The 102,418-nt window shown below is 62.0% G+C and carries 110 protein-coding genes, 5 tRNA genes and 1 riboswitch; of the genes, 9 read left to right on the top strand and 106 right to left on the bottom strand.

The genetic code is table 11. From position 1 onward, the window contains the following. Positions 1 to 186: 186 nt before the first annotated feature. The 7 genes from AB6804_RS24715 to AB6804_RS24685 form a co-directional block, all read right to left on the bottom strand. Positions 187 to 262 (bottom strand) — tRNA-Thr (locus AB6804_RS24715). Between the two features lie 18 nt (positions 263 to 280). Continuing rightward, positions 281 to 772 (bottom strand): ClpXP protease specificity-enhancing factor, encoded by a 492-nt coding sequence (locus AB6804_RS24710; RefSeq protein WP_370888681.1) that lies wholly within the window; start codon positions 770 to 772, stop codon positions 281 to 283. 62 nt (positions 773 to 834) lie between these two features. Beyond that, the gene (locus AB6804_RS24705; protein ID WP_008344155.1) at positions 835 to 1,446 is read right to left on the bottom strand and encodes a glutathione S-transferase N-terminal domain-containing protein; all 612 of its coding nucleotides are present in this window, start codon (positions 1,444 to 1,446) and stop codon (positions 835 to 837) included. Positions 1,447 to 1,540: 94 nt separating this feature from the next. Further along, positions 1,541 to 2,296, bottom strand: a complete 756-nt coding sequence (locus AB6804_RS24700; protein WP_370888680.1) for a cytochrome c1 — start codon at positions 2,294 to 2,296, stop codon at positions 1,541 to 1,543. A 22-nt stretch (positions 2,297 to 2,318) separates the two neighbouring features. After that, entirely contained in the window at positions 2,319 to 3,701 is a 1,383-nt protein-coding gene (locus tag AB6804_RS24695) for a cytochrome bc complex cytochrome b subunit (RefSeq protein WP_370888679.1), read from the bottom strand. Beyond that, entirely contained in the window at positions 3,702 to 4,322 is a 621-nt protein-coding gene (petA, locus tag AB6804_RS24690) for a ubiquinol-cytochrome c reductase iron-sulfur subunit (protein ID WP_370888678.1), read from the bottom strand. Between the two features lie 216 nt (positions 4,323 to 4,538). Then, positions 4,539 to 5,285 carry a Nif3-like dinuclear metal center hexameric protein gene (locus AB6804_RS24685; protein WP_370888677.1) on the bottom strand — a complete coding sequence of 249 codons (747 nt, stop codon included), beginning with the start codon at positions 5,283 to 5,285 and terminating at the stop codon, positions 4,539 to 4,541. A gap of 20 nt (positions 5,286 to 5,305) precedes the next feature. Here AB6804_RS24685 and AB6804_RS24680 point away from each other — a divergent pair, with 20 nt between their 5' ends. After that, on the top strand, positions 5,306 to 6,523 hold the full coding sequence (locus AB6804_RS24680) for a S1C family serine protease (protein ID WP_370888676.1): 1,218 nt from the start codon (positions 5,306 to 5,308) through the stop codon (positions 6,521 to 6,523). A gap of 119 nt (positions 6,524 to 6,642) precedes the next feature. Here AB6804_RS24680 and tatC read toward each other — a convergent pair whose 3' ends face one another. From tatC to AB6804_RS24535, 29 genes are all read right to left on the bottom strand, one after another. Then, positions 6,643 to 7,419, bottom strand: coding sequence for a twin-arginine translocase subunit TatC (tatC, locus tag AB6804_RS24675; RefSeq protein WP_370888675.1), 777 nt, complete (start codon positions 7,417 to 7,419; stop codon positions 6,643 to 6,645). Positions 7,420 to 7,463: 44 nt separating this feature from the next. Then, complete coding sequence (gene tatB / locus AB6804_RS24670) at positions 7,464 to 7,994, bottom strand: Sec-independent protein translocase protein TatB (RefSeq protein ID WP_370888674.1); 531 nt, start codon at positions 7,992 to 7,994, stop codon at positions 7,464 to 7,466. A gap of 36 nt (positions 7,995 to 8,030) precedes the next feature. Beyond that, complete coding sequence (gene tatA / locus AB6804_RS24665; protein WP_244793922.1) at positions 8,031 to 8,264, bottom strand: Sec-independent protein translocase subunit TatA; 234 nt, start codon at positions 8,262 to 8,264, stop codon at positions 8,031 to 8,033. Positions 8,265 to 8,419: 155 nt separating this feature from the next. Beyond that, entirely contained in the window at positions 8,420 to 8,782 is a 363-nt protein-coding gene (locus AB6804_RS24660) for a histidine triad nucleotide-binding protein (protein WP_035967695.1), read from the bottom strand. Between the two features lie 34 nt (positions 8,783 to 8,816). Further along, positions 8,817 to 9,209, bottom strand: coding sequence for a hypothetical protein (locus tag AB6804_RS24655; protein WP_244793921.1), 393 nt, complete (start codon positions 9,207 to 9,209; stop codon positions 8,817 to 8,819). A 43-nt stretch (positions 9,210 to 9,252) separates the two neighbouring features. Continuing rightward, positions 9,253 to 9,621: a phosphoribosyl-ATP diphosphatase gene (locus AB6804_RS24650; protein WP_035967691.1), complete on the bottom strand. Its 369-nt coding sequence runs from the start codon at positions 9,619 to 9,621 to the stop codon at positions 9,253 to 9,255. Next, a complete protein-coding gene (gene hisI / locus AB6804_RS24645) occupies positions 9,618 to 10,022 on the bottom strand; it encodes a phosphoribosyl-AMP cyclohydrolase (RefSeq protein WP_035967690.1) in 405 nt (134 codons plus the stop codon). Before hisI ends, AB6804_RS24650 begins: the two co-directional genes overlap by 4 nt. 2 nt (positions 10,023 to 10,024) lie before the next feature. Beyond that, positions 10,025 to 10,798, bottom strand: a complete 774-nt coding sequence (hisF, locus tag AB6804_RS24640; RefSeq protein ID WP_035967688.1) for an imidazole glycerol phosphate synthase subunit HisF — start codon at positions 10,796 to 10,798, stop codon at positions 10,025 to 10,027. A 93-nt stretch (positions 10,799 to 10,891) separates the two neighbouring features. Then, positions 10,892 to 11,644 carry a 1-(5-phosphoribosyl)-5-[(5-phosphoribosylamino)methylideneamino]imidazole-4-carboxamide isomerase gene (gene hisA, locus AB6804_RS24635; RefSeq protein ID WP_035967687.1) on the bottom strand — a complete coding sequence of 251 codons (753 nt, stop codon included), beginning with the start codon at positions 11,642 to 11,644 and terminating at the stop codon, positions 10,892 to 10,894. A gap of 128 nt (positions 11,645 to 11,772) precedes the next feature. Beyond that, positions 11,773 to 12,414, bottom strand: coding sequence for an imidazole glycerol phosphate synthase subunit HisH (gene hisH / locus AB6804_RS24630; protein ID WP_035967686.1), 642 nt, complete (start codon positions 12,412 to 12,414; stop codon positions 11,773 to 11,775). Then, complete coding sequence (locus AB6804_RS24625) at positions 12,411 to 13,031, bottom strand: YchE family NAAT transporter (protein WP_244793918.1); 621 nt, start codon at positions 13,029 to 13,031, stop codon at positions 12,411 to 12,413. Before AB6804_RS24625 ends, hisH begins: the two co-directional genes overlap by 4 nt. Positions 13,032 to 13,085: 54 nt before the next feature. Then, a complete protein-coding gene (hisB, locus tag AB6804_RS24620) occupies positions 13,086 to 13,673 on the bottom strand; it encodes an imidazoleglycerol-phosphate dehydratase HisB (protein WP_035967682.1) in 588 nt (195 codons plus the stop codon). Positions 13,674 to 13,689: 16 nt separating this feature from the next. Then, on the bottom strand, positions 13,690 to 14,766 hold the full coding sequence (gene hisC, locus AB6804_RS24615; RefSeq protein ID WP_370888673.1) for a histidinol-phosphate transaminase: 1,077 nt from the start codon (positions 14,764 to 14,766) through the stop codon (positions 13,690 to 13,692). 50 nt (positions 14,767 to 14,816) lie between these two features. Further along, entirely contained in the window at positions 14,817 to 16,139 is a 1,323-nt protein-coding gene (hisD, locus tag AB6804_RS24610; RefSeq protein ID WP_370888672.1) for a histidinol dehydrogenase, read from the bottom strand. Between the two features lie 43 nt (positions 16,140 to 16,182). Beyond that, the gene (gene hisG, locus AB6804_RS24605; RefSeq protein ID WP_035967679.1) at positions 16,183 to 16,875 is read right to left on the bottom strand and encodes an ATP phosphoribosyltransferase; all 693 of its coding nucleotides are present in this window, start codon (positions 16,873 to 16,875) and stop codon (positions 16,183 to 16,185) included. Continuing rightward, positions 16,872 to 18,143, bottom strand: coding sequence for a UDP-N-acetylglucosamine 1-carboxyvinyltransferase (gene murA / locus AB6804_RS24600; RefSeq protein ID WP_370888671.1), 1,272 nt, complete (start codon positions 18,141 to 18,143; stop codon positions 16,872 to 16,874). Before murA ends, hisG begins: the two co-directional genes overlap by 4 nt. A gap of 149 nt (positions 18,144 to 18,292) precedes the next feature. After that, positions 18,293 to 18,532 (bottom strand): BolA family protein, encoded by a 240-nt coding sequence (locus AB6804_RS24595; RefSeq protein WP_035967676.1) that lies wholly within the window; start codon positions 18,530 to 18,532, stop codon positions 18,293 to 18,295. Between the two features lie 19 nt (positions 18,533 to 18,551). Further along, positions 18,552 to 19,307, bottom strand: a complete 756-nt coding sequence (locus AB6804_RS24590; protein WP_035967674.1) for an ABC transporter permease — start codon at positions 19,305 to 19,307, stop codon at positions 18,552 to 18,554. After that, positions 19,304 to 20,230, bottom strand: coding sequence for an ABC transporter ATP-binding protein (locus tag AB6804_RS24585; protein WP_370888670.1), 927 nt, complete (start codon positions 20,228 to 20,230; stop codon positions 19,304 to 19,306). The genes AB6804_RS24590 and AB6804_RS24585 overlap by 4 nt, the downstream gene beginning before the upstream one ends. A 211-nt stretch (positions 20,231 to 20,441) precedes the next feature. Further along, entirely contained in the window at positions 20,442 to 20,729 is a 288-nt protein-coding gene (locus AB6804_RS24580) for a lipid asymmetry maintenance protein MlaB (protein ID WP_035967672.1), read from the bottom strand. After that, a complete protein-coding gene (locus AB6804_RS24575) occupies positions 20,726 to 21,358 on the bottom strand; it encodes a phospholipid-binding protein MlaC (protein WP_370888669.1) in 633 nt (210 codons plus the stop codon). Before AB6804_RS24575 ends, AB6804_RS24580 begins: the two co-directional genes overlap by 4 nt. A gap of 124 nt (positions 21,359 to 21,482) precedes the next feature. Then, on the bottom strand, positions 21,483 to 22,457 hold the full coding sequence (locus AB6804_RS24570; RefSeq protein WP_370888668.1) for a VacJ family lipoprotein: 975 nt from the start codon (positions 22,455 to 22,457) through the stop codon (positions 21,483 to 21,485). 10 nt (positions 22,458 to 22,467) lie between these two features. Further along, the gene (mlaD, locus tag AB6804_RS24565; protein ID WP_370888667.1) at positions 22,468 to 23,031 is read right to left on the bottom strand and encodes an outer membrane lipid asymmetry maintenance protein MlaD; all 564 of its coding nucleotides are present in this window, start codon (positions 23,029 to 23,031) and stop codon (positions 22,468 to 22,470) included. Between the two features lie 93 nt (positions 23,032 to 23,124). After that, on the bottom strand, positions 23,125 to 23,892 hold the full coding sequence (gene mlaE / locus AB6804_RS24560) for a lipid asymmetry maintenance ABC transporter permease subunit MlaE (protein WP_370888666.1): 768 nt from the start codon (positions 23,890 to 23,892) through the stop codon (positions 23,125 to 23,127). Then, positions 23,889 to 24,704 carry an ABC transporter ATP-binding protein gene (locus AB6804_RS24555; protein WP_370888665.1) on the bottom strand — a complete coding sequence of 272 codons (816 nt, stop codon included), beginning with the start codon at positions 24,702 to 24,704 and terminating at the stop codon, positions 23,889 to 23,891. The genes mlaE and AB6804_RS24555 overlap by 4 nt, the downstream gene beginning before the upstream one ends. A 98-nt stretch (positions 24,705 to 24,802) precedes the next feature. Continuing rightward, positions 24,803 to 25,888 (bottom strand): thiamine phosphate synthase, encoded by a 1,086-nt coding sequence (gene thiE / locus AB6804_RS24550; protein WP_370888664.1) that lies wholly within the window; start codon positions 25,886 to 25,888, stop codon positions 24,803 to 24,805. Then, positions 25,885 to 26,694 (bottom strand): thiazole synthase, encoded by an 810-nt coding sequence (locus tag AB6804_RS24545; RefSeq protein ID WP_035967663.1) that lies wholly within the window; start codon positions 26,692 to 26,694, stop codon positions 25,885 to 25,887. Before AB6804_RS24545 ends, thiE begins: the two co-directional genes overlap by 4 nt. A 20-nt stretch (positions 26,695 to 26,714) precedes the next feature. Then, on the bottom strand, positions 26,715 to 26,912 hold the full coding sequence (gene thiS, locus AB6804_RS24540) for a sulfur carrier protein ThiS (protein WP_035967662.1): 198 nt from the start codon (positions 26,910 to 26,912) through the stop codon (positions 26,715 to 26,717). Between the two features lie 27 nt (positions 26,913 to 26,939). Continuing rightward, the gene (locus AB6804_RS24535; RefSeq protein WP_370888663.1) at positions 26,940 to 28,076 is read right to left on the bottom strand and encodes an FAD-dependent oxidoreductase; all 1,137 of its coding nucleotides are present in this window, start codon (positions 28,074 to 28,076) and stop codon (positions 26,940 to 26,942) included. A gap of 167 nt (positions 28,077 to 28,243) precedes the next feature. Continuing rightward, positions 28,244 to 28,366, bottom strand: a riboswitch (TPP riboswitch). A 262-nt stretch (positions 28,367 to 28,628) separates the two neighbouring features. Here AB6804_RS24535 and AB6804_RS24530 point away from each other — a divergent pair. Continuing rightward, positions 28,629 to 30,371, top strand: coding sequence for an ABC transporter ATP-binding protein/permease (locus AB6804_RS24530; RefSeq protein WP_370888662.1), 1,743 nt, complete (start codon positions 28,629 to 28,631; stop codon positions 30,369 to 30,371). A gap of 82 nt (positions 30,372 to 30,453) precedes the next feature. Here AB6804_RS24530 and AB6804_RS24525 read toward each other — a convergent pair whose 3' ends face one another. The 3 genes from AB6804_RS24525 to AB6804_RS24515 all read right to left on the bottom strand — a co-directional run bounded on the left by AB6804_RS24525 (position 30,454) and on the right by AB6804_RS24515 (position 37,725). Beyond that, a complete protein-coding gene (locus tag AB6804_RS24525) occupies positions 30,454 to 31,920 on the bottom strand; it encodes a glutamate synthase subunit beta (protein WP_370888661.1) in 1,467 nt (488 codons plus the stop codon). A gap of 79 nt (positions 31,921 to 31,999) precedes the next feature. Then, positions 32,000 to 36,703 (bottom strand): glutamate synthase-related protein, encoded by a 4,704-nt coding sequence (locus AB6804_RS24520; protein WP_370888660.1) that lies wholly within the window; start codon positions 36,701 to 36,703, stop codon positions 32,000 to 32,002. A gap of 314 nt (positions 36,704 to 37,017) precedes the next feature. Then, on the bottom strand, positions 37,018 to 37,725 hold the full coding sequence (locus tag AB6804_RS24515; RefSeq protein ID WP_035967658.1) for a transposase: 708 nt from the start codon (positions 37,723 to 37,725) through the stop codon (positions 37,018 to 37,020). Positions 37,726 to 37,930: 205 nt separating this feature from the next. Here AB6804_RS24515 and AB6804_RS24510 point away from each other — a divergent pair, with 205 nt between their 5' ends. Next, positions 37,931 to 38,656: an OmpW family protein gene (locus AB6804_RS24510; RefSeq protein WP_370888659.1), complete on the top strand. Its 726-nt coding sequence runs from the start codon at positions 37,931 to 37,933 to the stop codon at positions 38,654 to 38,656. A gap of 246 nt (positions 38,657 to 38,902) precedes the next feature. Continuing rightward, on the top strand, positions 38,903 to 39,280 hold the full coding sequence (locus AB6804_RS24505; RefSeq protein WP_035967655.1) for a DUF883 family protein: 378 nt from the start codon (positions 38,903 to 38,905) through the stop codon (positions 39,278 to 39,280). 7 nt (positions 39,281 to 39,287) lie between these two features. Here AB6804_RS24505 and ugpQ read toward each other — a convergent pair whose 3' ends face one another. The 12 genes from ugpQ to pilM form a co-directional block, all read right to left on the bottom strand. Further along, positions 39,288 to 40,043: a glycerophosphodiester phosphodiesterase gene (gene ugpQ / locus AB6804_RS24500; RefSeq protein WP_370888658.1), complete on the bottom strand. Its 756-nt coding sequence runs from the start codon at positions 40,041 to 40,043 to the stop codon at positions 39,288 to 39,290. 13 nt (positions 40,044 to 40,056) lie between these two features. Continuing rightward, positions 40,057 to 41,142, bottom strand: a complete 1,086-nt coding sequence (locus tag AB6804_RS24495) for a sn-glycerol-3-phosphate import ATP-binding protein UgpC (protein WP_370888657.1) — start codon at positions 41,140 to 41,142, stop codon at positions 40,057 to 40,059. 19 nt (positions 41,143 to 41,161) lie between these two features. Then, complete coding sequence (gene ugpE, locus AB6804_RS24490) at positions 41,162 to 42,007, bottom strand: sn-glycerol-3-phosphate ABC transporter permease UgpE (RefSeq protein WP_370888656.1); 846 nt, start codon at positions 42,005 to 42,007, stop codon at positions 41,162 to 41,164. Next, positions 42,004 to 42,888 carry a sn-glycerol-3-phosphate ABC transporter permease UgpA gene (gene ugpA / locus AB6804_RS24485; protein WP_035967648.1) on the bottom strand — a complete coding sequence of 295 codons (885 nt, stop codon included), beginning with the start codon at positions 42,886 to 42,888 and terminating at the stop codon, positions 42,004 to 42,006. The genes ugpE and ugpA overlap by 4 nt, the downstream gene beginning before the upstream one ends. 56 nt (positions 42,889 to 42,944) lie before the next feature. Further along, positions 42,945 to 44,270, bottom strand: coding sequence for a sn-glycerol-3-phosphate ABC transporter substrate-binding protein UgpB (ugpB, locus tag AB6804_RS24480; RefSeq protein ID WP_370888655.1), 1,326 nt, complete (start codon positions 44,268 to 44,270; stop codon positions 42,945 to 42,947). Positions 44,271 to 44,316: 46 nt separating this feature from the next. Beyond that, a complete protein-coding gene (locus tag AB6804_RS24475) occupies positions 44,317 to 45,546 on the bottom strand; it encodes a deoxyguanosinetriphosphate triphosphohydrolase (protein ID WP_370888654.1) in 1,230 nt (409 codons plus the stop codon). Between the two features lie 28 nt (positions 45,547 to 45,574). Next, positions 45,575 to 46,651: a 3-dehydroquinate synthase gene (gene aroB / locus AB6804_RS24470; protein WP_370888683.1), complete on the bottom strand. Its 1,077-nt coding sequence runs from the start codon at positions 46,649 to 46,651 to the stop codon at positions 45,575 to 45,577. An 8-nt stretch (positions 46,652 to 46,659) separates the two neighbouring features. Continuing rightward, positions 46,660 to 47,211: a shikimate kinase AroK gene (gene aroK / locus AB6804_RS24465; protein WP_035967726.1), complete on the bottom strand. Its 552-nt coding sequence runs from the start codon at positions 47,209 to 47,211 to the stop codon at positions 46,660 to 46,662. Between the two features lie 83 nt (positions 47,212 to 47,294). After that, the gene (locus AB6804_RS24460) at positions 47,295 to 48,776 is read right to left on the bottom strand and encodes a type IV pilus secretin PilQ (RefSeq protein WP_370888682.1); all 1,482 of its coding nucleotides are present in this window, start codon (positions 48,774 to 48,776) and stop codon (positions 47,295 to 47,297) included. Positions 48,777 to 48,802: 26 nt separating this feature from the next. Then, the gene (locus AB6804_RS24455) at positions 48,803 to 49,693 is read right to left on the bottom strand and encodes a hypothetical protein (RefSeq protein ID WP_370888653.1); all 891 of its coding nucleotides are present in this window, start codon (positions 49,691 to 49,693) and stop codon (positions 48,803 to 48,805) included. Continuing rightward, a complete protein-coding gene (locus tag AB6804_RS24450; protein ID WP_370888652.1) occupies positions 49,690 to 50,340 on the bottom strand; it encodes a PilN domain-containing protein in 651 nt (216 codons plus the stop codon). The genes AB6804_RS24455 and AB6804_RS24450 overlap by 4 nt, the downstream gene beginning before the upstream one ends. Further along, positions 50,337 to 51,338, bottom strand: coding sequence for a pilus assembly protein PilM (pilM, locus tag AB6804_RS24445; RefSeq protein ID WP_370888651.1), 1,002 nt, complete (start codon positions 51,336 to 51,338; stop codon positions 50,337 to 50,339). Before pilM ends, AB6804_RS24450 begins: the two co-directional genes overlap by 4 nt. Before the next feature lie 251 nt (positions 51,339 to 51,589). Between pilM and AB6804_RS24440 the strand changes: the two genes are divergently transcribed. Beyond that, positions 51,590 to 54,001 carry a penicillin-binding protein 1A gene (locus AB6804_RS24440; protein WP_370888650.1) on the top strand — a complete coding sequence of 804 codons (2,412 nt, stop codon included), beginning with the start codon at positions 51,590 to 51,592 and terminating at the stop codon, positions 53,999 to 54,001. A 43-nt stretch (positions 54,002 to 54,044) separates the two neighbouring features. Here AB6804_RS24440 and cyaY read toward each other — a convergent pair whose 3' ends face one another. Then, positions 54,045 to 54,362 carry an iron donor protein CyaY gene (cyaY, locus tag AB6804_RS24435; protein ID WP_035967641.1) on the bottom strand — a complete coding sequence of 106 codons (318 nt, stop codon included), beginning with the start codon at positions 54,360 to 54,362 and terminating at the stop codon, positions 54,045 to 54,047. A gap of 35 nt (positions 54,363 to 54,397) precedes the next feature. Between cyaY and AB6804_RS24430 the strand changes: the two genes are divergently transcribed. Both AB6804_RS24430 and lysA read left to right on the top strand, forming a co-directional pair. Further along, on the top strand, positions 54,398 to 54,721 hold the full coding sequence (locus AB6804_RS24430) for a lipoprotein (protein WP_370888649.1): 324 nt from the start codon (positions 54,398 to 54,400) through the stop codon (positions 54,719 to 54,721). A 63-nt stretch (positions 54,722 to 54,784) separates the two neighbouring features. Next, positions 54,785 to 56,047: a diaminopimelate decarboxylase gene (gene lysA / locus AB6804_RS24425; RefSeq protein WP_370888648.1), complete on the top strand. Its 1,263-nt coding sequence runs from the start codon at positions 54,785 to 54,787 to the stop codon at positions 56,045 to 56,047. Between the two features lie 57 nt (positions 56,048 to 56,104). Here lysA and msrQ read toward each other — a convergent pair whose 3' ends face one another. The 5 genes from msrQ to AB6804_RS24400 form a co-directional block, all read right to left on the bottom strand. Next, positions 56,105 to 56,755, bottom strand: coding sequence for a protein-methionine-sulfoxide reductase heme-binding subunit MsrQ (msrQ, locus tag AB6804_RS24420; RefSeq protein WP_370888647.1), 651 nt, complete (start codon positions 56,753 to 56,755; stop codon positions 56,105 to 56,107). 3 nt (positions 56,756 to 56,758) lie between these two features. Continuing rightward, a complete protein-coding gene (gene msrP, locus AB6804_RS24415) occupies positions 56,759 to 57,748 on the bottom strand; it encodes a protein-methionine-sulfoxide reductase catalytic subunit MsrP (protein ID WP_370888646.1) in 990 nt (329 codons plus the stop codon). Between the two features lie 125 nt (positions 57,749 to 57,873). Next, positions 57,874 to 59,076 (bottom strand): c-type cytochrome biogenesis protein CcsB, encoded by a 1,203-nt coding sequence (gene ccsB, locus AB6804_RS24410; RefSeq protein ID WP_370888645.1) that lies wholly within the window; start codon positions 59,074 to 59,076, stop codon positions 57,874 to 57,876. A 4-nt stretch (positions 59,077 to 59,080) separates the two neighbouring features. Then, entirely contained in the window at positions 59,081 to 61,312 is a 2,232-nt protein-coding gene (locus AB6804_RS24405) for a cytochrome c biogenesis protein ResB (protein WP_370888644.1), read from the bottom strand. A gap of 175 nt (positions 61,313 to 61,487) precedes the next feature. After that, complete coding sequence (locus tag AB6804_RS24400) at positions 61,488 to 62,162, bottom strand: cytochrome c (RefSeq protein ID WP_370888643.1); 675 nt, start codon at positions 62,160 to 62,162, stop codon at positions 61,488 to 61,490. A gap of 289 nt (positions 62,163 to 62,451) precedes the next feature. On the opposite strand from AB6804_RS24400, the gene yihA reads away from it, so the two are divergent. Together yihA and hemB are read left to right on the top strand one after the other, a co-directional pair. Next, the gene (yihA, locus tag AB6804_RS24395; RefSeq protein WP_370888642.1) at positions 62,452 to 63,105 is read left to right on the top strand and encodes a ribosome biogenesis GTP-binding protein YihA/YsxC; all 654 of its coding nucleotides are present in this window, start codon (positions 62,452 to 62,454) and stop codon (positions 63,103 to 63,105) included. 270 nt (positions 63,106 to 63,375) lie between these two features. Further along, positions 63,376 to 64,374 carry a porphobilinogen synthase gene (hemB, locus tag AB6804_RS24390; protein WP_370888641.1) on the top strand — a complete coding sequence of 333 codons (999 nt, stop codon included), beginning with the start codon at positions 63,376 to 63,378 and terminating at the stop codon, positions 64,372 to 64,374. A 50-nt stretch (positions 64,375 to 64,424) separates the two neighbouring features. On the opposite strand, the gene dsbD is transcribed toward hemB, so the two are convergent. The 49 genes from dsbD to AB6804_RS24145 form a co-directional block, all read right to left on the bottom strand. Next, the gene (dsbD, locus tag AB6804_RS24385) at positions 64,425 to 66,260 is read right to left on the bottom strand and encodes a protein-disulfide reductase DsbD (protein ID WP_370888640.1); all 1,836 of its coding nucleotides are present in this window, start codon (positions 66,258 to 66,260) and stop codon (positions 64,425 to 64,427) included. Continuing rightward, the gene (cutA, locus tag AB6804_RS24380; RefSeq protein ID WP_370888639.1) at positions 66,253 to 66,585 is read right to left on the bottom strand and encodes a divalent-cation tolerance protein CutA; all 333 of its coding nucleotides are present in this window, start codon (positions 66,583 to 66,585) and stop codon (positions 66,253 to 66,255) included. Before cutA ends, dsbD begins: the two co-directional genes overlap by 8 nt. A 147-nt stretch (positions 66,586 to 66,732) precedes the next feature. After that, a complete protein-coding gene (gene rplQ, locus AB6804_RS24375; protein ID WP_008344047.1) occupies positions 66,733 to 67,128 on the bottom strand; it encodes a 50S ribosomal protein L17 in 396 nt (131 codons plus the stop codon). Between the two features lie 145 nt (positions 67,129 to 67,273). Next, complete coding sequence (gene rpoA, locus AB6804_RS24370; RefSeq protein ID WP_035967625.1) at positions 67,274 to 68,251, bottom strand: DNA-directed RNA polymerase subunit alpha; 978 nt, start codon at positions 68,249 to 68,251, stop codon at positions 67,274 to 67,276. 136 nt (positions 68,252 to 68,387) lie between these two features. Next, on the bottom strand, positions 68,388 to 69,011 hold the full coding sequence (gene rpsD / locus AB6804_RS24365; RefSeq protein WP_370888638.1) for a 30S ribosomal protein S4: 624 nt from the start codon (positions 69,009 to 69,011) through the stop codon (positions 68,388 to 68,390). Between the two features lie 146 nt (positions 69,012 to 69,157). Further along, the gene (rpsK, locus tag AB6804_RS24360; RefSeq protein ID WP_006052224.1) at positions 69,158 to 69,562 is read right to left on the bottom strand and encodes a 30S ribosomal protein S11; all 405 of its coding nucleotides are present in this window, start codon (positions 69,560 to 69,562) and stop codon (positions 69,158 to 69,160) included. Between the two features lie 28 nt (positions 69,563 to 69,590). Next, positions 69,591 to 69,956 (bottom strand): 30S ribosomal protein S13, encoded by a 366-nt coding sequence (gene rpsM / locus AB6804_RS24355; protein WP_008344037.1) that lies wholly within the window; start codon positions 69,954 to 69,956, stop codon positions 69,591 to 69,593. A gap of 41 nt (positions 69,957 to 69,997) precedes the next feature. Next, positions 69,998 to 70,114 carry a 50S ribosomal protein L36 gene (gene rpmJ / locus AB6804_RS24350; protein WP_004199844.1) on the bottom strand — a complete coding sequence of 39 codons (117 nt, stop codon included), beginning with the start codon at positions 70,112 to 70,114 and terminating at the stop codon, positions 69,998 to 70,000. A 20-nt stretch (positions 70,115 to 70,134) separates the two neighbouring features. Beyond that, positions 70,135 to 70,353 (bottom strand): translation initiation factor IF-1, encoded by a 219-nt coding sequence (gene infA, locus AB6804_RS24345; protein ID WP_004521905.1) that lies wholly within the window; start codon positions 70,351 to 70,353, stop codon positions 70,135 to 70,137. Between the two features lie 8 nt (positions 70,354 to 70,361). Continuing rightward, complete coding sequence (gene secY / locus AB6804_RS24340; RefSeq protein ID WP_370888637.1) at positions 70,362 to 71,708, bottom strand: preprotein translocase subunit SecY; 1,347 nt, start codon at positions 71,706 to 71,708, stop codon at positions 70,362 to 70,364. Positions 71,709 to 71,749: 41 nt separating this feature from the next. Next, on the bottom strand, positions 71,750 to 72,184 hold the full coding sequence (rplO, locus tag AB6804_RS24335) for a 50S ribosomal protein L15 (RefSeq protein ID WP_035967616.1): 435 nt from the start codon (positions 72,182 to 72,184) through the stop codon (positions 71,750 to 71,752). Between the two features lie 31 nt (positions 72,185 to 72,215). Continuing rightward, complete coding sequence (gene rpmD, locus AB6804_RS24330; RefSeq protein WP_035967615.1) at positions 72,216 to 72,398, bottom strand: 50S ribosomal protein L30; 183 nt, start codon at positions 72,396 to 72,398, stop codon at positions 72,216 to 72,218. 14 nt (positions 72,399 to 72,412) lie between these two features. Beyond that, positions 72,413 to 72,931: a 30S ribosomal protein S5 gene (gene rpsE / locus AB6804_RS24325; RefSeq protein WP_244793886.1), complete on the bottom strand. Its 519-nt coding sequence runs from the start codon at positions 72,929 to 72,931 to the stop codon at positions 72,413 to 72,415. Between the two features lie 14 nt (positions 72,932 to 72,945). After that, positions 72,946 to 73,311: a 50S ribosomal protein L18 gene (gene rplR, locus AB6804_RS24320; protein ID WP_035967614.1), complete on the bottom strand. Its 366-nt coding sequence runs from the start codon at positions 73,309 to 73,311 to the stop codon at positions 72,946 to 72,948. A 12-nt stretch (positions 73,312 to 73,323) separates the two neighbouring features. Further along, entirely contained in the window at positions 73,324 to 73,857 is a 534-nt protein-coding gene (rplF, locus tag AB6804_RS24315) for a 50S ribosomal protein L6 (RefSeq protein ID WP_035967612.1), read from the bottom strand. Between the two features lie 19 nt (positions 73,858 to 73,876). Further along, positions 73,877 to 74,272 (bottom strand): 30S ribosomal protein S8, encoded by a 396-nt coding sequence (gene rpsH, locus AB6804_RS24310; protein WP_035967610.1) that lies wholly within the window; start codon positions 74,270 to 74,272, stop codon positions 73,877 to 73,879. A 14-nt stretch (positions 74,273 to 74,286) separates the two neighbouring features. Then, positions 74,287 to 74,592 (bottom strand): 30S ribosomal protein S14, encoded by a 306-nt coding sequence (gene rpsN / locus AB6804_RS24305; RefSeq protein WP_035967609.1) that lies wholly within the window; start codon positions 74,590 to 74,592, stop codon positions 74,287 to 74,289. Positions 74,593 to 74,599: 7 nt separating this feature from the next. Continuing rightward, the gene (gene rplE, locus AB6804_RS24300; protein WP_014192474.1) at positions 74,600 to 75,139 is read right to left on the bottom strand and encodes a 50S ribosomal protein L5; all 540 of its coding nucleotides are present in this window, start codon (positions 75,137 to 75,139) and stop codon (positions 74,600 to 74,602) included. Positions 75,140 to 75,153: 14 nt separating this feature from the next. After that, positions 75,154 to 75,462, bottom strand: coding sequence for a 50S ribosomal protein L24 (rplX, locus tag AB6804_RS24295; protein WP_035967607.1), 309 nt, complete (start codon positions 75,460 to 75,462; stop codon positions 75,154 to 75,156). Between the two features lie 9 nt (positions 75,463 to 75,471). Beyond that, positions 75,472 to 75,840 (bottom strand): 50S ribosomal protein L14, encoded by a 369-nt coding sequence (rplN, locus tag AB6804_RS24290; RefSeq protein ID WP_006998478.1) that lies wholly within the window; start codon positions 75,838 to 75,840, stop codon positions 75,472 to 75,474. A 297-nt stretch (positions 75,841 to 76,137) separates the two neighbouring features. Next, on the bottom strand, positions 76,138 to 76,410 hold the full coding sequence (gene rpsQ / locus AB6804_RS24285; protein ID WP_035933074.1) for a 30S ribosomal protein S17: 273 nt from the start codon (positions 76,408 to 76,410) through the stop codon (positions 76,138 to 76,140). Next, positions 76,407 to 76,601, bottom strand: coding sequence for a 50S ribosomal protein L29 (gene rpmC, locus AB6804_RS24280; protein WP_035967606.1), 195 nt, complete (start codon positions 76,599 to 76,601; stop codon positions 76,407 to 76,409). The genes rpsQ and rpmC overlap by 4 nt, the downstream gene beginning before the upstream one ends. Before the next feature lie 10 nt (positions 76,602 to 76,611). Beyond that, entirely contained in the window at positions 76,612 to 77,028 is a 417-nt protein-coding gene (gene rplP / locus AB6804_RS24275; RefSeq protein ID WP_035967605.1) for a 50S ribosomal protein L16, read from the bottom strand. 2 nt (positions 77,029 to 77,030) lie between these two features. Then, positions 77,031 to 77,831 (bottom strand): 30S ribosomal protein S3, encoded by an 801-nt coding sequence (gene rpsC, locus AB6804_RS24270; RefSeq protein ID WP_035967604.1) that lies wholly within the window; start codon positions 77,829 to 77,831, stop codon positions 77,031 to 77,033. 11 nt (positions 77,832 to 77,842) lie between these two features. Beyond that, complete coding sequence (gene rplV, locus AB6804_RS24265) at positions 77,843 to 78,172, bottom strand: 50S ribosomal protein L22 (RefSeq protein ID WP_007730533.1); 330 nt, start codon at positions 78,170 to 78,172, stop codon at positions 77,843 to 77,845. A gap of 12 nt (positions 78,173 to 78,184) precedes the next feature. Next, positions 78,185 to 78,460 carry a 30S ribosomal protein S19 gene (rpsS, locus tag AB6804_RS24260; protein WP_035967602.1) on the bottom strand — a complete coding sequence of 92 codons (276 nt, stop codon included), beginning with the start codon at positions 78,458 to 78,460 and terminating at the stop codon, positions 78,185 to 78,187. Between the two features lie 10 nt (positions 78,461 to 78,470). Beyond that, positions 78,471 to 79,298: a 50S ribosomal protein L2 gene (gene rplB, locus AB6804_RS24255; RefSeq protein ID WP_035967600.1), complete on the bottom strand. Its 828-nt coding sequence runs from the start codon at positions 79,296 to 79,298 to the stop codon at positions 78,471 to 78,473. 2 nt (positions 79,299 to 79,300) lie between these two features. Next, on the bottom strand, positions 79,301 to 79,615 hold the full coding sequence (gene rplW / locus AB6804_RS24250) for a 50S ribosomal protein L23 (RefSeq protein ID WP_035967599.1): 315 nt from the start codon (positions 79,613 to 79,615) through the stop codon (positions 79,301 to 79,303). After that, complete coding sequence (gene rplD / locus AB6804_RS24245; RefSeq protein ID WP_035967598.1) at positions 79,612 to 80,232, bottom strand: 50S ribosomal protein L4; 621 nt, start codon at positions 80,230 to 80,232, stop codon at positions 79,612 to 79,614. Before rplD ends, rplW begins: the two co-directional genes overlap by 4 nt. After that, a complete protein-coding gene (rplC, locus tag AB6804_RS24240) occupies positions 80,232 to 80,891 on the bottom strand; it encodes a 50S ribosomal protein L3 (RefSeq protein WP_035967717.1) in 660 nt (219 codons plus the stop codon). Before rplC ends, rplD begins: the two co-directional genes overlap by 1 nt. Before the next feature lie 196 nt (positions 80,892 to 81,087). Further along, positions 81,088 to 81,399 (bottom strand): 30S ribosomal protein S10, encoded by a 312-nt coding sequence (gene rpsJ, locus AB6804_RS24235; RefSeq protein WP_006998489.1) that lies wholly within the window; start codon positions 81,397 to 81,399, stop codon positions 81,088 to 81,090. Between the two features lie 137 nt (positions 81,400 to 81,536). Next, positions 81,537 to 82,727: an elongation factor Tu gene (gene tuf / locus AB6804_RS24230; protein ID WP_061126160.1), complete on the bottom strand. Its 1,191-nt coding sequence runs from the start codon at positions 82,725 to 82,727 to the stop codon at positions 81,537 to 81,539. Between the two features lie 67 nt (positions 82,728 to 82,794). Continuing rightward, the gene (gene fusA, locus AB6804_RS24225; protein ID WP_035970545.1) at positions 82,795 to 84,897 is read right to left on the bottom strand and encodes an elongation factor G; all 2,103 of its coding nucleotides are present in this window, start codon (positions 84,895 to 84,897) and stop codon (positions 82,795 to 82,797) included. A gap of 129 nt (positions 84,898 to 85,026) precedes the next feature. Continuing rightward, positions 85,027 to 85,497, bottom strand: a complete 471-nt coding sequence (rpsG, locus tag AB6804_RS24220) for a 30S ribosomal protein S7 (RefSeq protein ID WP_006053291.1) — start codon at positions 85,495 to 85,497, stop codon at positions 85,027 to 85,029. Positions 85,498 to 85,676: 179 nt separating this feature from the next. Further along, the gene (gene rpsL, locus AB6804_RS24215) at positions 85,677 to 86,057 is read right to left on the bottom strand and encodes a 30S ribosomal protein S12 (RefSeq protein ID WP_006053290.1); all 381 of its coding nucleotides are present in this window, start codon (positions 86,055 to 86,057) and stop codon (positions 85,677 to 85,679) included. Between the two features lie 218 nt (positions 86,058 to 86,275). Beyond that, a complete protein-coding gene (recQ, locus tag AB6804_RS24210) occupies positions 86,276 to 88,123 on the bottom strand; it encodes a DNA helicase RecQ (RefSeq protein ID WP_370888636.1) in 1,848 nt (615 codons plus the stop codon). A gap of 179 nt (positions 88,124 to 88,302) precedes the next feature. Then, on the bottom strand, positions 88,303 to 92,544 hold the full coding sequence (rpoC, locus tag AB6804_RS24205) for a DNA-directed RNA polymerase subunit beta' (protein ID WP_035970543.1): 4,242 nt from the start codon (positions 92,542 to 92,544) through the stop codon (positions 88,303 to 88,305). A gap of 21 nt (positions 92,545 to 92,565) precedes the next feature. After that, positions 92,566 to 96,672 (bottom strand): DNA-directed RNA polymerase subunit beta, encoded by a 4,107-nt coding sequence (gene rpoB, locus AB6804_RS24200; protein ID WP_370888635.1) that lies wholly within the window; start codon positions 96,670 to 96,672, stop codon positions 92,566 to 92,568. Positions 96,673 to 97,040: 368 nt separating this feature from the next. Beyond that, a complete protein-coding gene (rplL, locus tag AB6804_RS24195) occupies positions 97,041 to 97,415 on the bottom strand; it encodes a 50S ribosomal protein L7/L12 (protein ID WP_035970538.1) in 375 nt (124 codons plus the stop codon). A gap of 83 nt (positions 97,416 to 97,498) precedes the next feature. Beyond that, on the bottom strand, positions 97,499 to 97,993 hold the full coding sequence (gene rplJ, locus AB6804_RS24190; RefSeq protein ID WP_370888634.1) for a 50S ribosomal protein L10: 495 nt from the start codon (positions 97,991 to 97,993) through the stop codon (positions 97,499 to 97,501). Positions 97,994 to 98,294: 301 nt separating this feature from the next. Beyond that, positions 98,295 to 98,990 (bottom strand): 50S ribosomal protein L1, encoded by a 696-nt coding sequence (gene rplA, locus AB6804_RS24185; RefSeq protein ID WP_035970535.1) that lies wholly within the window; start codon positions 98,988 to 98,990, stop codon positions 98,295 to 98,297. Beyond that, positions 98,991 to 99,422: a 50S ribosomal protein L11 gene (gene rplK / locus AB6804_RS24180; RefSeq protein ID WP_035970533.1), complete on the bottom strand. Its 432-nt coding sequence runs from the start codon at positions 99,420 to 99,422 to the stop codon at positions 98,991 to 98,993. A gap of 148 nt (positions 99,423 to 99,570) precedes the next feature. After that, positions 99,571 to 100,128 carry a transcription termination/antitermination protein NusG gene (gene nusG / locus AB6804_RS24175; RefSeq protein WP_035970531.1) on the bottom strand — a complete coding sequence of 186 codons (558 nt, stop codon included), beginning with the start codon at positions 100,126 to 100,128 and terminating at the stop codon, positions 99,571 to 99,573. A gap of 1 nt (position 100,129) precedes the next feature. Then, on the bottom strand, positions 100,130 to 100,510 hold the full coding sequence (gene secE, locus AB6804_RS24170; RefSeq protein ID WP_035970528.1) for a preprotein translocase subunit SecE: 381 nt from the start codon (positions 100,508 to 100,510) through the stop codon (positions 100,130 to 100,132). A gap of 34 nt (positions 100,511 to 100,544) precedes the next feature. Continuing rightward, positions 100,545 to 100,620, bottom strand: a tRNA-Trp gene (locus tag AB6804_RS24165). Between the two features lie 66 nt (positions 100,621 to 100,686). Continuing rightward, positions 100,687 to 101,877, bottom strand: coding sequence for an elongation factor Tu (gene tuf, locus AB6804_RS24160; RefSeq protein WP_061126160.1), 1,191 nt, complete (start codon positions 101,875 to 101,877; stop codon positions 100,687 to 100,689). Between the two features lie 69 nt (positions 101,878 to 101,946). After that, positions 101,947 to 102,021, bottom strand: a tRNA-Thr gene (locus AB6804_RS24155). A gap of 16 nt (positions 102,022 to 102,037) precedes the next feature. Continuing rightward, positions 102,038 to 102,111 (bottom strand) — tRNA-Gly (locus AB6804_RS24150). Positions 102,112 to 102,141: 30 nt separating this feature from the next. Then, positions 102,142 to 102,227, bottom strand: a tRNA-Tyr gene (locus tag AB6804_RS24145). Positions 102,228 to 102,418: the final 191 nt, after the last annotated feature.

Raw genomic sequence — 102,418 nt, 5'->3', positions numbered from 1 at the left:
CGTCTTGCGTCGCTGCATCAGCAGCAGAGAAACGAGATTATGAACATCGTTTCGAAGTCTGTCAACAAGTTTTTGAAGCTACTCATCGACTCGCCTTTCGGCACTTCTTCCAAGACCCGAATCACATGTGATTCGCTGAAATCAAACGGGTCGTGCAAACATCGCACGACCCGCCGATATGCGTCTTGGTGCCGGCTGCAGGACTCGAACCCGCCACCTGATGATTACAAATCAACTGCTCTACCAGATGAGCTAAGCCGGCGAAGGACGAGATTCTACTTCATTTGACGACTTTGAGGTGCGATCTCGCGGGAGATTTTGCGTCGTCGTCCGCAGAACCCAGAGTCGGCCCCTCGCGATCCAGCGCACCCTCAGCATCCGATCGCTCGTCGGCCATCGATTCGGCCGGGCGCGCCTCGCGCTCGGTGGGTCGCGCAGCCTCCACTGCGGGGTGCTGCGACGGCTCGACCGGAAATGCCATGCCCTGCCCATTCTCGCGCGCGTAGATTGCGAGCACGTTCGCGACCTGGACCTCGATCTTGTGCGACTTGCCCGAGAATCGCGCGCTGAACTCGATCCATTCGTTACCCATCTGCAACTGGCTCGTCGCCTCGAAGCTGATGTTCAACACGATCTCGTCATTGCGCACGAACTGACGCGGCACGCGCGTCGCTCCATCGACCCGAACGGCGATATGCGGAGTAAAACCGTTATCCGTGCACCACTCGTAGAGCGCGCGCAGCAGATAAGGCTTGGTGGAGATTTCTTGCATCAACTTTCCTCTGCCGGAGCACGGCCGTGCAAACCCACGCCGCCGCGCTCCGCTCTCGCAAACTATCGACGCATCACCTTTTCGGAAGGCGTCAGCGCTTCAATATAGGCCGGACGGCTGAAGATCCGCTCGGCGTATTTCATCAACGGCGCAGCATTCTTCGACAACTCGATGCCGTAGTGATCCAGACGCCACAGCAGCGGGGCGATCGCCACGTCGAGCATCGAGAACTCTTCGCCCAGCATGTACTTGTTCTTCAGGAAGATCGGTGCGAGCTGGGTGAGGCGATCGCGGATCGCGCTGCGCGCCTTCTCGTGGTTCTTTTCCGCAGCCTTGCCCTTTTCGTTCTCGAGCGTGCCGACATGCACGAACAACTCTTTCTCGAAGTTCAGCAGGAACAGGCGCGCACGCGCACGCTGCACCGGGTCTGCCGGCATGAGCTGCGGATGCGGGAACCGCTCGTCGATATATTCGTTGATGATGTTCGACTCGTACAGGATCAGGTCACGCTCGACGAGGATCGGCACCTGCCCGTAAGGGTTCATCACCGCGATGTCTTCCGGCTTGTTGAACAGATCGACGTCGCGGATCTCGAAATCCATGCCCTTTTCGAACAACACCAGCCGGCAGCGCTGGGAGAACGGGCAAGTTGTGCCGGAATACAGAACCATCATGTTTTTAAAGTCCCTTCAGTAAACTCGAAGGGCCGGCGGAGGCGACTTCCTTGCGGAAGCGCCGTCGCACCGACCCACGCCGTCGATTGGCGTGCTATTTAATATCTCTCCAGTATGCCGCGTTCAGACGCCATGCGAGGAAGCTGAGGAGCGCCAGGAACAGCAGAACCCAGACGCCGAGACGTTTGCGGGTTTGCTGGGCGGGTTCGGACATCCACGAAAGGTACGACACGAGATCGGCCACAGCTGAATCATAATCCACGTTCGACAAGGCGCCAGGCGTCACCTGAGTGTAACCCACGAATCTTTTTACCTTTTCGCCGGTCCTTTCGTCCGTTTCCGTCGTGAACCGCGCGTCGCGGATGCCTTGCAGCGTCCACAGCACATGGGGCATGCCGACGTTCTCGTACACGCGATTGTTCCAGCCGGTCGGCCGCGTCGGATCGCGGTAGAAGCTGCGCATGTAGGTGTAGAGCCAGTCCCTTCCACGCGCCCTCGCCTCCACCGACAAATCCGGCGGCGACGCGCCAAACCACGCTTTCGCGTCGTCCGGGCGCATCGCAATGCTCATCGTGTTGCCAATCTTGTCCGTCGTGAACAGCAGATTGTCCTGAATTTCCTTCTGACTGATGCCGAGATCGGTCAGCCGGTTGTAGCGCATCAGGGTCGCACTGTGACAATTCAGGCAATAGTTTACAAACATTTGGGCGCCGTGCTGCAACGACGCAAAATTGTCGGCGTTATTCGGAGCGCGGTCGAGCACCGCTTCCTCTTCCGCGTGGGCCGGCGCGCCGCCGAATGAGAACATCGCGGCGGCGATCATCGCCATCGAAGAGAGCCATTTTTTCATCGCGTAGTCTCCGGACGTGAGCTCAGTGCTGTTTGTAGTTCACGCGCTCGGGCGGCGTCTTGAATCTGCCGCGCGGCGTCCAGAAAGGCATGCCCAGGAAAAACGCGAAGTAAATGAGTGCGCAAATTTGAGCGATGAGCGTCCCCGCCGGCGATGGCGGTCTCGTCCCCAGGAAGCCCAGCACGAGGAATGCGATCACGAAGATGGCGTACAGAACCTTATGGAACAGCGGCCGGTAGCGGATCGACTTGACCGGACTGCGATCGAGCCAGGGCAGGAAGAACAGCGAAACGACCGCGGTGCCCATCACCACCACGCCCCAGAATTTCGACTCGGTCAATGCCATGAATACGATCACGACGAGCGCCAGCACCGGCAGCGCGATACGCCACTTGCCGCGCGCTCGCAGCAACGCAAGCAAACCGAGCAGCGCAATCACGATCATCAGAACGATCTTGAACGGATCGGTGGTCGCGCGGAGCATCGCGTAGAACGCGGTGAAATACCAGACAGGCGCGATCTCCGGCGGCGTTTGCAGCGGATTCGCCGGTACGAAGTTATTGGCTTCGAGGAAATAACCGCCCATTTCCGGCGCGAAAAAGATAATTGCCGCGAAGATGAGCAGAAAGACGCATACACCGAAGAAGTCGTGGACCGAATAGTATGGATGGAACGGAATGCCGTCGAGCGGAACGCCATTCGCATCCTTCTTCGCCTTGATTTCGATGCCATCGGGATTATTCGATCCGACTTCATGCAGCGCGACGAGATGTGCAACGACGAGTCCGATCAGCACGAGCGGAATCGCAATCACGTGAAACGCGAAGAAGCGATTTAGCGTGACGTCCGATACCACATAATCCCCGCGAATCCACAACGACAAATCCGGACCGATGAAGGGAATCGCGGAGAAGAGATTCACGATCACCTGCGCACCCCAAAACGACATTTGCCCCCACGGCAACAAATAGCCGAAGAAGGCCTCTGCCATCAGGCACAGGAAAATAGCGCAGCCGAAGATCCAGACCAGTTCACGCGGCTTCCTGTATGAGCCGTAAATCAGGCTGCGGAACATGTGCAGATAAACGACGACGAAAAACATCGACGCGCCGGTCGAATGCATATACCGGATGAGCCAGCCCCACGGCACCTCGCGCATGATGTATTCGACCGATGCGAAAGCAAGCGTCGCATCCGGCTTGTAATTCATGACGAGAAAAATGCCCGTCACGATCTGAATGACGAGCACGAGCAATGCAAGCGAGCCGAAGAAATACCAGAAATTGAAGTTCTTCGGCGCGTAGTATTCGGAGACGTGCTTTTTCCAGCTCGCGGTTAGCGGAAACCGGCGGTCGATCCAGCCCGTCAAGCCCGTCGTTTCGACATCCTTGTCTGCGGTCGCCATTTAAGCCTCTCCCTTTTCGTCCTTGCCGATCACGAGTTGCGTCGCCGAAGTGAACATGTATGGAGGCACGTCCAGATTCTGCGGCGCTGGCTTGTTCTTGAAGACGCGGCCCGCCAGGTCATAAGTCGAGCCGTGGCATGGGCATAAAAAACCGCCCGGCCAGTTATCGGGGAGATTGGGTTGAGGCCCCTCGGTGAATCGCGGCGTCGGCGTGCAGCCAAGGTGCGTGCACACGGCGACGGTCACGAGAATGTTCTTGTGATCGGCGCGCGACCGATATTCGTTGTTGCAGTACTCCGGTAACGGCATCGAGAATTCCATCTTGGAATTCGGGTCCGCTACTTCGCTGTCAGCTTTCTTGATGTCAGCCAGCATTTCGTCGGTGCGATTGACGATCCACACCGGCCGGCCGCGCCACGCGACCGTCATCATTTCGCCGGGCTTCAGTCCGCTGATATCGACCTCGACCGGCGCGCCCGCCGCCTTGGCCTTTTCCGATGGCGCAAACGAACTGACAAAAGGAACTACGGTTGCCACACCTCCGAAACCACCTGCTACGGTCGTCGCAATCAGCCAGGTACGGCGGCCGCTGTCGACGCGGTTATCGTCCTTGTCTCGCATCACACGCCCCACTTCTGAGTTGGATTTATACCGTCACATCAGTGTTCCGCCGCTAGTGTGCGCGAATGGAGTTGCCATTTACAAGGCCCGCGCAGTAAAAATCACTCGAACTAACCGGGCCTTCCGGGTTTTCCCCACGTTTTCGCGCGTTCTAGTAAAGCAATGTTTTAAGCCAGACGCAGCCGCTCGATAAACCAAACAATCGGCGACACGCCATTAAACAGGATTATCGATATCAATGAACAAGTGTTCGATGTCGAATTCCTCCGACAGATGCGCGCCGAGCGCTTGCACGCCGTATCGCTCGGTCGCGTGATGCCCCGCTGCGATGTACGCGACGCCGGATTCCGCCGCGATGTGCATCGTCTGCTCCGAGACTTCACCGCTCACGTAGACATCCGCGCCGGCCTCGACGGCTTGCTCGAAATAGCCCTGCGCGCCGCCGGTGCACCACGCCACGCGCCGCAACTCCCGGTCGGAATCGCCCAAGACGAGCGGCTTGCGACCCAGTGCATTTTCCACCGTCGCCGTGAAGTGCTCGAGGGAAAGCGGCATCGTGAGCGGCGCGATCCAGCCGAGATCCTGATCGGCAAACCGGCCGTCCGCGATCAAACCGAACCGCGCGCCAAGCTGCGCGTTGTTGCCGAGTTCCGGATGTGAATCCAGTGGAAGATGGTACGCGAACAGATTCATGTCGTTGGCGATCAACGTGCGCAAGCGCCGATGCTTCCGTCCTGTAATCTGCGGCGCTTCGTTACGCCAAAAGTAGCCGTGATGGACCAGCACCGTGTCCGCGCCCCAGTCCAGCGCGGCTTCAAGGAATGCGAGCGAAGCCGTCACGCCGGTCGCGATTTTCTGAACGCGGCGAGTGCCTTCCACCTGTAGGCCGTTCGGGCAATAGTCCTTGAAGCGGCCGATTTCCAGCAGATTGTTCAGATACAATTCGAGTTCGATCCGATCCATGAAATCCTCTATCCCTTCAAATGCTTAGACGCTTCTGGCTGTTTTTTGCCCAAGCGGTCACCGTGCTTTTGGCTCTGATGTTTATCATCGCGACCCTGAAACCGCAGTGGCTTCAACGTCAGGGCCAGTTTGGCAAGCAACTCGCCGAGCCGATCGTCGCGTTACAGGAAGTGGCGCCGAGCATCGGTTCGCGCCCGCTTCAGTCTTCATATGCCGAGGGCGCGCAGAAGGCGATGCCCGCGGTCGTCAACGTGTTCTCCAGCAAGGACGGCAGCCTGCCGCCGGACGCGCGCTCGAAGGACCCGCTGTTCCGCTACTTCTTCGGCGACAAGAACCGGCGCAAGAGCGACGAGCCGCCTGCGTCGAATCTGGGCTCGGGCGTCATCGTCAGCTCGGAAGGCTACATTCTAACGAACCAGCATGTCGTGGACGGTGCGGACCAGATCGAAGTCGCGCTGGCGGACGGCCGCACATCGAGCGCGAAAGTGATCGGCGTCGATCCGGAAACCGATCTCGCGGTGCTGAAGATCAACATGACGAATTTGCCGACCATCACGCTCGGCCGGATGGATCAGGCGCACGTCGGCGACGTGGTGCTGGCGATCGGCAATCCGTTCGGCGTCGGGCAGACGGTGACGATGGGCATCGTCAGCGCGCTCGGCCGCAATCACCTCGGCATCAACACGTTCGAGAACTTCATCCAGACCGACGCGGCCATCAATCCAGGTAACTCGGGCGGTGCGCTCGTCGATGTGGAAGGCAACCTGCTCGGCATCAACACCGCAATCTACTCGCGAAGCGGCGGCTCGCTCGGCATCGGCTTCGCCATTCCGGTTTCGACCGCACGCAGCGTGCTGGAAAGCATTATCACGACGGGCACGGTCACGCGCGGATGGATCGGCGTCGAGCCGCAGGACGTCACGCCGGAGATTGCCGAATCGTTCGGGCTCGACCAGAAGTCGGGCGCGATCGTCGCGGGCGTACTGCAAGGCGGGCCGGCGGACCGCGCGGGCATCAAGCCGGGCGATGTCCTCGTCAGCATCAACGAGGACACGATTACCGACACCACGCGCCTGCTCAACGTCGTCGCGCAGATCAAGCCGGGCACGGCGGTGAAGGTTCACCTGATGCGCAAGAACAAGGAAATGGACGTCAGCGTGACCATCGGCAAACGGCCCGCACAGCCGCGCGCCCCGCAAATGCCCGATGAGGAGCAAGGAGATCAGGGCGACGAATAAGGCGTCGGTGGCCGAAAGCGAAAAAGGCAGCTCCGTCGAACGGAAGCTGCCTTTTTTTCGTCTGTGCGACCGCGATTGAGGAATCGGAAACCGCGACAATCTGCCGCACCGCGCTAAGCCTATTCCGCCGCCGCCTCCTCGCTTTTGACCGCTTCCTTGCCGACCACGAACCGCGCCGCAATGATCCCCGCCTCATACAGAATGACGAGCGGGATCGCGAGAATCAGTTGGGAAAACACGTCCGGCGGCGTCACCACCGCCGAGATGACGAACGCGCCGACGATCACGTAAGGGCGAATCTGCTTCAGCTTCGGAATCGACACCACGCCCATGCGCGCGAGCAACACGACGACGATCGGCACCTCGAACGTCACGCCGAACGCGATGAACATGGTCAGCACGAAGCTCAGGTAATTGTCGATATCCGTTGTCATTTCCGCGCCCAGCGGCGCGTTGTAATGCGCCATTACGCGGAAAATGGTCGGAAACACAACGAAATACGCGAAGGCCATGCCGCAGAGAAAGAGCGTATAGCTGCTGAAAACGAGCGGCCCGACGAGCTTCTTCTCATGTTGATACAGCCCCGGCGCGACAAACGCCCAGATCTGATACAGCACGATCGGCAGCGCGATGACAAAGGCCACGAGCATCGTCACCTTCATCGGCACGAAGAAGGAGCCGGTCACGTCGGTGACGATCATCTTGCCGTCGCGCGGCAGGTTCTGCATCAGCGGCCGTGCAAGCAGCTTAAAGATATCGGGCGCCCAGTACACGAGCGAGATGAATACGACGATGACCGCCGCGCCCGCGCGGATGATGCGATCGCGCAGTTCGACCAGATGCGAAATGAACGTCTCTTCGACGGGCTCGTCTTTATTTTGTTGCGGGTCGCTCACGCCGGCCCTCGGTATGGGTCATCGATGGAAGGAATGCGGCCGTATCAGAAGAATTTCGTCGGACGGCGCAGGGTGGCGGGCGTGTGCCGCGCGACACGCGCCGCGCCCGACTGCACACGCGTGCGGCGCGCGGTCGTGCGCTTGTACCAGTTCGGAACCGCGCTCTGCTTGACGCGCCAGTTCTTGCGCTTGGCAGGCGTTGACGTAGCGGCGGGCCATTGCTCGCCGGAACCGCCATCGTCCGCACCCGACGATTCCCCGCCGCCCGCGATGTTGCTTGAAACCGATGTTCCCTGATTCCACGCGTCGTTCAGTTCTGACTCGTGGCGTTTCAAGTTGTCGTGAATCGTCGTCTCGACATTCGACGCCGCCGTCTCGAACTGCGTTCGCATCTTCTTGAGCTCATCGAGCTCCATCTCGCGCGCCACCTCCGACTTGACGTCGTTGATGTACCGCTGCGCGCGGCCGAAGAGCGCGCCAGCCGTGCGCGCCACGCCGGGCAAACGCTCCGGCCCGAGCACCACCAGCGCGACGACGCCGATGAGCGCCATTTTGGTCAGACCGAGATCGAGCATTGACGAGAAAGTGAATGGTTGCGGTCAGCGGCCCGATCAGCGGTAGTCGCCGGAACGGGTCTTGTCCTTCGCTTCCACGTCGACTGCGCCGTTGCGCGGCAGTTCGCGCTGTTCCGGCGAGGCCGGGTTATCGCCTTCGCGCATGCCTTCCTTGAACCCCTTCACCGCGCCGCCCAGATCGCCGCCGATATTGCGCAGTTTCTTCGTCCCGAAGACGAGCGCCACGATCAGCAACACGATCAACCAATGCCAAATGCTCAACGAACCCATGAATGAAAACTCTCCTTAGTTCGACCGACAAGCCATTTCCGCGACGGATGCCTGACTTTGCGGCCCTGGCCGAAGCGGTGGCGCTTCGGCTCACGAATATCGATTTTCCGCGCCCAATATTGCCTTGAAAAGCCGACACGCCGATGAAAGCCGTCTCAGCCCATCCGCCGCCAAGGGCGCTCCCCGGCCAAAAGATGCGCATGAATGTGATACACCTCCTGCCCGCCGCCCGGCCCGGTGTTGATGACCGTGCGGAAACCGGTGTCGCCCCCTGTATAGGAAACGCCCAGGTCTTTTGCCAAACGGCCAACGAGATGCACCATTCTACCAAGCAACGGAGCATCGCTTTCGGAGCAGTCCGAAAGTGTTTCAATATGCTTGCGGGGGATGACCAGCACGTGAACCGGCGCGGCCGGGTTGATGTCGTTGAAGGCGACGAACTCGTCGTCCTCGTAGACCTTCGTGCTCGGAATCTGCCCGGCGGCGATCTTGCAGAAGATGCAGTTGTCTTGGCTCATGAGTATCCAATGCCCGGAGAACCGGCGTTGCCGATCAAAACCACGCGCGCGGCTCGATCGCTTTGTTTTCGTATAGAAACAGCCAGCCCTTGATGACGCGATAAAGGGTCCAGATACCGACCGCAAATAAGATTACGAAGCCGATGCCGACGAACAGCAACGCTACGCCAATGACATGCCCGAGCACCGCCCACCAGAACGTGCGTATCTGCCACGTGAAATGGGCTTCGTACGGCGTGCCGACGGTGTCGCCGCGCTTCAGGTAATTGATGATGATGGCGACCAGCACGGTCAAGCCGCCCGTCAGCCAATAAAGCGCGTAAAGCGCGTAGACGATGTGCGTCAGCGTGCGCAGCCGGCGCAGGCGATCCGCTTCGCCGGGGTCCGTGAATACGGTCGGCGGATACGGCTGATCGGGCGTTCTCATGCTTGCCTCCAACGCGTGCGCGAGAATGTGAGCGAAACTCTCGTCAGCCGCCGTTCTGTTCGCGCTCGCGCGATTTGCGCAGCGCCTTTTCCTCGATACCCGACAAGCCTTCGCGCCGCTCAAGTTCGGCGACGACGTCGGCCGGGCTCAGGTCGAAATGCGACAGCATCACGAGACAGTGGAACCACAAATCGGCGACTTCGCCGACGAGCGCACGCGGAGCGCCGCCGTGGCGCGCGTCCTTTGCGGCGAGCACGACTTCCGTCGCTTCCTCGCCGATCTTCTTCAGGATCGCGTCGTCACCTTTATGAAAGAGTCTCGAAACGTAGGATTGTTCCGGATCTCCGCCCTTGCGGCTGTCGATGACGGCGGCGAGGCGCAGCAGCGTGTCCAGCGTGTTGGCTTGCGTCATTTATAGATGCTTTCTGGGTCTTTCAGGACCGGCTCGACGGCGATCCACTCGCCGTTGTCAGCCGTTCCTTCGAATTTCTGGAAGAAACAGGAGTGGCGGCCCGTGTGACAGGCGATGCCCGAAACCTGCTCGACTTTGAGCAGCACGACGTCCTCGTCGCAATCGAGGCGCACGTCATGGACGTGTTGTACGTGCCCCGATTCCTCGCCCTTGAACCACAACCGCTGACGCGAGCGGGAAAAATACACCGCGCGCTTCAGTTCGATGGTCTTCGCAAGCGCCTCGCGATTCATCCACGCGAACATCAGGACGTCGTTCGTCGACGCCTCCTGCGCGATGACCGGGACGAGGCCGTTGGCGTCCCACTTCACCTTGTCGAGCCAGCTCGCTTGATCGGTCACGTTCAGATCCTCACCGAAATGCCTTGGTCCGCCATGAAGCGCTTCGCTTCCCCGACCGTGTGCTCGCCGTAGTGGAAGATGCTCGCCGCGAGCACCGCGTCGGCGCGACCGTCGACGATGCCGTCCGCCAAATGCTGCAAGTTGCCGACGCCGCCCGAAGCGATCACGGGCACCGGCACGGCATCCGATACGGCGCGTGTCAGCGCGAGGTCGAAGCCGGCCTTCGTGCCATCGCGATCCATGCTCGTCAGCAGAATTTCGCCCGCGCCGAGCTCGGCCATCTTGCGCGCCCATTCGATCGCGTCGATGCCCGTGGCCTTGCGGCCGCCGTGCGTGAACACTTCCCAGCGCGCCGGCTCGCCTTCCGCCGATACGCGCTTCGCGTCGATCGCGACGACGATGCACTGCGAACCGTGCTTGTCCGACGCATCGCGCACGAGTTGCGGATTCGCGACCGCCGACGAATTCATGCTGATCTTGTCCGCGCCCGCGTTGAGCAGCCGGCGGACGTCTTCGACCGCGCGCACGCCGCCGCCGACCGTCAACGGAATGAAGACCTGTGACGCGACCGCTTCGATGATCGGCAGAATGAGATCGCGTTGATCGGACGTCGCGGTAATGTCGAGGAACGTGAGTTCGTCGGCGCCCTGATCGTCATAGCGCCGCGCGATTTCGACGGGATCCCCCGCGTCGCGCAGTTCGACGAAGTTGACTCCTTTGACGACGCGGCCAGCGGTCACGTCGAGACAAGGGATGATGCGTTTTGCGAGAGCCATGTTCTTGCCACTGCCGGTTCGATACAAGTGAGGGCGGCCAGCGCCGCCCGGCGCGCTACCAAGCAATTCGCGCGAGAGGCGAAGCAGCGGAATTCAAGCGTCGTCCGCTTCGCGCAGCGCGTCGGCGCGCGTCTGGGCGGCGTTGAAATCGAGATCGCCGGAGTAGATCGCGCGGCCGCAGATCACGCCTTCGATGCCTTCGCTCTCGACTTCGCACAGCGACTCGATGTCCGCGATGCTCGACAGACCGCCGCTCGCGATCACTGGAATCTTGACCGCTTGCGCAAGCCGCACGGTGGCGTCGATGTTGATGCCCTGAAGCATGCCGTCGCGGCCGATATCGGTATAGATGATCGACTCGCAGCCGTAGTCCTCGAACTTGCGGCCGAGGTCCACGACTTCGTGGCCGGTCAGCTTGCTCCAGCCGTCGGTGGCGACTTTGCCGTCCTTCGCGTCCAGCCCGACGATGATGTGCCCGGCGAACGCGGTGCACGCGTCCTGCAGAAAGCCCGGATTCTTCACCGCCGCCGTGCCGATGATCACGTATGAGAGACCATCGTCCAGATAGCGTTCGATCGTGTTCAGATCGCGAATGCCGCCGCCCAGTTGCACCGGGATCTCGCTGCCCACTTCTTCGATGATCGCGCGGATCGCGTCGCCGTTTCGCGGCTTGCCCGCGAATGCCCCGTTCAGGTCGACGAGGTGCAGCCTGCGCGCCCCTTTGTCGACCCAATGCCGGGCCATCGCCGCCGGATCCTCCGAGAAAATGGTCGCCTGGTCCATATCGCCCTGCTTGAGGCGCACGCACTGACCGTCTTTAAGATCGATGGCCGGAATGAGCAGCATAGGTATCGCGTAGTGTCTGGGTGAAATTGATGAGAACGGCCGCCCGGGCCGTCTCGCTAGTGTAGTACAAGTCTTGCAGCATTCTGCCGGCGGCCGGCATACGTCGAACGGCTAACGTGCGGTGCGTCTCACGGATTCCAGTGCACGAAGTTCCGATACAGGCGCAGGCCCGCGTCCGCGCTTTTTTCAGGGTGAAACTGCGTCGCGAAGATGTTGTCCCGAGCGACCGCGGAGGTGAATGCGTCGCCATAGACGGTTTCGCCGGACGTATGCGCGGGATTGTCGGGCACCACGTGATAGCTGTGCACGAAGTAGAAGAACGCGCCATCCGCAATGCCGTCCCATACCGGATGCGCCTGCGTCTGACGCACGCGGTTCCAGCCCATCTGCGGCACCTTGAAGCGCGAGCCGTCGTCCTGCACGCGGCCTTCCAGATGGAAGCGCAGCACCTTGCCGGGAAAGAGCCCGAGGCCCTTGGTGTCGCCCTCCTCGCTCCAGTCGAAGAGCATTTGCTCGCCGACGCACACGCCGAGCATCGGCTTTTCGCGCGACGCCTGCATCACCGCTTCCTGCAGCCCCGATTCGCCGAGATGCGCCATGCAGTCGCGCATCGCACCCTGCCCCGGCAGCACGATGCGATCGGCCGCATGGATGGCTTGCGGCTGATCGACGATCGCCACGTCGGCGTCCGGCGCGGCTTTCTTCAGCGCCTGATACACCGAGCGCAGGTTGCCCATTCCGTAATCAACAATCGCAATCGAAGTTTTCATTTCAAAGTAGGCAACAGGGCCTTCAATCCGTCGACGATGAATTCCACCGCCAGCGCCGACAACATCAATCCCATGAGACGCGTGCCGATGTTGATGCCGGTGCGCCCGACCCAGCGCGCGATCGGCTCGGCGAGGTTCAGCGCGCCGAAGCACAGCGCCGCGATGATCGCGCCCAGCACGACCAGCCCGAAGCGGTCGTACCAGTGCTGCGCGTTCGCGGCGTAGACGATCACCGTGCTGATCGATCCCGGCCCGGTGAGCAGCGGAATCGCGAGCGGCACGACGGCGACGCTGTTGCGCTCCTCGGCTTCCATGCGCTCTTCCGGCGTCGAGCGCGCGTTGCCGATTTGCGCGTTCAACATGCTGATCGCCATCAGCAACATGATGATGCCGCCGCCGACTTCGAACGATCCCACCGAGATGCCGAAGAACGCGATGATCTGCTGTCCGAGCAGCGCGGTCACAGCGATCACGCAAAACACCGAAATACACGCGACGCGGATGGTGTTGCGCTTCTCCACATCGGACTGCTGCGCGGTGAGACTGAGAAAAAACGGTATCGCGCCGATCGGGTTGATCAGCGCGAGCAAGGATATAAACGACTTGAAGAGATCCATCGCGGATGGCCAGCCGGGTTGTGCGCAGGATCGCGCCGAATCGGCATGCAGCTTTTAGAGACTGCCCTTGGTCGATGGAATCTGCCCCGCCGCGCGTTCGTCCAGTTCGACGGCCATGCGCAGCGCGCGGCCGAATGCCTTGAACACGGTCTCGACCTGATGATGCGCGTTGATGCCACGCAGGTTGTCGATATGCAGCGTCACGCCGGCGTGGTTCACGAAGCCGCGAAAGAATTCGATCGTGAGATCGACATCGAAATTGCCGATGCGAGCCCGCGTGAACGGCACGTTGAATTCGAGCCCCGGCCGCCCCGAAAAATCGATGACCACGCGCGAAAGCGCTTCGTCCAGCGGCACATACGAGTGTCCGTAGCGGCGGATGCCCTTGCGGTCGCCGATGGCCTTCGCCACCGCTTGCCCCAGCGTGATGCCCGTGTCCTCGACGGTATGGTGATCGTCGATATGGAGGTCGCCATGCGCTTCGATTTCGAGGTCGAACAGCCCGTGACGGGCGATCTGATCGAGCATGTGATCGAGGAACGGCACGCCGGTAGCAAGCTTCTGCTTGCCGGCGCCGTCCAGATCGAGCTTCACACGGATCTGCGTTTCGCTGGTGTTGCGAACGACTTCCGCAATGCGCATGGTGTTTCCTTGAGGCTTAATCAAAAGTAGAGAGTTTCTTGAGCGCGGCGATCATCTGCGCGTTCTCGTCGGCGGTTCCGACCGTCAACCGCACGCAGTTTGAAAGCAACGGGTGCATTTTACCCACGTTTTTGATCAGAACCCGCGACGTAAGCAGCGTTTCGAACGCCAGCGCGGCGTCCGGCACGCGCACGAGCAGAAAGTTGCCCGCGCTCGGATAGACCGTCATGCCCGGCAGCGCGGCCACTTCGCGGGCCAGTTGCGTGCGCTCTTCGCGCAGCGCGGCAGCCTGAGCGTCGAGCACGTCGAGATGATCGAGCAGAAAATCGGCGGTGGCTTGCGTCAGCACGTTGATGTTGTACGGCGGGCGCACCTTGTCGAACTGGTTGATCCACGCGGGACGCCCTGCCATGTAACCGAGGCGGATACCCGCCAGTCCAAGCTTGGACACCGTCCGCATCACGACGACGTTGTCGAACTCCGCCGCACGCGGCATCCACGTTTTCCCCGCGAACGGCTGGTACGCCTCATCGATTACGACGAGACTCCTGCCCGCCGCCGCGATCACGCGTTCGATGTCGGCGTCGTCGTAAAGCGTGCCGGTCGGGTTGTTCGGATACGCCAGATAAATGAGCGCCGGCGCGTGCTCTTCGATGGCCGCGACGAGCGCGTTGGCATCGAGCGTGAAGTCGGCGTTGAGCGGCACGCCGACGAACTCCAGCCCCGCGAACGCCGCCGACATCTGATACATCACGAAGCCCGGCACCGGTGCGACGACCTTCGCGCCCGGCTTCGCACATGCGATCGACATCAGGCTGATCAATTCGTCCGAGCCGTTGCCGAGCAGCACGTCGCAGGCGTCGGGCACGTGCATCGTGCGCTTGAGTTTCGCGATGAGGTCCGCCGGACGCGGCGCCGGATAGCGATTCAGCGCGACGCCCGCGAGATGCGCGCCGAGGCGCCCGGCGAGATCGGCCGGAAGCGTGTACGGATTTTCCATCGCGTCGAGCTTGATGAGACCCGTGGAATCGGGCACGGGATAGCTCGTCATCGCGAGGATGTCGGGACGAATGATGTCTTGTGGTGTCGTCATGGAGCCGCCGGCGGCTCTCAGTCCGCCTTGGTCAATGGGATCGGCCCGCTTCAGCCGAGGTTTTTCATCCGGTATTCGGCGCTCTTCGCATGCGCCTGCAAGCCTTCGCCATAGGCGAGTTCTGCCGCGATTTCGCCGAGCGTCTGCGCACCGTCGGCGCTCACTTCAATCACGCTCGAACGCTTCATGAAGTCGTACACGCCGAGCGGCGACGAGAAACGCGCGGTCCGCGAAGTCGGCAGCACGTGATTCGGCCCGGCGCAGTAATCGCCAAGGCTTTCGCTGGTGTACCGGCCGAGGAACATCGCGCCTGCGTTGTGAATCTGCGCGGCCCACTGATGCGGATCGAGCGCGGAGATTTCCAGATGCTCCGGCGCGATGTCGTTGGCGATCGTGCAGGCTTCGGCCATGTCCTTCACCTTGATCAGCGCGCCGCGATCCTCGAGCGAACGTTGAATGACGTCGCGGCGCGGCATGGCGGGCAGCAGTTCGACGATCGCATCTTCCACGCGCTGAATGAACGCCGCATCGGGGCACAGCAGAATGGATTGCGCGAGTTCGTCGTGCTCGGCTTGCGAGAAGAGGTCCATCGCGACCCAGCGCGGATCGGTGGTGGCGTCGCAGATGACGAGAATTTCCGACGGCCCCGCGATCATGTCGATGCCGACGGTGCCGAACACGCGCCGCTTCGCGGATGCGACGTAGGCGTTGCCCGGCCCGCAAATCTTGTCGACCGCCGGCACCGATTCCGTGCCGTAGGCCAGCGCGCCGACCGCCTGCGCTCCGCCGATGGTGAACACGCGGTCCACGCCGCCAAGCAGCGCCGCGGCAAGCACGAGCGGATTCTTCACGCCGTCGGGCGTCGGCACGACCATCACGATTTCCTTGACGCCCGCGACGCGCGCCGGAATCGCATTCATCAGCACCGACGACGGATACGCCGCCTTGCCGCCCGGCACGTAGATACCGGCGCGATCGAGCGGCGTGACTTTCTGGCCGAGTACGGTGCCGTCGGCTTCGGTGTATTGCCAGCTATGGCTTCCGCATTCGATGCGCTGCTTCTCGTGGTAGCCGCGCACACGCGCCGCCGCTGCTTCGAGCGCCGCGCGGCGCTTCGGCTCGAGCCCTTCGAGCGCGGCTTCCATCTCCGAGACGGGCAGTTCGAGCGCCGCGACGCTTTCGGCCTTCAGGCGATCGAACTTGTTCGTGTATTCGAGCACGGCGGCATCGCCGCGCGATTTCACGTCCGTGAGAATCTGCGCGACGGCGCGCTCGATGGCGTCATCCTCGCTCGCTTCGAACGCGAGAACCGCGCGCAGCGCCTTCTGAAAACCGACGGTGCTGGAATCGAGCTTACGAATCTTGATAGACATGCTGGTTTCCGTGTGCTGTGGCGCACCGCGCGATGCGGCCGCCCTAGTTGTTCGTGCCGGCCGAGGCGCGCTCGAACGCGTCGAGATAAGGCTTGAGCGCCGCGCGTTTCAGCTTCAGCGCCGCCTGATTCACGACGAGACGCGACGAAATCTGCATGATTTCTTCGACCTCGACCAGATTATTGGCGCGCAGCGTGCCGCCCGAACTGACCAGATCGACGATCGCATCCGCCAGACCGACGAGCGGCGCGAGTTCCATCGAGCCGTACAGCTTGATCAAGTCGACGTGCACGCCCTTCGCCGCGAAGTGCTCGCGCGCCGTCTGCGTGTACTTCGTCGCGACGCGCAGGCGCGCGCCCTGACGCACCGCGTTTGCATAGTCGAAGCCGGCCTTGACCGCGACCGACATCCGGCAGCGCGCAATGTCGAGATCGATCGGCTGATACAAACCGCTGCCGCCGTGTTCGATCAGCACGTCCTTGCCGGCAACGCCGAAGTCCGCTGCGCCGTATTCGACGTACGTTGGCACATCGGTCGCACGCACGATGATCACGCGCAGGTTCGGATTGGTCGTCGGCAGAATCAGCTTGCGCGAGCTTTCCGGATCTTCGGCCACCTGCACGCCAGCTGCCGCGAGCAGCGGCACCGTCTCTTCGAAGATACGCCCTTTCGACAACGCGAGTGTGAGCGGGGCGCTCGCGCCGACCGACGACGAGGTCTGCGGCAACGAGCTCATTGCTCGCTCCCCGTGCCCTTGATGCGGCGAACGTTCGCGCCCACGGCCGTCAGTTTCGACTCCATGCGGTCGTAGCCGCGATCCAGATGGTAGATGCGGTCGATCAGCGTTTCGCCGTCGGCGCACATCGCCGCGATCACGAGGCTCGCCGACGCGCGCAGGTCGGTGGCCATCACCTTTGCGCCCGACAGTTGCTCGACGCCGGCGACGAGCGCCGTCTTCCCGTCGATCGTGATGCTCGCGCCGAGACGATTCAGCTCCTGCACGTGCATGAAGCGATTCTCGAAGATGGTCTCGACGACTTGCGACGTGCCGTTCGCAATCGCGTTGAGCGCCATGAACTGCGCCTGCATGTCGGTCGGAAACGCCGGATATTCGGACGTGCGAATGTTGACGGCCTCGGGACGCTTGCTCATGCGCACGCGCATCCAGTCCTCGCCTTCCTCGATGGACACGCCCGCTTCGCGCAGCTTCGCCGTGACCGCGTCGAGCAGCGACGGGGTGACATGACGCAGCGTGACATCGCCGCCGGCGGCCGCCACCGCGCACAGGAACGTGCCCGCTTCGATACGGTCCGGCACCACGGCGTGCTTCGCGCCGTGCAGCTTCTCGACGCCCTGAATCACCAGCCGGTCAGTGCCGATGCCGTCGATCTTCGCGCCCATCGCGACGAGCAGATTCGCCAGGTCGCTGACTTCGGGCTCGCGCGCCGCGTTCTCGATGGTCGTCTCGCCATCGGCCAGAACCGCCGCCATCAGCAGGTTCTCGGTGCCCGTAACGGTGATCATGTCGGTGACAATGCGCGCGCCCTTCAACCGCTTCGCCCGCGCTTCGATGAAGCCGTGCTCGATGTTGATCTCCGCGCCCATCGCCTGCAGACCCTTGATGTGCTGATCGACCGGACGCGCGCCGATCGCGCAGCCGCCCGGCAGCGACACCTTCGCCTCGCCGAAGCGCGCGACGAGCGGCCCGAGCACGAGGATCGACGCGCGCATGGTCTTGACCATCTCGTAAGGGGCGACGAGCTTGTCGACCTTCGATGCGTTCAGCGTCACGCAGCCGTCCTGCAGCGCCTGCGACTGGACGCCCATCTGGCGCAGCAGTTCGAGCGTCGTGCGCACGTCCTTGAGGTTCGGAACGTTCGACAGCTGGACGTCCTCGGCGGTGAGAAGGCTCGCGCACAGAATCGGCAGAGCCGCGTTCTTCGCGCCCGAAACGGTGATTTCGCCGGAGAGCTTCGCGCCCCCTGTGATGACCAGTTTGTCCATGGTTGCTTGTCCTTCGACCGAGCGTCCTGCTGCGGAGCCAGATTCGGCGCCGCGGTTATCTTGAATGATTCGCACTGTTTCCTGCCGGTGATGCCGGGTGTTGCGGTGTTGCTGAGAGTGACTTTGACCTGTTGGCTTCGCCGGATGGATCAGGCCGATTTCCATTCGTCGGGGGTGAGGGTCTTCATGCTGAGCGCATGAATCTCCTCGCGCATGCGCTCGCCGAGCGCCGCGTACACCAGTTGATGACGCGCGATCAGCCGCTTGCCGACGAACGCATCGCTCACGATGGTCGCGAAGAAGTGCTGACCGTCGCCTTCCACTTCGAGATGCTGGCACTGCAAGCCGCCAGCGATGTAATCCTTCACTTGCTCCGGAGTCGGCAACATGACGTGTCCTTGAGATGAGTTAGTGACGCAGCTTGTAGCCGCTCGCGAGCAGACGCACGGCGATCAGCGCCAGCACGGCCAGAAAGCCGCCGACGATGCCGAGACTCACCAGCGGGTTGACATCGGAAAGGCCGAAGAAGCCGTAGCGGAAACCGTCGATCATGTAGAAGAACGGGTTCAGATGCGACACCGCGCGCCACAGCGGCGGCAGCGTGTGCGTCGAATAGAACACGCCCGAAAGAAACGTCAGCGGCATGATCAGGAAGTTCTGAAACGCGGCCAGTTGATCGAACTTGTCGGCCCAGATGCCGGCGATCAGGCCGAGCGTGCCGAGGATCGCCGAACCGAGCATCGCGAACGCAATGATGTAGAACGGCGAAGAAAAAGACATCGGGATGAACCATATCGTCACGATGAACACGCCCAGCCCCACGCACAATCCGCGCACGACCGACGCCAGCACGTAGGCGAAGAACATCTCCCAGTGCGCGATGGGCGGAAGCAGCACGAACACGAGATTGCCGGTGATCTTGGACTGAATCAGCGACGACGAGCTATTCGCGAACGCGTTTTGCAGGACGCTCATCATCACGAGACCGGGCACGAGAAAGCTCGTATAGCCGACGCCAGGATAGACCTGAACATGGCCCGACAGCGCGTGGCCGAAGATGGTCAGGTAAAGCAGCGCGGTCACGATGGGCGCGAGCACCGTCTGGAACGACACCTTCCAGAAGCGCAGCAGTTCCTTGTAGAACAATGTGCGAAAGCCGCTCATGACAGGCCCTCGACGACTTCAGGCTCGTTCATCACCTGCACGAACACATCTTCGAGATCGGCTTTGCGCACTTCGATTTCATCGAAACTGCAGCCGGCTGCGCGGCACTTCGCGAGGATCGGCTCGACTTCGTCGTAGTTCGACAAGCGCAACAGATGCTGTGCGCCCGACACCGCGTGAGGATCGACTTCGAGCTGACGCAGTTCGGCGGGCAGCACGCCGCTCGAAAACCGCAAGTAAAGCTGCATGCCGGAGAAACGCTGCAGCAACGTGCTCGTGCGTTCGAGCGCGACGACTTCGCCACGGCGAAGCATCGCGAGCCGGTCGCACAGCGACTCGGCTTCTTCGAGGTAATGCGTGGTCAGCACGATGGTGTGGCCTTCGCGATTCAAGCGCGAGATGAATTTCCACAGCGTTTGCCGCAGTTCGACATCGACGCCGGCGGTCGGCTCGTCCAGCACGATCACGGGCGGCCGATGCACCAGCGCCTGCGCGACCAGCACGCGTCGCTTCATGCCGCCGGACAGCGCGCGCGTGTTGACGTCGGCTTTCTCGGTGAGATCGAGGTTCGCCATGACTTCGTCGATCCAGTCGTCGTTGTTGCGCAAGCCGAAATAGCCCGACTGGATGCGCAGCGACTCGCGGACGGTGAAGAACGGATCGAACACGAGTTCTTGCGGAACGACGCCGAGCGCGCGCCGCGCCGCCCGGAAATCGCTGACGACATCGTGGCCGCGCACGCTGATGCTGCCGCTGTCGGCTCGCGCGAGCCCGGCGAGGATGCTGATCAACGTGGTTTTGCCCGCGCCGTTCGGCCCGAGCAGACCGAAGAACTCGCCGTCTTCCACCGTGAGGCTCACGCCTTTAAGCGCCTGAAGGTCCTTGTAGCGCTTCCTGACGTTTCGGATTTCTATGGCTGACATTGACAGTGCGCGCGCCTCGTGCGGCCGCGCCTCGATTGGCGGATTGTCGCTTGACGGGACCGGGGCTCGCTCGAAAGGAGCCGGGGATGGGCCCGAAAAAACGTTTGATTATAGGGCAAAGCCGATTGACCCGACGTCGGAACGATCCTGTTTGCGGCGGCAGTCACGCTCGAAGCGCGCGCCGCCACGCCTGAAAGAAGTCAGGACAGGATCAATGTCGGAAGGTGAGGAGCGTGTCGACGCCATAGGCTTGCGCGAGACTGGCAAGCCCGGAGGGAAGGTTGACGATGCCGAGCGCAGCGCCGCGCGAGGTGGCCGCGCGCTGCCATGCGAGCAGCACGGCGAGCGCGGACGAATCGAACTGCCGGAGCGGCGCGCAATCGACTTCCGTCGCGCCGGCGGCGATGCGCGAAAGACCCGCCTCGAGCGCGGACTTCGCGCTTTCGTGGGTCAGCGTCGCGGCCGTCTGAAAACGGCCGCCGGTGCCAGCTGAACTCACGACGAGGCCTTGCCGTTCGCGAGTTGCTGGTTACGCTGCGTCAGGAACTGCAGCAGACCGTCGACACCGTGTTGCGAAATCTGCTCGCTGAACTGCTGCTGGTATGCCTGAATCAGCCATGCGCCGAGCACGTTGATGTCATACACGCGCCAGCCTTGCGGCGTCTTGTACAGGCGATAGTCCAGTTCGACCGGCGAGCCGTTGTTCATCACGACCGAGCGGACCACGACATCCGTATCTTCCGGCGATGCGCGGAACGGCTTGTACTGAATGGTCTGGTTGCGAACCTGGCCGAGCGCGCCCGAGTACGTGCGGATCAGCAGCATCTTGAACTGCTCGACGATCTGCTTCTGCTGTTCCGGCGTGGCCGTGTTCCAGTTGCGGCCCATCACGAGACGCGTCGTGCGCGTGAAGTCCGTGTACGGGAGGATCTTCTGGTTGACGAGTTCGGTGATGCGCTGAATGTTGCCCGACTGAAGTTGCGGGTCCGACTTGATCTGATCGAGAACCTGCTGCGTCACGGTCTTGATCATGCCGTCGGGCGAGTTCGAGTCGACGGTCTGCGCCGAGGCCGCGCCGCACAGCGCCATGAACAGGGCGAACAAGGGAAGCAAAAAGAATTTTTTCATCGCAGTTCCTGCAAAAAGGTGGCTTGGGTTTGAGCGCGCTCACTCGACCGTAGTTCAGTGAACGCACCGCTCAAGCTGTAAAAAATGCTGTCAGTTGTGTTACCGCGCGTTAGCGTCGATCAGCCTAGCGCAAGCGGAACGAAGGAAAACCTGGCGGGGCACGCGGCGGGACATACTGATTGCCCGGCACCGTGGTGCTGCCCGTCGAACTGGCCGCGCCCGGCGCCGCAGCGGTGTCCGAAGCAGGAGCCGCGCCCGACGCCGCCTCCGCCGCCGATGCCGCAGGCGGAACCGCAGTCGCGGAAGCGCCAACCGCACCGACAGGACCGGCAGCACCAGCCGCGCCTTCCGGCTCCGCGTAGCTTGGCAGCGGCGCTTCGTCGTAGTCCGGCGGTGCGGTGTCGTTGTCCGCGCCCCTGCTCTCGCCGATCAGATACTGACGTCGTTGCAGATACGCATTACGCACGAACGAGTATTTGTCGAGCGCAGCGTCCGCGAGAACGTCGGTCGCGCCGAGCAGGTTCGCACGCACATTGACGAGATTCACGCCGTACAGCGCCCAGCTCACCGAATCGGGACTGACGTAGCTCAGCGGATTGCCGAAATAGTCGACGACGAGCCCGCTCGTATCGCGCACGGTGCTCGGCCCGAGCAGCGGCAGCACGACGTACGGTCCGGGCGCCACGCCGTAATGGCCGAGCGTGAGGCCGAAGTCGCCCGCATGCTTAGGCAGTTTCGCGACGGTGGCGACGTCGAACAGGCCGCCGACACCGAACACCGTGTTGATTGCGACGCGCATGATGTCCGACACGCCGTCCGCGATCTTCAGTTGCAGCAGGTTGTTCGCCGCGATGTAGACGTCGCCGATATTCGAGAAGAAATTCGTGACACTGTTGCGCACCGGCTCCGGAACGGCCCACACGTATGCCTTCGCAACCGGTTTCAACGCGACCTGATCGACCTTGTCGTTGATCGTGAACATCGTGCGGTTGTAGCTTTCGAACGGATCGCCCTTGGTCGGCGTCGTCACCGTTGCGCAGCCGGCAAGCGTCACCACCGCCGCCGAGACAAGCACGCGCCGCAGCCCCATCGCGTACATACGATTCTCCTTATTGGGCGGCGTCCGACGCCGCCGGTGCGGGCGCTGCGCCCATCGCGCTTGCGGCTCCGGGGAACGCGGGCGCAGGGACAGCAGGTGCCGCCGCTTTAGAGGCGCCAGAATCCGCAGCCTTGTTGTAGAGGAATTGTCCGATCAGGTTTTCGAGCACGACTGCCGATTGAGTCATCGTGAGCGTGTCGCCATTCTTGAGCATCTGGTCGTCGCCGCCAGGCTCCAGGCCGATGTACTGCTCGCCGAGCAGGCCGGAGGTCAGGATCTTCGCGGACGAGTCCTTCGGAAACTGATACTGCTTGTCGATATCGATGGTCACGACCGCCTGGTACGTATTCCCGTCGAAGCCGATCGAGCCGACGCGCCCGACCGTCACGCCCGCGCTCTTCACGGGCGCGCGCGGCTTGAGTCCGCCGATGTTGTCGAACTTGAGCCGCACCGCATAGGTTTGCTGGAACGACAGGGAACTCATGTTGCCCGCCTTCAGCGCGAGGAACAGCAGCGCCACGAAACCGAGCACCACGAAGAGGCCGACCCAAAAGTCGAGAGCAGTCTTTTTCATCGTCTTTCCAAAGAGAATCTTGTCGCGGAACGCGCGTGACGGTCTGTGCCCCTCACAACGCCCACGCCCTGCCGGACGTCCGCGCCGGGTCCATCAGCTGAACATCAACGCGGTCAGCAGGAAATCGAGGCCGAGCACCGCGAGCGACGCATACACGACCGTCTTGGTCGTCGCGCGGGAGACGCCTTCGGGCGTCGGCCGGGCTTCGTAGCCCTGGAACAACGCGATGAACGTCACCGCGAAACCGAACACGACGCTTTTCACGACGCCGTTGCCTACGTCGCGCCAGACGTCCACGCCGCCTTGCATCTGCGACCAGAACGCGCCCGCATCCACGCCGATCAGCAACACGCCGACCACGTAACCGCCGATCACGCCGACCGCGCTGAAAATGGCCGCAAGCACCGGCATAGCGATGATGCCCGCCCACATGCGCGGCGCGACCACCACTTTCATGGGATCGACGGCCATCATTTCCATCGCCGTGAGTTGCTCGCCTGCTTTCATCAAGCCGATTTCGGCCGTCAGCGACGTGCCCGCGCGCCCCGCGAACAGCAGCGCGGTGACGACCGGCCCGAGCTCGCGCACGAGCGACAGCGCGACGAGCAGCCCGAGCGCCTGCTCCGAGCCATAGCGATTGAGCGTGTAATAGCCCTGCAGCCCGAGCACGAAGCCGACGAACAAGCCCGACACCGCGATAATCACAAGCGAATAATTGCCGACGAAGTGGATCTGCTTCGTGACAAGGCGCGGACGGCGCAGCAGCGGGAAGAATTCGAGCACGAGGCGCACGAGCATCCGCGTCGCGTAACCGGCGGTGCCGAAGCCGTCGAGCACCCAGCGTCCGAGTGCGCTGATCATGCCTTGCCTCCGATGCCGAAATCCGCGGCGAGCGGCTGGCTCGCGTAGTGGAACTTGAAAGGACCGTCCGGCGTGCCGTCGATGAACTGACGCACCGTCGGGTCTTGCGACGCGCGCAACTGGGCCGGCGTGCCTTCCGCGTGAATCCCGCCATTGGCGATGAAGTACACGTAGTCCGCGATGGCGAACGATTCGGGCACGTCGTGCGTAACGAGGATGGAGGTCGCGCCGAGCGCGTCGTTGATCGTGCGGATCAGCTTCGCGGTGATGCCGAGCGAGATGGGATCGAGACCGGCGAACGGCTCGTCGTACATCATCAGTTCGGGGTCGAGCGCGATGGCGCGGGCAAGCGCCACGCGACGTGCCATGCCGCCCGAGATTTCCGACGGCGCGAGCGTACGCGCGCCGCGCAAGCCAACCGCGTTCAGCTTCATCAGCACGAGATCGCGGATGAGTTCTTCCGGCAGATCGGTATGCTCACGCAGCGGGAACGCGACGTTCTCGAACACGGTCTGGTCCGTGAAGAGCGCGCCGAACTGGAACAGCATGCCCATCTTGCGGCGCAGCGCGTACAGGCCGTCACGCGTCTGTGCGCCGACGTCCTGGCCGCCGTACAGCACCTGGCCGCGGCTCGCCTTGACGAGACCGCCGACCAGCCGCAGCGTCGTGGTCTTTCCGCAGCCCGAGCCGCCCATGACCGCGACCACCTGACCACGCGTGAATCGCATGTTCAGGTTGGACAGGACGAGCCGGTCGCCGTAACCGAAGTCGACGTCGCGAAGCTCTAGCAGAGTCTCTGAAGAGGCTGGCACTGGGTAAGAAGTTCCGTTGACGCAAAACGCCGCATTATAGGGCCTGCGTGCAATCGGTGCTTCGCCCTAGGCTGCCAGACCTTGCTTTTTCAGAACTGTCAGCACTGACCTGCAAACTTCTGTTGCAGCGACGAGACCGCCGCAGCCGTGTCCGGTGCTTCCGTGACCGCGCGCACGACCGCCGCGCTGCCGACGCCCGTCGCGAGCACGTCGGCAATCACGTTGCCGTCGATACCGCCGATCGCGACCAGCGGCACGCGGCCACCGAGCAACTGCACGTAGCGGCGAAGACGCGCGAGGCCCTGGGGTTTCGTCGGCATGACTTTGGTCGTCGTCGGGAAGACTGCCCCCATCGCGAGATAACTCGGCCGGAAATGCAGCGCGCGCAGCATCTCGTAATAGCCGTGCGTCGACAGCCCGAGCCGCAATCCTGCCCGCGCGATTGCGTGCAGATCGGCGGTCTGCACGTCTTCCTGGCCGAGGTGGACCCCGTACGCGCCCGCCGCGATCGCCGCGCGCCAGTGATCGTTGATGAAAAGCCGCGCCTGATGCCGCCGCCCCGCCGCCACCGACCGAGAGATCTCACGCTCGAGATCGTCAGCGTCGTTGCTCTTGCGGCGCAACTGCGCGGTGACGACGCCGAGGTCGAGCACGCGCTCCGTCCATTCGGCGCTCGGCAGCACCGGATACAGACCCAGTTTGTCCGGGCACGGCGGAAAACCCGGTTCCGGCGCGGGCGGCAGATCGCCGACGCGCGGAAACGTCGCGAAATCGACGGGCCATGCGTCTTCCTTCGCCTCGTCGCCGCTGCGCCAGGCGAGTGCGAGCACGAGCGCGTCGTGCGGCTCGAAGTTGCAGTCCAGAAACGCAGCAAGCGCCGCGAGCCAGTCGTCGGACCGCGAGCCTTCCAGCACGAAGCGGTCGCCGGCGCGCGTGAGCGTCACGCGTTCGCCCTGCGCTTCCACGACTGCCGCGCCGCCTGCCTCGATCGATTCGACGTCGATGTCGTGCGCTTCCGTGAACACGACCAGATCCTGCGCGCCCGGCGATTCGGGCGGCGTCAGGCAGATGCGCCAGCGCGTCGAGGCGGCGGGCCAGTCGCCCAGTCGCGCACGGATGCGCTCCGTCACTTCGATGAGTTCGTCCGCCGGCGGCCAGAACACTTCGCGTTCGAGCAGGGTCATGCCGCGCCTCCGTCCTGATGCCAGAACGGCATGCCGACGACCGGCGTGCTCGCCTGCGCGCTGTCGCGCTCGGCCATCGGACCGGCGAGGAACGCCGTGCGTCCTGCCTCGACGCCCAGCGCGAATGCGCGCGCCATCTGCGGCGGAAAAGTCGCTTGCGAAACCGCCGTGTTCAGCAGCACGCCGTCGAAGCCCCATTCCATCACCTGACACGCATGCGACGGCACGCCAAGACCGGCATCGACGATCAGCGGCACGTCCGGCAAGCGCTCGCGCAACGTGCGCAAGCCATACGGATTCGTCACGCCCTTGCCCGTGCCGATGGGCGCGCCCCACGGCATCAACGCTTCGCAGCCGGCATCGAGCAGACGGCGGCCGATCACGAGGTCTTCGGTGCAGTAAGGCAGCACCTTGAAGCCGTCGCGCACGAGCTTCGCCGCGGCTTCGACGAGGCCGATGGGATCGGGCTGGAGCGTGTAGTCGTCGCCGATCAGTTCGAGCTTGATCCACGGCGTATCGAACACTTCGCGCGCCATGTAAGCGGTGGTCAGCACTTCGTCCACGCTCTGACAGCCAGCGGTGTTCGGCAGGAGCGCGACGCCGTGGCGCTTGAGCACGTCGAAAAAGCCGGCCTCCCCGGTTTCGGATTGCCGGCGCAGCGCGACGGTCACCATGCCGGGACGCGCGGCGTCGATGGAATCCGATAGCGACTGCAGCGACGGATAGCGCGACGTCCCGAGCAGCACGCGGCTCGGAAACGACTGGCCGTAGAGCGTCAGGGCATCGGCGGCGGGATGTGTGGTCATGATCGTCCTCGGTAGTGGACTCAGCCGCCCGCGACGGGCGAAACGATGTCGAGCTTGTCGCCCGTGTTGAGCGTCTTCGTGCCGTGTTCGCCGCGCGCGACGAACTGGCCGTTCAGCGCGACCGCGAACGGCGGCTTCGCGCCGAAGGCGGCGAGCGCGTCGGTAACGGTCGCCGTGTCGGGCAACGTGAACTCGCGCTGATTGATGTGGATGTTCATGCTTTGTCTCTGATGTCGGTCACGCGGTCATGCGGTCGTCGTTTCGAACGCGCCGTGCAGCAGTTCGGACCATCGTGCGTGGCGGCGGAAGTCGTCGAAGGAAGCGGCGTCACGCACCGTTCCGCCGGCGAGCGCATCCGCGAGCGCGCACGCGGAATCCGCGACTTCGGGCGCGATCATGAAGCCATGCCGGTACAGCCCGTTCACGCGCATGATCCGCGCCCCATCCCATACGATGGCCGGACGATGATCCGGCAACGTCGGCCGGCATTGCGAGTTGAGTTCGAGGATGCGCGCCTCGCCGAATCCGGGATGGACCGCGAAGGCCGCGCTCAGCAGTTCCAGCGCCGATCGCACGCTGACGGGCGACATGTCCTCGCCTTCGACTTCAGTCGCGCCGATCACATAGAGGTCGTCCTGTTTCGGCGCGATATAGAGCGGATAGCGCGGATGCAGCAGCCGCACCGGCCGCGTAAGACCGATGCCCGGCGCATGAACACGCGCCACTTCGCCGCGAATGCCGCGCAGCGCGGGCCACGCGGGCTTGCCGCCGAGTCCACGGCAATCGATGATCCATCGCGCATCGGGCAGTGCATCGACAGGCGTGTTCCAGTGCGTCTGCACGCCGCGCGCCGCCAGCCCCGCCGCGAGCGCCTTGAGCGCCTGACGGTTGTCGAGCTGGCCTTCGTGCGGCAGCAGCCAGCCTTGCGCGAAACGCGAGCCGAGCGCGGGTTCCGCCTGCGTGAGCTGCGCGCCGGCGAGCTTCAGGAAACCGCCATCGAGCAAGGCGGCAGGCGCATTCGCGCGCAACCGGCGCTCGAAAAGCGGCGCTTCCGCGCGATCCGCGCCATGCCAGACGACGAGCGTGCCGTTGCGCTGGAAGAAGACCGGCTCGGGCAGCGCGGCGAGCAGATCCGGCCACCGCGCGAGCGACGCCGCGCCGAGTTCGACGACCAGCGGCTCGGCGCTCGTCGCTTCGGCGAGCGGCGCGAGCATCGCGGCGGCGACCCACGCCGCCGACTGCGCGCCCGATTCGTCGCCGCGCTCGTACAGCGCGACGCCGTGACCCGCGCCCGCGAGTTGCCACGCGACGAGCCGCCCGACGAGCCCGCCGCCGATCACGGCGAAGTCGGGCTTTGCGGCGGTCTGATCGATGCTAATCACTATCCGATGTCTCCTTTGGCGACGGGCGCGTCTTTGCACCGCAACAAGCGGCCATTGGCGAACCCACGCGAACAAGGACGAAACAGCGGAGAGACCGGCCCGGCGCGAGAAGGACGCACCGGACGGAAAGGAAGACTGGAAGAACCTGGAGGAAAGGCGCAGGTGTCGCGCGTTCTCCGGAAACTTCCCTCGCCGGTATTACCCGGATCGGGTGCAAAGGGTCTCTCTCAGCCTCGCCGCGCTCGATTCATTCGATACCGATCGCGCGCAAAGCACCCCTGTTTCGCCAAAAGTCATTAGAGCATAAAAGCCGAAGCCGCTGCAAACCGGGATTGCCCGCGCGCGCTTGCCGCGTTGATCGTCCGCTGCCTCACTCTGGCACAATGCCCCGAACGCGGTTCATCGAACGATCGCACCGTATTAAGCGGCAGTTAAGGGAACGTCCCAACAATCTGCGAGGCTGGAAGCGGCTGCGCGCGACATCGCCGCATGCCCGATCCCGCAGCGACACGTGTCAACCCGCCGGCAAGCCGGCGCACAAGCAGAAAGGTCATGGCCAACTCAAATCCCGAAAACACGCAGCAGAAGGCGGACGAAGTCTCGGCGTGGAGCCTCATCAAACCGTACTGGATATCCGAGGAACGAGGCTTCGCGTGGGGGCTGCTCGTCGCGATTATCGCGATCAACATGACCGTCGTGTGGATCAACGTGCGGCTCAACAGCTGGAACGCGGACTTCTACAACGCGCTGCAGAACAAGAACGTCCGCGACTTCCCGCATTTGTTGCTGATCTTCACCGGTCTCGCGTTCGCCTACATTTTGCTCGCGGTCTACGGGCGATATCTGCGTCAGATGCTCGCTTTCCGCTGGCGGCAATGGCTCACGAACCGGTTTCTCGAGCAATGGCTCGGCGACCGCGCGTTCTATCGAATCGAGCGCGACCGCCTCGCCGACAACCCCGACCAGCGTATCAGCGACGACCTGCAGTCCTTCGCGACGACCACGCTCACGCTGTCGCTCGATCTGCTTTCGACGCTCGTCACCCTCGTCACCTTCATCACGATTCTGTGGACCATCGCCGGCGCGCTGACACTCACGCTCGGCGGCACGCCGATCGTCATTCCGGGCTATATGGTCTGGGCCGCCGCGCTCTACGCGATTCTCGGCTCGCTGATCATTCAGAAGGTCGGGCATCCGCTGGTGTCGATCAACTATCAGCAGCAGAAGGTGGAAGCGGACTTCCGTTTCGGGCTGATTCGCGTGCGTGAGAACGCCGAGCAAATTGCGTTCTATGACGGCATCGCCACCGAAACCGCGAACGCGAAGAGCATCTTCCAGCGCATCCGCGACAACTGGTGGCTCATCATGAAGTACACGAAGCGCATGACCTTCGTGCTGAGCTTCTACGGTCAGATCGCGATCATTTTCCCGATCATGGTGGCCGCGCCGCGCTACTTCGCGGGCGCTTTTTCTTTCGGCGTGCTGATGCAGATCTCGTCGGCGTTCGGCACGGTCAGCGATTCGTTTTCGTGGTTCATCAACAGTTACTCGACGCTGGTTGAATGGCGCGCGACTGTCAACCGTCTGCGCGAATTCAAGCGGGTGATGCGCTCGACGCATATCCGGGAAGAGACGTCGCCCGCGACGGAGCACGGCGGCATCAACCTGCATTACACGAGCACGGACTCACTGACGACGACCGGCTTGCTGCTCGCGTTGCCCAACGGCACGCCGCTGTCGCGTGTGGCGGATGTATCGGTCGAGCCGGGATCGCGATGGCTCGTCGTGGGGCCGTCGGGATCGGGCAAGAGCACGTTGATGCGCGCGCTCGCGGGCTTGTGGCCGTTCGGCGACGGCACGATCGACGCACCGGTCGACGCGAAGATGATGTTCATCCCGCAGCAAAGTTATCTGCCGATCGGCACGTTGCGCGCGGCGCTGTCGTATCCGTCGCCGGGCGGCACGTTCACCGACGAGGAATCGCGCGAAGTGCTGCGCGCGTGCAATCTGGAGGCGTATGGGGATCGGCTGGAGGAGAGCGGACACTGGGCGCGAAGTTTGTCGCCGGGGGAACAGCAACGGCTCGCCGCGGCGCGCGTGCTGCTGCACAAGCCGGACTTCGTGTTTCTCGACGAAGCCACGAGCGCGCTCGATGCGGACAACGAACTCCATATCTACAACACGCTCGTCGATCGGCTGCCGAAGGCGGCTATTCTGAGCGTCGCGCACCGGGAATCGGTCGCGCTGTTTCATGATTACCGGATCGAAATCGAGCGGGCGATGGTGGAGGCTTGAGCCTCAAAGACCGGTGACGCAACGCAAAAAGGCCACGCAATCGCGTGGCCTTTTTGCTCCCATCGGAGGATGCCGCTAACCCTTACCGCGGCAACTCACTGCTCCCCATCAAATAAGCATCGACCGACCGCGCGCACTGGCGTCCTTCCCGGATCGCCCACACGACGAGCGACTGACCGCGACGCATATCGCCCGCCGTGAACACCTTGTCCGCCGACGTGTAATACGCCTTGTCGCCTTCCGTCGATGCCCGCACGTTGCCGCGCGCATCCTTGTCGACACCGAACGCTTCCAGCACCGGCGACAGCGGCTGCGTGAACCCCATCGCGAGCAGTACCAGATCGGCCTTCATTTCGAACTCGGAGCCGGGCACTTCCTGCATCTTCCCGTTCTTCCACTCGACGCGCGCCGCGATCAGCTTCTCGACCTTGCCGTTCTTGCCTTCGAAGCGCTTGGTCGCCACCGACCAGTCGCGCTCGCAACCCTCTTCATGCGACGACGAAGTGCGCAGCTTGATCGGCCAGTACGGCCACACGAGCGGCTTGTTCTCTTCTTCGGGCGGTTGCGCGAGCAATTCGAACTGCGTCACGCCCTTCGCGCCATGACGATTCGACGTGCCAACACAGTCCGAACCCGTATCGCCGCCGCCGATCACGACGACGTGCTTGCCCTTCGCGACCAGTTGATCGACGACCTTGTCGCCCGCATTGACCTTGTTCTGCTGCGGCAGAAATTCCATCGCGAAGTGGATGCCTTCGAGCTCGCGCCCCGGCACCGGCAAATCGCGCGGCGTTTCGGAGCCGCCCGCGATCACCACGGCATCGAACTGTTCCTTCAGTTCGTCCGGCGTGATGCTTTCCTTCGCCGTATTGCCGATGTGCGCCGGCAGCGGATCCTTGCCGACGAACACGTTCGTGCGGAACGACACGCCTTCCGCTTCCATCTGGCGCATGCGACGGTCGATCAGCCACTTCTCCAGCTTGAAATCGGGAATGCCATAGCGCAGCAATCCGCCGATGCGGTCGTTCTTCTCGAACACGACGACGTCATGTCCGGCGCGCGCCAGTTGTTGCGCGACCGCCAGGCCCGCAGGACCAGAACCCACGACCGCCACTTTCTTGCCCGTCTTGTGCTTCGGCGGCTGCGGCGCGACCCAGCCTTCTTCCCACGCCTTGTCGATGATCTTCCGTTCGATCGACTTGATGCCGACCGGATCTTCGTTGATGCCGAGCGTGCACGCCGCCTCGCACGGCGCCGGGCAAATGCGGCCCGTGAACTCGGGGAAATTGTTGGTCGAATGCAGCACTTCGATCGCGGTCTTCCAGTCTTGCCGGAAAACGAGATCGTTGAAGTCGGGAATGATGTTGTTGACCGGACAGCCGTTGTTGCAGAACGGAATGCCACAGTCCATGCAGCGCGCGCCCTGCACCTTCGCGTCGTCATCGGTCAGTGCGGCGACGAATTCCTTGTAATGCTTGACGCGGGTCAGCGGTGCTTCGTATGCCTCATGGCGGCGTTCGAACTCGAGAAAACCGGTTGCCTTGCCCATTTCTTTCTCTGTATTTGGTGAGGATCGCGCTCTCCGATGCCGCGCATCGGAGAGCCATGCTTTTTATTTGTTTCGGGCTTCAGGCCGCCATAGCTTCCTTCGCCTTCTTCGCGCCGAGTTCACCGAGCGCGCGCTTGTATTCGGTCGGGAAGACCTTCACGAACTGACGGCGCGATGCATCCCAGTTCTCGAGCAGCGCCTTGGCGCGCGGCGATCCGGTGAACTGGAAGTGACGCTCGACGAGACCCTTGAGCAGCGCTTCGTCGGTCTGGCCGCTGTGCCACAGCGCGCGATCCACCGTGCGTTCCTGTTCGGCCTGCTGCAGGACCGGATCGAGCGCGACCATCGACTTGTTGCACTTGGCGGCGAACGTGCCGTCCGGGTCGTACACGAATGCGATGCCGCCCGACATCCCCGCCGCGAAGTTGCGGCCCGTCTCGCCGAGCACCACGACCGTGCCGCCCGTCATGTATTCGCAGCCGTGATCGCCGGTTCCTTCGACGACCGCCGTCGCGCCCGAGTTGCGCACGCAGAAGCGCTCCCCCGCGACGCCGCGGAAGTACGATTCGCCTTCGATCGCGCCGTACATCACCGTATTGCCGCAGATGATGTTTTCCTCGGACTTGCCGCGGAAGTCGTTGGTCGGGCGAATGATGATGCGCCCGCCCGACAGACCCTTGCCGACGTAGTCGTTGCCGTCGCCGACGAGATCGAGCGTCACGCCCTTCGCCAGGAACGCGCCGAAGCTCTGGCCCGCCGTACCCTTCAACTGAATGTGGATGGTGTCGTCGGGCAGGCCGTCGTGGCCGTACTTCTTCGCGATCAGGCCGGACAGCATCGCGCCGACCGTGCGGTTCACGTTGCGCACCGGCTGGATGAACGAGACATGCTCGCCCTTCTCGATCGCCGCCTTCGACTTCTCGATCAGCACGTGATCGAGCGCCTTGTCGAGACCGTGGTCCTGCACGTCCTCATGCTTGCGCGCGACTTCGCTCGCCACCGGCACCTGATAGAAGATGCGCGAGAAGTCGAGACCCTTCGCCTTCCAGTGCTCGACGCCCTTCTTCGTGTCAAGCAGATCGACGCGGCCAATCAGGTCGTCGAACTTGCGCAGGCCCAGTTGCGCCATGATTTCGCGCACTTCTTCGGCAACGAAGAAGAAGTAGTTGACGACATGCTCCGGCTGGCCGGTGAACTTCGCGCGCAGCACCGGGTCTTGCGTCGCGACGCCGACCGGGCAGGTGTTCAGATGGCACTTGCGCATCATGATGCAGCCTTCGACGACGAGCGGCGCCGTCGCGAAGCCGAATTCGTCCGCGCCGAGCAGCGCGCCGATCACGACGTCGCGGCCGGTCTTCATCTGGCCGTCGGCCTGCACGCGGATGCGGCCGCGCAGGCGGTTGAGCACCAGCGTCTGCTGCGTTTCGGCAAGACCGAGTTCCCACGGCGTGCCCGCGTGCTTGAGCGACGACAGTGGCGACGCGCCCGTGCCGCCGTCATGGCCCGCGATCACGACGTGGTCCGCCTTCGCCTTCGCGACGCCCGCCGCGACCGTGCCGACGCCCACTTCCGACACCAGCTTCACCGAAATGCTCGATGACGCGTTCACGTTTTTGAGATCGTGAATGAGTTGCGCGAGGTCTTCGATCGAATAGATGTCGTGGTGCGGCGGCGGCGAGATGAGGCCCACGCCCGGCACCGAATAACGCAGCTTGCCGATGTAATCCGACACCTTGTGGCCCGGCAACTGGCCGCCCTCGCCGGGCTTCGCGCCCTGCGCCATCTTGATCTGGATCTGGTCCGCCGACGACAGATACTCCGCCGTCACGCCGAAGCGTCCCGATGCGACCTGCTTGATCTTCGAGCGCAGCGAATCGCCGTCCTTCAACGGAATGTCGGCGATGACTTCCTTGCCGATGATCGATTGCAGCGTGTCGCCGTTCTTGATCGGAATGCCGCGCAGTTCGTTGCGATAACGCGTTTCGTCCTCGCCGCCTTCGCCTGTGTTCGACTTGCCGCCGATACGGTTCATCGCGACAGCCAGCGTGGCGTGCGCTTCGGTGCTGATCGAGCCGAGCGACATTGCGCCCGTCGCGAAGCGCTTGACGATGTCCTTCGCCGATTCCACTTCATCGAGCGGAATGGCTTTCTGCGGATCGAGCTTGAATTCGAACAGGCCGCGGAACGTCATGTGACGCTTCGTCTGGTCGTTAATCAGATGCGCATATTCCTTGTACGTCTGATACGAGTTGCTGCGCGCCGAGTGCTGCAGCTTGGCGATCGCATCCGGCGTCCACATATGCTCTTCGCCGCGCACGCGGTACGCATACTCGCCGCCCGCGTCGAGCATGGTCGAGAGAACCGGGTTGTCGCCGAATGCATCGCGATGAAGACGAATGGCTTCTTCCGCCACTTCGAAGATGCCGATGCCGCCGACCTTCGATGCCGTGCCCTTGAAGTACTTCTCCACGAGGTCCGACGACAGCCCGACCGCCTCGAAAATCTGCGCGCCGGTGTAGGACATGTACGTCGAAATGCCCATCTTCGACATGACCTTGTGCAGGCCCTTGCCGACCGCCCTCGTGAAGTTGTAGATCGCCTTGTCGGCCGACAGGTCGCCCTTCAGCCCTTCGGCCATGTTGGCGAGCGTTTCCAGCGCGAGATACGGATGAACGGCTTCCGCGCCATAGCCCGCGAGCAGCGCGAAGTGATGCGTCTCACGCGCGGAGCCCGTTTCGACGACGAGACCCGTGCTCGTGCGCAGGCCGTGCTGCACGAGATGCGTGTGAATCGCGGACGTGGCGAGCAGCGCCGGAATCGCGACGTTGTCGCGGTCCATCTTGCGGTCCGACACGATCAGGATGTTGTAGCCGGACTTCACGGCGTCGACGGCCTCGGCGCACAGCGACGCGATGCGCGCTTCCACGCCTTCCTTGCCCCACGCGGCCGGATAGCAGATGCTCAGCTCGTACGAGCGGAACTTGCCACCGGTGTATGTATCGATCGCGCGGATCTTCGCGATGTCCTTGAAGTCGAGCACCGGCTGCGACACTTCGAGGCGCATCGTCGGGTTGATGTTGATGGTGTCGAGCAGGTTCGGCTTCGGCCCGATGAACGAGACGAGCGACATCACCATGTTTTCGCGGATCGGGTCGATCGGCGGGTTCGTCACTTGCGCGAACAACTGCTTGAAGTAGTGATACAGCGTCTTGTTCTTGCTGGACATCACGGCGAGCGGCGAGTCGTTGCCCATCGAACCGATCGCTTCCTCGCCCGCTTGCGCCATCGGCGCCATCAGGAACTTCACGTCTTCCTGCGTATAGCCGAACGCCTGCTGGCGGTCGAGCAGCGCGGCGGCTTCGCGGCGCTGCGTCTCGACGTCCTCGGCCTTCGGCTCGATTTCATCGAGCTTGATGCGCACAGCGTCGATCCAGCTCTTGTACGGCTTCGCGTTTGCGAGGTTGTCCTTGAGCTCCTTGTCCTCGATGATGCGGCCCTGCTCCATGTCGATCAGGAACATCTTGCCCGGCTGCAGACGCCACTTCTTGACGATCTTCGATTCGGGGATCGGCAGCACGCCGGATTCCGACGCGAGGATCACGAGGTCGTCGTCGGTCACGATGTAACGCGCCGGGCGCAGGCCGTTGCGGTCGAGCGTCGCGCCGATCTGGCGGCCGTCCGTGAACGCGATGGCGGCGGGGCCGTCCCACGGCTCCATCATCGCGGCGTGATATTCGTAGAAGGCGCGGCGGTTCTCGTCCATCAGCGTGTGCTGTTCCCATGCCTCGGGAATCATCATCATCATCGCGTGGACAAGCGGGTAGCCGGCCATCACCAGCAGTTCGAGACAGTTGTCGAACGATGCCGTGTCCGACTGGCCCGGATAGATCAGCGGCCAGAGCTTCGGCAAATCGTCGCCGAGCACGTAGGACGCGATCGCGCCGGTGCGGGCGTTAAGCCAGTTGACGTTGCCCTTCACGGTGTTGATTTCACCGTTGTGGGCGATCATGCGATACGGGTGCGCGAGTTCCCACGCCGGGAACGTGTTGGTCGAAAAGCGCTGATGCACGAGCGCCAGCGCCGACACGACGCGCTCGTCCTGCAGGTCGCGGTAATACACGCCGACCTGGCCGGCCAGCAGCAGGCCCTTGTAGACGACCGTGCGCGACGACATCGACGGCACGAAATATTCCTTGCCGTGCTTGAGCTTGAGCGCCTGGATGCGATGGCTCGCCGTCTTGCGGATGATGTACAGCTTGCGCTCGAGCGCATCCGTCACGACGATGTCCTTGCCGCGGCCGATGAAAATCATGCGGATCAGCGGCTCGCTCGCCTTCACGGCGGGGGAAATCGGCATGTTGCCGTCGACGGGCACGTCGCGCCAGCCGAGCACGACCTGGCCTTCGGCCTTTACCGTGCGTTCCAGTTCCTGCTCGCACGCGAGACGCGAAGCGTGTTCCTTCGGCAGGAAGATCATGCCGACGCCGTATTCGCCAGCCGGCGGCAGCGTCACGCCCTGCTTGGCCATCTCCTCGCGATAGAAGCCGTCCGGCACCTGGATCAGGATGCCGGCGCCGTCGCCCATCAGCGGGTCCGCGCCCACTGCGCCACGGTGATCGAGATTCTCCAGAATCTTGAGACCCTGCTGAATGATCTCGTGGCTTTTCTTGCCCTTGATATGGGCGACAAAGCCGACGCCGCAAGCGTCATGTTCGTTCGCAGGGTCGTACATGCCCTGCGCGGCGGGAAGCGAACCGGCTGCCGGCTGCTGATGATCGTTCATGGGGACACCGTCTCTACTGTGAGGGCCGACTCGGCCGTTGAATCGTTTTCTTGTTGCCCGCGGCCGATTCTCTGATCGTGTACCGCGAGGCGGGTTGCTTTGACGCACTGCACCGCAAAACCGCCGGAAATCGAAATATACGCGACGAATCAAAGCGCTGGCAAATAAAACGTGATGTTCTGGCACCTATTATCGTTATGGTGCATATACGCCCCACAAAATAAGTTCCACATCATTTGAAGGTCAAAATAAAACGGCGCTCGCACGACACGAGACGCCGTTTTCCGATGCCCTTACCGCTGACTGCCCCGCCGTTACTGGGCTTGAGGCGTTTCGCGCACTTTGCGCGGACGCCCGCGCGGCAACGGCGATACCCGCCGGTTCGCCGCCCGCGAGGCCCATTCGCGATAGGCATCGCTGCCGAGCACCCAGCCTTTGAGCGTCGCTTGCAGGAGACGGTTGGTCTCGCGCTCGTCGAGCGGCTGCTCCGAAAGCTCCTTGTACGCATGCTGGCGCTCAAACGGCGTGTTGCCGAGCGACCAGAAGAGCGGATGGTCCGTGATGAGCGCATCGAGCGTCACGCCGATGTGATGCCGGTAGCTCGACCACTTGTAGTCATGCGGCGACGCAGCGAGTTGCGCGCGAACCGGCGCTGTTTCGACGACGCGCGTCGCGAGCAGGAAATAACGCTCGCCTTCGATGACCGTCGCGCGATAGCGCCCCTCCCACAGCGTGCCGCGCCGCACGTAACGCCGATTGAAGTGCGCGACGTAACGACGCCCGACCGCCTGCATCGCCTTGGGCAGACTCGCCTCGTCGCGAGGCGTCACGAGCAGATGCACGGCCTGCGGCATCAACGCATAGGCATGGATGGAAAGATGATGATCGCGTGAAGCCGTCCTCAAGCAGTCGATGAAAAGCTCGTAGTCCTGGTCGTCGACGAAGGCAGGTTGCTGGTCGAGACCACGCAGGATGACATGCTGCGGCTGATCGGGAACGTAGAGTCGTGCAAGCCGTGCCATTCTGGATATTCCGTTGGTCGCGTTTGTGTTACCCCGATCGGGGGCTGACGGGAGACGCCTGTGCCACGGGGCTTTCAGGCACATGCAAGCGCCGTGCAACAGGACTCCAAAGCCGCTGCCATCCTAGGGAAAATGCTCTACGGCGCCGCTATGGTTAGTTTGAAACGTTGTGTTCATAATGGGCGTGCTTTCTGGAGGAGCACAAATGAAAATAAAACAAGTCGCAACCGGGATCGCAGCATTGGCGTGTGTGTCCACAGCGGCGCATGCACAGTCGGCTGGGTCCTTTTTTGCAACGGCAGGCTGGTTTCACCTCGCCCCACAGGACAGCAGCAGTCCGCTCAAAGAGACAAGTGTAGGCGGATCTCCCGTCAATATCAGCGCGCCGGGCACGGGCGCAGGTATCAGCAGCTCGGATACGGCCGGCTTCACCGTAGGTTACTTCGCGACCGACCACATCGCCGCTGAATTCGAAATGGGCATTCCGCCAACGTTCGACCTCAACGGCACCGGCAGGCTCGAATCGTTCGGCAAGATCGGCAGCGCGAAGCAATGGAGCCCAACGCTGCTCTTCAAATACTTCTTCAACGAACCGCAAGCGAAGTTCCGCCCGTATGTTGGCGTGGGCGTGACGCGCACCTGGTTCACCGATGCGAAGATCAGCAACGCCGCTTTCGAGGGCTCCGTGCTGCATGGTCCGACCACGGTCGATACGGATAGTTCTTGGGCGCCGGTCTTCAATGTCGGCGCTGTCTACAATTTCACGGAACACTGGTTCGCGGGTTTCTCCGTGTCCTTCATTCCGCTGAAGGCGACCGCCAAGCTGAGCACGCAAGCCCAGACGCCGGTCGGCACGCTCAACGTTCAATCGCAGGCGAAGATCACGATCAACCCGATCGTGACGTATCTGCGCGTCGGCTATCGTTTCTGATCCGTATGCCGATGTCTCACCGTTTCAAGCTCTCGGCACACGCCGTCATGCGCTACCGCATGGCGGCGTTTGCTTTTACACGCTCCTTGTAAATGTGACTTGCGCCGGCGTGCGGACGCCGCAGTAATTACGCATCGCGCGCGCCCAACAGCGAGCCGCGACAGTCCGGCATCCTACTTGCTCTAAGCACCTTCCCCGCGATGCAAGCGGACTCCATCCACGATTCATCCATCGACGGAGCGATCTATGAACGCACTGCCTAACACGCGAGACGCCATCGGAGATTCATGGAACGCCACCGGCCGCCGCGCACGCCGCATGGCGCGTCATGGCCGCGAAGCAGCCCAGGATATCGGCGGCGAACTGCGCGTCCTTCTTTCCGAACTCGAAGGATTGCTGTCGGACGGCGCGTCCGCTGACGCCGCCGCGCTTCGCGCCCGAATCGGCGATCAAATCGATTCGGCGCGCGCGCGCCTCAATGCCACACCCGCCGTGGTTCGCGAGCGCGCCGCCGCCGCCTTCGACGACGCCGACGCCTACCTTCACGACAAGCCCTGGCAAACCATTGCCATCGTCGGCGGCCTGGCGCTCTTCGCGGGCATCCTGCTCTCGCGCGCCCGCTAGCGCGCCCTCACTTCGGCGCGTCTTCCAGAAAGTTCGCGCCGATGACATCGATGCGATCGGTGCAGATCGCATCGACACCCCATCGCGCGAGCAGGCGCGCACGCTCGGGATCGTTCACCGTGTAGGCCAGCACGCGCAGACCCGCGTCCTTGATTTCGCGCACGAGTGTTTCGTCCAGCGAACGATGGTCCGCGTGCAGCGACACGCACGCGAGCGCCGCCGTTTGCTCGCGCCACTCCGCCGGCACGCGTTCGTACAACATGCCGCGCGGCAGATCCGGCGCGGCATCGCGCGCCGCCTCCAATGCCGCATACGAAAACGACGACAACAGCGGCTCCGGCTCCGCATCGTTCCACAGGCGCGCCGCCTCGCGTGCGACCCGTTCCCCGGTTTCGACTTCGCGCCCCGGACACGGCTTGATTTCGATGTTCGCCGCCATATTCAGCGACGCGCATCGCTCGCGCACTTCGGCGAGCGTCGGCATGTGCGCGCCCGCGAATTCCTTGCCGAACCACGAACCGGCGTCGAGCGCGCGCAACTGCGCGTAGGTCATCGACTTCGCCGGGCCGTGGCCGTTCGACGTGCGGTCGACATCGTCGTCATGCAACAGGAAGACGACGTCGTCCGCCGACAGCTTCGCGTCGAACTCGATCATCTTGAGACCGAGACGCGCGCCCGTATCGATGCCTTCGAGCGTGTTCTCGGGCGCGAGCTTGCCGCCGCCGCGATGCGCGACGATGGCGGGGTACGGCCAGATTCTCATCGCAAAGCCTCCTTCAGTTGGCGCGCAATCCGGTAGCCGGATCGAAAAAATGAAGATGCCGCGCCGGCACCGATACCGCCAGCTTTTCCCCGCGCACCGGCCGATGCACGTGCGGCAAGCGCGCCGCCACGTCATGCTTGCCCCACTTGCCGTGAGCAAGATTGTCCGCGCCGAGCAATTCCGCCGAATCGACGTCGAGCACCGCTTGCGCCGCCTCATGGTTGCCCGGCGTCATGTGTTCCGGACGGATGCCGACGATCCACTCGCGCCCGAACATGGCACGCGTCACGCCGCCCGCGCCCGCAACCGTCAGCTTCGGACCGCCGCCCGCTACTTCGAACACCGAACCATCGTCGGACAGTCTGCCTTCGAGCAGATTCATGGCCGGCGATCCGATGAAGCTCGCCACGAACACCGTAGCCGGCCGCTCGTACACTTCGGTCGGCGCGCCGATCTGTTCAGCGTGCCCCTTGTTCATCACGATGACGCGCTGCGCGAGCGTCATGGCTTCGATCTGGTCATGCGTGACGTAAAGGCTCGTCGTCGCGAGGCGCGCGTGCAGCCGCTGAATCTCGAGGCGCATTTGCACGCGCAGCTTGGCGTCAAGATTGGACAGCGGCTCGTCGAACAGAAACACCGCTGGTTCGCGAACGATGGCACGACCCATTGCAACACGCTGCCGCTGACCGCCCGACAACTCGCGCGGCTTGCGCGCCAGCAAATGCTCCAACTCCAGAATACGCGCGGCGTTCGCGACGCGGCTCTCGATCGTCCCGCGATCCACGCCGCCGATCTTCAACGCATAGGCCATATTCTGCGCGACACTCATGTGCGGATAAAGTGCGTAATTCTGAAAGACCATCGCGATGTCGCGATCTTTCGGCTCCAGCTTGTTCACGACCTTGCCCGCAATCTCGATCGTGCCTTCCGACACGCTCTCGAGTCCCGCGACCATGCGCAGTAGCGTCGACTTGCCGCAACCGGATGGACCAACCATCACGACGAACTCACCATCCTCGATCGATACATCGATGCCATGAAGCACGTATTGAGTGCCGTCGTATGTCTTCTTGACGCCTTTGAGTGTCAGTGCAGCCATTGATACCCGGTCTCCAGTTTTATTTTTCCGCGTCCACGAGTCCGCGCACGAACCAGCGCTGCATCGTCAGCACGACGGCGAGCGGCGGCAGCATTGCAAGCAGCGTCGCGCTCATCACGAGATGCCATTCGGTCGCGGTATCGCCCGAGGCGATCATGCTCTTGATACCGACCACCGCCGTCTGCAGCGACTGCTGATTGGTGATCAGAATCGGCCAGAGGTACTGGTTCCAGCCGTAGATAAAAGTGATCACGAAAAGCGCCGCGATGTTCGTCTTCGACAGCGGCAGCACCACGTCCCAGAAGAAGCGCAGCGGCCCTGCACCGTCGATGCGTGCCGCTTCCATCAGTTCGTCGGGCAGCGTCATGAAGAACTGCCGGAACAGGAAGGTCGCCGTCGCGGAGGCGATCAGCGGCAGCGTGAGACCGGCGTACGTGTTGGCGAGATGCATCGACGACACGACCTGCACCGTCGGAAAGATGCGGACTTCGACGGGCAGCATCAGCGTGACGAAGATCAGCCAGAACGCGAGGTTCTTCATCGGGAAGCGAAAGAAGACAATCGCATACGCCGAAATGATCGACACCGCGATCTTGCCGATGGAGATGACGAGCGCCATCACGAGACTGTTGATGAGCATGCGTCCGAAGGGCGCCGCCGCATTGCCGCTGCCGTGCGTCCAGATGTGCGCAATGTTTTCGAAGAGATGCGTGCTCGGAATCAGCGAAAGCGGCACGCTGAATACTTCGCTCGAATTCATCGTCGCCGCGCAGAACGCGACATACACCGGGAACACGACCAGCGCGACGCCGAGGATCAGCACCGCGTGACAGAAGATATCGAAGCCGCGACGGTTCTCGATCATGAGTATTGCACCCTGCGTTCGACGAAGCGGAACTGCACGATGGTCAGCGCGACGACGATCACCATCAGCACGACCGACTGCGCGCCCGAGCTGCCGATGTCCAGCCCCTGAAACCCTTCCGCGAAGATCTTGTAGATGAGCGTCTTGGTCGATTGAGCAGGACCGCCGCCAGTGGCGGCATCGATGACGGGGAAGGTATCGAAGAACGCGTAGACCAGGTTGACGACGAGCAGGAAGAAACTCGTCGGCGACAACAGCGGCAACGCAATGCCGAAGAAGCGCCGCACGGGACCGGCGCCGTCGATCGCGGCGGCTTCGATCAGCGATTGCGGTATCGCCTGCAAGCCGGCATAGAAGAACAGGAAGTTATAGCTGACCTGTTTCCACACCGACGCGAGCACGACGAGAAACATCGCCTGCGTGCCGTTGAGCGCGTGGTTCCATACGATGCCCTGCTTCGCGAGCGCATACGTGACCAGCCCGATGCTCGGATTGAAGAGAAACGACCAGAGCACCGCCGCGATGGCCGGCGCGACCGCATACGGCCAGATGAGCAGCGTCTGATACGCCTTCGCGCCGCGCGTCACGCGATCCGCGCATGCGGCGAGCAGCAGCGAGATCACGAGTCCGGACACGGTGACGAGCGCGCAGAAGATCATCGTCGTACTGAACGATGACAGGTACAGCGGGTCCGCGAAGAGCTGCCGGAAGTTCGCGAAGCCGACGAATTCGCTGGACGTGCCGAACGCGTCCTGGCTTTGCGTCGCTTGCCATAGCGCCTCGCCGGCGGGCCAGAGGAAGAAGAGCGCGGTGATCGCGAGCTGAGGCGCGACGAGCAGATACGGCAACACGCTCGTATCGAAACGAGACCGTTTTTCCATCGGTATGTCCTGAACGGCGCCCGCGTTTGGCGCGGGCGCATGCCTGACCGTGGCGCTTAGCCGCCGCTCTTTTCGAAGCGGCGCAGAAGTTCGTCGCCGCGCTGCACGGAAGAATCGAGCGCCTGCTGCGGCGTCTTCTTTTCCGCCCACACCTGCTCGAGTTCTTCATCGACGATGGTGCGAATCTGCGGCATGTTGCCGAGACGCAAGCCCTTCGTATAGGCAAGCGGCGGCTTGTTCAGCATCTGCTTGATGGCGATGTCCGCGCCGGGATTCTTGTCGTAGAAGCCCTGTTTTTGCGTGAGTTCATAGGCGGCGGTCGTCACGGGCAGGTAGCCGGTGTCCTGATGCCACTTCGCCGCGACCGGCGGCGTGGCCAGATACGCGAGGAACTTCGCGACGCCCTTGTACACCGCCGGGTCCTTGCCCGCCAGCACCCAGAGGCTCGCGCCGCCGATGATCGCGTTCTGCGGCGCGCCCTTCACGCTCGCGTCGTAAGGCATCATGCCGACGCCGAAATCGAACTTCGCATACTTCTGAATAGTGGCCCGCGAGCCCGACGAGTTCGTGATGATCCCGCAGTCGCCGCTATAGAACTTGGATACCGGCTCGTCCTTGCGCCCGACGTAAGTGAACGTGCCGTCCTTCGCCATCTTCTGCAGGAACTGGATATGCGCGACCTGCAGCGGCTTGTTGAACTCGAGCTTTGCATCGAGCCCGTCGAAGCCATTGTTCTTCGATGCAAACGGCGCCGCATGCCACGCGCTGTAGTTCTCCAGCTGAATCCAGCTCTGCCAGCCCGACGAATAGCCGCACGAATAGCCCGCCGCCTTCAGCTTCTTCGCGTCGGCTTCGACATCGGCCCAGGTTTTCGGCGGCTGATTCGGATCGAGACCCGCCTTCTTGAACGCGTCCTTGTTGTAGTACAGAACGGGCGTGGAACTGTTGAACGGCATGGAGATGAGATGGCCGGTCTTCGCGTCGCTGTAATAGCCGGCGATGGTCGGCACGAACGCCTTCTCGTCGAGCGGCACGCCCGCTTGCTTGAATACGTCGGAGACAGGGAGCACGGCCTTTTTCGCCTGCATCATCGTCGCGGTGCCGACTTCGTAGACTTGTAGGATCGCGGGCGCATTGCCGCTGCGATACGCCGCGATGCCCGCCGCAAGCGTCTGGTCATAGGTGCCCTTGAACACCGGAACGATCGTGTAGTCGCTCTGCGACGCGTTGAAGTCCTTGGCGATGTCGTTCACGCGCTCGCCGAGGGCGGCCTCCATCGCGTGCCAGAACTGGATTTCCGTCGCAGCATGAGCTGCGGTGCTGGCGCCGAAGGCCAGAACGGCAGCGGCCGTGATCGAGCGGAACGAGGGCGTGCATTTCATCGATGAGTCTCCTTTTTTGCAGATTCGCGCCTGAAAACGCGCGATCTTAATTGTTGTCGATGACAAACAGACGTTGGTATTCCTTCAATGCATATCGATCCGTCATTCCCGCGATGTAATGCGCGATCAGCCGCGCCTGCGTGCTCTCGTGGCATGGCGCGGCGGCGTCGTTCGCGGACTCTTCCGCCACGGCGAGACGCGCCTGATACGCGGGCGGCAGCAAGCGCGGGTCGTCGGTAAAGGCGTCGAACAGGCCGGTGACGACGCGCTTCGCCTTGTTGGCCATGCGCATCACGCGGTAATGGCGATACAGGTTCTTGAACAGGAAGCGCTTGAGCGCGGCGGCTTGCGCGGCGACTTCATCGCTATGCGCGACAAGCAGCGGCGCACTGCGCACGTCTTCGATGGATGTCGGCCTCACGCGCGCCAGATTGCGGCTCGTGGTCTCGATCAGATCCACGATCAGCGTATTGATGATGCGGCGTATGGTCTCGTGGATGAGCCTGCGGCCTTCGATGCCGGGGAACTCCGCGCGCGCCGCATCGAAGTGCGTATGCCAGAGACTCACTTCGGACATTTGCTCGAGCGTGAGCAGGCCGGAACGCAGGCCATCGTCGACATCGTGATTGTTGTAGGCGATCTCGTCCGCGACGTTGGCAATCTGCGCTTCGAGCGATGGCTGCCTGCCCGCGAGAAAGCGTTCGCCGAGTTCGCCCAGCTTGCGTGCGTTCTCGCGTGAGCAATGCTTGAGAATGCCTTCGCGCGTCTCGAAGCAGAGGTTGAGCCCGTCGAACGCGCCGTAGTGCTCTTCGAGCTGATCGACGACCGCGAGACTTTGCAGATTGTGTTCGAAGCCGCCTTGATCGCGCATGCATTCGTGGAGCGCGTCCTGCCCGGCGTGGCCAAACGGCGTGTGACCGAGATCATGCGCAAGCGATATCGCTTCGACGAGGTCTTCGTTCAGCCGCAGATTGCGCGCGACGGAACGCGCGATTTGCGCCACTTCCAGACTGTGCGTCAGACGCGTGCGGAACAGGTCGCCTTCGTGATTGACGAAAACCTGCGTCTTGTATTCGAGCCGGCGAAAGGCGGTCGAATGCACAATGCGATCGCGGTCGCGCTGAAACTCGGTGCGCGCGGCGGGCGGCGTCTCAGCATAGCGGCGTCCGCGCGACGTGGACGAACGCGCCGCATACGGCGCAAGATGGGCTTCGAGCGCCCCTTGCGACGGCGCTCCGAATCCTGCTTCTGTTTCGCTCACCGGCTGCCTCCGCATCGTCGTGGTTCCGGCTGCTGCGTGGCGCTCAGACGCTGGCTGCGAGCGTCGCACGCACGGCCTGATCCGGCGCGCTCGTGATCTCCGTCGCGCCAAAACGAGTCAGCAGGATGAATTTGATTTCGCCGGCTTCGGCTTTCTTGTCGACTTTCATCAGGTCGACGTAGCGGTCATCGCCGAGCTTCGGGCCGACGACCGGCAGCTTCGCCGCCTCGATGACGCGCACCAGCCGCTTGCGTGCGGCGTCGTCGAGCTTGCCGAGGCGCACCGACAAGTCGGCCGCCATGACCATGCCGCAACCGACCGCTTCGCCGTGCAGCCATTCGCCATAGCCGAGCCCGGCTTCGATGGCGTGACCGAACGTATGGCCGAAATTGAGGATGGCGCGCTGCCCGCCTTCGCGTTCGTCCGACGCCACGACCGATGCCTTGATCTCGCACGAACGTTTGACCGCATGCGCGAGCGCGCTTTCGTCGCGGCTGTTCAATGCGCCGATGTTCGCTTCGATCCAGTCGAAGAAACCGGCATCGGCGATCGCGCCCGTCTTGATGACTTCCGCGATGCCCGCGGCCAGTTCGCGTTCCGGCAGCGTATGCAGTGCGGCTATATCGGCGATGACGGCCTGCGGCTGATAGAACGCGCCGATCATGTTCTTGCCGAGCGGGTGATTGATGCCCGTTTTGCCCCCGACCGACGAGTCCACCTGCGCAAGTAGCGTGGTCGGCACCTGAATGAACGGCACGCCGCGCATGTAGCAGGCGGCCGCGAAGCCGGTCATGTCGCCGACGACGCCGCCGCCGAGCGCGATGAGCGTCGTCTTGCGATCGGCCCGTTCGGTGAGGAGCGCGTCGAAGATGGTATTGAGCGTTTCCCAGTTCTTGTGCGCTTCGCCGTCGGGCAGAACGACGGTCGTCACTTTCTTGCCGAGCGGTTCGAGCGCGGCGCGCAGCGCGTCGCCATAGAGCGGATCGACGGTCGCATTGGTGACGATGGCCACCGACGAGCCCTTGATATGCGGCGCAAAAAGCTCCGTGCGCCCGATCAGCCCCGCACCGATATGAATGGGATAGGCGCGCTCGCCCAGTTCGACATTGACTGTAATCATGGCGGACATTATGACTCAGCCGACTTGATGACGCCGGCCACCTCCAGTTGCATCAGGACCATGTTGACGAGCGCGTTGACCGTCGGCCGCCCGGTTTCCACGACGAAATGCGCACACTCCTGATAGAGCGGATCGCGCGTTTTGAAAAGCGCTTCCAGCTTGCCGCGCGGATCTTCGGTCTGAAGCAGCGGCCGGTTCTTGTCGCGGCGGGTGCGCTGCCAGAGATCGTGCGGATTGGCGCGCAGATAAATGACGATGCCGCGATTCCTCAGATGTTCGCGATTCTCCTGCCGCAGCACCGCGCCGCCGCCCGTCGCGAGCACGATGCCGCTCTTCTGCGACAGCTCGTCGATGACGTTGGCTTCGCGCTGGCGGAATCCGGCCTCGCCTTCGAGTTCCCAGATCACGGGTATGCGCGCGCCGGTGCGTGCTTCGATTTCCAGATCGGAATCGATGAACGAGCGCTGCAAACGGCGCGCAACCGCACGGCCCACGGTGGTTTTACCCGCCCCCATGAGTCCGACGAAGAAGATGTTCGCGTTCGCGTGCCCTTCCTGCAACCTTGATCCTTTGACAATATGCAATTTGTTCGTGCGGCAGCTTAAGGGCAAACCGCCCGCTTTGTCGAGTCGCACGCCCGGCGTCATCCCTTCGCCGCCACCACATGCGGCGTGATCAGGATGACCAGCTCGCTCTGCGACTTGCGCCGCGCGTCGTGACGAAACAGCCAGCCGATCAGCGGCAGCTTCGACAATCCCGGCACGCCGGTGACATCGACCCGTTCGTCTTCTGAATAGATGCCGCCGATCGCCACGGTCCCGCCATCCTCCACTTCCACGCGCGTCTGCACGTGCTTCGTGTTGATGGCCGGCCCCGCCGCCGTCTGCTCGCCGACGCTGTCTTTCGCGACATCCAGATCGAGAATGACGTGCCCGTGCGGCGTGATTTGCGGTTCGACCTCCAGTTTGAGCGCAGCGCGCCGAAACTGCACGCCCGACACGCCATTGCCGACTTTCGCCTGATACGGCAGCTCCGTGCCCTGTTCGACGATCGCCTTCACGCGATCCGCCGTCACGACGCGCGGTCGCGACACGATCTGTCCCCGCCCCTCGGATTCGAGCGCGCTGAGTTCGATGTCGAGCAGCCGCGTGGCCTGCGCGGCGAAGAGCGTGAGCCCTGCGGTCGCCGCGTCGAAACCGTTGAGCGGCCGCGCCGACAGATCGTATACCACCCCGTCCTTGCCGCCCGCGATGCCGCGCGCGGAGTCTCCCGTCGGCGCGACGCCCAGCTTGACGCCGAGGTTGCGCGACAGCCCGGTCTCGCCTTCGACGATGCGCGCTTCGATCATCACTTGCGGCGTGGGCCTGTCGATGGATGCGATCAGCTCGGCGATCTGCTGCACGCGACCGTCGAGATCGGTGACGAAAAGCAGATTGGTGCGCGCGTCGGCCATGGCGGAGCCGCGCTTCGACAGCACGCGCTGCGTGCCCGAGCCGGTCAGCAGCTTGCGCACGTCTTCGGCACGCGGATAGCGCAACGTGAAGGTGCGGCTTGCGAGCGGCTCAAGTTCTGCCGCGCGGGCGTGCGCCTCATAGCGCAACTTCTCGCGCGCCGCGAGTTCGGCGAGCGGCGCGACCCAGATCACGTTGCCGTGCTGCTCCATCGCCAGGCCGTTGACGTCGAGAAGCGTGTCGAACGCGCGCCGCCACGGCACCGCGACGAGATTGATCGACACCAGCCCGCGCACTTTCTCGCTCGCGATGATGTTGAGGCCGGTGAAGCGCGCGAAGCCTTGCAGCGCGGCGCTCAGGTCGGCGTTTTTCAGGTCGAGCGTGATCGGCTTGCCGTCATCGGCCTTCGTTCCGCTGAGGCGTTCGAGTTGCCGTAGCGGCACCGGCGGTCCTTCGAGCGGCTCGGCGGATTCGGCAGCGGGCTTTTCCGCGCTTGGCGTGGCCGGCGCTTGGGGCGGCGGCGGTGGCACCAGCGGAATGGCCGTATCGATTGCGAACTGATCCGTCGGCAGCGTATCGAGCGATGCCGGTAGCGGCGGCAATGGCGCGACGGGCGCATCGCCGACGTCGGCCGCCGTTGCCGCACGCGCCACGATGATCGCCGCGACGCTCATCGCGCGGAAGATGCATAGCGCCTTGCTCACTTGCGATCCTCCGCGAACGTCAGCATCCGCGACGCGCCCTCGCCGCTTGCAAGCCGTATCGCGCGGGGCTGAACGCGTTCGAGCCGCTCGTCGCCGATCTGCTGTCCCGGTTCGTAGTGGTCGACGTTCTTCGCGCTCTGCACGAGCGCCATCGCGCGGTGGCGCGCCACCATCGTGCCGACGAGCAGCATGCCCGCATCGCGAGCGAGACCGGTTGCGCCGTCCCTGCCGAACGGATCGACGATGAAAGCGTTCGTGCGCGCGGGTTCTGAGAGGGGCACCGCAGGCAGCGTTTCGTGGATGCGCAGCGTCGCATCGATCGTCACCGCGCCGGCCTGACGCTTGATTTGCACAGCCTCCGGCACGATCAGGCGCGGCAGGCCGACGAGCGCCTCCAGAAAGCGGCGAACTTCAGGAAACGTGCCGTCCGCCCGGAAGGTGAGCGCGCGTTCCGTTGCCGGCCGCGTTGACGTCCGGGCTCCGCTTTTCGCCAACGATTGCGGCTCGATCTCCGTCACGCGCAGTCCGCTCTGCGCAGCGAGTGCGGCCACTGCGTGAAGCGCATCGGCAGCGGTCCAGATGGCGGGCGTCATGCTCGTGGCCGCGACGCGTGCCCGTAGTTCCGGCAATGCGGCGACGATTCCGCGGGCATCGTCCGCTTTGCGTTGAGTTGCCGCGAGCGCGGTGCGGGCGGCATCGCGCTGGCTCAGGCCCGAAGCCCGCCAGCCTTCGACGCCCATCGCAAACACGCATACGAAAAGCGCGAGCGCCGTAAGACCCGTGCGACGCGTCGACCACGCGTGCAGCGGTCGAAGCAGCGGAGTGCGGGCGCGCCCGTGCGAGTGCGAGCGCAAGCCTCCGGGGACAGTCATCGTCAGGGTGTTCATTGCGGTTTCCTTTGCATTGATGTTTTCGCCGGTGCGGCAGTGGTTTTCGTTTCAGCCGCCGCATAGCGCACCAGCGCGATGAATTCATAGCGATCGATAGCCGGCGCGACGGCATCGCGGTTCGCGGATGCTCCCGTCTCCACGCGCCGCTTCATCTCCACGACCTCGACCGATTGCACGCCGCGCAAGTCCTCCAGCCGTTTGAGCCAACGCGCCGCCGTCTGGGAATCCGGGGCGAGCGCGGCAAGCTCGACTTCATCGGCCCGCTGGGAAACGCGTTGCAGAACGACGTCCGTGCGCGGCGGCGTATCCGCAAGCGCTTCCAGCAGCGCAAGGAACCGGTCGCGCGGTCCGGCGAGCGGTTGCGCCGCGTCACGCGCCCGGCGACGCTCGGCCTCGGTGCGAAGGAGGCGCGCGTGTTCGTCGATAGCCGCGTTCGATGTGCGCAGCGTCGCTTCCAGTGCGATACGCCGGTCATCCAGACGCGTGCGCTCGAACGCGTCCCAGCCCGCGACGCCTCCCACAGCCGCGCATCCGGCGAGGCTTGCGACGGCCAGGATCGCGAGCCGCTGCCGTCGCAGCGCACGACGGTTGCGCGACCGGTAAGGCAGCAGATTGAAGCCGTCGATGGTGGCGGCGCTCCTCATTGCAGCACCTCGCGCAATGCGAGTCCGAACGCGGTGGCGAAAAGCGGCGAATGCTTCATCGCGGCATCGATTTCCGACGCGCCGTTGCAATACGGCGCAGCCTCGAACGGCAGCGCGGGGCAGCCGACGATCTTCGCCAGCGCCGGCAGCGGAAGGCCCGCGTTCGCCAGCAATTGCGTCTGGCCGCCGACGTACGCGCAGTCGATCGGCCTCGTTTCGCCCGCCAGATGGCGCAGCGCGTCGGCGATGCTCACGTATTCCGGCGCGGGGTAGCGCGCCTCGCTCTCCACCTCACCGGCGCTCACGACCCACGCGTGCAGCCCCGAGCTTTCGAGCCAGCAAGCGAGATAGCGCGCGTCGGCGTCCAGTTCGACGCGGCCCGAATGACGCATCGCGCGCAGGGCCGCGGCCGGTTCGCCGTCGATGGCGCACAACGCGATGCCCGCTGCCGCCGCCGTTTCCACGCGCGCCTCGACATGCCGCCTGGCGGTCGCTGCGATCGTCACATAGGCGTTCCCGTCGTCGCGAGCCTCGACGGACCAGTCGACTGCGAGCGCGCCGCGCTCCATGCCCGATGCGCGCTCCGCCTCGGCGAGCACCGCCGGCTCCAGCAAGCCGCTTGGATCGCTGCCGATATCCGGCACGTCCGGCTGGCGCGCTTCGATCAACCGCGCGAGCGGCACCCGCGTGGTCAGCGTCGCCGATGCGGGAAGGCCCATCGAACAGCGCAGCGCGCCCCACGCGCCGTTCTGCGGCATGCGTTCGACCGCTTCGCGCAACGCCGCAGCGACGGCCGCGCGATCGACGAAATCGCCGCCAACCACCGCCCCCGCCGCGATTGGAACCGCATCCAGATGCTCGACGCACACGGTCGAATCCCGCTTCAGCCGCCGGCTGAGAACCGCGAGCCGCACTGCGTCCTCGCTTATGTCGATACCCGCCGCGAACCGGCGCGTGACCGTCAGCACCGCGCCGCGCAAGGCGCTTTCTTTCTTCATGTCCACTCCTTCCGTCACTCGCGCGCCGAAACATTCGCGCGCTTTCGATGCACGAATTCTCGTGAAGGCGGCACACGGCGAACATTCGGCCGAACGGCTAACGCGAGCGATGACACGATGTTTTCGCGGGACATCGCGCGTATCTTGGCAATAGGAAAAGCGACGCGGATTGCATTGAACTGTTGCCCGAGTGCCTAGGAATTTCCCGAAACCCGGACGGCTATAATCCCGGGACTGTTTTTGGTGGTGCTATGCAATCCTCTTCCCCGACTAATCCGCCGGCCACGCCGCCCGAAGGCCCGATAAAGCCTCGACGTTCGTGGTTTGCGCGGCTGCTTTTAGGCTCGCTCGTCTGCGTTTTCGCGCTGATCGTCTCCATTGCGCTGGTGTTCGGCTATGCGCTGATCGTGGCGATGCCGAACCTGCCATCGCTCGATGCGCTCACCGACTACCGGCCGAAAGTGCCGCTGCGCATCTACACCGCCGATCACGTGCTGATCGGCGAATTCGGCGAGGAACGCCGCAGCGTCGTGCGCATTCAGGAAGTGCCCGATCGCCTGAAGAAAGCCGTGCTCGCAATCGAAGACGCGCGTTTTTACGATCACGGCGGCGTCGATGTCATGGGCATCGTGCGCGCGGGAACGGTTGCATTGTCGAATGGGCATGCATCGCAAGGCGCGAGCACGATCACGATGCAGGTCGCGCGAAACTTCTTCCTGTCGAGCGAAAGGACGTACACCCGCAAGATCTACGAGATACTGCTCGCCTACAAGATCGAGCGTGCGTTGACGAAGGATCAGATTCTCGAGGTGTACATGAATCAGATCTATCTCGGACAGCGTGCGTACGGGTTTGCGAGCGCGGCGCGCGTCTATTTCGGCAAGGACCTGAAGGACATCACGCTCGCCGAAGCGGCGATGCTCGCGGGTCTGCCGAAGGCGCCGTCCGCATATAACCCGGTCGTGAATCCGAAGCGCGCGAAGGTTCGGCAGGAGTACATCCTTCAGCGGATGCGCGAGCTGAACTTCATCACGCCGGAAGAGTACGCGACGGCGCTGAAACAGCCGCTCATCGTGAAGGGACAAGGGCGCGAGTTCAGTGTCCACGCGGAATACGTCGCGGAAATGGTCCGGCAGATGATGTACGCGCAATATCGCGAAGAAGCCTATACGCGCGGCTTCAACGTCGTGACGACGATCGATTCCGCCGATCAGGACGCCGCCTATCACGCGCTGCGCCGAGGCCTGATGGACTACGAACGGCGTCATGGCTATCGCGGGCCGGAAGGCTTCATCGATCTGCCGGCGGACGCGGATGACCGTGAACAGGCCATCGACGATGCGCTCGCCGAGCATCCGGACAACGGCGAGATCGTCGCGGCGGTCGTGACGTCGGCGAGTCCGAAGGAAGTGAAGGCGAGCTTCATCGACGGCAACGTGGCCACCATCACCGGCAACGATCTGCGCTTCGTCGCGAATGCGCTTTCGCCGCGTGCGCAGCCGAACCAGCGCATTCGTCCGGGCGCGATCGTGCGGCTCGCGAAAAGCAGCGACGGCGACTGGTCCATCACGCAACTGCCGCAGGTCGAAGGCGCGTTGATCTCGCTCGTGCCGCAGGACGGCGCAATCCGCGCGCTCGTCGGCGGGTTCGACTTCAACAAGAACAAGTTCAACCACGTCACGCAGGCGTGGCGTCAGCCGGGCTCGAGCTTCAAGCCGTTCATTTATTCGGCGTCGCTGGAGAAGGGTTTGTCGCCGGCGACGATCATCAACGACGGCCCGCTATTCTTCAGCGCCGCCGAAACCGGCGGCCAGGCGTGGGAGCCGAAGAACTACGGCGGCGGCTTCGACGGCCCGATGACCATGCGCACCGCGCTGCAGAAGTCGAAGAACATGGTGTCGATCCGCATCCTGAACAACATCGGCACGAAGTACGCGCAGCAGTACATCACGCGCTTCGGCTTCGACGCGGACCGTCATCCGGCGTATCTGCCGATGGCGCTCGGCTCGGGCCTCGTGACGCCGCTGCAGATGGCGTCGGGCTATGCGGTGTTCGCGAACGGCGGCTATCGCGTGAATCCGTATCTGATCGCCGATATCACCGACCCGCGCGGCGCCGTGGTGTCGCATCCGCAACCGCTCGTCGCGCAGGGCAGCGCGCCGCTCGCGATCACGCCGCGCAATGCCTTCGTGATGAACAGCCTGCTGCAAAGCGTTGCGCAGCACGGCACGGCCGCGAAGACGAATCAGATGAAGCGGGGGGACCTTGCCGGCAAGACCGGCACGACGAACGATTCGCGCGATGCGTGGTTCGCCGGCTATCAGCGATCGCTCGTCGCGATCGCGTGGATCGGCTACGACAATCCGCGCAGTCTCGGCGACCGCGAAACCGGCGGCGGTCTCGCGCTGCCCGTGTGGATGGAATACATGACCCGCGCGCTGCAAGGCGTACCCGAGTACAAGCCGATGATGCCGCCCGATGTGAAATCGCTCGGTGGAGAGCTGTACTACGACGACATGACGCCGGGCCACGGCTTCATCGCGACGATCGGGGTGAGTCAGGCGCCGCCGCAGGAAGGCGGCGTGTCGGGCGTGACCGCGCCGACGCCAGATGTCGGCGAGCAGGAAAAGCAGGACATCATGAATCTGTTCAAGGGCCAGTAGCCCTTTTCCACACCGTCTGCTTTTCTCTCACCTCACGAGCCGGTCACGCTGAAAAGCGGATCGGCTCGCCTGCCTGTTCAGTCGAATACTTGCTCAGCGCGGCGAAAAACTCGCTGTCGTCCCGGGTGTCGCGCCACTGACCATCGACGTATTTGTAGTGGAATCCGCCCGACTTCGCCGCGAGCCAGATTTCGTGCTTCGGCGGCTGCAAGTTGACGATCACCTTCGTGCGATTCTCGAATTCCAGCGTCAGCACATTGCCGCTTCGCTCGAATTCGATGTCGGCTTCGGCCGTGTCCACATCGCGCTCGATCGCGGTCAGCACGGCCTCCGCCAACGTCAGGTATTCCTGGTCTGTCATGCTAAACTCCATCGATTCTATGTACAGGGACGGTCATGCGAGTTGTTTTCAGGATGAGCGCGATTGTAGCGGCTGTCAGCGTTTGCGCCGCGGCCACAATCACGCTCGGCGGTTGTGGGCAACGCGGTCCGCTTTATCTTCCCGTCGTGCCTCCCATGCCGCAGCGTCCTGACAATCTGCAGGATACGCCGCCTTCCGACGTAACTCCCGACGACGAAACCGCCTCGCGCGCCAACCCGGCCCGCGCTGCATCCGGCGACATTCCGGACACGTCGGGCGACGCGCTCTCGCTCGCGCCCGAGACGGACCTGAAACCCACGCCCGCCGCCGCACCCAAAGCGGCTTCGTCGGCGTACTGACAGCAAGCCTGTGCGCCTTCTGGCGCATCCCGAACCTGATTCCGATTCCACCCGCGCACACGCATGAGTGATTCCGCATTCCATTATGTCGACGGCGCACTTCACGCCGAAGGCGTTTCCGCCGCGTCGCTCGCGCAGCAGTTCGGCACGCCGCTCTACGTCTATTCCCGCGATGAGCTGACGCGCGCCTATCGCGCTTATGCCGATGCGTGCGCCGGCCGCCGCGCGAGCGTTCACGTCGCGGTGAAGGCCAACAGCAATCTCGCCGTCCTCAATGTGTTCGCGCGTCTGGGCGCGGGCTTCGACATCGTGTCGTCGGGGGAACTGGCGCGCGTGCTGGCTGCTGGCGGGAAAGCCGGGAACACGGTGTTTTCGGGCGTCGGCAAAACGGCGGCGGAAATGCGCGAAGCGCTCGAAGCCGGCGTGAAGTGCTTCAACGTGGAATCGATTCCCGAGCTGCATGCGTTGAACGACGTGGCGCAATCGCTCGGCAAGCGCGCGCCGGTTTCCTTGCGCGTGAATCCGGACGTCGACGCGAAGACGCATCCGTATATCTCCACGGGCCTGAAGTCGAACAAGTTCGGCGTAGCCTTCAGCGACGCCCGCGCGACCTACCGCGCCGCACACGCGATGGCGAATCTGGACGTGGTCGGCATCGACTGCCACATCGGTTCGCAGATTACGGAAATCAGCCCGTATCTGGATGCCATCGACAAGCTGCTCGAACTCGTCGAACAGATTGAAGCGGACGGCATGAGCATTCGTCACGTGGATGTCGGCGGCGGCCTCGGCATCACGTACGACGACGAAACTCCGCCGGATATCGGCGATTTCGTGCGCACGTTGCTCGATCACATCGAAAAGCGCGGCCACGGTCAGCGCGAAGTGTATTTCGAGCCGGGGCGCTCGCTCGTCGGCAACGCGGGCATCTTGCTGACGCGCGTCGAATTCCTGAAGCCGGGCGAGGAGAAGAACTTCGCCATCGTCGATGCCGCGATGAACGATCTCGCGCGCCCCGCGATGTACGAGGCGTTTCATCGCATCGTCCCCGTGGTGAAGCGCGATGCGCCGGCGCACAAGTACGACGTGGTCGGTCCGGTCTGCGAAAGCGGCGACTGGCTCGGGCGCGATCGCGATCTGGCCGTCGAACCGGGCGATCTGCTCGCGGTCTGCTCGGCGGGCGCGTACGGCTTCGTGATGAGCTCGAACTACAACACCCGCCCGCGCGCCGCCGAAGTGATGGTGGACGGCGAGCGCGCGCGCATTGTGCGAGCGCGCGAAGAGGTCAAACAGTTGTTCGCCGGGGAATCGATTCTGCCGGACTGAGCCGCTTCACGCGGTCGACGAAAGAAGGAAGGCGACGCTCGACTAGCGTCGCTTTTTTTACGTGCGTGCGTTCCGCGCCCGAAGCCACGCGACCAGGCGCCAGCCCAGCAACACGATCACGATTGCGCCGTAGATCTTGGGCAATTCGAAATCGTGCTTGCCTGCCTTCATCCACCAGAAATGCAGGATGGCGAGCGCCGCGATGAGATAGATCGTCCGATGCAGCGTCTGCCAGCGGCGGCCGAGCTTTCTCACCATCGCCTTGGGCGATGTCACGGCGAGCGGAATCAGCAACACGAACGCCGCGAAGCCCATTGTGATGAATGGCCGCTTGCCGATGTCCTTCAGCATCTCCGCCACGTCGAACCACTTGTCGAACCAGATGTACGTCGTGAAGTGCAGCACGGCGAAAAAGAATGCATACAGCCCGATCATGCGGCGAAAACGCACGAGCGCGGTCACGCCCGTCAGGCGTCGCGCCGGCGTGACGGCGAGCGTGATGCACAGGTAGACGAGCGTCCAGAGTCCGGTCGAGCGCGTGATGAATTCGATCGGATTCGCGCCCAGCCCCGACGTGAGGCCAAGCACGACGATGCGCGCCAACGGGTAAAGCATCGCGATGAAGACGGCGACCTTCGCAGGCGCGATCCAGTTTCGACTCTGCGGCGCGGCGGCGGTAGCGCGTTTGATTTCAGTGGCGGTCGGCATGGTTCAGAAGTTTTTCTTGAGGTCCATGCCCTGATACAACGATGCGACCTGATCGTCGTAGCCGTTGAATATCAGCGTCTTGCGTTTCGGCGCGAAGAAGCCGTCCTCGCCGATGCGCCGCTCCGTCGCCTGGCTCCAGCGCGGATGATCGACGTTCGGATTCACGTTCGAATAGAAGCCGTATTCGCTCGGCGCGTAAGTGTTCCAGCTCGTCGGCGGCTGCTTTTCGACGAAACGGATTTTCACCAGCGACTTCGCGCTCTTGAAGCCGTACTTCCACGGCACGATGATCCGGACCGGCGCGCCGTTCTGGTTCGGCAGCACTTCGCCGTATAGGCCGACGGTCAGCAGCGTGAGCGGGTTCATCGCCTCGTCCATGCGCAGGCCTTCGGAGTACGGCCAATCGAGGATGGGCGTCGACAGCCCGGGCATCTGGGACGAATCGGCCAGACTGATGAACTGCACGTACTTCGCGTTGCCCGCCGGCTCGGCGCGCTTGATCAGTTCCGACAGCGAGACGCCGATCCACGGAATCACCATCGACCAGCCTTCGACGCAACGCAGCCGATAGACGCGCTCTTCCAGCGGGGCAATCTTGAGCATCTCGTCGATGTCATACACCTTCGGATTCTTGATCGCGCCTTCGACCGACACTTTCCACGGCCGCGGACGCAGCGTGCTCGCATGCTGCGCGGGATCGCTCTTGTCGGTGCCGAACTCGTAGAAGTTGTTGTACGTCGTGATGTCCTTGAGCGACGTGGGCTTGTCGAGCGCGACGAACTTGGGGTTCGTCGTCGCCGCGAGCTTCTGGCCTTTGGCATCCGGTGAAGTCAGCGTCGCGTGCGCGAAACCGCTCGCGCCGGCGAAACCCGTGGCGGCGAGTGCGCCCATCGATTGCAACACGCGCCGCCGATTTTCGAACACGTGCCGCGGCGTGATTTCGCTGCTGTCGATGTCGTCGCCGTAAAGCGCGCCATTACGTTTGATCCACATGAGACGACTCCCTTTGCATTCGTCGTTACCGGTGCAAACAGCACGGCCGGTGCCCGTATTCCACGTTAGAACGAAAAAAACCGCCAGCGTGATGCGTGGCGGTTTTTTCTTTCGATGCGGCCGGATCAGAGCTTGCCGTAGCTGTGCAAGCCCGACAGGAACATGTTGACGCCGAGGAACGCGAACGTCGTCACGATGAGGCCCGTCAGCGCCCACCACGCCGCCGCCGCGCCGCGCAGGCCCTTCATCAGCCGCATGTGCAGCCACGCCGCGTAATTCAGCCAGACAATCAGCGCCCAGGTTTCCTTCGGGTCCCAGCTCCAGTAGCCGCCCCACGCTTCCGCCGCCCACAGCGCGCCGAGAATCGTCGCGATGGTGAAGAACGCGAAACCGACGGCGATCGACTTGTACATGACGTCGTCGAGCACTTCGAGCGACGGCAGGCGGTCGGCCAGCACGCCGCGCTGCTTCGCCAGATACGCGACCGAAACCATCGCCGAGAGCGCGAAGCTGCCGTAGCCGATGAAGTTCGCCGGCACGTGGATCTTCATCCACCAGCTTTGCAGCGCGGGCACGAGCGGCTGAATCTGCTGCGCGTCGCGGGCGATCGAATACCACATCAGGAAGCCGACCGCCGCGCTGATCACGAGCAGCACGAACGCGCCCATCTGGCGGGTCGCGTAATGCTGCTCGTAGTAGAGATAGAAGAGCGAAGTGATCAGGCAGAACAGCACGAACACTTCATACAGGTTCGAGATGGGAATATGGCCGACGTCGCTGCCGATCATGTACGACTCGTACCAGCGCACCATGAGACCGGTGAAGCCCATCAGCACCGCAACCCACGTCATGCGCGAACCGATTGCGCCGCCCGTCTGTGAGCGCGTCAGCAGGCCGATCCAGTAGAACAGCGTCGCAAGAATGAAGAGCGCGCTCATCCACAGAATCGCGGATTGGCTCGACAGAAAATACTTGAGGAAGAAATTGGTGTCCGCGCGGGCGAGGTCGTGCTGATAAAGCTGAATCGACGACAAAGCCAGTACCGCGATCAACGCGATCAGCAAGCGCACCGGTTTCCAGCGCCAGCCGAGGACAACGAACGTCGGCACCGCGCCGATCAGCACGGCCATGTCGTACACGTCCATGTACGCGTGATAGCGGTTCAGCGCGAAGCCCGCGCCCGCGACCATCGCGAGGGCGAACAGCCAGTCGAGCGCGCCGAGCTTGCGGAAGAACGGACGATCGTCGAACACGCCGGCATCAGGAAGGCCGGATGCCGGACGTTCCGTCTTGGCGGAGGCGTGAGAGGAGGTCTGTGTGAGGTCCATGATCTTACCGTGATGAAACTTCCGAGCTGGCAGCTTCGGATGTCGATTGCGACGAGGCGGCGACGGGCGCGGTCGCCGCGGCCGGATCGACCGGCGATGCGCCGAGAGCGGCCGCCACTGCGGCGCGCGTGCGCTCGAACTCCTTCTCGAAGTCGAGCGTGCGGCGTGCGGTGGACATCGCCATCAGCACGCTTGCGCCGCCTTGTCCTGTATCTTTGAGCCAGAACCAGAGCCGGCGTTCGCGCACGTAGAACATCGAGAAAATGCCGACCACCAGCAGGAGGCTGCCAAGATACACCACTTTTTTACCCGGCGCGCGCGTCAACTGGAATACCGAAGCCTGGATCTGCTTGAACGTATCCAGTTGCAGAAAGACGGGAGAACCGTACAGAAAGCTGTCGGAAAGCGCGTTGATCGACGCCTGCACGAACGCGGTGCTCTTCTCGTCGATTTTCGCGGCGGGCAGGCCGTTCTGTTCGCGCGAAATTTGCCAGACGTCCCACATCGCGCCTTCAAGCATGCGCATCAGAAGTCCTGCGGCTTTCTCCTGCTCGCCCTTCGGCACCGAGCGATCGATAAAACCGGCGATGCCCTGGAATCCGCCAAACGTCTGCGGATTCGTGGTTGCCGCGCCGGTTTCGTCCGCTCCGGCGAAAAGGTTCAGCACGCGGATCGCGCTCTCCTCGAGATGCTTCTGCATCTCCACGTTCGTCGGTGGCACGGAACGCAGTGCAAAACGATGCGCCGCTTCGACGCGCGTTGCGGGCGTCGCGAGTGCCGCGCGCAGTTCCATCCACTGCTTGACCGAGCCCTGTTCGTCGGCGGGAATGCGCAGATAGCGGAACGGATCGTTAGGGCTCACGCGCATGCCGGCGAGAAACATTCGCTGCCCGCCGACATCCACCGGCAGCATGTAGTTGCTGTACTCGCGCGCCTGGCCGTCCGTGCCGCGCACCTTGTATTGCACCGACGGGCCGACGTTGCGCAGATCGGTCGGCTTCGACGTTTTCGCGCCGGAGCCGAGGCGCTCGTCGAACGCATCGCGCAGCGTCTCCTTCTTGCCGACGCCGCGTGCGTCCGGCGTGCCGCTGCCGTCCGTCATGTTCTCGACGTTGATCGCGCGGAAGTCCGTGAATTCGACCGTTTCGCCCTTCGCGCCCGCGAACTGCGCGCCAATCGGCGCGCTGCCGCCGATGGTCCCGTTCACGGGCGACGTCTTTGCGCTGCCGCCGGCCATCGGCCAGGCGGTCATTTCGAGCTTCGAGCCGCCGTCCTGGAAGCTCGACTGATAAATCGACACGCCTTCATACGTGAACGGCTTGTTCACTTCGATACGCGCCGGAATGCGCTTGCCGGTCTTGTGATCGATCACGACGATATCGCTCGCGAAGAGCTTCGGCATGCCGGTCGAGTAGTAATCGACGATGAACTTGTCGAGCTGAATCGAGAAAGGAAGGTCCTGAATGATCGAGCCACCCGGCTGATTCAAAATGGCGGTGCCGACGTACTGCCCTTCCGGCACCCACGCGTAGCCGCGGAAAGTCGGGTTCGACGTCGACAGGCGATGCTCGGCCGGAATGTCGTTGATGACGGCGTTGGAGTTGATCGGCGTTTTGTCGAAGAGCCACATTTGCAGCTTGATCGGCAGGTTGCTGTCGAGCAGCCCGCCAATACAGATGACGACGATCGCCAAGTGCGCCGAGATATAGCCGATCTTCGTGAGCGCGCCGCGCTTGCCGGCGATGAGCGTCGCACCGGTGTCCGTCTCGCGCCGGATGAACCGGTAGCCCATCTTCGTGCCGAGGCGCTCGAGCGTCGCCGCACTCTGCGCGCGATTCGCCGGCGTCACGAACTCGCCCTTGTGATGAAACGCGCGCAGGCTGCCTTCGTGCACGCGGTCTTTCCAGCTCTTGATGTCGGCGATCATCTTCGGGCCATTGCGCACCACGCACAGCGACACGGAGATCACCAGAAAGATCAGGATCAGCATGAACCACCACGCGCTGTAGACGGTGTAGAGGCTCAGGCCGCGAAAAATGTCCGCCCAGAACGGGCCAAACTGATTGACGTAGTTCGGGTACGGGTCTTCTTGCGTAAGCACCGTACCGATGATGCTCGCTATCGCCAATACGACCAGCAAGGCGATGGCGAAACGCATCGAACTCACCAGTTCGACGAAATGCCTGATGGCGCGGCGGCTAGACTTCGACTGCATGCCCGATGTGGTGACGCTCATTCAAACTCCGGCTGACAGCAAAAAAGGGTGGAGACGCCAACGGTCTGACCGACCGACGTCCCACCCTTTTCTTGTTCTCGCGCCTGCCTCTGTGGGCCGGCTTCGTATCGTAGTATGGGCGATCCCGCGCTTTCTTGCTTTTCAGCCGGGAACCGCTGGACGCTGCGTGCTGCGTTTAATGCAATCCGGCGATGTAATCCGCTACCGCTTTCATCTCGGCATCGTTGAGGCGGGACGAGATGGCGCGCATCGGCTCGCTGTTGTTGCGCGTGCCCTGCGCGAAGGCGTTCAACTGCGCGGCGGTGTAATCGCCCCACTGCCCCGACAATCGCGGATATTGCACCGGGATACCCATGCCCGTTGCGCCGTGACAGGCGGCGCACGCCGGCACGCCCTTGTCCGCGATGCCGCCACGGTAGATCTTCTGGCCGAGCGCGACGGTGTTCTTGTCGCGCGCATAGTTAGGCTTGGCCTTTTGCGAAGCGAAGTACGCGGCGACGTTGACCATGTCCTGATCCGTGAGCGCGCTGGCAATGCCCGTCATGATCGGATTGTTGCGCGCCGGCGCTTTCGCGCCCGGCTGGGTCTTGTAATCCTTCAACTGCTTGACGATGTATTCCGCGTGCTGGCCCGCGAGCTTCGGAAATGCGGCGCCGGCGCTGTTGCCGTCCGCCGCATGGCACGCCGCGCAGACCTGGGTGGCGATGGCCTGCCCTCTCGTCACATCGGGCTTGGCCGGCTGGGCGGACTCCGCCGCGCTCGCCGATACCGCAAACCCACTCAAACTTGCACCGAAACCGAAAGCCGCCGCTGCCTTGAGCACCACCAGAGACCTGTACAGTCGGTTCATTCGCGTACCCTGTTTTTCGTCTTGTGAGAATGTGAGGTTCTGCAAAAAACGACGGCAACCGAACATGCCGCAAGATACCCGAACGAAAGGGCTCCAAAGACGCCCTGAAAACTGTCTCGCTCCTTGTTGGGCAACGCCTGCGGCCCTGGATCTTACGCCCTGCGGGTCTTTAAAAATCCGTCGTATTGTACAATAACCCGCTACACGCAAAGACGCCAGTCGGGGCATGCCCAGTATTTGCCGGGGTTCTCAAGGCTTCAGTCATCGCCTCTCTCTCGATCGCCCGCCAATGTCATTTCTGCTCCATCAAGCTCGCTTCTTCACCACCGTCAACCATCTGCGCGACCTTCCGCCGACTCCGCAGCCGGAAATCGCGTTCGCCGGGCGGTCGAATGCCGGCAAGTCCACCGCCATCAACATCCTCTGCAATCAGAAGCGGCTTGCGTTCGCCAGCAAGACGCCCGGGCGCACGCAGCACATCAACTATTTCGCAGTCGGTCCGAAGGACGCGCCCGTCGCGCATCTCGTCGACTTGCCCGGCTACGGCTATGCCGAAGTGCCGGGCGCGGCCAAGGCGCATTGGCAGCAATTGCTCTCCACGTACTTGCAAAGCCGTGCGCAGTTGCGCGGCATGATCCTGATGATGGATTCGCGCCGTCCGTTGACCGAACTGGACCGGATCATGATCGACTGGTTCGCACCGACCGGTAAGCCGATCCACGCGCTCCTCACAAAATGCGACAAATTGACGCGACAGGAGATGACCAACGCGCTGCGGGCGACGCAGAAAGCGTTCGGGGAATACAAGGCAGCGGGGTATCGCGGTGAGTTGAGCGTGCAGCTTTTCTCGGCGCTCAAGCGCACCGGTCTTGACGAAGCGCATGAACTGATCGAGAGCTGGCTGATTCCCGAACAGACGGCGCCCGGCGACGCGGCACAGTGACGGCACGACCGGCGCGATCAGTTCGTCGGCACAGGCAGACATAAAAAAACCCGCCGCATAACGGCGGGTCAACAGCCTAATCGCATAACGATTGGCGCCCGCTCAGGGAGGAGAAGCGGGGAGCGCGGCGCAAGCGCGTTGCTCGATCGGTATGATATACCATTGTCTCAAAACGTTTCCTCGACGCGGGCGGGCTTGTCCCATATGGCTCGAGCGCCCCGGAACCACGTTTCCGATCTCCCTCCGAAGCACATCACATCGAGTCACGTCATGAGTTTCTATCCCCATCATCGTCCGCGCCGCATGCGTCGCGATGACTTTTCGCGCCGGATGATGCGCGAGAACATCCTCACCACGAACGATCTGATCTACCCGGTTTTCATCGTCGAAGGCACGAATGAGCGCCAGTCGATTCCGTCGATGCCCGGCGTCGAGCGCACGTCCGTCGATCTGCTGATGAAGGTCGCCGAGCAGTGCGTCGAACTCGGCGTGCCGGTGATCTCGCTGTTCCCGGCGATCGAACCGTCCATCAAGACGCCCGACGGCCGCGAGGCGACGAATCCGGAAGGCCTGATTCCGCGCGCCGTGCGCGAACTCAAGAAGAACTTTCCGGCGCTCGGCGTGCTGACGGACGTCGCGCTCGATCCGTACACGAGCCACGGCCAGGACGGCGTGCTGGACGAAGACGGCTACGTGAAGAACGACGAAACGAGCGAGATTCTCGTCGAGCAGGCGCGCACGCAGGCGGAAGCTGGCGTGGATATCGTCGCGCCGTCGGACATGATGGATGGCCGCATCGGCGCGATCCGCGAGATGCTCGAAAGCGACGGGCACATCCACACACGCATCATGGCGTATGCCGCGAAATACGCGTCGGCGTTCTACGGCCCTTTCCGCGACGCGGTCGGTTCGGCGGCGAATCTCGGCAAGGGCAACAAGATGACCTATCAGATGGACCCGTCGAACTCCGATGAAGCGATGCGCGAAGTGCGCATGGACATCGAAGAAGGCGCGGACATGGTGATGGTCAAACCGGGCATGCCGTATCTGGACATCGTGTGGCGCGTCAAAGACGAGTTCCGCTTCCCGACGTATGCGTATCAGGTCAGCGGTGAATACGCGATGATCAAGGCCGCCACGCAAAACGGCTGGCTCGATCACGACAAGGCGATGATGGAATCGCTGCTCGCCTTCAAGCGCGCGGGCGCGGACGGCGTGCTGACGTACTTCGCGCTCGACGCGGCGCGCATTCTGCGGGCATCGAAGTAAATCTGAGCCGCTGATGAGAAAAAGGCGATGCCTCGCGGCATCGCCTTTTTTTATCCGTTGGAAGGACCGAGTTTGTCGAGGCTCTTCAGGAACTTGTCCGCCGATTCATAGCCGACGACCCGCGCCACCTCGTTGCCCTTGTCATCGAAGAAAATGATGCCGGGCGGGCCGAACAGCTTGAAGCGCTTGAGAAGGAATTGATCGTCGGCGCTGTTCGCGGTCACATCAGCGCGCAGCAGATTGAGTTGCGCGAGCCGCGCCTGCACCCGCGCATCCGAGAACGTCAGGCTCTCCATTTCCTTGCAGGAGACGCACCAGTCGGCATAGAAGTCGAGCATCGCGGGGCGCGCGGCCGCCTTCACCGCAGAATCCAGTTCCGCCGATGTTCGCACCGGCGCGAAGATCGGCCCCTGGTTCTGCGCACCGTTCGTCGCTGGCCCGCCACTGCGCGACGCCAGCACCGCCAGCGGACGCAGTGGGTCAGTCGAGCCTGCCGCGAGGCCGACAAGCAGCGTCGCAGCCCAGACGGCGAGCGCCGCTCCGACTCCGCGTCCCAGACGCGTCCAGACATTCGCCGGTGTTGCCGCGCCGCGAGCGAAGAAACCAAGCGACGCAGCCGCGATCAGCAGCCACAGCGCGCTCAGCAACATCCGCGCGACACCGCCGGCCACCGGCCAGACGATCCACAAGGCCGCAGCAAGCAGCACGACGCCGAAGAACACTTTCACGCTGTCCATCCACGCGCCGGCGCGCGGCAGTATCGAACCCGCGCCCAGTCCGATGACGAGCAACGGCACGCCGAGGCCGACGCCCATCGCGAATAGCGCCGCGCCACCGAGCATCGCATCGCCGGTATGCGCGATGAACGCTAGCACCGCGAACAGCGGCGCCGTCATGCACGCGCCGACGACGAGCGCGGACAACGCACCCATGACGGCGACCGCGGCGAACTTGCCGCCAGTGCGCTTCTGCGACGCCTCGTTCACGCTGCTTTGCCACCGCTCGGGCAAGGCGATATCGATTCCTGAGATGAGCGCGACCGCGAAGATCGCGAGCAGCACGCCGAACGTGCCCAGCACCCAGGGGTTCTGCAGCCAGGCGCCGAGGCTCTGGCCGATCAGCGCCGCCGCCACGCCGAGGACGGTATAGACGAGCGCCATCCCGAACACATAGCACGCTGAGAGCGCGAACCCGCGGGAGCGCGTCACCCGCGCGCCTTCACCGACGATGATCGCCGACAAGATCGGGATCATCGGATAGGAGCACGGCAGCAGACTCAGCACCATCCCGGCGACGAAGTACAGCCCGACGACGGCAAAGAATCCGCCGCCTTCGAGCATCGACTGCGCGTAGTCGGCGCTCGTCGCGCGATCGAACCAGGATTGCGATGCATCGGCCGCCGAGGGGGTCGACGGTGACGCGCCTGCCGCCTGCAGCGCCGAGCCTTTCACGCGATACATGCGCTCCATCGGCGGATAACAGATGCCCTTCTCAGCGCAACCCTGCGACGTCACAGCGAGCTCGAACGGTCCCTTCGCCTGCGCAACCGGAATGCGAATGACCAGTTCGCCGCGATACGTCTCGACATCCTTGTTGAACGTCTGGTCGAAGTGGACTTTTCCGGCCGGCAGTTGCGCCGCGCCGATGATGGCGTCACCGCTCTTCACCGCGAACGCGAACCGCTCGCGGTACATGTAATAGCCGTCGGCGATCTTGTATCGCACGTCGACTTCGCCCGGCTGCTCGGTGGCGCTGAACTTGAAGGCGACGGCGGGATCGAGGAAGTCGTCGTCTGCGCGCGCCACCCCAATGACCGCGCACAACATCATCAACAGGACGAACACGCCGAAGACGCGATGCGCGGCGCTACGAGAAAGCTCAAACATGAAGAGGACGCTGCGTTTCTGCATTGACCCATTGACCGTAACCCGGCGACGCATCCGCCTGCCAGACAAGGATTTCGGGCGTTTCATAGGGATGCCGCGCCTCGATGAAGCGCTGCAATTCTTCGCTGCGCGCGACGCTCGTCTTGAGCAGCACCTGCACTTCCTCCGACGATTCCAGCGCGCCCTTCCAGTGGTACTGCGACTCCACCGCGCCGCGCCTGGTCACACACGCGGCCAGCCGTGCTTCAAGAACCGCCTGCGCGAGCGCGCGCGCCGATTCGGCGTCGGGCAGTGTCGTCAACATTAGAACGACAGGAACATTCACCTACGGCTCCATAGAGTTCGGACTACGCCTGATATCGTAGCATTCGCGACTGACGCGCATCGTCATGCACGAACTGACGCCGTCGCCGTCGCCAAAAACAAAAAGGCCAAGCAGAGCTTGGCCTTTTCGCTAAACCACTTACCGAACTTATTCAGCTTCCTGAACTTCTTCGGTTTCTTCGACTTCCGGGCGATCCATCAGTTGGACCAGCGCCATCGGAGCGTTGTCGCCGACGCGGAAACCGAACTTCAGGATGCTCAGATAGCCACCCGGACGGTTCGCGTAACGCGGGCCGAGAACGTCGAACAGCTTCGCGACGGAATCACGGTCGCGCAGGCGGTTGAACGCGAGACGGCGGTTTGCCAGCGACGGCTTCTTGCCGAGCGTGATCAGCGGCTCGACGACCTTACGCAGTTCCTTGGCCTTCGGCAGCGTCGTCTTGATGACTTCGTGCTCGATCAGCGAATTCGACATGTTACGGAGCATTGCCAGACGGTGGCTGCTCGTGCGGTTCAGTTTCCGCAAACCATGCTTGTGACGCATTTTCAGTTCCTTTAACGAGTTTTGATCCAGCTCTTCTATTGCGCTTTGCCGGAATACGGCTGCGCACGGGCCGGTCGAAGAAAAAGCAAGACGCGGATTTTAAAGCAAAATCCGCGTCTATGCCAGTTACAGCGTGTCGACGCTCTTACTTGTCGAGACCAGCCGGCGGCCAGTTTTCGAGCTTCATGCCGAGCGTCAGGCCACGCGAGGCCAACACTTCCTTGATCTCGTTCAGCGACTTGCGACCGAGGTTCGGCGTCTTCAGCAGCTCGTTTTCCGTGCGCTGGATCAGATCGCCGATGTAGTAGATGTTCTCGGCCTTCAGGCAGTTCGCGGAACGAACCGTGAGTTCGAGATCGTCCACCGGACGCAGAAGGATCGGATCGATCTGCGGCGCGCGTGACGGCGCTTCCGCTGCGGCTTCCGTGCCTTCCAGTGCTGCGAACACCGACAGTTGATCGACCAGAATGCGCGCCGATTGACGGATCGCTTCTTCCGGCGAAATCACACCGTTGGTTTCGATGTTCATCACGAGCTTGTCGAGGTCGGTACGCTGTTCGACACGCGCGCTTTCCACTGCATAGCTCACGCGACGCACCGGCGAGAACGACGCATCCAGAACGATGCGACCGATGATCTTGCCCGACTCTTCGCCATAGCGACGAACGTTGCCGGGCACATACCCGCGGCCCTTTTCGATCTTGATCTGAACGTCGAGCTTGCCGCCCTTCGAGAGATGAGCAATCACGTGATCCGGGTTGATGACCTCGCAATCGTGGGCGAGTTCGATATCGCCGGCCGTGACCACGCCTTCGCCTTCCTTGCGCAGCGTCACCGTGACTTCGTCGCGGTTGTGCAGCTTGAAGACGACGCCCTTCAGGTTCAACAGCAGGTTGACCACATCCTCTTGCACACCATCGAGCGTCGAGTATTCGTGCACGACGCCTGCGATCGTCACTTCGGTCGGCGCGTAGCCCACCATCGACGACAGCAGCACGCGCCGAAGCGCGTTACCCAAGGTGTGGCCATAGCCGCGTTCGAACGGCTCCATAACCACTTTCGCATGGCTCTCGCCAAGCGATTCAACTGCAATGATCTTGGGCTTCAACAAACTGGTTTGCATAGGTTTTCCTTTTCAATACCCTCGGCTCGTTACACCGATAAGGCTGACCGGTAACAACCTGAAAATTAAACAGCCGAGGATGCCGATTTGCCATGAGCAATCAGGCTCCCCGGCTGCTAATCCGATTACCGCGCGATTAACGCGAATACAATTCGACGATCAGGCTTTCGTTGATGTCGCCAGCGATATCGCTGCGTTCCGGCATCGACTTGAACGTTCCTTCGAACTTCTTCCCGTCGACCGACACCCAGCTCGGCATTCCGCCTTGCTCGGCCAGCGACAGCGCCTCGACGATACGAGCCTGCTTGCGCGACTGCTCGCGAACGGAGACGACGTCGCCCGACTTGACTTGCATCGACGGGATGTTCGCGACTTGACCGTTCACCATGATCGACTTGTGGCTGACGAGCTGACGCGCTTCAGCGCGCGTCGAGCCGAAGCCCATGCGATACACGACGTTGTCGAGACGCGACTCGAGCAATTGCAGCAGGTTTTCGCCCGTCGGGCCCTTGCGGCGGTCGGCTTCGGCGAAGTAGCGGCGGAACTGACGCTCCAGCACACCGTAGATACGCTTCACCTTTTGCTTTTCGCGCAATTGGGTGCCGTAGTCGGACGTACGTGCGCCCGAGGTGCGGCCGTGTTGGCCGGGCTTGCTGTCAAGCTTGCACTTGTCGGCGAGCGAGCGGCGTGCGCTCTTCAGGAACAGATCGGTGCCTTCACGGCGGGACAGCTTGGCTTTAGGACCGGTATAGCGTGCCACGTTGAATCCTTAAAAATTAATCACGCGAACTCTCGTTCGCGCTAGTCCGAACCCTTTGGGCCGAACGGTGGGCTTAGTCAAATTCATCACGCACGAAACCCGCCGATACTTACGCATCAGCAGGAACATGCGCTCGCGTCGTCGCCTTAGATGCGGCGGCGCTTCGGCGGACGGCAACCGTTGTGCGGGACCGGCGTCACGTCGGAGATCGCGGTGATCTTGATGCCAAGACCATGCAACGCGCGCACCGCCGATTCACGGCCAGGGCCGGGGCCCTTGATCCGCACTTCGAGGTTCTTCACGCCGTATTCCATCGCCACGCGGCCAGCCGATTCGGCTGCGACCTGAGCTGCAAACGGCGTCGACTTACGCGAGCCCTTGAAACCCTGGCCACCGGAGGTCGCCCATGCCAGCGCGTTACCTTGACGGTCCGTGATCGTGATGATGGTGTTGTTGAACGACGCGTGAACGTGAACCACGCCCTCGGCGACGTTCTTCTTGACCTTCTTGCGAACGCGTTGCGCCGCGGAGTTGTTCGAAGCCTTAGCCATTACGTTTTCCTGTAACTGTCAGTTCCGCTTACTTCTTCAGCGATTGCGCTGCACGACGCGGACCCTTGCGAGTACGGGCGTTGGTGCGCGTGCGCTGGCCACGCAGGGGCAGGCCCTTGCGATGACGCATGCCGCGGTAGCAACCCAAGTCCATCAGGCGCTTGATGTTCATCGTCACTTCACGGCGCAGATCGCCTTCGACGATGAACTTGCCCACTTCGTCACGCAGCTTTTCGAGGTCTGCGTCGGTGAGGTCCTTGACCTTCTTCGAAAATTCCACACCAGCAGCGGTGCAAATGCCGCGCGAGCGCGTGCGTCCGATGCCGAAGATTGCCGTCAGGCCGATCTCGGTATGCTGGTGATTCGGGATGTTAACCCCTGCGATACGAGCCATTGTTTTTCCTCAAACAAAAAGCGCAAGCAAAAGCGCGGCGTTCAGCCTTGACGCTGTTTGTGGCGCGGATCAGAGCTGCAAATCACGCGCACAACGCCCTTGCGCTTGATGATCTTGCAATTGCGGCAAATGCGCTTAACCGATGCCATCACTTTCATGATATTACCCTTTTTTCAAATCACTTCGCCCGGAACACGATCCGTGCACGAGACAGATCGTAAGGCGTCAATTCAACCGTAACCTTGTCGCCTGGCAGGATGCGGATGTAGTGCATCCGCATCTTTCCAGAAATGTGTCCCAGGACGACATGGCCATTCTCCAATTTCACCCGGAAAGTAGCGTTGGGGAGGTTTTCAATGACCTCGCCCTGCATCTGGATTACATCGTCTTTGGCCATAGTCCTAATTAACGCATCGGGACGTTGCTGCCCTTGAAGTTTGCCTTCTTGAGCAGCGATTCGTATTGTTGCGACATGACGTACGACTGCACCTGAGCCATGAAGTCCATTGTGACGACGACAATGATCAGCAGCGACGTTCCACCAAAATAAAACGGCACGTTCCAGCGCAACACCAAAAACTCAGGCAACAGGCAGACGAACACAATGTAGATCGCACCGGCCAGCGTCAGACGCGTGAGGATGCGGTCGATATACCGTGCAGTCTGATCGCCCGGACGGATACCCGGAACGAATGCACCGCTCTTCTTCAAGTTGTCGGCGGTTTCTCGGCTGTTGAACACCAGTGCGGTGTAGAAGAAGCAGAAGAAAACAATCGCCAACGCATACAGCAGCACGTACACGGGTTGACCAGGCTTGATGGCCTCGGCCACGCTATGCAACGTGTTTGCGACCCAACCGGTACGCGTACCCGAACTAAACCAGTTCAGGATGGTTGCCGGGAAAAGGATGATCGACGACGCGAAGATCGGCGGAATCACACCCGACATATTCAACTTCAGCGGCAGATGAGACGACTGTCCGCCGTAAATCTTGTTACCGACCTGGCGCTTCGCATAGTTCACGAGGATCTTGCGCTGACCGCGTTCGATGAACACGACCAGATACGTGACCGCCGCGATCAGCACGACGATGATGATCGCCGAGATGATGCTCATCGAACCGGTACGGACAAGCTCGAAGAGCCCGCCGATCGCGTTCGGGAAGCCCGCCGCGATGCCACCGAAGATGATGATCGAGATACCGTTGCCGAGACCGCGCTCCGTGATCTGCTCACCCAGCCACATCAGGAACATCGTGCCCGTTACGAGCGTCACGACCGTGGTCAACCGGAACACCATGCCGGGGTCCAGCACCAGAGCAGGCTGATTTTCCAGCGCTACCGCGATACCAAACGCCTGAAAGGTCGCGAGCACCACGGTGAAGATACGCGTGTACTGCGTAACCTTCCGTTGCCCCGCCTGCCCTTCCTTCTTCAATGCCTCCATTTGCGGCGACACGATCGACAGCAACTGCATGATGATCGAAGCCGAAATGTAGGGCATGATGCCCAGCGCAAAGATCGTGAATCGCGACAGTGCGCCACCCGAGAACATGTTGAACATGCCAAGGATGCCGCCCGACTGGCTTTGGAACAGCTTGGCCAGTTGATCCGGATCGATGCCGGGGACCGGAATGTGCGCACCAATGCGGTAGACGACCAGCGCCAGCAGCAGGAACACTGCACGCCGACGCAGATCGCCAAATTTCGCCGCGCTTCGACCGGGTTTTGCGAGACTCGGGCTGTTAGCCAAGAACCTTCTCCGATGCTAGTGCTAGTAACGGCGAAAGCGCGTTACTCGGCGAACGAGCCGCCAGCGGCTTCGATTGCCTCACGGGCGCCCTTCGTTGCCGTCAGACCCTTCACCGTGACCTTGCGGGTGATCTCGCCGGTCTTGATGATCTTCACGCTCTTGATGAGCTCGCCGACCAGACCCGCTTGCTTCAGCGCCAAGAGATCGATTTCGTCGACCGGCAGCTTCTCCAGATCAGAGAGGCGCACTTCACCGACGAATTCCTTCGTCAGCGACGTGAAGCCACGCTTCGGCAGGCGACGCTGCAGCGGCATCTGACCGCCTTCGAAGCCGACCTTGTGGAAGCCGCCCGAACGCGATTTCTGACCCTTGTGGCCGCGGCCTGCGGTCTTGCCGAGGCCCGAACCGATGCCGCGACCGACGCGACGCTTAGCGTGCTTCGAGCCTTCCGCCGGCTTCAGGTTATTCAATTCCATGTTCAACTCCTTGGATCCGTGGGTCGGCCGCTTAGCCGATGACCTTAACGAGGTACGCGACCTTGTTGATCATCCCGCGCACAGCCGGCGTGTCCTGCAGCTCGCTAACCGAGTTGAGGCGGCGCAGGCCGAGGCCACGCACCGTCGCGCGGTGCGTTTCGCGAGTCCCGATCAGGCTCTTGACGAGCTGAACCTTGACAGTTTTCTCAGACATGATGACCTCGAGGCTTAGCCCAAAATATCTTCGACGGACTTGCCGCGCTTCGCCGCGATGTCGCCCGGCGTCGACTGCTTGCGCAGACCGTCGAGCGTTGCACGAACGAGGTTGTACGGATTCGTCGAGCCGTGGCTCTTTGCCACCACGTTCTGCACGCCCATCACGTCGAACACTGCGCGCATCGGACCGCCGGCGATCACGCCAGTACCATCCTTCGCCGGAGCGAGGAGGACTGCGGAAGCGCCATGCTTGCCGTGCACTTCGTGTTGCAACGTACCGTTCTTGAGCGGCACCTTGAACATGTTGCGGCGGGCTTGTTCCATTGCCTTCTGAACGGCGACCGGAACTTCCTTCGCCTTGCCCTTGCCCATGCCGACGCGGCCATCGCCGTCGCCAACCACGGTCAGTGCGGCGAAACCGAGAATCCGGCCACCCTTCACAACCTTGGTCACGCGGTTGACCGAAATCATCTTTTCGCGCAGGCCGTCGTCGCGTTCGTCAGCCTGAACTTTCGCTTGCATCTTTGCCATGACGAATTCTTCCCTTAGAACTTGAGCCCGGCCTCGCGCGCCGCGTCAGCCAGCGCTTTCACGCGGCCGTGGTAGCGGAAACCCGAGCGGTCAAAGGCGACGGATTCGATGCCGGCAGCCTTGGCCTTTTCGGCAATACGCTTGCCGATCAGGGTTGCAGCGTTGATGTTGCCGCCCTTGCCCGACTTGTCGGCCAGCTCAGCACGCACTTCGGCTTCCAGCGTCGATGCGCTTGCCAGCACCTTCGTGCCACATGCCGAGAACACTTGCGCGTAGATGTGCGTATTCGTGCGATGCACGGCGAGACGCGCGACCTGCAGCTCAGCGATCTTGATACGCGTCTGACGAGCGCGGCGCAGGCGAGATTGAGTCTTATCCATGATTGCGCACCCTTACTTCTTCTTCGTTTCTTTGAGGATCACGACCTCGTCGGAATAGCGCACGCCTTTGCCCTTGTAAGGCTCCGGCGGACGATAGCCGCGCACTTCTGCTGCGACTTGTCCGACTTTCTGCTTGTCGATCCCCTTGATCACGATTTCGGTCTGCGACGGGGTTTCAGCCTTGACGCCTTCCGGCATCTGGTGCACCACCGGGTGCGAGAAACCCAGCGACAGGTTCAGCTTGTCGCCTTGCGCTTGCGCACGATAACCAACGCCAACCAGCGTCAGCTTGCGCTCGAAACCCTTGGTGACGCCTGACACCATGTTCGCCACCAGGGCGCGCATCGTGCCGGACATCGCGTTTGCTTCACGGCTTTCGTTAGCCGGCGCGAAGTTCAGCGTGCCGTTTTCGTTCGCCACGTTCACGAGCGGATTGGCCGCTTGCGAGATCGTGCCGAGCGGACCCTTCACGGTGATGACGTCGCCATTGACGGCCACTTCCGCGCCTTGCGGCAGCGCGATCGGGCTTTTACCTACTCGAGACATGTTTCCTCTCCCTTCGGCGTTAAGCGACGTAGCAGATGACTTCGCCGCCGACGCCGTTCTGGCGCGCCTTGCGGTCGGTCATCACACCCTTCGGCGTCGACACGATTGCAACGCCGAGGCCATTCATGACCTGCGGGATGTCGTTGCGACCGCGGTACACACGCAGACCAGGCTTCGAAACGCGCTCGAGGCGCTCGATAACCGGACGGCCAGCGTAGTACTTCAACGCGATATTCAATTCCGTCTTCGCACCTTCAGCTTTCACTGCGAAGTCGTCGATATAACCTTCGTCCTTCAAAACCTGCGCAATCGCAACCTTGACTTTCGACGAGGGCATAGTCACCGAAACTTTCTCGACCATCTGCGCATTGCGGATGCGAGTCAGCATATCGGCGATAGGATCACTCATGCTCATTTATGTTTCTCCTATTACCAGCTCGCCTTGGTGAGGCCAGGGATTTCGCCGCGGAACGCGATTTCACGAATCTTGTTACGCGCGAGTCCGAACTTGCGGAACGTGCCACGCGGACGGCCCGTGATCGCGCAGCGGTTACGCTTGCGAGTCGGGTTCGAGTTACGCGGCAGTTGTTGCAGCGACAGGCGGGCGAGGTAACGCTCTTCGTCCGACTTGCTTGCGTCGTCGATCACAGCCTTCAGTTCAGCACGCTTCGGAGCGTACTTAGCAGCCAGGCGCGCACGCTTCTTTTCACGTTCGATCAGTGCCAGTTTAGCCACGGTAACCTCAGTTTCTGAACGGGAACTTGAAGCCGGCGAGCAATGCCTTTGCTTCTTCGTCGGTCTTCGCAGTCGTCGTGATGCTGATGTTCAGCCCACGCAGCGCGTCGATCTTGTCGTAGTCGATTTCGGGGAAAATGATCTGCTCTTTCACACCGATGTTGTAGTTACCACGGCCGTCGAACGCCTTGCCCGACACGCCACGGAAGTCGCGCACACGGGGGAGCGCAACCGTCACGAAACGGTCCAGGAATTCGTACATGGCATTGCCACGCAGGGTAACCATCGTGCCAATCGGGTAGCCTTCGCGGATTTTGAAACCAGCGATTGCCTTACGCGACTTGGTGATAACCGGCTTTTGGCCGGCGATCTTCGTGAGGTCGCCAACGGCGTGCTCAAGGACCTTCTTGTCAGCGACGGCTTCGCCAAGACCCATGTTCAGGGTGATCTTGGTGAGGCGCGGCACTTCCATGACCGACTTGTAACCGAACTTTTCAACCAGTTGCGGCACAACCTTTTCTTTATAAATCTCTTGCAGACGAGCCATTTTTTAACTCCGCGTCAGGCGTTCAACGTGGCGCCGGTCGACTTCAAGAAGCGAACCTTCTTGCCGTCTTCGACCTTGATGCCAACGCGTGATGCCTTGCCGTTCGCGTCGACCAATGCGACGTTCGAAATATGCAGCGGCATCGTTTTGGCTTCCACGCCGCCCGTCGTACCCTTCATCGGGTTCGGCTTCACGTGCTTCTTGACGAGGTTGATGCCCTCGACCGTCACACGGTCTTCCGCAACGACCAGCACGGTGCCGCGCTTGCCCTTGTCCTTGCCGGTGATGACGATGACTTCGTCACCTTTGCGAATCTTGTTCATCGCGACTCCTTACAGCACTTCCGGCGCGAGCGAAACGATCTTCATGAATCGTTCGCTACGCAGTTCACGCGTGACCGGCCCGAAGATACGCGTGCCGATCGGCTCGAGCTTCGTATTCAAAAGAACGGCGGCATTGCCGTCGAACTTGATCAGCGAGCCATCCTGGCGGCGCACGCCCTTGGCCGTGCGAACGACCACGGCGTTATAAATTTCGCCCTTCTTCACGCGTCCGCGCGGCGTCGCTTCCTTGACGGTCACCTTGATGATGTCGCCAATGCTAGCGTAACGACGCTTCGAGCCGCCGAGCACCTTGATGCACATGACTTCACGTGCACCCGTGTTGTCGGCCACTTCAAGCCGAGTTTCGGTCTGGATCATGGTTTATCTTTCCCAACTTAATCCGGTCGCACCACCATGGCACATCCGGTCAGTCTTGGTCCCGTCAGCCAATCGGCTGCTTGGGTTAGAACAGGCAGCGAGGGCAGACGAAACCCGCCATCGCAATCCGGTGAATCTGTCGATACAGGCTGGCGCCTGAACCGGCTTCCCCCACCAGTTTCGCCCGCGACGGGGCTCCCACAAAGAGGGAAGACCGAGATTATAACAAATAATCCCGGTCTTGCAAGCGAAACTTACTGCGACACTAACGACTTACTGCGTCGCCGTACTTCTACTTCAGATCACGCGAGCCGCTTCCAGCAACTTCGACACAACCCAGGCTTTCGTCTTCGAGATCGGACGGGTTTCCTGGATTTCGACGAGGTCGCCTTCGTTGTACGTGTTCGCGTCATCATGCGCGTGATACTTCTTCGAGCGCACGACGTACTTGCCGTAGATCGGATGCTTCACGCGGTGCTCGACCAGCACGGTAACCGTCTTGTCCATCTTGTTGCTGACGACCTTGCCGACCAGCGTCCGCTTGAGCGAGGTTTTTACGCTATCGTTCATTTCTGGTTCGCCTTTTCAGTCAGGACAGTCCGCACACGTGCGATGTCGCGACGAACCTTCTTCAGCTGGCTCGTGTTAGTGAGCTGCTGGGTCGCGAGTTGCATGCGCAGGCCGAATTGCGCCTTCAGCAGGTCCGACAGCTCTTGATTGAGCGCGGCCTGGTCCTTCTGGTGAAGTTCAGATGCCTTCATCGTTTACTCCTTAGGCGCCGAGCTGGCGAATCACGAAGTTCGTCTTGAGCGGCAGCTTGGCTGCAGCCAGACGGAACGCTTCGCGTGCCAGTTCTTCGGAGACACCGTCCATTTCGTACAGCATCTTGCCCGGTTGAATTTCCGCGACGTAGTACTCAGGGTTACCCTTACCGTTACCCATACGCACTTCGGCCGGCTTTTGCGAAATCGGCTTGTCCGGGAAAATGCGGATCCAGATCCGGCCGCCACGCTTGATGTGACGCGTCATGGCACGACGCGCCGCTTCGATCTGACGCGCGGTCAAACGGCCGCGACCGATAGCCTTCAGACCGTACTCACCGAACGACACCGCGTTGCCGCGCGTCGCCTTGCCGGTGTTACGACCCTTCTGCTCTTTGCGATACTTTCTGCGTTTCGGTTGCAGCATCGTTATTCTCCACTCTTCGCGTCACCGCCGGCGCCACCACGACGGGGGCCGCCGCGGCGTGCACCAGCCGGCGCACCTTCACCGTCACGGCGCGGACGGCGATCGCCACCCGGACGTGCGTTGCGACGCGGACGCTTCTCTTCCGCGACTTCTTCCACCACCGGCGCTTCGTTACGGCCGAGGGTGTCGCCCTTGTAGACCCACACCTTCACGCCGATGATGCCGTACGTGGTCTTCGCTTCCGACGTCGCGTAGTCGATATCGGCGCGCAGCGTATGGAGGGGCACGCGGCCTTCGCGATACCACTCGGTACGTGCAATTTCGATACCGTTCAGACGGCCCGCGCTCATGATCTTGATGCCTTGGGCGCCAAGACGCATCGCGTTTTGCATCGCACGCTTCATCGCGCGGCGGAACATGATCCGGCGCTCGAGCTGCTGCGTGATGGAATCGGCGATCAGCTGAGCATCGGTTTCCGGCTTGCGGATTTCTTCGATGTTGACGTGAACCGGAACGCCCATGCGCTTTTGCAGCTCGGCCTTCAGCAGTTCGATGTCTTCGCCCTTCTTGCCGATCACGACACCCGGACGCGAGCTGAAAATCGTGATGCGTGCGTTCTTTGCAGGACGCTCGATCACCACGCGGCCGACGGACGCGTTCTTCAGCTTCTTCTTCAGGTATTCACGAACACCGATGTCTTCCTGCAACATCGCCGCGAAATTGTTGTTGTTCGCGTACCAGCGCGACGCCCAATTGCGGCTGACGGCCAAACGGAAGCCAGTCGGATGAATTTTCTGTCCCATCGTATGGCTCCTTAATTCCCGACCGTCACAGTGATGTGACAGGATTGCTTCTCGATGCGGTTACCACGACCCTTTGCGCGCGCGGTAAAACGCTTCAGCGAAGCGGCCTTGTCGACGTAGATGCTCGTGATCTTGAGCTCGTCGATGTCGGCGCCTTCGTTGTGTTCCGCATTCGCGATCGCAGACAGCACGACCTTCTTGACGATACCCGCCGCCTTCTTCGGCGAGAACGTCAGGACGTTCAGCGCCTTGTCGACCGGCAAACCACGAATCTGGTCAGCCACAAGGCGCGTTTTCTGCGCCGAGATGCGGGCACCGCGATGAATTGCTTTCACTTCCATCTTGATAGCCCCTTATTTCTTGGCCTTCTTGTCGGCCGCGTGACCCTTGAACGTACGGGTCAGTGCGAACTCGCCAAGCTTGTGGCCGACCATGTTTTCCGTCACATACACCGGAACATGCTGACGGCCGTTGTGAACGGCGATCGTCAGACCGATGAAGTCCGGCAGAATCGTCGAACGACGCGACCAGGTCTTGATTGGTTTCTTGTCACGCGTAGATGCGGCCGACTCAACTTTCTTCAGCAAATGAGCGTCGCAGAACGGACCTTTTTTAGCAGAACGTGTCATTGCCTACTCCTTAACGCTTGTGACGGCGCTGGACGATCATCGTCGTCGTGCGCTTGTTGCTGCGGGTGCGATAACCCTTCGTCGGCGTGCCCCACGGGCTTACCGGATCGCGACCTGCTGCCGTCTTACCTTCACCACCGCCGTGCGGGTGATCGACCGGGTTCATTGCAACGCCGCGCACCGTCGGGCGGATACCGCGCCAGCGGTTCGCGCCTGCCTTACCGATTTGACGGAGGCTGTGCTCTTCGTTGCCAACTTCACCAATCGTCGCGCGGCACTCGACGTGCACGCGGCGGATTTCGCCCGAACGCAGACGAACCTGCGCGTAGACGCCTTCGCGAGCCAACAGCATGGCCGACGTACCAGCCGAACGCGCGATCTGCGCGCCCTTGCCCGGCAACATTTCGATGCAGTGGATCGTCGTACCGACCGGGATATTGCGGATCGGCAGGGTGTTACCCGCGCGAATCGGCGCTTCCGAGCCGGACATCAGTTGCGTGCCAACCGTCACGCCCTTCGGCGCGATGATGTAGCGGCGCTCGCCGTCTGCGTACAGAACCAGCGCGATGTTCGCGCTACGGTTCGGGTCGTACTCGAGACGTTCGACCTTCGCCGCGATGCCGTCCTTGTTGCGACGGAAATCGACGATACGGTAGTGTTGCTTATGCCCACCGCCCTGGTGACGCGTGGTGATGCGGCCGTTGTTGTTACGGCCCGCCGACTTGGATTGCGAGTCGAGCAGCGCTGCGTGCGGCTTGCCCTTATGCAGATCCTTGTTGACGATCTTGACCATCGCGCGGCGACCCGGCGAGGTCGGCTTAACTTTCACGATTGCCATGGTTACTTGGCCTCCGCTTCAAAGTTGATTTCCTGGCCGGGCTTCAGGCAGACGTATGCCTTCTTCACGTCCTTGCGCTTGCCGTTGAAACGGCCGAAGCGCTTGGCTTTGCCTTTCGTGACGAGCACGTTGACGGAATTGACTTCGACCTTGAACAGCAGCTCGACAGCAGCCTTGACTTCCTGCTTCGTGGCGTCCGGCGCGACTTCGAACACGACTTGTTCGTTCTTGTCGGCAACCAGCGTCGCCTTTTCGGAGATCACCGGCGCGAGCAGAACTTGCATCAAACGATGATCGTTTTTGCGAACTTCGCTCATGACAGCAACTCCTCGATCTGAGCGACCGCAGCCTTCGTGATCAGAATCTTCTTGAAGTAGATCAGCGAGAGCGGGTCGGCGTAACGCGGCTCGACAACCGCCACGTGGGCCAGGTTGCGCGACGCGAGGTACAGGTTTTCGTCAACCGTATCGGTAATGACCAACACGGAGTCGAGACCCATCGCCTTGAATTTTTCGGCCAACAGCTTGGTCTTCGGCGCTTCGAGCGCGAGATCCTCGACCACCGAGATGCGGCCTTCGCGAGCCAACTGCGAGAAGATCGAGCAGAGACCTGCGCGATGCATCTTCTTGTTGACCTTGTGCGAGAAGTTTTCTTCCGGCGAGTTCGGGAAAATGCGACCACCGCCACGCCACAACGGGCTCGACGACATACCGGCACGAGCGCGGCCCGTACCCTTCTGACGCCACGGCTTCTTGGTGGTGTGCTTGACCTGCTCACGGTCCTTCTGAGCGCGGTTGCCGCTGCGTGCGTTGGCTTGATAAGCCACCACGACCTGGTGAATCAGGGCTTCGTTGTAATCGCGACCGAACACGACGTCCGATGCGGTCACGCCAGCGCCTTCCTGACCATTGGCATTCAGGAGCTTAAGTTCCATTATTTCGCTCCTTTCACAGCACGCGTCTTGACAGCCGGGGTCACGAAGACCTTGCCGCCCTTCGCACCCGGAACAGCACCGCGGACGAGCAGCAGATTGCGCTCAGCGTCGATGCGGGCGATTTCGAGATTTTGCACCGTGACGGTTTCGTCACCGAGGTGACCCGTCATGCGCTTGCCGGGGAACACACGACCCGGATCCTGCGCCATACCGATCGAACCCGGAACGTTGTGCGAACGCGAGTTACCGTGCGTTGCGCGGCCCGAGGCGAAGTTGTAGCGCTTGATGGTACCGGCGTAGCCCTTACCAATCGACGTGCCTTGCACGTCAACCTTCTGGCCGACTTCGAAAATGTCCGTACCGACAACGGCGCCGTTCGACAGTTCACCTGCCTTGGCTGCGTCGATATGGAATTCCTTGAGGATTTCACCGGCTTGAACGCCGGCTTTGGCGAGGTGACCCGCCAGCGGCTTCGTCACGCGCGATGCGCGGCGAGTACCGAATGCAACCTGAACGGCGGCATAGCCATCCGTTTCAACGGTCTTGATCTGCGTCACGCGGTTGTCCGACACGTCCAGCACGGTGACGGGGATCGAATCCCCTTCAGGCGTGAAGATACGGGTCATGCCAACCTTGCGACCTACGAGTCCAAGGCTCATCGTTTTCTCCATTCCCGACTGCGATTGGTCGGGGCTGATTACAAAATGCCCGCCGCGCTTACGAACTTGCGCCCGAAACCCGACAGACTTTTTTGCGCAAATGCGCGAAAAGCCTTGGAGTATAACAAGGCTTTTCGTTTTCTGCAAGCAATCAAAGACTTAGCTCCGTCCGGCGTGCCGGCGAAGCTTTGTAGGCTTACTGCAGCTTGATTTCGACGTCCACACCGGCCGGCAGATCGAGCTTCATCAGCGCGTCGACCGTCTTGTCGGTCGGATCGACGATGTCCATCAGGCGCTGGTGCGTACGGATTTCGAGCTGGTCGCGCGACGTCTTGTTGACGTGCGGCGAACGCAGGATGTCAAAACGCTGAATACGCGTCGGCAGCGGCACCGGGCCACGGACGATCGCGCCAGTCCGCTTCGCCGTATCGACGATCTCGGCTGCCGATTGATCGATCAGGCGGTAGTCGAAAGCCTTCAGACGAATGCGGATTTTCTGGTTCTGCATGACAATTCCTTAGAAAGAGCGAGGCGGTGTTGCGCCGCCGATTTGGCAAAGAGCGAGGGACCGGGCATTCGCTGAGGGCGAACACCCGGCCCCGGTCACATTACTTCTGTACTACGACTTCGAGTAAGACCGAGATTTTACTCGATAATCTTAGCAACGACACCTGCGCCGACGGTACGGCCGCCTTCACGGATAGCGAAGCGCAGACCTTCTTCCATGGCGATCGGGGCGATCAGCTTGACCGTGATCGACACGTTGTCGCCCGGCATCACCATTTCCTTGTCCTTCGGCAGCTCGATCGAGCCCGTCACGTCCGTCGTACGGAAGTAGAACTGCGGACGGTAGTTGTTGAAGAACGGCGTGTGGCGGCCGCCTTCGTCCTTGCTCAGCACGTACACTTCAGCGGTGAAGTGCGTGTGCGGCGTGATCGAACCCGGCTTGGCCAGAACCTGGCCGCGCTCCACGTCTTCACGCTTCGTGCCGCGCAGCAGGATACCGACGTTGTCGCCCGCCTGACCTTGGTCGAGCAGCTTGCGGAACATTTCCACGCCCGTGCAGGTCGTCTTCACCGTCGTCTTGATACCGACGATTTCAATTTCCTCGCCAACCTTCACCACACCGCGCTCGATACGACCCGTCACCACCGTGCCGCGACCCGAGATCGAGAACACGTCTTCCACCGGCATCAGGAACGAGCCGTCAACTGCGCGTTCCGGCGTCGGGATGTACGTGTCCAGCGCGTCGGCCAGGCTCATGATCGCCACTTCGCCCAGCTCGCCCGTGTCGCCTTCCAGCGCGAGCTTTGCCGAACCCTTGATGATCGGAGTGTCGTCGCCCGGGAAGTCGTACTTCGACAGAAGTTCGCGCACTTCCATTTCGACCAGCTCGAGCAGTTCGGCGTCGTCGACCATGTCGCACTTGTTCAGGAACACGATGATGTACGGCACGCCGACCTGACGCGCCAGCAGGATGTGCTCACGCGTTTGCGGCATCGGGCCGTCAGCGGCCGAGCACACCAGGATTGCGCCGTCCATCTGCGCCGCGCCCGTGATCATGTTCTTCACGTAGTCGGCGTGGCCCGGGCAGTCGACGTGTGCGTAGTGGCGGTTAGCCGTTTCGTACTCGACGTGCGCGGTGTTGATCGTGATACCACGTGCCTTTTCTTCCGGCGCTGCATCGATCTGGTCGTACGCCTTTGCTTCGCCGCCGAACTTCTTGGTCAGCACCGTCGTGATCGCTGCCGTCAGCGTGGTCTTGCCGTGGTCAACGTGACCGATCGTGCCCACGTTCACGTGCGGCTTGGTCCGCTCGAATTTACCTTTTGCCATGATTACCTTCGTTCAAAGATTGTTTATCGGTTAGAGCTTGTGGCTTGCGCCGAACGACTCTGGGGTATTACTTACCCTTGGCGTTGATGATCGCGTCGGCGACGTTACGCGGAGCTTCAGCATAGTGCTTGAATTCCATCGTGTACGTTGCACGGCCTTGCGTCAGCGAACGCAGCGAGGTCGAATAGCCGAACATTTCGGACAGCGGCACTTCGGCGCGCACGATCTTGCCGCCGCCAACCATGTCTTCCATGCCCTGGACGATACCGCGACGGCCGGACAAATCGCCCATCACGTTGCCCATGTAGTCTTCCGGCGTTTCGACTTCCACGGCCATCATCGGTTCGAGGATGACCGGGCTTGCCTTGCGCATTGCTTCCTTGAAGGCCATCGAGCCGGCCATGCGGAACGCGTTTTCGTTCGAGTCGACGTCGTGGTACGAACCGAACGTCAGGTGAACCTTCACGTCCACAACCGGGAAGCCAGCCAGCACGCCCGACTTCAGCGTTTCCTGGATACCCTTGTCCACGGCCGGGATGTATTCGCGCGGAATCACGCCGCCCTTGATCTCGTCCAGGAACTCGTAGCCCTTGCCCTGCTCGTTCGGCTCCAGCGTGATGACCGCGTGACCGTACTGGCCGCGACCACCCGACTGCTTGACGAACTTGCCGTCGACATCGGCGGCCGTCGTGCGAATGGTTTCGCGGTAGGCAACCTGCGGCTTGCCGACAGTTGCTTCCACGTTGAATTCGCGCTTCATCCGGTCGACCAGAATTTCGAGGTGGAGCTCGCCCATGCCCGAAATGATGGTCTGGCCCGATTCTTCGTCCGTTTGAACGCGGAACGACGGGTCTTCCTGCGCGAGACGGTTCAGCGCCAGGCCCATCTTTTCCTGGTCAGCCTTCGTCTTCGGCTCAACTGCCTGCGAAATCACCGGTTCCGGGAAAATCATGCGTTCCAGAACGATCGGGCTTGCCGGATCGCACAGCGTGTCGCCGGTCGTCGCTTCCTTCAGGCCGACGGCCGCGGCGATATCGCCTGCGCGCACTTCCTTGATTTCTTCGCGCTGATTCGCGTGCATCTGCAGAATACGGCCCAGACGTTCCTTCTTGTCCTTGGTCGCGTTCAGGATGGTGTCGCCCGAATTCACGACGCCCGAGTACACGCGGAAGAAGATCAATTGACCAACGAACGGGTCGGTCATGATCTTGAACGCCAGCGCCGAGAACTTCTCGTCGTCGGCTGCGCGACGCTCGCCCCGCTCGCCGCTTTCCAGTTCGCCCGTCACCGGGGGAATGTCGATCGGCGACGGCAGGAAGTCGATGACCGCGTCGAGCATGCGCTGCACGCCCTTGTTCTTGAACGCGGTGCCGCACAGCATCGGCTGAATTTCGCACGCGATGGTCCGGTCGCGGATCGCCTTGACGATTTCCGCTTCGCTCAGCTCTTCGCCGCCGAGGTACTTTTCCATCAGCTCTTCGCTGGCTTCAGCAGCCGACTCGATCATCTTCTCGCGCCACTCGTTGCACGAGTCAACGAGTTCAGCCGGGATGTCGACGTAGTCGAACTTCGTGCCTTGCGACGCTTCGTCCCAAATGATCGCTTTCATCTTCAGCAGATCGACGACGCCCTTGAAGTTCTCTTCCGAGCCGATCGGCACCACGACGGGAACCGGGTTCGCCTTCAGGCGGGTCTTCAGTTGGTCGTAGACCTTGAAGAAGTTCGCGCCGGTACGGTCCATCTTGTTGACGAACGCGAGACGGGGAACCTTGTACTTGTTCGCCTGACGCCACACGGTTTCCGACTGCGGCTGCACGCCGCCCACTGCGCAGTAGACCATGCACGCGCCGTCCAGGACGCGCATCGAGCGCTCCACTTCGATCGTGAAGTCGACGTGCCCCGGGGTGTCGATGATGTTGATGCGGTGCTCGGGATAGTTGCCGCCCATGCCCTTCCAGAAGGCCGTGGTAGCAGCCGACGTGATGGTGATGCCGCGCTCCTGCTCCTGCTCCATCCAGTCCATCGTTGCTGCGCCGTCGTGAACTTCACCGATTTTGTGGTTCACGCCCGTGTAGAACAGGATGCGCTCGGTCGTCGTCGTCTTGCCGGCGTCGATGTGAGCGCTAATACCGATGTTGCGGTAGCGCTCGATAGGTGTCTTGCGAGCCACTTTGGATCCTTTATTCGGTCGACGCGCCGGATCATTGCTTATGAGCCGGCAGCGCCCTAACACAAACGGGCGAGGCGCCTGGAACAGCGCACCCGCCCTTATTTTTCCGTTTGCTCTACGAGCGGGAGCTTAGAAACGGAAATGCGAGAATGCCTTGTTGGCCTCAGCCATGCGGTGAACTTCGTCGCGCTTCTTCATCGCGCCGCCGCGGCCTTCAGCCGCTTCGGAGAGCTCACCTGCCAGGCGCAGGGCCATCGACTTTTCGCTGCGCTTCTTCGCGGCTTCACGCAACCAACGCATCGCCAATGCCATACGACGCGAGGGACGCACTTCGACCGGAACTTGATAGTTCGCACCACCAACGCGGCGGCTCTTCACTTCGACCACCGGCTTCACGTTGTTGAGCGCGACCGTGAACACTTCCAGCGGGTCCTTGCCACCCTTGGTCTGGATCTGCTCAAAAGCGCCGTACACGATACGCTCGGCAACCGACTTCTTGCCGGACAGCATCAGCACGTTCATGAACTTGGCTACATCTACGTTGCCGAACTTCGGATCCGGCAACACTTCCCGCTTGGGGACTTCGCGACGACGCGGCATGATTCTTCCTTTACTTTTTCAGTTGGAGCGTTGTTCGCTCCGCGGCCACCAACTAACCCGATCCATCTCTCGACTAAACCAGCTTGGCCGGGTGACCACTTACTCGATAGCACCGGCACTTCCGGCACCACCGCCTTTACCGCCTTGCGGCGACCTCATACGACTGCAACGGCTGGCTATTACTTGCCAGCCTTGGCACGCTTCGCACCGTACTTCGAGCGAGCTTGCTTACGATCCTTGACGCCCTGGGTATCCAGCGAGCCGCGAACCATGTGGTAACGCACACCCGGCAAGTCCTTCACACGGCCGCCGCGAATCAGCACGACCGAGTGTTCCTGCAGGTTGTGGCCTTCACCGCCGATGTACGAAATGACTTCGAAGCCATTCGTGAGGCGAACCTTTGCAACTTTACGAAGTGCCGAGTTCGGCTTCTTCGGCGTCGTCGTGTACACGCGGGTGCACACGCCGCGACGCTGCGGGCAGTCCTGCAGGGCCGGCGACTTGCTCTTCGTCGTTTCCGACGTGCGGCCTTTGCGAACCAGTTGATTGATGGTTGGCATTGTCTAATCCTAAAAATGAACAAAATCGGCGCGATTCCGAACGGGCAAAGCGTGAGGAACCGCGCGTCTGACTCTCTCGTGGATGGATTCGCCCGGACCGACCGGCTTTAGGGCCGCGTCCGAAATTTCCCCAAGAACGAGAACCTAGCATGATATTCTGAAAATCCCAATGCGGTCAACACGTTGCGTGAATTAATGCGCGACGCACCGCGGGAACATCAATCCGCGCCGACCACGTCGAGCAGTTCGTCGCCGAAACGCTCCAGTTTTCGCACGCCGATGCCGGGGATATGCCGCAGATCGTCGATCGTGTCTGGATCGCTGCGGGCGATTTCGGCGAGCGTCGCGTCGTGGAAGATGACATAGGCCGGCACGCCGTCGCTCTTCGCGGTTTCCGAGCGCCAGGTCCGCAAGCGTTCCCAGCGCGCCTTCTCGCGCGCCGACATGCCCGCCGTCGGATCGGCGCGTTCGCCGGTGCGCCCCGACGATTGCCGGTTGCGCACGGGCTTCACGTACTTGCGGAGGGTGACGCGTTCTTCGCCCTTGAGCACCGGCTTGCTCGCGTCGGTGAGAACGAGCGCGCCGAAGCCGTCGTGATCGACGGCCAGATAGCCGAACGCGACGAGCTGCCGGAACACCGCGCGCCATTCCTGCTCGGACAGCGCCGCCCCGACGCCGAAAGTCGAAATCTTCTCGTGGCCGCGTTGCAGCACTTTCTCGCTACGCGTCCCGCGCAGGATGTCGATCAGATGCCCCGCGCCGAAATGGAAGCCGCTCGCCTTGTGCGCGCGATACACGCACGACAGCGCCATCTGCGCTTCGCGCGTGGCATCGAAGGATGCGGGCGGTTCCAGGCATGTGTCGCAGTTTCCGCATGGCGTGCTCGTCTCGCCGAAGTACGCGAGCAGGCGCACGCGCCGGCACGTGGCGGCTTCGCAGAGGCCCAGGAGCGCATCGAGCTTGCCGCCCTGGACACGCTTGTGGGCGTCGTCGGCATCGGACTCGTCGATCATCTTGCGTTGCTGCACGACGTCGCCCAGACCGTAGGCCATCCATGCGTTCGCGGGCATCCCGTCGCGGCCCGCGCGGCCTGTTTCCTGATAGTAGCCCTCGACGCTCTTTGGCAAGTCCAGATGCGCGACGAAGCGCACGTCCGGTTTGTCGATGCCCATGCCGAAGGCGATCGTCGCGCACATGACGATGCCCTCCTCGCGCTGAAACATCTCCTGATGCTTCTGCCGCGTTTCGAACTCCATGCCCGCGTGATACGGCAGCGCGCGGAGACCCTGCCCTTTGAGCCATTCGGCGGTCTCTTCCACCTTCCGGCGCGAGAGGCAATAGACCACGCCCGCGTCGGTCGTGCCGTCGCTGTTCGTGTGCTCTGCGCGAATGAAATCGAGCAGTTGCGAGCGCGCGTTGTCCTTCTCGACGATCCGATAGCGGATGTTCGGCCGATCGAAGCTGGACACGAAAATGCGGGCGTCGTCGAGCGCCAGCCGATGCACGATTTCGTCGCGCGTGATCGCGTCGGCGGTCGCCGTCAGCGCGATGCGCGGGACGTTCGGAAACCGCTCATGCAGCACGGAGAGCTGAATGTACTCGGGCCGGAAATCGTGGCCCCACTGCGAGACGCAGTGCGCCTCGTCGATGGCGAACAGGCCGACCGGCGAACTGTCGAGCAGCTCGAGGAAGCGCGGAGTCATCAGGCGCTCGGGCGCCACGTAGAGCATGTCGATCGTGCCGTTGCGCAGCGCGCGCTCGGTCGCGGCGGCTTCGGCGCCCGACAGCGTCGAATTGAGATATGCGGCGCGCACGCCGACTTCGGTGAGCGCCGCGACCTGATCCTGCATCAGCGCGATCAGCGGCGACACGACGATTCCCGCGCCGAAGCCCGCTTCCTTCCGCACCAGCGACGGAATCTGATAGCACAACGATTTTCCGCCGCCCGTCGGCATCAGCACGAGCGAATCGCCGCCGTTGGCAACGTGCTCGACGATCTCCGCCTGCTGTCCGCGAAACGCCGGATAGCCGAAAACTTCATTGAGGATCTGGAGCGAACGGGTCATAGCGGAGGCGCGAACTGCGGCATGGGGGAATATCGGATTTTATCAACGCACGCTCGAACGACACGCGGTCATCGTGACGTTGGCCGTTCGGACGAGGCGCGTTACGAAAACGCGAGGTGAAAAAAAACCGCCCGGCGCGTACCGGGCGGTTTGAGGGTGCTACGAGAAACGCGGCTCGCTTACTCGTTGGTATGCGGCTGCTGCTCCGCTGCCGGGGTTTCCGGCGTACCGAAATCGAATGCCTCTTCGGCAGCGATCTGGTCGAAGCGTTCGCGATCCGCCGACTCCTTCGTCTTGCGCGCCTTGTGGAACGCGAGACCCGTACCGGCCGGAATCAGACGGCCGACGATCACGTTTTCCTTCAGGCCACGCAGATCGTCGCGCTTGCCCATGATCGCAGCTTCGGTCAGCACGCGAGTGGTTTCCTGGAACGACGCCGCCGAGATGAACGAATCCGTCGACAGCGACGCCTTCGTGATACCCAGCAGCACGTTCTCGTAGGTCGCCGGACGCTTGTCTTCCGCGATCATGCGGTCGTTCTCGTCGAGCATGTCCGATCGCTCGACTTGTTCGCCCGGAATGAAGCGCGTATCGCCGTTGTCGGTGATCTGAACACGGCGCAGCATCTGGCGCACGATCACTTCGATGTGCTTGTCGTTGATCTTCACGCCCTGCAGACGGTACACGTCCTGCACTTCGTCCACGATGTAGCGCGACAGCGCCTCGATACCCTGCAGACGCAAGATATCGTGCGGATCGGCAGGACCGTCGACGATCATTTCGCCCTTGTTGACGACCTGACCATCGTGCACCAGCACCTGCTTTTCCTTCGCGATCAGGAACTCGTGCTGATTGCCCTCGAGATCCGTGATGACGAGACGCTGCTTGCCCTTCGTGTCCTTACCGAACGACGTCGTGCCCGTGACTTCCGCCAGAATGCCGGCGTCCTTCGGCGAGCGCGCTTCGAACAGTTCGGCCACACGCGGCAGACCACCGGTAATGTCACGCGTCTTCTGCGCTTCAACCGGGATACGCGCCAGCACTTCACCGACCTGCACTTGCTGACCATCCTTAACGGTGATCAGTGCGCCGACCTGGAAGCCGATCTGCACCGAATGCTCGGTGTTCGGGATCTTCACTTCCTCGCCGTTTGCGTCGAGCAGCTTGACCTGCGGACGCACGCTCTTGCCAGCCTGCGAGCCGCGGCGCTTCGCATCGATCACGACGAGGGTCGAAAGACCGGTCACGTCGTCGATCTGCTTGGCAACCGTCACGCCTTCTTCGACGTTCTCGAACTTCACCGTACCGCCCCACTCGGTGATGATCGGGCGCGTCAGCGGATCCCACTGCGCGAGTTGCGCGCCGGCCTTGATCTGCGCGCCGTCGAGTTGCAGCAGCGTCGCGCCGTACGGCACTTTGTGACGCTCACGCTCGCGACCGAAGTCGTCCGCGATGATCGCCTCGCCCGAACGCGAGATGACGACCTGCTCGCCCTTGGCGTTGGTGACGTAGCGCATCGTGGCCGTGAAACGCACCGTACCGTTCGACTTCGCTTCGACCGTCGATGCAACCGCCGCACGCGACGCCGCACCACCGATGTGGAACGTACGCATCGTGAGCTGCGTGCCCGGTTCGCCGATCGACTGCGCCGCGATCACGCCGACCGCTTCGCCGACGTTCACGCGCGAACCACGACCCAGGTCGCGGCCGTAGCACGATGCGCACAGGCCGTAACGCGTTTCGCAGGTCAGCGGCGTACGCACGCGGACTTCGTCGATGCCGAGGCGCTCGATCTCTTCCACCGCGTCTTCGTCGAGCAGTTCGCCGGACGCGTACATCGTCTCTTGCGTTTCCGGATTGACGACGTCCGCCACCGCGACGCGACCGAGAATACGGTCACGCAGCGCTTCGACGACTTCACCGCCTTCGACCAGCGCCTTCATCGCCACGCCGTTCGACGTGCCGCAATCTTCTTCGACCACGACCAGATCCTGCGTCACGTCGACGAGACGACGCGTCAGGTAACCCGAGTTCGCCGTCTTCAGCGCCGTATCCGCCAGACCCTTACGTGCACCGTGCGTCGAGATGAAGTACTGCAGCACGTTCAGGCCTTCGCGGAAGTTCGCGGTAATCGGCGTTTCGATGATCGAGCCGTCCGGCTTCGCCATCAGGCCGCGCATACCGGCGAGCTGACGAATCTGCACGGCGGAACCACGCGCGCCCGAGTCGGCCATCATGTAGATGGAGTTGAACGACTCCTGCTTCGTTTCCTTGCCTTCGCGATCCACCACGGGCTCGGTTGCGAGCTGCTCCATCATCGCCTTGCCGACCGCTTCCGACGTCGCCGACCAGATGTCGACCACGTTGTTGTAGCGCTCTTGCGCGGTGACGAGACCGGACATGTACTGACGGTCGTACTCCTTCACCTTCTTCGCGGCGTCGCCGACGATCGTCTCTTTCTGCGGCGGAACGAGCATGTCGTCCACGCAAATCGAGATGCCGGCGCGCGTTGCGAGACGGAAACCCATCTGCATGAGCTGGTCGGCGAAGATCACCGTCTCGCGCAGACCGCACTTGCGGAACGCCGTGTTGATCAGGCGCGAGATTTCCTTCTTCTTCAGCGGCTTGTTCAGCACCGAGAACGGCAGGCCCGGCGGCAGAATCTCCGACAGGATCGAACGGCCGACGGTCGTCGCGTACAGCGTGATCTTCGGCACGAACTTCGGCGCGCCTTCGCTCTGATCTTCGTTCGCCACCATTTCGGTGATGCGGACGTTGACGCGCGAAGCCAGCTCGACTTCCTTGTTCTCGTACGCGCGAATCACTTCGGACACGCCCGTGAACGTCAGGCCTTCGCCCTTGCCGTTCACCGCTTCACGCGATGCGTAATACAGGCCGAGCACGATATCCTGCGACGGCACGATCGACGGATCGCCGTTGGCCGGGAACAGGACGTTGTTCGACGCCAGCATCAGCGTGCGCGCTTCCATCTGCGCTTCGAGCGACAGCGGCACGTGCACGGCCATCTGGTCACCGTCGAAGTCGGCGTTGAACGCCGCGCAAACGAGCGGGTGCAGCTGGATTGCCTTACCTTCGATCAGCACCGGCTCGAAAGCCTGAATGCCGAGACGGTGCAGCGTCGGTGCGCGGTTCAGCATGACCGGATGCTCGCGGATCACCTCTTCGAGGATGTCCCACACCACCGGCGTCTGGTTCTCGACTTCCTTCTTCGCGGCCTTGATGGTCGTCGCGACGCCCATCACTTCCAGCTTGTTGAAGATGAAAGGCTTGAACAGTTCGAGCGCCATCAGCTTCGGCAGACCGCACTGATGCAGCTTGAGCGTCGGACCCACGACGATGACCGAACGGCCCGAGTAGTCGACGCGCTTACCGAGCAAGTTCTGACGGAAACGACCGCCCTTGCCCTTGATCATGTCGGCGAGCGACTTCAACGGACGCTTGTTCGCGCCCGTCATGGCCTTGCCGCGACGACCGTTGTCGAGCAGCGAATCGACGGCTTCCTGCAGCATCCGCTTTTCGTTGCGAACGATGATTTCAGGCGCCTTCAGTTCGAGCAGACGCTTCAACCGGTTGTTACGGTTGATCACGCGGCGATACAGGTCGTTCAGGTCCGACGTCGCGAAACGGCCGCCGTCGAGCGGCACGAGCGGACGCAGTTCCGGCGGCAGCACCGGCAGCACTTCGAGCACCATCCAGTCAGGCTTGATGCCCGAACGCTGGAAGGCCTCGAGCACCTTCAGGCGCTTCGCGTACTTCTTGATCTTCGCTTCGGAGCCGGTGTTCTTCAGTTCCGTGCGCAGCGTTTCGACCTGTTCGTCGATGTTGATCGCGCGCAGCAGCTCGCGCACGCCTTCCGCGCCCATCTCGGCGCGGAACTCGTCACCGTACTCTTCGACCTTGTTGTAGTAATCCTCTTCGGTCATGATCTGCCGCGCTTTCAGCGGCGTCATGCCCGGATCGATGACTACGTATGCTTCGAAGTACAGCACGCGCTCGATGTCGCGCAGCGTCATGTCGAGCACCATGCCCAGACGCGACGGCAGCGACTTCAGGAACCAGATGTGCGCGACCGGCGAGGCCAGCTCGATGTGGCCCATCCGCTCACGGCGCACCTTCGCCAGCGTCACTTCGACGCCGCACTTTTCACAGATCACGCCACGGTGCTTCAGGCGCTTGTACTTGCCGCACAGGCACTCGTAGTCCTTGATCGGCCCGAAAATCTTGGCGCAAAACAGACCATCCCGCTCCGGCTTGAACGTGCGGTAGTTGATGGTCTCCGGCTTCTTCACTTCGCCGAACGACCACGAACGGATCTTGTCGGGCGACGCGAGGCCGATCTTGATCGCATCAAAGACTTCTTCTTGTTGGACTTGCTTGAATAGATCGAGCAGAGCTTTCATTGCTTTCTCTCCGTAGTCCGATTAGTTGCGGTCGAGATCGATATCGATACCGAGCGAGCGGATTTCCTTCACCAAAACGTTGAAGGATTCCGGCATGCCCGCGTCGATCACGTGATCGCCCTTGACCAGGTTCTCATAAACCTTGGTCCGGCCCGTCACGTCGTCCGACTTGACCGTCAGCATTTCCTGCAGCACATACGATGCGCCATACGCCTCGAGCGCCCACACTTCCATTTCACCGAAGCGCTGACCACCGAACTGCGCCTTACCACCCAGCGGCTGCTGCGTAACGAGCGAGTACGGACCGGTCGAACGCGCATGCATCTTGTCGTCGACCAGGTGGTGCAGCTTCAGGTAGTGCATGTAGCCGACCGTGACCTTACGCTCGAACGGCTCACCCGTGCGGCCGTCGTGCAGCGTGACCTGGTTCTTCGACGAGTTCATGCCCAGGTTCTGGGCGATGTCGTCGGGGAACGCCAGATCCAGCGCGCGCTCCATTTCGCCTTCCGTGGCGCCGTCGAACACCGGCGTTGCGAACGGCACGCCTTCGCGCAGATTCTTCGCGAGTTCGAGGATTTCGTCGTCGGAGAAGCTTTCCAGCTCTTCCTTGCGGCCCGACTCGTTATAAATCTGCGTCAGGAACACACGCATTTCTTCGATCTTCGCCTGACGCTGCATCATTTCGCCGATGCGCCAGCCGAGACCCTTCGCGGCCCAGCCCAGATGCACTTCGAGAATCTGACCCACGTTCATCCGCGACGGAACGCCGAGCGGGTTGAGCACGACGTCAGCCGGACGGCCATCGGCCATGTACGGCATGTCTTCGATCGGCACGATCTTCGACACGACACCCTTGTTACCGTGACGGCCCGCCATCTTGTCGCCAGGCTGCAGGCGACGCTTGACCGCGAGATACACCTTGACCATCTTCAGCACGCCCGGCGGCAGTTCGTCGCCTTGCGTGAGCTTCTTGCGCTTCTCTTCGAACGCGAGGTCGAACTGGTGACGCTTCTGCTCGATCGAGTCCTTGATCGCTTCCAGCTGCGCTGCTGCTTCTTCGTCCGCGAGGCGGATGTCGAACCAGTGGTAGTGGTCGAGGTCTTCGAGGTACGCCAGGTCGATCTTCGTGCCCTTCGCGAGCTTCTTCGGACCGCCGTTCGCGACCTTGCCGTTCAACATGCGCGCGAGACGCTGGAATGCATCGCCTTCCACGATACGCAGCTGGTCGTTCAAATCGAGGCGATAGCGCTTCAGTTCATCGTCGATGATCTGTTGTGCACGCTTGTCGCGCGTGATGCCTTCGCGCGTGAACACTTGCACGTCGATGACCGTGCCGCTCATGCCCGACGGCACGCGCAGCGACGTGTCCTTCACGTCGGAAGCCTTCTCGCCGAAGATCGCGCGCAGCAGCTTTTCTTCCGGCGTCAGCTGGGTTTCGCCCTTAGGCGTGACCTTGCCGACCAGCACGTCGCCCGCTTCGACTTCCGCGCCGATGTACACGATGCCCGACTCGTCGAGACGGCCAAGCTGCACTTCCGCGAGGTTCGAAATGTCGCGCGTGATTTCTTCCGGTCCGAGCTTCGTGTCGCGAGCGACGACGTTCAGTTCTTCGATGTGGATCGACGTGTAACGGTCGTCGGCCACGACTTTTTCCGAGATCAGGATCGAGTCTTCGAAGTTGTAGCCGTTCCACGGCATGAACGCGACCAGCATGTTCTGGCCGAGCGCGAGCTCGCCCAGATCCGTCGAGGCGCCGTCAGCCAGCACGTCGCCGCGCGCAACCTTGTCACCCATCTTTGCGATCGGACGCTGGTTGATGTTCGTGTTCTGGTTCGAACGCGTGTACTTGATCAGGTTATAGATGTCCACGCCGACATCACCGGCTACTGCTTCGTCGTCGTTCACGCGAATCACGATACGGCCCGCGTCGACGTAATCGACGACGCCGCCGCGCATTGCCTGAACCGTCGTGCCCGAGTCGACCGCCACCGTACGCTCGATGCCCGTACCGACGACCGGCTTTTCCGGACGCAGACACGGCACGGCCTGACGCTGCATGTTCGAGCCCATCAACGCGCGGTTCGCGTCGTCGTGCTCGAGGAACGGAATCAGCGATGCCGCCACCGACACGATCTGCGACGGCGCCACGTCCATGTACTGAATGCGGTCCGGCGTGACCATCATCGTTTCGCCGGCTTCACGCGACGACACGAGTTCGTCGGTCAGCGTGCCGTCTTCGCCGACTGCCGCGTTCGCCTGAGCGATCACGTAACGACCTTCTTCGATCGCCGACAGATAGTCGATCTGATCCGTCACCTTGCTATCCACGACCTTGCGATACGGCGTTTCGAGGAAGCCATATTCGTTCAGGTGCGCGTACAGAGCGAGCGAGTTGATCAGGCCGATGTTCGGACCTTCCGGCGTTTCAATCGGGCACACGCGGCCATAGTGCGTCGGGTGCACGTCGCGGACTTCGAAGCCTGCGCGCTCGCGCGTCAGACCGCCCGGCCCGAGTGCGGAAACGCGGCGCTTGTGCGTGATTTCCGACAGCGGATTGGTCTGGTCCATGAACTGCGAGAGCTGCGACGAACCGAAGAACTCGCGAATCGCCGACGAAATCGGCTTCGAGTTGATCAGGTCGTGCGGCATCAGGTTTTCGCTTTCGGCCTGGCCGAGGCGTTCCTTGACCGCGCGCTCCACACGCACGAGACCCGCGCGGAACTGGTTTTCCGCCAGTTCGCCCACGCAACGCACGCGACGATTGCCCAAGTGGTCGATGTCGTCCACTTCGCCCTTGCCGTTGCGCAGCTCGACGAGGATCTTGATGGTCGCGAGGATGTCGTCGTCCTGCAGCGTCATCGGCCCGATGATTTCATCACGGCCAACGCGGCGATTGAACTTCATGCGGCCAACCTTCGACAGGTCGTACGCGTCTTCGCTATAGAACAGACGGTTGAACAGCGCCTCGACCGCTTCTTCGGTCGGCGGCTCGCCCGGACGCATCATGCGATAGATCGCAATGCGCGCGGCCATCTTGTCCGCGGTTTCGTCGATACGCAGCGTCGACGAGATGTACGGGCCTTGGTCCAGATCGTTCGTGTAGAGCGTCTGGATGTCCTTGACCTTGGCTTCGCGGAGCTTTTCGAGGACGGATTCCGTGATTTCCTCGTTGGCGTTCGCGATGACTTCGCCGGTGTCGGGATCGATCACGTTCTTTGCCAGCACGCGGCCGAGCAGATACTCCTCGGGCACCGAGATGAACTTCGTCTTGGCGTTTTCGAGGTCGCGAATGTGCTTCGCGTTGATCCGTTTGTCCTTCGTGACGATGACGTTGCCTTCGCGATCCTGGATGTCGAAGCGCGCGACTTCACCGCGCAGACGCTCGGGCACGAACTCCATCTGCGCGCCTTCGTTCATCAGCGCGAAGTTGTCGAACACGAAGAAGTTCGCGAGGATCTGTTCCGGCGAAAGACCGATGGCCTTCAGCAGGATCGTGACCGGCATCTTGCGACGACGGTCGACACGGAAGTACAGCACGTCCTTCGGGTCGAATTCGAAGTCGAGCCACGAACCACGGTAAGGAATGATCCGCGCCGAGAACAGCAGCTTGCCGGAGCTATGCGTCTTGCCCTTGTCGTGCTCGAAGAACACGCCAGGTGAACGGTGGAGCTGCGACACGATCACGCGCTCAGTACCGTTGATGACGAACGAGCCGGTAGGCGTCATGAGCGGAATTTCGCCCATGTACACTTCCTGCTCCTTCACTTCCTTCACGACGGGCTTGCTCGGCGACTCTTTGTCGAGAAGAACGAGACGGACCTTCGCGCGCAGGGCGGAACAGTACGTCAGGCCGCGCTGCTGGCATTCCTTGATGTTGAATGCGGGCGGCGACAGCATGTAGCTGACGAACTCGAGACGCGCAAAACCGTTGTGCGAAACGATCGGGAAAACAGACGTAAACGCGGCCTGCAAGCCTTCCGCTTTGCGCTGCGAGGAAGACGTATCCGCTTGCAGAAACGTCTGGAATGATTCAAGCTGGGTCGCCAGCAAAAAGGGAACTTGGTGAACGATGGGGCGCTTCGCGAAACTCTTGCGAATACGCTTCTTCTCGGTGAAGGAATATTGCATACGATCTCCGAATCACGGCGGGCGTTACCGAGGCGGGATACCTCGACGACACGGCCCGGTGTTCACCGACTGAGACCCGCGCCGCTGTCCGGGGAGGACGCGCGAGTCTAGAAGCTTGGTGGTTGGCCGCTACCAACCGCTGGCTGACGGCAGCGGATGCCTGTGTTTCCCGCTACCCGACCAAACTTGCCTTCTGCAGTCGCTTCAGAAGACAAAGAGAACTGCCGGAAAATTCTGCCGATCCGACCGTTTTCTTTGGCTTCTGCAGGGACGTTTATGCTTGTTCGCAAGCATAAGAACTCCGTCCCCACAAAGCACAAAAAGGCCGGCGGTGAAAAACCGCCAGCCTTCGCATAGCGCAATGAAACTTACTTGATTTCAGCCTTCGCGCCTGCGTCTTCCAGCTTCTTCTTCGCTTCTTCAGCTGCAGCCTTCGGCACCGCTTCCTTGATGGGCTTCGGTGCGCCGTCGACCAGGTCCTTCGCTTCCTTCAGGCCGAGACCCGTCAGTTCGCGAACAGCCTTAATGACGGAAACCTTGTTCGCGCCAGCTTCGAGCAGGTTCACGGTGAACTCGGTTTGCTCTTCAGCAGCAGCGGCAGCACCACCACCAGCCGGGCCAGCGACAGCAACAGCAGCTGCCGACACGCCAAACTTTTCTTCGAACGCCTTGACCAGCTCGTTCAGTTCCAGAACCGACATCGCGCCAACGGCTTCCAGGATGTCTTCTTTTGCGATTGCCATTTGAAATACTCCTAAATTGAATTCGGATCGAGCTAGCGATCTAGCTAATACCTAACTGAGCGACGAGCGCCCAAGCGGCTGCGTTATGCAGCTTCGCCTTGCTTCTCAGCAAGCGCGGCCAAAGCGCGCGCAAAGCCGGAAACAGGCGCTTGCATGACGAACAACAGCTTGGAGAGCAGCTCTTCACGGCTCGGGATGCTGGCCAGCGCTTGCACGCCTGCCTGGTCCATCACCTTGCCTTCGTAGGAACCAGCCTTGATGATCAACTTGTCATTGCTCTTGCCGAAGTCGTTGACGACCTTGGCAGCGGCAATGGCATCTTCCGAGATGCCGTAGATCAGAGGACCGGTCATCTGCTCAGCCAGCGAAGCGAACGGGGTACCTTCGACAGCGCGACGCGCCAGCGTGTTTTTCAACACGCGCAGATACACCTGTTGCTCACGCGCTTTCGCGCGCAGCTTGGTCAGATCGCCAACCGTGATCCCACGATACTCAGCGAGCACCATCGTCTGAGCCTTCGCGACATGCGCGGCGACTTCAGCGACGACTGCCTGCTTATCTTCTTTGTTCAGTGGCACGGTTAAACCTCCAGATTCGATGCACTCGGGTGTCCAACCCTCATGCACCACGTTCAACAACGGCGTCCGACTGTTAGGAGTATTTCGATCGATTAGTGTCCGTCTAACGACGCACGACAAACGACTTCAACCACTGCAAAACTGTTTCGGGTTCGCCATCTGCGTTGGCTTGAATTAAGGCGCTGCTCGACTTCTGCACCGCCACCAACGGTCTTTGACAACCGGTTGCGCAACGCTATTGCCGCTGCACAACCGCCCAAAGCCCTGTTAGACGCGGCCTGACGACCGCGCCGAAATTCTTTTACTGCGCCAGCGTGGATTGATCCACGCGAACGCCGACACCCATCGTGCTCGACAGTGCAACCTTACGCAGGTACACGCCCTTGCTGGTCGCCGGCTTGGCCTTTTGCAGCGCATCGATCAGCGCAGCCAGGTTTTGACGCAACGAAGCCGGTTCGAACGATGCGCGACCGATCGTGCCGTGGATGATACCGGCCTTGTCGACGCGGAACTGCACCTGACCGGCCTTGGCGTTACGAACTGCCTGAGCGACGTCCGGCGTAACCGTGCCAACCTTCGGGTTCGGCATCAGGCCGCGCGGACCGAGGATCTGACCCAGCGTACCGACTACGCGCATCGTGTCCGGCGAAGCGATCACGACGTCGAAGTCCAGGTTACCGGCCTTCACTTGCTCAGCGAGGTCTTCCATGCCGACGACTTCCGCACCAGCGGCGCGAGCCTGCTCGGCCTTTTCGCCTTGCGCGAACACTGCAACACGCACCGACTTACCGGTACCGGCCGGCAGAACGACCGAGCCACGAACGACCTGGTCCGACTTCTTCGCATCAATGCCGAGTTGCACCGCAACGTCGATCGACTCGTCGAACTTCGCGCTCGCGCATTCCTTCACGAGAGCCAGTGCGTCGTCGATCGCGTACAGCTTCTGACGATCAACCTTGTTTGCGAATGCCTGAAGGCGCTTCGAAAGCTTAGCCATTTACACGCCCTCCACAGTGATACCCATCGAACGCGCGCTACCAGCGATGGTGCGCACCGCGGCGTCCAGATCAGCTGCCGTAAGATCCGGCATCTTGGTCTTCGCGATCTCTTCCGCTTGAGCGCGGGTGATGTTGCCGACCTTGTCGGTGTGCGGCTTGGGCGAACCCTTCTGCACAGCGGCTGCCTTCTTGATCAGAACGGTAGCCGGCGGCGTCTTCATGATGAACGTGAAGCTCTTGTCCGCGAATGCCGTAATGACGACCGGCACCGGCAGACCCGGCTCCATGCCCTGGGTCTGCGCGTTGAACGCCTTGCAGAACTCCATGATGTTCAGGCCGCGCTGGCCCAGTGCCGGACCGACCGGCGGCGACGGGTTGGCTTTACCTGCAGGAATCTGCAGCTTAATAAAGCCGATGATTTTCTTTGCCATGTTGAAAACCTCTGCTGAACGCGTGAGCGTTCGGTGAGTGATAGCGCGCGTTCGACGTTGCCGCCTACTGACGCTCCTCAACGGTCATGACGCGGACCGTAAGCGCGAATCGCGCGATAGCCAGGAGGCTACGCGCGATGTATTCGAATCAAGTCTTTTCGACTTGGCCGAACTCGAGTTCGACCGGTGTCGATCGGCCAAAGATCGTCACAGAAACACGAACCTTCGATTTCTCGTAGTTCACTTCCTCGACGTTGCCGTTGAAGTCGGTGAAAGGGCCTTCCTTCACGCGAACCATCTCGCCCACCTCGAAAAGTGTCTTCGGCCGCGGCTTCTCGACACCTTCCTGCATCTGCGACATGATCTTTTCGACTTCACGCGGGGAGATCGGGCTTGGCCGATTGCGCGTGCCGCCGATGAATCCGGTGACCTTGGCCGTGTTCTTGACCAGATGCCACGTTTCGTCCGTCATTTCCATCTCAACCAAGACGTATCCTGGGAAGAAACGACGTTCCGTTACCGACTTGTGACCACCCTTTACTTCAACCACTTCTTCGGTCGGGACGAGAATTTGACCAAACTGGTCTTGCATCCCGGCCCGCTCGATGCGCTCCTGAAGCGCACGTTGCACGCTCTTCTCCATGCCGGAGTAGGCGTGCACCACATACCAACGCTTTCCACTCGGGGATGTCGGAGTATCGCTCATATCATTTCCAACCCAGAATCGCCGAGAAAATCACCCATTCGATCGACTTATCGCTAAGCCAAAGCAGAATGGCCATGACGAGGACAAATGCAAACACCACAAGCGTGGTCTGCGTTGCCTCTTTCCGTGTCGGCCAGACAACCTTGCGAACTTCCTTGTAGGAGTCTTTGGCGAACGCGATAAAGCTTTTACCAGGCGCAGAAACCAGACCGACAGCGACACCGGCGATCAGACCGACGGCAAGCGCCGCACCGCGCACATACCACTCTTGGCGGTCGAGCAGAAAAAAACCCACGAACCCGGCCAAGACCAACAATACACCAGCCGACAACATCAGCTTGTCGCCGGAAGTATTAACAGTTTCGACGGAAGGATTCGCCATAACACCTTAAACAGCGCCACATGGCGCGAGAATTTGGCAGGGGCAGAGGGAATCGAACCCCCAACCTTCGGTTTTGGAGACCGACGCTCTGCCAGTTGAGCTATACCCCTAAACCATTTGGGGCCGACGGTTTCGCCGACCCCGAAAACTACAGACTACCGAGAGATCTCTGGCTCTTACTCGATAATCTTAGCAACGACACCTGCGCCGACGGTACGGCCGCCTTCACGGATAGCGAAGCGCAGACCTTCTTCCATGGCGATCGGGGCGATCAGCTTGACCGTGATCGACACGTTGTCGCCCGGCATCACCATTTCCTTGTCCTTCGGCAGCTCGATCGAGCCCGTCACGTCCGTCGTACGGAAGTAAAACTGCGGACGGTAGTTGTTGAAGAACGGCGTGTGGCGGCCGCCTTCGTCCTTGCTCAGCACGTACACTTCAGCGGTGAAGTGCGTGTGCGGCGTGATCGAACCCGGCTTGGCCAGCACCTGGCCACGCTCGACGTCTTCACGCTTCGTGCCGCGCAGCAGGATACCGACGTTGTCGCCCGCCTGACCTTGGTCGAGCAGCTTGCGGAACATTTCCACGCCCGTGCAGGTCGTCTTCACCGTCGTCTTGATACCGACGATTTCAATTTCCTCGCCAACCTTCACCACACCGCGCTCGATACGACCCGTCACCACCGTGCCGCGACCCGAGATCGAGAACACGTCTTCCACCGGCATCAGGAACGAGCCGTCAACTGCGCGTTCCGGCGTCGGGATGTACGTGTCCAGCGCGTCGGCCAGGCTCATGATCGCCACTTCGCCCAGCTCGCCCGTGTCGCCTTCCAGCGCGAGCTTTGCCGAACCCTTGATGATCGGCGTGTCGTCGCCCGGGAAGTCGTACTTCGACAGAAGTTCGCGCACTTCCATTTCGACCAGCTCGAGCAGCTCGGCGTCGTCGACCATGTCGCACTTGTTCAGGAACACGATGATGTACGGCACACCGACCTGACGCGCCAGCAGGATGTGCTCACGCGTTTGCGGCATCGGGCCGTCAGCGGCCGAGCACACCAGGATTGCGCCGTCCATCTGCGCCGCGCCCGTGATCATGTTCTTCACATAGTCGGCGTGGCCCGGGCAGTCGACGTGTGCGTAGTGGCGGTTAGCCGTTTCGTACTCGACGTGCGCGGTGTTGATCGTGATACCACGTGCCTTTTCTTCCGGCGCTGCATCGATCTGGTCGTACGCCTTTGCTTCGCCGCCGAACTTCTTGGTCAGCACCGTCGTGATCGCTGCCGTCAGCGTGGTCTTGCCGTGGTCAACGTGACCGATCGTGCCCACGTTCACGTGCGGCTTGGTCCGCTCGAATTTACCTTTGGCCATTTTCGACTCCTAACAGGATTTTCGCACCTTGCGCCGCGCGCAACTTACTACTCACTAGACTTATACGACTGGTGCCCATGGGCAGGATCGAACTGCCGACCTCTCCCTTACCAAGGGAGTGCTCTACCACTGAGCCACATGGGCACTAACTAACCGACACTGGAGCGGGTGAAGGGAATCGAACCCTCGTCATAAGCTTGGAAGGCTTCTGCTCTACCATTGAGCTACACCCGCGAGGGTTGGATTCCCTTACCGCTTGAATTCTGGTGGAGGAGGTTGGATTCGAACCAACGTAGGCGTAAGCCAACAGATTTACAGTCTGCCCCCTTTAGCCACTCGGGCACCCCTCCGCAGAGAACTATCGATTATGGGGTAGCAACAAGCTATTGTCAAGCGTTATTTGCGACCCAGAACACGAGGCTCTCACTTATAGTGAAGACGAAACGCAAAAACCCCACCTTTGCGGGGTGGGGTTTTTGTTTGCAGCATGAGGAGCCTGACGATTACCTACTTTCACACGGGCAATCCGCACTATCATCGG

The organism is Caballeronia sp. RCC_10, from assembly GCF_041360715.1.
In the GTDB taxonomy this organism is placed as follows: domain Bacteria; phylum Pseudomonadota; class Gammaproteobacteria; order Burkholderiales; family Burkholderiaceae; genus Caballeronia; species Caballeronia grimmiae.
The sequence above is the reverse complement of the archived record's forward strand: the minus strand, read 5'-3'. Positions and strand labels throughout refer to the sequence as shown.

Bases quoted from the DNA above. Each gene is read 5' to 3' on its own strand.
- rpmC (WP_035967606.1), bottom strand. From the start codon at position 76,601: ATGAAGGCATCTGAACTTCACCAGAAGGACCAGGCCGCGCTCAATCAA.
- hisD (WP_370888672.1), bottom strand. From the start codon at position 16,139: ATGTCTATCAAGATTCGTAAGCTCGATTCCAGCACCGTCGGTTTTCAG.
- AB6804_RS24655 (WP_244793921.1), bottom strand. From the start codon at position 9,209: ATGAGAACGCCCGATCAGCCGTATCCGCCGACCGTATTCACGGACCCC.
- rpsG (WP_006053291.1), bottom strand. From the start codon at position 85,497: ATGCCGCGTCGTCGCGAAGTCCCCAAGCGGGAAGTGTTGCCGGATCCG.
- rpoA (WP_035967625.1), bottom strand. From the start codon at position 68,251: ATGCAAACCAGTTTGTTGAAGCCCAAGATCATTGCAGTTGAATCGCTT.
- AB6804_RS24705 (WP_008344155.1), bottom strand. From the start codon at position 1,446: ATGATGGTTCTGTATTCCGGCACAACTTGCCCGTTCTCCCAGCGCTGC.
- petA (WP_370888678.1), bottom strand. From the start codon at position 4,322: ATGCGAGACAAGGACGATAACCGCGTCGACAGCGGCCGCCGTACCTGG.
- cyaY (WP_035967641.1), bottom strand. From the start codon at position 54,362: ATGACAGACCAGGAATACCTGACGTTGGCGGAGGCCGTGCTGACCGCG.
- nusG (WP_035970531.1), bottom strand. From the start codon at position 100,128: ATGAGCGATACTCCGACATCCCCGAGTGGAAAGCGTTGGTATGTGGTG.
- rplQ (WP_008344047.1), bottom strand. From the start codon at position 67,128: ATGCGTCACAAGCATGGTTTGCGGAAACTGAACCGCACGAGCAGCCAC.
- ugpB (WP_370888655.1), bottom strand. From the start codon at position 44,270: ATGAAATGCACGCCCTCGTTCCGCTCGATCACGGCCGCTGCCGTTCTG.
- rpsK (WP_006052224.1), bottom strand. From the start codon at position 69,562: ATGGCTAAGGCTTCGAACAACTCCGCGGCGCAACGCGTTCGCAAGAAG.
- rpoC (WP_035970543.1), bottom strand. From the start codon at position 92,544: ATGAAAGCTCTGCTCGATCTATTCAAGCAAGTCCAACAAGAAGAAGTC.
- rpsH (WP_035967610.1), bottom strand. From the start codon at position 74,272: ATGAGCATGAGTGATCCTATCGCCGATATGCTGACTCGCATCCGCAAT.
- rpsS (WP_035967602.1), bottom strand. From the start codon at position 78,460: ATGACACGTTCTGCTAAAAAAGGTCCGTTCTGCGACGCTCATTTGCTG.
- rplK (WP_035970533.1), bottom strand. From the start codon at position 99,422: ATGGCAAAGAAAATCATCGGCTTTATTAAGCTGCAGATTCCTGCAGGT.
- AB6804_RS24510 (WP_370888659.1), top strand. From the start codon at position 37,931: ATGAAAATAAAACAAGTCGCAACCGGGATCGCAGCATTGGCGTGTGTG.
- rplW (WP_035967599.1), bottom strand. From the start codon at position 79,615: ATGAGCGAAGTTCGCAAAAACGATCATCGTTTGATGCAAGTTCTGCTC.
- infA (WP_004521905.1), bottom strand. From the start codon at position 70,353: ATGGCCAAAGACGATGTAATCCAGATGCAGGGCGAGGTCATTGAAAAC.
- AB6804_RS24680 (WP_370888676.1), top strand. From the start codon at position 5,306: ATGCTTAGACGCTTCTGGCTGTTTTTTGCCCAAGCGGTCACCGTGCTT.
- AB6804_RS24530 (WP_370888662.1), top strand. From the start codon at position 28,629: ATGGCCAACTCAAATCCCGAAAACACGCAGCAGAAGGCGGACGAAGTC.
- AB6804_RS24450 (WP_370888652.1), bottom strand. From the start codon at position 50,340: ATGAGGAGCGCCGCCACCATCGACGGCTTCAATCTGCTGCCTTACCGG.
- secE (WP_035970528.1), bottom strand. From the start codon at position 100,510: ATGGCGAATCCTTCCGTCGAAACTGTTAATACTTCCGGCGACAAGCTG.
- AB6804_RS24660 (WP_035967695.1), bottom strand. From the start codon at position 8,782: ATGAGCCAAGACAACTGCATCTTCTGCAAGATCGCCGCCGGGCAGATT.
- AB6804_RS24455 (WP_370888653.1), bottom strand. From the start codon at position 49,693: ATGAACACCCTGACGATGACTGTCCCCGGAGGCTTGCGCTCGCACTCG.
- rplE (WP_014192474.1), bottom strand. From the start codon at position 75,139: ATGGCTCGTCTGCAAGAGATTTATAAAGAAAAGGTTGTGCCGCAACTG.
- AB6804_RS24400 (WP_370888643.1), bottom strand. From the start codon at position 62,162: ATGAACCGACTGTACAGGTCTCTGGTGGTGCTCAAGGCAGCGGCGGCT.
- AB6804_RS24585 (WP_370888670.1), bottom strand. From the start codon at position 20,230: ATGTCAGCCATAGAAATCCGAAACGTCAGGAAGCGCTACAAGGACCTT.
- thiS (WP_035967662.1), bottom strand. From the start codon at position 26,912: ATGAACATCCACATCAATCAGCGCGAGTTCACGTTGCCCGACACGGCG.
- rpoB (WP_370888635.1), bottom strand. From the start codon at position 96,672: ATGCAATATTCCTTCACCGAGAAGAAGCGTATTCGCAAGAGTTTCGCG.
- rplO (WP_035967616.1), bottom strand. From the start codon at position 72,184: ATGGAATTGAATAACCTGAAGCCGGCGGAAGGCTCGAAGCACGCTAAG.
- AB6804_RS24595 (WP_035967676.1), bottom strand. From the start codon at position 18,532: ATGTTGCCGACTCCGGAGCAAGTGAAGGATTACATCGCTGGCGGCTTG.
- msrQ (WP_370888647.1), bottom strand. From the start codon at position 56,755: ATGCCGACCGCCACTGAAATCAAACGCGCTACCGCCGCCGCGCCGCAG.
- murA (WP_370888671.1), bottom strand. From the start codon at position 18,143: ATGGACAAACTGGTCATCACAGGGGGCGCGAAGCTCTCCGGCGAAATC.
- hisH (WP_035967686.1), bottom strand. From the start codon at position 12,414: ATGAAAACTTCGATTGCGATTGTTGATTACGGAATGGGCAACCTGCGC.
- tuf (WP_061126160.1), bottom strand. From the start codon at position 82,727: ATGGCAAAAGGTAAATTCGAGCGGACCAAGCCGCACGTGAACGTGGGC.
- thiE (WP_370888664.1), bottom strand. From the start codon at position 25,888: ATGACCCTGCTCGAACGCGAAGTGTTCTGGCCGCCGGCGGACGAACTC.
- rplD (WP_035967598.1), bottom strand. From the start codon at position 80,232: ATGGAACTTAAGCTCCTGAATGCCAATGGTCAGGAAGGCGCTGGCGTG.
- AB6804_RS24685 (WP_370888677.1), bottom strand. From the start codon at position 5,285: ATGGATCGGATCGAACTCGAATTGTATCTGAACAATCTGCTGGAAATC.
- ccsB (WP_370888645.1), bottom strand. From the start codon at position 59,076: ATGGACCTCACACAGACCTCCTCTCACGCCTCCGCCAAGACGGAACGT.
- AB6804_RS24545 (WP_035967663.1), bottom strand. From the start codon at position 26,694: ATGACCACACATCCCGCCGCCGATGCCCTGACGCTCTACGGCCAGTCG.
- AB6804_RS24625 (WP_244793918.1), bottom strand. From the start codon at position 13,031: ATGGATCTCTTCAAGTCGTTTATATCCTTGCTCGCGCTGATCAACCCG.
- AB6804_RS24515 (WP_035967658.1), bottom strand. From the start codon at position 37,725: ATGGCACGGCTTGCACGACTCTACGTTCCCGATCAGCCGCAGCATGTC.
- rplL (WP_035970538.1), bottom strand. From the start codon at position 97,415: ATGGCAATCGCAAAAGAAGACATCCTGGAAGCCGTTGGCGCGATGTCG.
- rplN (WP_006998478.1), bottom strand. From the start codon at position 75,840: ATGATCCAGACCGAAACTCGGCTTGAAGTGGCCGACAACACGGGTGCA.
- rpsE (WP_244793886.1), bottom strand. From the start codon at position 72,931: ATGGCAAAGATGCAAGCGAAAGTTCAGGCTGACGAACGCGACGACGGC.
- hisA (WP_035967687.1), bottom strand. From the start codon at position 11,644: ATGCTGCTCATTCCGGCCATCGATCTTAAAGACGGTCAGTGCGTGCGC.
- ugpQ (WP_370888658.1), bottom strand. From the start codon at position 40,043: ATGAGAATCTGGCCGTACCCCGCCATCGTCGCGCATCGCGGCGGCGGC.
- rpsL (WP_006053290.1), bottom strand. From the start codon at position 86,057: ATGCCAACCATCAATCAACTGGTTCGCAAAGGCCGCACGTCGGAAACG.
- AB6804_RS24475 (WP_370888654.1), bottom strand. From the start codon at position 45,546: ATGCGGAGGCAGCCGGTGAGCGAAACAGAAGCAGGATTCGGAGCGCCG.
- dsbD (WP_370888640.1), bottom strand. From the start codon at position 66,260: ATGTTTGAGCTTTCTCGTAGCGCCGCGCATCGCGTCTTCGGCGTGTTC.
- rpsJ (WP_006998489.1), bottom strand. From the start codon at position 81,399: ATGCAGAACCAGAAAATCCGCATTCGTCTGAAGGCTTTCGACTACCGC.
- ugpE (WP_370888656.1), bottom strand. From the start codon at position 42,007: ATGATCGAGAACCGTCGCGGCTTCGATATCTTCTGTCACGCGGTGCTG.
- AB6804_RS24710 (WP_370888681.1), bottom strand. From the start codon at position 772: ATGCAAGAAATCTCCACCAAGCCTTATCTGCTGCGCGCGCTCTACGAG.
- ugpA (WP_035967648.1), bottom strand. From the start codon at position 42,888: ATGGAAAAACGGTCTCGTTTCGATACGAGCGTGTTGCCGTATCTGCTC.
- AB6804_RS24440 (WP_370888650.1), top strand. From the start codon at position 51,590: ATGCAATCCTCTTCCCCGACTAATCCGCCGGCCACGCCGCCCGAAGGC.
- rplF (WP_035967612.1), bottom strand. From the start codon at position 73,857: ATGTCTCGAGTAGGTAAAAGCCCGATCGCGCTGCCGCAAGGCGCGGAA.
- rplC (WP_035967717.1), bottom strand. From the start codon at position 80,891: ATGAGCCTTGGACTCGTAGGTCGCAAGGTTGGCATGACCCGTATCTTC.
- tatA (WP_244793922.1), bottom strand. From the start codon at position 8,264: ATGGGTTCGTTGAGCATTTGGCATTGGTTGATCGTGTTGCTGATCGTG.
- AB6804_RS24495 (WP_370888657.1), bottom strand. From the start codon at position 41,142: ATGGCTGCACTGACACTCAAAGGCGTCAAGAAGACATACGACGGCACT.
- pilM (WP_370888651.1), bottom strand. From the start codon at position 51,338: ATGAAGAAAGAAAGCGCCTTGCGCGGCGCGGTGCTGACGGTCACGCGC.
- mlaE (WP_370888666.1), bottom strand. From the start codon at position 23,892: ATGATCAGCGCACTCGGACGCTGGGTGCTCGACGGCTTCGGCACCGCC.
- AB6804_RS24460 (WP_370888682.1), bottom strand. From the start codon at position 48,776: ATGAGCGTCGCGGCGATCATCGTGGCGCGTGCGGCAACGGCGGCCGAC.
- msrP (WP_370888646.1), bottom strand. From the start codon at position 57,748: ATGTGGATCAAACGTAATGGCGCGCTTTACGGCGACGACATCGACAGC.
- hemB (WP_370888641.1), top strand. From the start codon at position 63,376: ATGAGTTTCTATCCCCATCATCGTCCGCGCCGCATGCGTCGCGATGAC.
- AB6804_RS24575 (WP_370888669.1), bottom strand. From the start codon at position 21,358: ATGAAAAAATTCTTTTTGCTTCCCTTGTTCGCCCTGTTCATGGCGCTG.
- rplB (WP_035967600.1), bottom strand. From the start codon at position 79,298: ATGGCAATCGTGAAAGTTAAGCCGACCTCGCCGGGTCGCCGCGCGATG.
- rplV (WP_007730533.1), bottom strand. From the start codon at position 78,172: ATGGAAGTGAAAGCAATTCATCGCGGTGCCCGCATCTCGGCGCAGAAA.
- AB6804_RS24405 (WP_370888644.1), bottom strand. From the start codon at position 61,312: ATGAGCGTCACCACATCGGGCATGCAGTCGAAGTCTAGCCGCCGCGCC.
- lysA (WP_370888648.1), top strand. From the start codon at position 54,785: ATGAGTGATTCCGCATTCCATTATGTCGACGGCGCACTTCACGCCGAA.
- rpsM (WP_008344037.1), bottom strand. From the start codon at position 69,956: ATGGCTCGTATCGCAGGGGTTAACATCCCGAATCACCAGCATACCGAG.
- tatB (WP_370888674.1), bottom strand. From the start codon at position 7,994: ATGCTCGATCTCGGTCTGACCAAAATGGCGCTCATCGGCGTCGTCGCG.
- AB6804_RS24520 (WP_370888660.1), bottom strand. From the start codon at position 36,703: ATGAACGATCATCAGCAGCCGGCAGCCGGTTCGCTTCCCGCCGCGCAG.
- hisB (WP_035967682.1), bottom strand. From the start codon at position 13,673: ATGCGCATTGCGGAAGTCGTTCGCAACACCAGCGAAACGCAGATCCGT.
- rplR (WP_035967614.1), bottom strand. From the start codon at position 73,311: ATGGATAAGACTCAATCTCGCCTGCGCCGCGCTCGTCAGACGCGTATC.
- mlaD (WP_370888667.1), bottom strand. From the start codon at position 23,031: ATGAAAAAGACTGCTCTCGACTTTTGGGTCGGCCTCTTCGTGGTGCTC.
- rplX (WP_035967607.1), bottom strand. From the start codon at position 75,462: ATGAACAAGATTCGCAAAGGTGACGAAGTCATCGTCATCACCGGCAAG.
- tuf (WP_061126160.1), bottom strand. From the start codon at position 101,877: ATGGCCAAAGGTAAATTCGAGCGGACCAAGCCGCACGTGAACGTGGGC.
- AB6804_RS24650 (WP_035967691.1), bottom strand. From the start codon at position 9,621: ATGACGCAAGCCAACACGCTGGACACGCTGCTGCGCCTCGCCGCCGTC.
- recQ (WP_370888636.1), bottom strand. From the start codon at position 88,123: ATGACCCGTTCGCTCCAGATCCTCAATGAAGTTTTCGGCTATCCGGCG.
- hisF (WP_035967688.1), bottom strand. From the start codon at position 10,798: ATGGCTCTCGCAAAACGCATCATCCCTTGTCTCGACGTGACCGCTGGC.
- aroB (WP_370888683.1), bottom strand. From the start codon at position 46,651: ATGATTACAGTCAATGTCGAACTGGGCGAGCGCGCCTATCCCATTCAT.
- AB6804_RS24590 (WP_035967674.1), bottom strand. From the start codon at position 19,307: ATGAGCGGCTTTCGCACATTGTTCTACAAGGAACTGCTGCGCTTCTGG.
- hisG (WP_035967679.1), bottom strand. From the start codon at position 16,875: ATGAGCTCGTTGCCGCAGACCTCGTCGTCGGTCGGCGCGAGCGCCCCG.
- yihA (WP_370888642.1), top strand. From the start codon at position 62,452: ATGTCATTTCTGCTCCATCAAGCTCGCTTCTTCACCACCGTCAACCAT.
- rpsQ (WP_035933074.1), bottom strand. From the start codon at position 76,410: ATGAACGATAGCGTAAAAACCTCGCTCAAGCGGACGCTGGTCGGCAAG.
- AB6804_RS24505 (WP_035967655.1), top strand. From the start codon at position 38,903: ATGAACGCACTGCCTAACACGCGAGACGCCATCGGAGATTCATGGAAC.
- AB6804_RS24525 (WP_370888661.1), bottom strand. From the start codon at position 31,920: ATGGGCAAGGCAACCGGTTTTCTCGAGTTCGAACGCCGCCATGAGGCA.
- rpmD (WP_035967615.1), bottom strand. From the start codon at position 72,398: ATGTCTGAGAAAACTGTCAAGGTTCAGCTCGTCAAGAGCCTGATCGGG.
- rpsC (WP_035967604.1), bottom strand. From the start codon at position 77,831: ATGGGACAGAAAATTCATCCGACTGGCTTCCGTTTGGCCGTCAGCCGC.
- AB6804_RS24430 (WP_370888649.1), top strand. From the start codon at position 54,398: ATGCGAGTTGTTTTCAGGATGAGCGCGATTGTAGCGGCTGTCAGCGTT.
- AB6804_RS24695 (WP_370888679.1), bottom strand. From the start codon at position 3,701: ATGGCGACCGCAGACAAGGATGTCGAAACGACGGGCTTGACGGGCTGG.
- AB6804_RS24570 (WP_370888668.1), bottom strand. From the start codon at position 22,457: ATGTACGCGATGGGGCTGCGGCGCGTGCTTGTCTCGGCGGCGGTGGTG.
- rpmJ (WP_004199844.1), bottom strand. From the start codon at position 70,114: ATGAAAGTGATGGCATCGGTTAAGCGCATTTGCCGCAATTGCAAGATC.
- hisC (WP_370888673.1), bottom strand. From the start codon at position 14,766: ATGACGACACCACAAGACATCATTCGTCCCGACATCCTCGCGATGACG.
- rplP (WP_035967605.1), bottom strand. From the start codon at position 77,028: ATGCTGCAACCGAAACGCAGAAAGTATCGCAAAGAGCAGAAGGGTCGT.
- rplA (WP_035970535.1), bottom strand. From the start codon at position 98,990: ATGGCTAAGCTTTCGAAGCGCCTTCAGGCATTCGCAAACAAGGTTGAT.
- AB6804_RS24700 (WP_370888680.1), bottom strand. From the start codon at position 2,296: ATGAAAAAATGGCTCTCTTCGATGGCGATGATCGCCGCCGCGATGTTC.